This window comes from Panacagrimonas sp., from assembly GCF_965216805.1.
Taxonomy (GTDB): domain Bacteria; phylum Pseudomonadota; class Gammaproteobacteria; order Nevskiales; family Nevskiaceae; genus Panacagrimonas.
The window spans coordinates 746,742-860,120 of the sequence record NZ_CBDCGN010000003.1 but is presented as its reverse complement, the minus strand read 5'-3'; the positions used below and the strand labels follow the sequence as shown (position 1 = coordinate 860,120).

Annotated in this window: 106 protein-coding genes, 2 tRNA genes and 1 CRISPR repeat array (2 of these 109 running past the window's edge); of the genes, 55 read left to right on the top strand and 53 right to left on the bottom strand. The window is 65.3% G+C overall.

What is annotated here, in order from left to right:
- Positions 1–183, bottom strand: the 5' end (the start) of a protein-coding gene (locus ACOOHP_RS17015; protein WP_420467678.1) for an alpha/beta fold hydrolase. 618 nt of this gene lie to the left of the window's left edge; only the first 183 of its 801 coding nucleotides appear in the window; its start codon is at positions 181–183; the stop codon falls past the left edge of the window.
- 274 nt (positions 184–457) lie between these two features.
- On the opposite strand from ACOOHP_RS17015, the gene ACOOHP_RS17010 reads away from it, so the two are divergent.
- From ACOOHP_RS17010 to ACOOHP_RS16990, 5 genes are all read left to right on the top strand, one after another.
- Positions 458–1,225 (top strand): SDR family NAD(P)-dependent oxidoreductase, encoded by a 768-nt coding sequence (locus ACOOHP_RS17010; protein ID WP_420467677.1) that lies wholly within the window; start codon positions 458–460, stop codon positions 1,223–1,225.
- 123 nt (positions 1,226–1,348) lie between these two features.
- Positions 1,349–1,684, top strand: coding sequence for a hypothetical protein (locus tag ACOOHP_RS17005; RefSeq protein ID WP_420467676.1), 336 nt, complete (start codon positions 1,349–1,351; stop codon positions 1,682–1,684).
- Between the two features lie 282 nt (positions 1,685–1,966).
- A complete protein-coding gene (locus tag ACOOHP_RS17000; protein ID WP_420467675.1) occupies positions 1,967–2,323 on the top strand; it encodes a hypothetical protein in 357 nt (118 codons plus the stop codon).
- Between the two features lie 70 nt (positions 2,324–2,393).
- Positions 2,394–3,959 (top strand): AMP-binding protein, encoded by a 1,566-nt coding sequence (locus ACOOHP_RS16995; protein ID WP_420467674.1) that lies wholly within the window; start codon positions 2,394–2,396, stop codon positions 3,957–3,959.
- A gap of 160 nt (positions 3,960–4,119) precedes the next feature.
- A complete protein-coding gene (locus ACOOHP_RS16990; protein ID WP_420467673.1) occupies positions 4,120–5,118 on the top strand; it encodes an NADP-dependent oxidoreductase in 999 nt (332 codons plus the stop codon).
- Positions 5,119–5,182: 64 nt separating this feature from the next.
- Here ACOOHP_RS16990 and ACOOHP_RS16985 read toward each other — a convergent pair whose 3' ends face one another.
- Positions 5,183–5,989 (bottom strand): enoyl-CoA hydratase/isomerase family protein, encoded by an 807-nt coding sequence (locus ACOOHP_RS16985; protein WP_420467672.1) that lies wholly within the window; start codon positions 5,987–5,989, stop codon positions 5,183–5,185.
- Between the two features lie 246 nt (positions 5,990–6,235).
- Between ACOOHP_RS16985 and ACOOHP_RS16980 the strand changes: the two genes are divergently transcribed.
- The 8 genes from ACOOHP_RS16980 (at position 6,236) to ACOOHP_RS16945 (ending at position 14,020) form a co-directional block, all read left to right on the top strand.
- Positions 6,236–7,036 (top strand): enoyl-CoA hydratase-related protein, encoded by an 801-nt coding sequence (locus tag ACOOHP_RS16980; RefSeq protein WP_420467671.1) that lies wholly within the window; start codon positions 6,236–6,238, stop codon positions 7,034–7,036.
- 116 nt (positions 7,037–7,152) lie between these two features.
- Positions 7,153–8,457 (top strand): enoyl-CoA hydratase-related protein, encoded by a 1,305-nt coding sequence (locus ACOOHP_RS16975; protein WP_420467670.1) that lies wholly within the window; start codon positions 7,153–7,155, stop codon positions 8,455–8,457.
- A 25-nt stretch (positions 8,458–8,482) separates the two neighbouring features.
- Positions 8,483–8,905, top strand: coding sequence for an FAS1-like dehydratase domain-containing protein (locus ACOOHP_RS16970; protein WP_420467669.1), 423 nt, complete (start codon positions 8,483–8,485; stop codon positions 8,903–8,905).
- Positions 8,902–9,312: a MaoC/PaaZ C-terminal domain-containing protein gene (locus ACOOHP_RS16965; RefSeq protein ID WP_420467668.1), complete on the top strand. Its 411-nt coding sequence runs from the start codon at positions 8,902–8,904 to the stop codon at positions 9,310–9,312. Before ACOOHP_RS16970 ends, ACOOHP_RS16965 begins: the two co-directional genes overlap by 4 nt.
- Positions 9,309–10,568, top strand: coding sequence for an acetyl-CoA hydrolase/transferase family protein (locus tag ACOOHP_RS16960; protein ID WP_420467667.1), 1,260 nt, complete (start codon positions 9,309–9,311; stop codon positions 10,566–10,568). Before ACOOHP_RS16965 ends, ACOOHP_RS16960 begins: the two co-directional genes overlap by 4 nt.
- A 164-nt stretch (positions 10,569–10,732) precedes the next feature.
- Complete coding sequence (locus ACOOHP_RS16955; protein WP_420467666.1) at positions 10,733–11,662, top strand: SDR family NAD(P)-dependent oxidoreductase; 930 nt, start codon at positions 10,733–10,735, stop codon at positions 11,660–11,662.
- A gap of 42 nt (positions 11,663–11,704) precedes the next feature.
- Entirely contained in the window at positions 11,705–12,889 is a 1,185-nt protein-coding gene (locus ACOOHP_RS16950; RefSeq protein ID WP_420467665.1) for an acetyl-CoA C-acyltransferase family protein, read from the top strand.
- Positions 12,890–13,306: 417 nt separating this feature from the next.
- Positions 13,307–14,020: a haloacid dehalogenase type II gene (locus ACOOHP_RS16945; RefSeq protein WP_420467664.1), complete on the top strand. Its 714-nt coding sequence runs from the start codon at positions 13,307–13,309 to the stop codon at positions 14,018–14,020.
- A gap of 9 nt (positions 14,021–14,029) precedes the next feature.
- A CRISPR array of direct repeats spans positions 14,030–22,033; the repeat unit is 28 nt; unit sequence TTTCTGAGCTGCCTACGCGGCAGTGAAG.
- Positions 22,034–22,161: 128 nt separating this feature from the next.
- On the opposite strand, the gene cas6f is transcribed toward ACOOHP_RS16945, so the two are convergent.
- The 4 genes from cas6f to csy1 are packed head-to-tail and all read right to left on the bottom strand — an operon-like array spanning position 22,162 to position 26,061.
- Positions 22,162–22,722, bottom strand: coding sequence for a type I-F CRISPR-associated endoribonuclease Cas6/Csy4 (gene cas6f, locus ACOOHP_RS16940; protein WP_420467663.1), 561 nt, complete (start codon positions 22,720–22,722; stop codon positions 22,162–22,164).
- A 3-nt stretch (positions 22,723–22,725) separates the two neighbouring features.
- Positions 22,726–23,754, bottom strand: coding sequence for a type I-F CRISPR-associated protein Csy3 (gene csy3, locus ACOOHP_RS16935; protein WP_420467662.1), 1,029 nt, complete (start codon positions 23,752–23,754; stop codon positions 22,726–22,728).
- A gap of 19 nt (positions 23,755–23,773) precedes the next feature.
- Positions 23,774–24,757 (bottom strand): type I-F CRISPR-associated protein Csy2, encoded by a 984-nt coding sequence (csy2, locus tag ACOOHP_RS16930; protein ID WP_420467661.1) that lies wholly within the window; start codon positions 24,755–24,757, stop codon positions 23,774–23,776.
- Positions 24,754–26,061 carry a type I-F CRISPR-associated protein Csy1 gene (gene csy1 / locus ACOOHP_RS16925; protein WP_420467660.1) on the bottom strand — a complete coding sequence of 436 codons (1,308 nt, stop codon included), beginning with the start codon at positions 26,059–26,061 and terminating at the stop codon, positions 24,754–24,756. The genes csy2 and csy1 overlap by 4 nt, the downstream gene beginning before the upstream one ends.
- A 119-nt stretch (positions 26,062–26,180) precedes the next feature.
- On the opposite strand from csy1, the gene ACOOHP_RS16920 reads away from it, so the two are divergent.
- Positions 26,181–26,471 carry a nucleotidyltransferase family protein gene (locus ACOOHP_RS16920; RefSeq protein ID WP_420467659.1) on the top strand — a complete coding sequence of 97 codons (291 nt, stop codon included), beginning with the start codon at positions 26,181–26,183 and terminating at the stop codon, positions 26,469–26,471.
- Complete coding sequence (locus ACOOHP_RS16915; RefSeq protein WP_420467658.1) at positions 26,468–26,851, top strand: DUF86 domain-containing protein; 384 nt, start codon at positions 26,468–26,470, stop codon at positions 26,849–26,851. The genes ACOOHP_RS16920 and ACOOHP_RS16915 overlap by 4 nt, the downstream gene beginning before the upstream one ends.
- A 14-nt stretch (positions 26,852–26,865) precedes the next feature.
- Here ACOOHP_RS16915 and cas3f read toward each other — a convergent pair whose 3' ends face one another.
- The 12 genes from cas3f to ACOOHP_RS16855 all read right to left on the bottom strand — a co-directional run bounded on the left by cas3f (position 26,866) and on the right by ACOOHP_RS16855 (position 40,389).
- A complete protein-coding gene (gene cas3f / locus ACOOHP_RS16910; RefSeq protein WP_420467657.1) occupies positions 26,866–30,228 on the bottom strand; it encodes a type I-F CRISPR-associated helicase Cas3f in 3,363 nt (1,120 codons plus the stop codon).
- The gene (cas1f, locus tag ACOOHP_RS16905) at positions 30,225–31,202 is read right to left on the bottom strand and encodes a type I-F CRISPR-associated endonuclease Cas1f (RefSeq protein WP_420467656.1); all 978 of its coding nucleotides are present in this window, start codon (positions 31,200–31,202) and stop codon (positions 30,225–30,227) included. The genes cas3f and cas1f overlap by 4 nt, the downstream gene beginning before the upstream one ends.
- A gap of 236 nt (positions 31,203–31,438) precedes the next feature.
- Positions 31,439–31,515 (bottom strand) — tRNA-Arg (locus ACOOHP_RS16900).
- A 117-nt stretch (positions 31,516–31,632) separates the two neighbouring features.
- Positions 31,633–31,724 (bottom strand) — tRNA-Ser (locus ACOOHP_RS16895).
- 94 nt (positions 31,725–31,818) lie between these two features.
- The gene (locus ACOOHP_RS16890; protein ID WP_420467655.1) at positions 31,819–33,051 is read right to left on the bottom strand and encodes an aspartate kinase; all 1,233 of its coding nucleotides are present in this window, start codon (positions 33,049–33,051) and stop codon (positions 31,819–31,821) included.
- Between the two features lie 64 nt (positions 33,052–33,115).
- Positions 33,116–35,848, bottom strand: coding sequence for an alanine--tRNA ligase (alaS, locus tag ACOOHP_RS16885; protein ID WP_420467654.1), 2,733 nt, complete (start codon positions 35,846–35,848; stop codon positions 33,116–33,118).
- Positions 35,849–36,042: 194 nt separating this feature from the next.
- Positions 36,043–36,519 carry a regulatory protein RecX gene (locus tag ACOOHP_RS16880; protein WP_420467653.1) on the bottom strand — a complete coding sequence of 159 codons (477 nt, stop codon included), beginning with the start codon at positions 36,517–36,519 and terminating at the stop codon, positions 36,043–36,045.
- Entirely contained in the window at positions 36,497–37,510 is a 1,014-nt protein-coding gene (gene recA / locus ACOOHP_RS16875) for a recombinase RecA (RefSeq protein ID WP_420467652.1), read from the bottom strand. The genes ACOOHP_RS16880 and recA overlap by 23 nt, the downstream gene beginning before the upstream one ends.
- A gap of 73 nt (positions 37,511–37,583) precedes the next feature.
- Positions 37,584–38,183, bottom strand: coding sequence for an RNA 2',3'-cyclic phosphodiesterase (thpR, locus tag ACOOHP_RS16870; RefSeq protein ID WP_420467651.1), 600 nt, complete (start codon positions 38,181–38,183; stop codon positions 37,584–37,586).
- Positions 38,173–38,700 (bottom strand): CinA family protein, encoded by a 528-nt coding sequence (locus tag ACOOHP_RS16865; RefSeq protein ID WP_420467650.1) that lies wholly within the window; start codon positions 38,698–38,700, stop codon positions 38,173–38,175. The genes thpR and ACOOHP_RS16865 overlap by 11 nt, the downstream gene beginning before the upstream one ends.
- Positions 38,701–38,718: 18 nt before the next feature.
- Positions 38,719–39,198: a single-stranded DNA-binding protein gene (locus tag ACOOHP_RS16860; RefSeq protein ID WP_420467649.1), complete on the bottom strand. Its 480-nt coding sequence runs from the start codon at positions 39,196–39,198 to the stop codon at positions 38,719–38,721.
- Between the two features lie 9 nt (positions 39,199–39,207).
- Positions 39,208–40,389, bottom strand: coding sequence for an MFS transporter (locus tag ACOOHP_RS16855; protein WP_420467648.1), 1,182 nt, complete (start codon positions 40,387–40,389; stop codon positions 39,208–39,210).
- Positions 40,390–40,601: 212 nt separating this feature from the next.
- Here ACOOHP_RS16855 and uvrA point away from each other — a divergent pair, with 212 nt between their 5' ends.
- The 4 genes from uvrA (at position 40,602) to ACOOHP_RS16835 (ending at position 46,245) form a co-directional block, all read left to right on the top strand.
- Positions 40,602–43,556: an excinuclease ABC subunit UvrA gene (gene uvrA / locus ACOOHP_RS16850; RefSeq protein ID WP_420467647.1), complete on the top strand. Its 2,955-nt coding sequence runs from the start codon at positions 40,602–40,604 to the stop codon at positions 43,554–43,556.
- 97 nt (positions 43,557–43,653) lie between these two features.
- A complete protein-coding gene (locus ACOOHP_RS16845; protein ID WP_420467646.1) occupies positions 43,654–44,949 on the top strand; it encodes a DUF445 domain-containing protein in 1,296 nt (431 codons plus the stop codon).
- Positions 44,949–45,140 carry a hypothetical protein gene (locus tag ACOOHP_RS16840; protein WP_420467645.1) on the top strand — a complete coding sequence of 64 codons (192 nt, stop codon included), beginning with the start codon at positions 44,949–44,951 and terminating at the stop codon, positions 45,138–45,140. The genes ACOOHP_RS16845 and ACOOHP_RS16840 overlap by 1 nt, the downstream gene beginning before the upstream one ends.
- A 115-nt stretch (positions 45,141–45,255) precedes the next feature.
- Positions 45,256–46,245: a hypothetical protein gene (locus ACOOHP_RS16835; RefSeq protein WP_420467644.1), complete on the top strand. Its 990-nt coding sequence runs from the start codon at positions 45,256–45,258 to the stop codon at positions 46,243–46,245.
- 130 nt (positions 46,246–46,375) lie between these two features.
- Here ACOOHP_RS16835 and ACOOHP_RS16830 read toward each other — a convergent pair whose 3' ends face one another.
- Positions 46,376–49,006 carry a DUF1302 family protein gene (locus tag ACOOHP_RS16830; RefSeq protein ID WP_420467643.1) on the bottom strand — a complete coding sequence of 877 codons (2,631 nt, stop codon included), beginning with the start codon at positions 49,004–49,006 and terminating at the stop codon, positions 46,376–46,378.
- 272 nt (positions 49,007–49,278) lie between these two features.
- Between ACOOHP_RS16830 and ACOOHP_RS16825 the strand changes: the two genes are divergently transcribed.
- The 6 genes from ACOOHP_RS16825 to ACOOHP_RS16800 all read left to right on the top strand — a co-directional run bounded on the left by ACOOHP_RS16825 (position 49,279) and on the right by ACOOHP_RS16800 (position 55,726).
- Complete coding sequence (locus tag ACOOHP_RS16825) at positions 49,279–50,079, top strand: alpha/beta fold hydrolase (RefSeq protein WP_420467642.1); 801 nt, start codon at positions 49,279–49,281, stop codon at positions 50,077–50,079.
- Between the two features lie 11 nt (positions 50,080–50,090).
- Positions 50,091–50,990, top strand: coding sequence for an EamA family transporter (locus tag ACOOHP_RS16820; protein WP_420467641.1), 900 nt, complete (start codon positions 50,091–50,093; stop codon positions 50,988–50,990).
- Positions 50,987–52,603, top strand: coding sequence for a peptide ABC transporter substrate-binding protein (locus ACOOHP_RS16815; RefSeq protein WP_420467640.1), 1,617 nt, complete (start codon positions 50,987–50,989; stop codon positions 52,601–52,603). Before ACOOHP_RS16820 ends, ACOOHP_RS16815 begins: the two co-directional genes overlap by 4 nt.
- Before the next feature lie 51 nt (positions 52,604–52,654).
- Complete coding sequence (gene oppB / locus ACOOHP_RS16810; protein ID WP_420467639.1) at positions 52,655–53,575, top strand: oligopeptide ABC transporter permease OppB; 921 nt, start codon at positions 52,655–52,657, stop codon at positions 53,573–53,575.
- On the top strand, positions 53,572–54,459 hold the full coding sequence (locus tag ACOOHP_RS16805; RefSeq protein ID WP_420467638.1) for an ABC transporter permease subunit: 888 nt from the start codon (positions 53,572–53,574) through the stop codon (positions 54,457–54,459). Before oppB ends, ACOOHP_RS16805 begins: the two co-directional genes overlap by 4 nt.
- 289 nt (positions 54,460–54,748) lie before the next feature.
- Positions 54,749–55,726, top strand: a complete 978-nt coding sequence (locus ACOOHP_RS16800) for an ABC transporter ATP-binding protein (protein WP_420467637.1) — start codon at positions 54,749–54,751, stop codon at positions 55,724–55,726.
- Positions 55,727–55,791: 65 nt separating this feature from the next.
- Here the strand turns inward: ACOOHP_RS16800 and ACOOHP_RS16795 are convergent, their stop codons facing one another.
- From ACOOHP_RS16795 to ACOOHP_RS16785, 3 genes are all read right to left on the bottom strand, one after another.
- Positions 55,792–57,882, bottom strand: coding sequence for a beta-propeller domain-containing protein (locus ACOOHP_RS16795; RefSeq protein WP_420467636.1), 2,091 nt, complete (start codon positions 57,880–57,882; stop codon positions 55,792–55,794).
- An 83-nt stretch (positions 57,883–57,965) separates the two neighbouring features.
- A complete protein-coding gene (locus tag ACOOHP_RS16790; protein WP_420467635.1) occupies positions 57,966–59,024 on the bottom strand; it encodes a hypothetical protein in 1,059 nt (352 codons plus the stop codon).
- Between the two features lie 95 nt (positions 59,025–59,119).
- Positions 59,120–59,815, bottom strand: coding sequence for a TetR/AcrR family transcriptional regulator (locus ACOOHP_RS16785; protein WP_420467634.1), 696 nt, complete (start codon positions 59,813–59,815; stop codon positions 59,120–59,122).
- A gap of 159 nt (positions 59,816–59,974) precedes the next feature.
- Between ACOOHP_RS16785 and ACOOHP_RS16780 the strand changes: the two genes are divergently transcribed.
- The 6 genes from ACOOHP_RS16780 (at position 59,975) to ACOOHP_RS16755 (ending at position 65,902) form a co-directional block, all read left to right on the top strand.
- The gene (locus ACOOHP_RS16780) at positions 59,975–61,150 is read left to right on the top strand and encodes an acyl-CoA dehydrogenase family protein (RefSeq protein ID WP_420467633.1); all 1,176 of its coding nucleotides are present in this window, start codon (positions 59,975–59,977) and stop codon (positions 61,148–61,150) included.
- Between the two features lie 120 nt (positions 61,151–61,270).
- Positions 61,271–62,368: a CaiB/BaiF CoA transferase family protein gene (locus tag ACOOHP_RS16775; protein ID WP_420467632.1), complete on the top strand. Its 1,098-nt coding sequence runs from the start codon at positions 61,271–61,273 to the stop codon at positions 62,366–62,368.
- A 4-nt stretch (positions 62,369–62,372) separates the two neighbouring features.
- Positions 62,373–64,016: a GMC family oxidoreductase gene (locus ACOOHP_RS16770; RefSeq protein ID WP_420467631.1), complete on the top strand. Its 1,644-nt coding sequence runs from the start codon at positions 62,373–62,375 to the stop codon at positions 64,014–64,016.
- 189 nt (positions 64,017–64,205) lie between these two features.
- Entirely contained in the window at positions 64,206–65,222 is a 1,017-nt protein-coding gene (locus tag ACOOHP_RS16765) for a helix-turn-helix transcriptional regulator (RefSeq protein ID WP_420467630.1), read from the top strand.
- 57 nt (positions 65,223–65,279) lie between these two features.
- Entirely contained in the window at positions 65,280–65,705 is a 426-nt protein-coding gene (locus ACOOHP_RS16760; protein ID WP_420467629.1) for an HIRAN domain-containing protein, read from the top strand.
- Positions 65,702–65,902, top strand: coding sequence for a hypothetical protein (locus tag ACOOHP_RS16755; RefSeq protein ID WP_420467628.1), 201 nt, complete (start codon positions 65,702–65,704; stop codon positions 65,900–65,902). The genes ACOOHP_RS16760 and ACOOHP_RS16755 overlap by 4 nt, the downstream gene beginning before the upstream one ends.
- A gap of 52 nt (positions 65,903–65,954) precedes the next feature.
- On the opposite strand, the gene ACOOHP_RS16750 is transcribed toward ACOOHP_RS16755, so the two are convergent.
- The 5 genes from ACOOHP_RS16750 to ACOOHP_RS16730 form a co-directional block, all read right to left on the bottom strand.
- Positions 65,955–66,221, bottom strand: coding sequence for a type II toxin-antitoxin system Phd/YefM family antitoxin (locus tag ACOOHP_RS16750; protein ID WP_420467627.1), 267 nt, complete (start codon positions 66,219–66,221; stop codon positions 65,955–65,957).
- A 472-nt stretch (positions 66,222–66,693) separates the two neighbouring features.
- Entirely contained in the window at positions 66,694–66,924 is a 231-nt protein-coding gene (locus tag ACOOHP_RS16745) for a hypothetical protein (protein WP_420467626.1), read from the bottom strand.
- A gap of 503 nt (positions 66,925–67,427) precedes the next feature.
- The gene (locus ACOOHP_RS16740; protein WP_420467625.1) at positions 67,428–67,823 is read right to left on the bottom strand and encodes a phosphopantetheine adenylyltransferase; all 396 of its coding nucleotides are present in this window, start codon (positions 67,821–67,823) and stop codon (positions 67,428–67,430) included.
- Positions 67,820–68,203 (bottom strand): DUF6713 family protein, encoded by a 384-nt coding sequence (locus ACOOHP_RS16735; protein ID WP_420467624.1) that lies wholly within the window; start codon positions 68,201–68,203, stop codon positions 67,820–67,822. The genes ACOOHP_RS16740 and ACOOHP_RS16735 overlap by 4 nt, the downstream gene beginning before the upstream one ends.
- A complete protein-coding gene (locus ACOOHP_RS16730; protein ID WP_420467623.1) occupies positions 68,200–68,514 on the bottom strand; it encodes a DUF2834 domain-containing protein in 315 nt (104 codons plus the stop codon). Before ACOOHP_RS16730 ends, ACOOHP_RS16735 begins: the two co-directional genes overlap by 4 nt.
- A gap of 108 nt (positions 68,515–68,622) precedes the next feature.
- Between ACOOHP_RS16730 and ACOOHP_RS16725 the strand changes: the two genes are divergently transcribed.
- Positions 68,623–69,441 carry a helix-turn-helix domain-containing protein gene (locus ACOOHP_RS16725; protein ID WP_420467622.1) on the top strand — a complete coding sequence of 273 codons (819 nt, stop codon included), beginning with the start codon at positions 68,623–68,625 and terminating at the stop codon, positions 69,439–69,441.
- Between the two features lie 67 nt (positions 69,442–69,508).
- Here ACOOHP_RS16725 and ACOOHP_RS16720 read toward each other — a convergent pair whose 3' ends face one another.
- Genes ACOOHP_RS16720 through ACOOHP_RS16710 form a run of 3 tightly spaced genes read right to left on the bottom strand, consistent with a single transcriptional unit; the run spans position 69,509 to position 71,749 of the window.
- Positions 69,509–70,405, bottom strand: coding sequence for a M14 family murein peptide amidase A (locus ACOOHP_RS16720; RefSeq protein ID WP_420467621.1), 897 nt, complete (start codon positions 70,403–70,405; stop codon positions 69,509–69,511).
- Positions 70,406–70,414: 9 nt separating this feature from the next.
- Positions 70,415–71,065 carry a DsbA family protein gene (locus tag ACOOHP_RS16715; protein ID WP_420467620.1) on the bottom strand — a complete coding sequence of 217 codons (651 nt, stop codon included), beginning with the start codon at positions 71,063–71,065 and terminating at the stop codon, positions 70,415–70,417.
- 42 nt (positions 71,066–71,107) lie between these two features.
- Positions 71,108–71,749 carry a c-type cytochrome gene (locus ACOOHP_RS16710; RefSeq protein ID WP_420467619.1) on the bottom strand — a complete coding sequence of 214 codons (642 nt, stop codon included), beginning with the start codon at positions 71,747–71,749 and terminating at the stop codon, positions 71,108–71,110.
- 108 nt (positions 71,750–71,857) lie between these two features.
- Here ACOOHP_RS16710 and yihA point away from each other — a divergent pair, with 108 nt between their 5' ends.
- Positions 71,858–72,490, top strand: a complete 633-nt coding sequence (gene yihA / locus ACOOHP_RS16705) for a ribosome biogenesis GTP-binding protein YihA/YsxC (protein ID WP_420467618.1) — start codon at positions 71,858–71,860, stop codon at positions 72,488–72,490.
- Positions 72,491–72,867: 377 nt separating this feature from the next.
- On the opposite strand, the gene polA is transcribed toward yihA, so the two are convergent.
- From polA to lptM, 3 genes are read right to left on the bottom strand one after another with little or no spacing between them, the layout of a single operon-like run.
- The gene (gene polA / locus ACOOHP_RS16700; protein WP_420467617.1) at positions 72,868–75,645 is read right to left on the bottom strand and encodes a DNA polymerase I; all 2,778 of its coding nucleotides are present in this window, start codon (positions 75,643–75,645) and stop codon (positions 72,868–72,870) included.
- On the bottom strand, positions 75,642–76,895 hold the full coding sequence (gene lysA / locus ACOOHP_RS16695) for a diaminopimelate decarboxylase (RefSeq protein ID WP_420467616.1): 1,254 nt from the start codon (positions 76,893–76,895) through the stop codon (positions 75,642–75,644). Before lysA ends, polA begins: the two co-directional genes overlap by 4 nt.
- Positions 76,892–77,128, bottom strand: a complete 237-nt coding sequence (lptM, locus tag ACOOHP_RS16690) for an LPS translocon maturation chaperone LptM (RefSeq protein ID WP_420467615.1) — start codon at positions 77,126–77,128, stop codon at positions 76,892–76,894. Before lptM ends, lysA begins: the two co-directional genes overlap by 4 nt.
- A gap of 84 nt (positions 77,129–77,212) precedes the next feature.
- Here lptM and ACOOHP_RS16685 point away from each other — a divergent pair, with 84 nt between their 5' ends.
- Positions 77,213–77,890, top strand: coding sequence for an alpha/beta hydrolase (locus tag ACOOHP_RS16685; RefSeq protein ID WP_420467614.1), 678 nt, complete (start codon positions 77,213–77,215; stop codon positions 77,888–77,890).
- Between the two features lie 6 nt (positions 77,891–77,896).
- Here ACOOHP_RS16685 and ACOOHP_RS16680 read toward each other — a convergent pair whose 3' ends face one another.
- The gene (locus tag ACOOHP_RS16680) at positions 77,897–78,604 is read right to left on the bottom strand and encodes a GntR family transcriptional regulator (RefSeq protein WP_420467613.1); all 708 of its coding nucleotides are present in this window, start codon (positions 78,602–78,604) and stop codon (positions 77,897–77,899) included.
- A 98-nt stretch (positions 78,605–78,702) separates the two neighbouring features.
- Between ACOOHP_RS16680 and atzF the strand changes: the two genes are divergently transcribed.
- The 6 genes from atzF to ACOOHP_RS16650 all read left to right on the top strand — a co-directional run bounded on the left by atzF (position 78,703) and on the right by ACOOHP_RS16650 (position 85,124).
- A complete protein-coding gene (gene atzF, locus ACOOHP_RS16675; RefSeq protein WP_420467612.1) occupies positions 78,703–80,508 on the top strand; it encodes an allophanate hydrolase in 1,806 nt (601 codons plus the stop codon).
- A 132-nt stretch (positions 80,509–80,640) separates the two neighbouring features.
- The gene (locus ACOOHP_RS16670) at positions 80,641–81,330 is read left to right on the top strand and encodes a cysteine hydrolase family protein (protein ID WP_420467611.1); all 690 of its coding nucleotides are present in this window, start codon (positions 80,641–80,643) and stop codon (positions 81,328–81,330) included.
- Between the two features lie 79 nt (positions 81,331–81,409).
- Positions 81,410–83,017 carry a regulator gene (locus ACOOHP_RS16665; RefSeq protein WP_420467610.1) on the top strand — a complete coding sequence of 536 codons (1,608 nt, stop codon included), beginning with the start codon at positions 81,410–81,412 and terminating at the stop codon, positions 83,015–83,017.
- Positions 83,018–83,120: 103 nt separating this feature from the next.
- Entirely contained in the window at positions 83,121–83,930 is an 810-nt protein-coding gene (locus ACOOHP_RS16660; protein ID WP_420467609.1) for an outer membrane protein OmpK, read from the top strand.
- Positions 83,931–83,977: 47 nt separating this feature from the next.
- Entirely contained in the window at positions 83,978–84,661 is a 684-nt protein-coding gene (locus ACOOHP_RS16655; RefSeq protein ID WP_420467608.1) for a cysteine hydrolase family protein, read from the top strand.
- 82 nt (positions 84,662–84,743) lie between these two features.
- Complete coding sequence (locus ACOOHP_RS16650; RefSeq protein ID WP_420467607.1) at positions 84,744–85,124, top strand: cupin domain-containing protein; 381 nt, start codon at positions 84,744–84,746, stop codon at positions 85,122–85,124.
- Between the two features lie 166 nt (positions 85,125–85,290).
- On the opposite strand, the gene ACOOHP_RS16645 is transcribed toward ACOOHP_RS16650, so the two are convergent.
- From ACOOHP_RS16645 to ACOOHP_RS16635, 3 genes are read right to left on the bottom strand one after another with little or no spacing between them, the layout of a single operon-like run.
- Positions 85,291–85,479 carry a CPXCG motif-containing cysteine-rich protein gene (locus tag ACOOHP_RS16645; RefSeq protein WP_420467606.1) on the bottom strand — a complete coding sequence of 63 codons (189 nt, stop codon included), beginning with the start codon at positions 85,477–85,479 and terminating at the stop codon, positions 85,291–85,293.
- A 28-nt stretch (positions 85,480–85,507) separates the two neighbouring features.
- Positions 85,508–86,701 carry a radical SAM family heme chaperone HemW gene (gene hemW / locus ACOOHP_RS16640; protein ID WP_420467605.1) on the bottom strand — a complete coding sequence of 398 codons (1,194 nt, stop codon included), beginning with the start codon at positions 86,699–86,701 and terminating at the stop codon, positions 85,508–85,510.
- On the bottom strand, positions 86,698–87,291 hold the full coding sequence (locus ACOOHP_RS16635) for an XTP/dITP diphosphatase (RefSeq protein WP_420467604.1): 594 nt from the start codon (positions 87,289–87,291) through the stop codon (positions 86,698–86,700). The genes hemW and ACOOHP_RS16635 overlap by 4 nt, the downstream gene beginning before the upstream one ends.
- A gap of 316 nt (positions 87,292–87,607) precedes the next feature.
- On the opposite strand from ACOOHP_RS16635, the gene bphC reads away from it, so the two are divergent.
- Positions 87,608–88,510, top strand: a complete 903-nt coding sequence (gene bphC, locus ACOOHP_RS16630; protein WP_420467603.1) for a biphenyl-2,3-diol 1,2-dioxygenase — start codon at positions 87,608–87,610, stop codon at positions 88,508–88,510.
- A gap of 36 nt (positions 88,511–88,546) precedes the next feature.
- Entirely contained in the window at positions 88,547–88,873 is a 327-nt protein-coding gene (locus ACOOHP_RS16625; RefSeq protein ID WP_420467602.1) for a non-heme iron oxygenase ferredoxin subunit, read from the top strand.
- Positions 88,874–89,413: 540 nt separating this feature from the next.
- Here the strand turns inward: ACOOHP_RS16625 and ACOOHP_RS16620 are convergent.
- The 7 genes from ACOOHP_RS16620 to ACOOHP_RS16590 all read right to left on the bottom strand — a co-directional run bounded on the left by ACOOHP_RS16620 (position 89,414) and on the right by ACOOHP_RS16590 (position 96,180).
- On the bottom strand, positions 89,414–90,907 hold the full coding sequence (locus ACOOHP_RS16620) for a glutamine synthetase family protein (protein ID WP_420467601.1): 1,494 nt from the start codon (positions 90,905–90,907) through the stop codon (positions 89,414–89,416).
- Between the two features lie 19 nt (positions 90,908–90,926).
- Positions 90,927–91,520: an aromatic-ring-hydroxylating dioxygenase subunit beta gene (locus tag ACOOHP_RS16615; protein WP_420467600.1), complete on the bottom strand. Its 594-nt coding sequence runs from the start codon at positions 91,518–91,520 to the stop codon at positions 90,927–90,929.
- Positions 91,517–92,821 carry an aromatic ring-hydroxylating oxygenase subunit alpha gene (locus ACOOHP_RS16610; protein ID WP_420467599.1) on the bottom strand — a complete coding sequence of 435 codons (1,305 nt, stop codon included), beginning with the start codon at positions 92,819–92,821 and terminating at the stop codon, positions 91,517–91,519. Before ACOOHP_RS16610 ends, ACOOHP_RS16615 begins: the two co-directional genes overlap by 4 nt.
- Before the next feature lie 199 nt (positions 92,822–93,020).
- On the bottom strand, positions 93,021–94,118 hold the full coding sequence (locus ACOOHP_RS16605; protein ID WP_420467598.1) for a CaiB/BaiF CoA transferase family protein: 1,098 nt from the start codon (positions 94,116–94,118) through the stop codon (positions 93,021–93,023).
- A 223-nt stretch (positions 94,119–94,341) separates the two neighbouring features.
- The gene (locus tag ACOOHP_RS16600) at positions 94,342–95,505 is read right to left on the bottom strand and encodes an acyl-CoA dehydrogenase family protein (RefSeq protein WP_420467597.1); all 1,164 of its coding nucleotides are present in this window, start codon (positions 95,503–95,505) and stop codon (positions 94,342–94,344) included.
- A 7-nt stretch (positions 95,506–95,512) separates the two neighbouring features.
- Complete coding sequence (locus ACOOHP_RS16595; protein ID WP_420467596.1) at positions 95,513–95,938, bottom strand: type II toxin-antitoxin system VapC family toxin; 426 nt, start codon at positions 95,936–95,938, stop codon at positions 95,513–95,515.
- Positions 95,935–96,180, bottom strand: a complete 246-nt coding sequence (locus ACOOHP_RS16590) for a CopG family transcriptional regulator (protein ID WP_420467595.1) — start codon at positions 96,178–96,180, stop codon at positions 95,935–95,937. The genes ACOOHP_RS16595 and ACOOHP_RS16590 overlap by 4 nt, the downstream gene beginning before the upstream one ends.
- A gap of 163 nt (positions 96,181–96,343) precedes the next feature.
- On the opposite strand from ACOOHP_RS16590, the gene hslV reads away from it, so the two are divergent.
- The 4 genes from hslV to ACOOHP_RS16570 all read left to right on the top strand — a co-directional run bounded on the left by hslV (position 96,344) and on the right by ACOOHP_RS16570 (position 100,122).
- Positions 96,344–96,919 (top strand): ATP-dependent protease subunit HslV, encoded by a 576-nt coding sequence (gene hslV, locus ACOOHP_RS16585; protein WP_420467594.1) that lies wholly within the window; start codon positions 96,344–96,346, stop codon positions 96,917–96,919.
- 62 nt (positions 96,920–96,981) lie between these two features.
- Positions 96,982–98,337 carry an ATP-dependent protease ATPase subunit HslU gene (gene hslU, locus ACOOHP_RS16580; RefSeq protein ID WP_420467593.1) on the top strand — a complete coding sequence of 452 codons (1,356 nt, stop codon included), beginning with the start codon at positions 96,982–96,984 and terminating at the stop codon, positions 98,335–98,337.
- Between the two features lie 184 nt (positions 98,338–98,521).
- A complete protein-coding gene (gene msrP / locus ACOOHP_RS16575; RefSeq protein WP_420467592.1) occupies positions 98,522–99,499 on the top strand; it encodes a protein-methionine-sulfoxide reductase catalytic subunit MsrP in 978 nt (325 codons plus the stop codon).
- On the top strand, positions 99,499–100,122 hold the full coding sequence (locus ACOOHP_RS16570) for a sulfite oxidase heme-binding subunit YedZ (RefSeq protein WP_420467591.1): 624 nt from the start codon (positions 99,499–99,501) through the stop codon (positions 100,120–100,122). Before msrP ends, ACOOHP_RS16570 begins: the two co-directional genes overlap by 1 nt.
- Positions 100,123–100,158: 36 nt before the next feature.
- Here the strand turns inward: ACOOHP_RS16570 and ACOOHP_RS16565 are convergent, their stop codons facing one another.
- From ACOOHP_RS16565 to ACOOHP_RS16545, 5 genes are all read right to left on the bottom strand, one after another.
- On the bottom strand, positions 100,159–101,025 hold the full coding sequence (locus ACOOHP_RS16565) for a PPK2 family polyphosphate kinase (RefSeq protein WP_420467590.1): 867 nt from the start codon (positions 101,023–101,025) through the stop codon (positions 100,159–100,161).
- 18 nt (positions 101,026–101,043) lie between these two features.
- Positions 101,044–101,778, bottom strand: a complete 735-nt coding sequence (gene trhA / locus ACOOHP_RS16560) for a PAQR family membrane homeostasis protein TrhA (RefSeq protein ID WP_420467589.1) — start codon at positions 101,776–101,778, stop codon at positions 101,044–101,046.
- Positions 101,768–102,208: an NfeD family protein gene (locus ACOOHP_RS16555; RefSeq protein WP_420467588.1), complete on the bottom strand. Its 441-nt coding sequence runs from the start codon at positions 102,206–102,208 to the stop codon at positions 101,768–101,770. Before ACOOHP_RS16555 ends, trhA begins: the two co-directional genes overlap by 11 nt.
- 14 nt (positions 102,209–102,222) lie before the next feature.
- Positions 102,223–103,179 (bottom strand): SPFH domain-containing protein, encoded by a 957-nt coding sequence (locus ACOOHP_RS16550; RefSeq protein WP_420467587.1) that lies wholly within the window; start codon positions 103,177–103,179, stop codon positions 102,223–102,225.
- 75 nt (positions 103,180–103,254) lie between these two features.
- On the bottom strand, positions 103,255–103,668 hold the full coding sequence (locus ACOOHP_RS16545; protein WP_420468733.1) for a SufE family protein: 414 nt from the start codon (positions 103,666–103,668) through the stop codon (positions 103,255–103,257).
- Between the two features lie 77 nt (positions 103,669–103,745).
- On the opposite strand from ACOOHP_RS16545, the gene rph reads away from it, so the two are divergent.
- From rph to ACOOHP_RS16505, 8 genes are all read left to right on the top strand, one after another.
- Positions 103,746–104,459 carry a ribonuclease PH gene (gene rph / locus ACOOHP_RS16540; protein ID WP_420467586.1) on the top strand — a complete coding sequence of 238 codons (714 nt, stop codon included), beginning with the start codon at positions 103,746–103,748 and terminating at the stop codon, positions 104,457–104,459.
- A 241-nt stretch (positions 104,460–104,700) separates the two neighbouring features.
- Positions 104,701–105,597 (top strand): alpha/beta hydrolase, encoded by an 897-nt coding sequence (locus tag ACOOHP_RS16535; RefSeq protein WP_420467585.1) that lies wholly within the window; start codon positions 104,701–104,703, stop codon positions 105,595–105,597.
- A 280-nt stretch (positions 105,598–105,877) separates the two neighbouring features.
- Positions 105,878–106,174, top strand: a complete 297-nt coding sequence (locus ACOOHP_RS16530; protein WP_420467584.1) for a c-type cytochrome — start codon at positions 105,878–105,880, stop codon at positions 106,172–106,174.
- Positions 106,171–107,430 carry an FCSD flavin-binding domain-containing protein gene (locus ACOOHP_RS16525; protein ID WP_420467583.1) on the top strand — a complete coding sequence of 420 codons (1,260 nt, stop codon included), beginning with the start codon at positions 106,171–106,173 and terminating at the stop codon, positions 107,428–107,430. Before ACOOHP_RS16530 ends, ACOOHP_RS16525 begins: the two co-directional genes overlap by 4 nt.
- A complete protein-coding gene (locus tag ACOOHP_RS16520) occupies positions 107,399–108,121 on the top strand; it encodes a hypothetical protein (RefSeq protein WP_420467582.1) in 723 nt (240 codons plus the stop codon). Before ACOOHP_RS16525 ends, ACOOHP_RS16520 begins: the two co-directional genes overlap by 32 nt.
- A complete protein-coding gene (locus tag ACOOHP_RS16515) occupies positions 108,118–108,717 on the top strand; it encodes a hypothetical protein (RefSeq protein WP_420467581.1) in 600 nt (199 codons plus the stop codon). The genes ACOOHP_RS16520 and ACOOHP_RS16515 overlap by 4 nt, the downstream gene beginning before the upstream one ends.
- Positions 108,714–109,232, top strand: a complete 519-nt coding sequence (locus ACOOHP_RS16510; protein WP_420467580.1) for a hypothetical protein — start codon at positions 108,714–108,716, stop codon at positions 109,230–109,232. Before ACOOHP_RS16515 ends, ACOOHP_RS16510 begins: the two co-directional genes overlap by 4 nt.
- A gap of 26 nt (positions 109,233–109,258) precedes the next feature.
- Positions 109,259–109,978 (top strand): hypothetical protein, encoded by a 720-nt coding sequence (locus ACOOHP_RS16505; RefSeq protein WP_420467579.1) that lies wholly within the window; start codon positions 109,259–109,261, stop codon positions 109,976–109,978.
- A 39-nt stretch (positions 109,979–110,017) separates the two neighbouring features.
- Here ACOOHP_RS16505 and ACOOHP_RS16500 read toward each other — a convergent pair whose 3' ends face one another.
- Positions 110,018–110,461 carry an anti-virulence regulator CigR family protein gene (locus ACOOHP_RS16500; RefSeq protein ID WP_420467578.1) on the bottom strand — a complete coding sequence of 148 codons (444 nt, stop codon included), beginning with the start codon at positions 110,459–110,461 and terminating at the stop codon, positions 110,018–110,020.
- A 71-nt stretch (positions 110,462–110,532) separates the two neighbouring features.
- A complete protein-coding gene (locus ACOOHP_RS16495) occupies positions 110,533–111,486 on the bottom strand; it encodes a DUF4382 domain-containing protein (protein WP_420467577.1) in 954 nt (317 codons plus the stop codon).
- 172 nt (positions 111,487–111,658) lie between these two features.
- Between ACOOHP_RS16495 and ACOOHP_RS16490 the strand changes: the two genes are divergently transcribed.
- On the top strand, positions 111,659–112,072 hold the full coding sequence (locus tag ACOOHP_RS16490) for a DUF4124 domain-containing protein (RefSeq protein ID WP_420467576.1): 414 nt from the start codon (positions 111,659–111,661) through the stop codon (positions 112,070–112,072).
- Positions 112,073–112,079: 7 nt separating this feature from the next.
- On the opposite strand, the gene ACOOHP_RS16485 is transcribed toward ACOOHP_RS16490, so the two are convergent.
- Both ACOOHP_RS16485 and ACOOHP_RS16480 read right to left on the bottom strand, forming a co-directional pair.
- Positions 112,080–112,526 carry a type IV pilin protein gene (locus ACOOHP_RS16485; RefSeq protein WP_420467575.1) on the bottom strand — a complete coding sequence of 149 codons (447 nt, stop codon included), beginning with the start codon at positions 112,524–112,526 and terminating at the stop codon, positions 112,080–112,082.
- Positions 112,523–113,379, bottom strand: partial view of a pilus assembly protein gene (locus tag ACOOHP_RS16480; protein WP_420467574.1) — the end only. It continues 2,476 nt past the right edge of the window; only the last 857 of its 3,333 coding nucleotides appear in the window; its start codon lies off the right edge, out of view; it ends in the stop codon at positions 112,523–112,525. Before ACOOHP_RS16480 ends, ACOOHP_RS16485 begins: the two co-directional genes overlap by 4 nt.

Sequence of the window (113,379 nt, the reverse complement as noted above, 5' to 3'; positions counted from 1 at the left end):
GGCCAGCGCGTCGACGGAAGGCTCGACACCGTCCGGCAGCGCCGGCCCGCCGAGATGGCCAGGCAGGGTCAGCGCCACCACCCGGTGTCGGGCGCTCAGCAGGTCCAGCACCGGCTTCCAGATGTGCCAGGTGCCGCCCAGTCCGTGCAGTAGCAGCAGGGTGGACCCGGTTCCGCTTTCCAAAGCCGCGTCCGATGTCCGCGTTCGATCCACAGCACGCTCCCTTTTGCCAGCCCGGTCCGGTCGTCCCCGCCCCTTGCGAGCGCGGGCAGCCCCAATTGTTCCGCTTCCAGAATAGCGGGTTGAAACCGGCTGCCAACCCGGACTTACGACGGGGCAACAGGGGCATCGCGCCGCTGCATCATGGGCTTTGCGTCCACCGCCCAGCATAGTAGTATGGTGCCATACTACGTTAGATCACCTCTTACCCTCAACACGTCTCAAACGGAGAAATCACTTGCGCGGACTCAAGGACAAGGTGGCCCTGGTCACCGGTGCGGCCAGCGGCATCGGCTTGGCCATCGCCCAGCGGCTGGCCGAGGAAGGCATGATCGTCGGGGTGCTCGACATCAATGCCGAAGCCGCGTCCAAGGCGGTGCAGGAGATCAAGGCGGCCGGCGGGCGGGCCGAATCCGCGGTGTGCGACATCACCGACTACGAGGCTGTGAAGGCCGCGGTGGCAGAGATCGAGGGCAAGATCGGCCCCACCTGGGCGCTGGTCAACAACGCCGGCTGGGACAAGCCCATCCCGTTCCTCAAGACCACCCCGGACTTCTGGCAGAAAGTGGTGAGCATCAACTACATGGGTCCGCTGCACATGACCCACGCCGTGGTGCAGGGCATGGTGCAACGCGGCGGCGGACGGGTGATCTTCATTGCCTCGGATGCGGGACGGGTGGGCTCCTCGGGCGAGGTGGTGTATTCGGGCACCAAGGGTGCGACGATTGCGTTCGCCAAGGCCCTGGCGCGCGAAGTGGCCCGCAAGAACGTGACGCTCAACTGCCTGTGTCCCGGCCCCACCAACACGCCGGCCATGGACGCGTTTGTCGGCACCGGCGAGGAAGGCCAGAAGATTCGCGACGCCATGGTGCGCGGCGTGCCGCTGGGCCGCATCGGCGAACCCTCCGATTACCCGGGACTGGTCGCGTTTCTGGCCAGCGACGACGCCGCGTTCATGACCGGTCAGACTGTCAGCGTATCCGGTGGTCTGACGATGCACGGTTGAGACGGGCTGACAATTAAAGATGACGATCGGCAGAATCCGCTGCCGGCGTGGTGCTTGGTCCCAGGCTGCGCACCTTTCCACCGGGCCTTGCGGCCCATGTAGATGAAACGAGGAGAAGTACCTATGACGTTCAAGAAACTTGCGGTCGCCGCGGCGCTGTCGCTGGCCACGGTGTCCGCGCACGCGGCGCCGGGCCTTCCCGGCCTCGGCACCAGCGCGCCGGCGGCGCTGACCGCGCTCGGCCGTCTGGCCGACCCGGTGCTGCAGCCGATGCTGGCGTTCTCGGCCCCCCTGGTCGGTGGTCTGGTGCGAACGGCGCCACCGGTCTTCCTGCTGCTGGGTGATCTCACCGGTGGCGTGACCAATGCGTTTCTGGTCACCACCCCGGCGATCGGGCGTCCGGACCGCGTGCGGTTCGCGGACCGTCCGTTCCTGGCCACGCTGCCCGGCCTGCGCTGAGCAGGGCACAGGCGCCGCGCCTTCCGTCGGGAGGCGCGGCGTTGTTGCTGGCGGTCTTTGCGGCAACCTCGCCGGGGTGACGCCACGCGTCCCAAGCTCGCGCCCGGGTGCGGGCGCACCCGTGAGATCTGCACGCGGCCGCCGGACGCAAGACCAGCGATTCGCATCCGGTTGCGCATCCGGACTCTGATCGTAAGGGTCCCCTACGAAACCATTCCGAGACCTTTGCCGTGTTCTTCAGTCGTGACGGAATTTTCGCCACTTCGACTGGAGAGTCTCGCAATGCGCTTCAAGAAAACCTTCTTCGTGGCCGCACTGGCCCTGGCGTCGTTCTCGGCGCAGGCGGCGCCGGTCGGCGGCGGCTTGGGCCAGGCGGTGCCGCGGCTGCTGACCTCGCTGGGCGTCATCGCCAATCCGCTGCTGCAGCCAGTGCTGAGCATCAGCGGTCCCATCGTCGGCGGACTGGTGCAGAACGCCACACCGTCGCTGTTCCTGTTGCTGGGCAACGTCGGCGCGGGTCCGATCAACGCCTTGCTGGTGCGCACACCTTCCATCGGCGGACAGCGCCCCGGCCTGTTCGGGCGATCGCTGGACGGCGCTCCGGCGCGGGCACTGCCGCCGCTGCCCGGTTTGAGGTAACCCCCCGTCGGCGCGACGCCTGCAGTGGCGGGTGTCGCGCCCGGAGCTGCGCTTGCGGCGGTGTCGCGGCGTGACATTGCAGCACCCGCGGTTCCACACGTCGTCCGCGGCGCCGCATCGGCACCGCGCCATCGCCCTGCACCTGGCCGACACCGGCGAGTCGTTGAGCTACGACGAACTGGTGGAACATGCCGACCGCGCCGCACAGCTGTTCGCGCGACTGGGGCTGCGCCAGGGCGATTGCATTGCAATCCTGCTGGAGAACCACATCCGCTATCCGGAACTGATCTGGGCAGCGAAAAACTCCGGCCTCGTGTATGCCTGCATCGGCAGCCTGTCCAGTGCCGACGATGCCGCCTACATCGTCGACAACTGCGACGCCAGGCTGCTGATCAGCACCGCCCACCTGGCCGCTACCGCGCTTGCGGTCGCCGAACGTCTGGGCCCGCGACTGCAGTACCTGATGATCGACGGCGCACAGGCACCGTTCCGTGCCTACGAGCCGGCGATGCAAGGCGAACCCGCCGTGCCGCTGCCCGGTCGCTACCGCGGCCCGTCGATGCTGTACTCCTCCGGCACCACCGGGCGGCCCAAGGGCGTGCGCGTTGCGCTGACGTCCGAGCCGCCGGAACAGCCGCCGCGACGGCACGCGATGCTGCAGTCCCGCTACGGCTTCGACGCCGACACCGTGCTGCTCAATCCAGGGCCGCTGCATCACGCCGCGCCCGGTCGCTTCATGGTGTGTGTGCAGCGCTGCGGCGGCACCGTGGTGGCGTTTCGCAAATTCGATGCGCTGGACGTGCTGCGCGCGGTACCCGAGCATCGCGCCACTCACGGACTGTTCGTGCCCACCATGTTCGTGCGCATGCTGCAACTCGACGCAGACCTGCGCACGGCGACAGACCTGTCGAGCCTGCGCTGTGCGATTCATCTCGGCGCGCCCTGCCCGGTACCGATCAAGCGGCAGATGATCGAGTGGCTGGGGCCCATCGTGGAGGAGTTGTACGCCGGCACCGAATCGGTGGGGCACAGCTTCATCAGCTCGTCCGAATGGCTGCAACACCCCGGCTCGGTGGGTCGGCCGGATGCCGGCTGCGAGATCCGCATCGTCGGCGACGCCGGGCAGTTGCAGCCGCCGGGCACGCCGGGGCTGATCCAGATGCGCAACGGCAACCGCTTCGAGTATCACAAGGACCCGGACAAGACGCGCCAGACCATCGATGCCGACGGCTGGGGCAGCCTCGGCGACATCGGTTATCTGGACGAGGACGGCTATCTGTACCTGACCGACCGTCAGTCGCACATGATCGTGTCCGGCGGCGTCAACATTTATCCGCAGGAATCGGAAAACCTGCTGGCCGCGCATCCGGCGGTGATGGATGTGGCCGTCATCGGCGTGCCGCATCCCGAGTACGGCGAAGCGGTCAAAGCGCTGGTGCAACTGCGCGAACCGGCCGCGGGCGCCACCGCCATGGCCGGCGCGCTGATCGCGCACTGCCGTGCCAGCCTGTCGCATTACAAGTGCCCGCGCAGCGTGGACTTCGTCGATACCCTGCCGCGCAATGAAGCAGGCAAGCTGCTCAAGCACCGGATCAAGGCGCCGTACTGGGTAGGGCATGCGACGCCTTTGATCTGACCTTCGGTACCTAATGACGAATGCATGGGCCACGGATTTCACGGATGAACACAGTGGCGACAGGGGTCACAACGGTGGTTCGCACGCGAGTCGGAACCTTCCGCTTGCATCCGTGAAATCCGTGGCAAAACCAGTCAACTCCCCCTCCACACGAACCCTCATGAACAACCGCCAGATCGTCCTCAAGTCGCGTCCCGTCGGCATCCCGCAGCCGCAGCATTTCGAACTGGTGCAGGCGCCGGTGCCGGAGTTGAAGGACGGCGAGTTCCTGGTCGAAAACCATTACCTGTCGGTGGACCCGGCCCAGCGCGGCTACGTCAACGACGAGAACAACTACGCCCCGCCCGTACCCATCGGCGCGGTCATGCGCGCCATGGCGGTCGGCAAGGTCATCGCGTCCAGATGCGCCGGCGTCAGCGTCGACGAGTTCCACTACGGCTGGTTCGGCTGGCAGGACTACTGCGTGGCGACGCCGGCCGGCATCCTGCGCAAGATCGATCCAGAGCTGGCGCCGCTGTCCACCAACGCCGGCCTGCTCGGCATCAACGGCCTCACCGCCTATCTGGCACTGCACGACATCGGCCAGCCCAAGGCCGGCGAAACCGTGCTGGTGACCGCCGCCGCTGGCGCCGTCGGCAGCATCGTCGGCCAGCTTGCCCGGCAGGCCGGGGCGCGACCGGTCGCCGTCGTCGGCTCCGACCAAAAAGGCGAGCAGTGCCTGCGGGATTTCGGCTACGCCGATTTCGTCAACTACAAGCAGCCGCTGGAAGCGGCACTCAAGCGCACCTGTCCCAAGGGCGTGGACGTGTTCTTCGACAACACCGGCGGCGAGATCGCCGACACCGTGCTGCGCCAGATGGCCTTGTTCGGCCGCGTGATCCAGTGCGGCACCCTGTCCATCGCCTCCTGGGTGCCCAATCCCACCGGCCTGCGCAACGACCGCGAGATCCTGACCCGGCGCCTGCGCATGGAAGGCTTTGTGATCTTCGATCACCTCAAGCGCTACGACGACACCGCTCGAAAGCTAGCAGCCATGATCCAGGCCGGCACCCTGCGCTACGCCGAGGACATCGGCACCGAAATCGCGGACGCGCCGCAGGCGCTGGTGGACGTGTATGCGGGGCGCAACACCGGCAAGAAACTGATTCGGCTGCGCTGAGCAAGCCTTGACCCCACTGCGGCCGCGCCGCGCAAATGCCGTGCACGGGTTCGCAGCAGTCGCATCACTGATCGCGATACTGCGGCGGCCGGCGCTGCTTGAACGCCGCCACCGCTTCCTGATGGTCCGCCGTTCCCAGCAGGATCACCTGCTGGCGGTCCTCCAGCGCCAAGCCGGCGTCGAGGCTGCCGGCGTCGATGGCCAGATTGAGCGCGTCCTTGGTCATGCGCAGGCCCATCGGCGAGGCCTTGAGCATGTCCTCGGCCAGGGCCAGGCCGGTATCCAGCAGCGATTCCGCCGGCACGATCTCGCTGACCAGCCCCGCTGCCAGGGCACGCTGGGCGCTCATGAAGCGGCCGGTCAGGAGGAACTCGGAGGCCACCGACAGACCGACCAGGCGCGGCAACAGATACCCCGCGCCCATGTCGCAGCCGCCGAGCCCTACGCGCAGATAAGCCGCGTTCATGCGCGCCTCCGGCGCGGCGTAGCGAACATCCGACGCCAACGCCAGCGAGAATCCCGCACCGCAGGCAGCGCCATTGATCAGCGCGATGATCGGTTGCGGGCAAGCTCGCATGTGCCGGATCAGCCCGGAGTACAGATGCTGCAGTTCGAGCTGCCGCTGCGCGCGTCCCGGCCCGGTCGATGCAAACACCGCCGAATCCAGGTCCGCACCCGCGCAGAATTCCTTGCCCTGCGCCCGCAGGACGATGACACGCACCTGTGTTCGCGATGCCGCCGTGCTGAAGTAGTCGTGCAGGGTGCGCGCCATCTCCACGTTCAACGCATTGAGCTTCTGCGGCCGGGCCAGCGTGAGGATGTCGACGGGGCCACGGGATTCGATCTGGACAGGTGCTGCTGGCGTGCTCATAGATCGGTCTCCTGTTGGCGAGGCGCAAAGTCGCCTCTGGCCGGCCGATTGCGCGTTCCGCCGGTGGCCTGAAAGCATGCCATGGAGCGGCTTTGCGCTCCTGGGCCCGGGCCTCTTGCGTACCCGAGCGCAGCGCTCTATCACGCAGGGAAGATATGGTATGGTTCCATACCACTAAATCGCTTCCGGCGCGGCATGCCTGCCGCCGGAAGCCATCAGCCGGTCACCAACCCACCGAGAAGCCCCATGGCCAATGAGTCGAACTACAAGGACATCACCTACGAAGTCGGCGCCAACGCGGTCCGCATCACCATCAACCGCCCGGAAGTGTTCAACGCCTTCCGCGTGCAGACGGTGGAGGAACTGATCGATGCGTTCCGCCGTGCGGACGAGGAAAAGAGCGTCAACACCGTGATTTTCGGCGGCGCCGGCGACAAGGCGTTCTGCACCGGCGGCGACCAGAAAGTGCATTACTCCGAGGACGGCCTGTACGGCCCACGCGGCATGGTCGGCTTTCCCATCGAGGAGCTGCAGTCGGCGATCCGCGACTGCCGCAAGGTCGTGATCGCCCGAGTGCAGGGTTTCGCCATCGGCGGCGGCAACGTGTTCTGCACCATTTGCGATCTGACCATCGCCTCCGAGAAGGCGCAGTTCGGTCAGGTCGGCCCCAAGGTGGGCTCGGTCGATCCGGGCTTTGGCACCGCGTATCTGGCGCGTGCCGTGGGCGAGAAGAAGGCGCGCGAGATCTGGTTTCTGTGCCGCCGCTACAAGGCGCAGGAAGCGCTCGACATGGGCCTGATCAACAAGGTCGTGCCGCACGACGACCTCGACGCCGAGTGCGAAGCCTGGGCCGCCGAGATCAACCTGCTGTCGCCCACCGCCATCGCCATCGCCAAGCGCAGCTTCAACGCCGACTCCGAGAACATCCGCGGCATCAGCTTCATGGGCGTGGCCGCGGTGAAGGGCTACTACCAGTCCGAGGAGTCCAAGGAGGGCGTCAAGGCCTTCAACGAAAAGCGCAAGCCGGACTTCAAGCGCTTCGTCTGACGACCAAGCGCTTGAAGCAGGCGTTAGCAAAAGCGGGCGCAGCGAATCACGCGACCAGACTACCGACGCCTGACCTCTAACGCCTAAAGCGGGCGCAGCCCGTGTCCCAACGCCCAATGACTGATTCAAAGACTGATTCAAACCTCCATACCGAACTCGACGCCGACGGCGTGCTGCTGGCGCGCATCGACATGCCCGGCCGCGCGATGAACGTGTTCTCGCGCGACATGATGGATTCGCTCGAAGCTTTGGTGACGCGCGCCGGAAGCGACGATCGGATCCGTGCGGTGGTGCTCACCTCGGCCAAGCCGGCATTCCTGGCCGGCGCCGACCTGGCCATGATCCAGATGTTCACCGAGCGGGCGCGCACCGACAGCACCGCCGAACTGCATCAGCTGTTCGGGCATCTGGGCCGCCTGTTCCGGCGTCTGGAGACCAACCCCAAGCCCTTCGTCGCGGCTATCAACGGCCTGGCGCTGGGCGGCGGACTGGAAGTGTGCCTGGCCTGTCGCGAGCGCGTGGTGGCGGACGATCCTGCGATTCAGCTCGGCCTGCCCGAAGTGAAGCTGGGCCTGCTGCCCGGCGCTGGCGGCACGCAGCGGCTGCCGCGCCTGATCGGCACCGCCAAGGGACTGCAGATGCTGCTCAGCGGCGAGCCGGTGACGCCGACCGAAGCGCTGGCGCTCGGGCTGGTCGATGCGATGGTGCCGGCCGACCATCTGATCGAGACTGCAAAGCAGCGCGCGCTCGGCATCAGCCGCGCACAGGCGCCCTGGGATGCACCCGGCGCACGGTTCGATAGCCAGCCTTACGACTTCGGCAACGCTGATGCCGCGCGCCGCGCCATCGTCGCTGCGGTCGGCATCAGCGACTACCAGTGGCGCTACTACCCGGCCTACCAGGCCATCGTCGATTGCGTGATCGGCGGTTGGTCTCTGCCGATGACCGAGGCCGGCGAACACGAGATGCGCATCTTCGTGGAACTGATGCGCGATCCGGTCGCCGGCAATATGGTGCGCAGCCTGTTCCTCAACCGGCAGAGGGCCGCCAAGCAGGGACTGCTGGGCGAGCAAAGCCCGTTCGCACAGGGCGACGATGCGTTGCTGGCGCGTCTGCGCCAGGCCAAGGCGCAGGCCAAGGCCATCGACGCCGACGAGGACACGCGCCTGCTACTGGGCGCCGCCGCTGCGTTCGCTTGCTGGCAGGCTGGCAAGGCCGAGCCCACCGATCTGGCCGATGTGGCCGCGGTCAACGCGGGGCTGTTTCCGTCTTACACCGGCGGGCCGTTCAGCTGGCTGCAGCAGCTTGGGCCCGCGGCCGTCAGCGCCCGCTGCGCCAACGCAGACGCGGCCCTGCAAGCGGCGCTGGCACCGCTGGCACAGATTGGCACCTTGCTCGGGCGCAACACGGCCGCGGCCTGAGCGACATACCGCGACATTCACTCCCATGGCCATCGATCGTGCACATCTGGGTTACTCGCTTCCGGCCTTCACCGTCGAGGTGACGGCGCAGCGGCTGGCCGACTTTTGCGCTGCCGTCGGCGAGGCCAACGCCGCCGCCGACGCGCCCGCCCCGCCCACCTTCATGAAGGCGATCGAAGGCGAGAACCACAGTTCGCGGCGCATCCTGGAAGCCTTGTCGGTGGACCTGCGCCGGGTGCTGCACGCCGAGCAGCAGTTCGAATACTTCGCGCCGATCCGCGCCGGCGACACCCTGCAGGTCCAGCGCAAGGTGACCGACCTCTACGACAAGAAGGGCGGCGCGATGGAGTTCATCGTCATCGAATCTTCCATCCGCAAAGCCGGCGGCGAGCTGGTCGGCACCTCGCGCCAGGTGGTGCTGGTGCGCAACCCGGCGACGCGCTCATGAGCACCGGGCTGACCCAGGCCGCGGTCGGCGATCTGGTCGCGCAATACGACACCGGCCCCGTGACCCGAGAGCAGTTGCAGGCCTACGCGCGGGCTTCGGGCGATCTGAATCCACTGCACCTGGACCAGGCCTTCGCGCAGAAGGCCGGATTCGACGATGTCATCGTGCACGGCATGCTGGGCATGGCCTTGCTGGGCCGGCTGCTGACCGGCCCGCTCGGCGCACATCCCTTGCGCGCGTTCAATGCCCGCTTCGGGGCGGTGATCCCGGTTGGACGCGCGTTGCATTGCCGGGCTTACCTGGACGCGATCGAATCGGACGGTTATCGGTTGCGCCTGGAAGCGGTCGACGACCGCGGCACCGTCGCCATTGGCGGCCAGGCCATCGTCCGCGCATCCGTGCGGTGAACACCCCGGACCTGTCCAGCGTGGAAGCGGTGGTGGCGGCGCTGAAGCCGGGCATGAGCGTGTTCGTGCCCGGCATGTCCGGCGAAAGCCTGGCCTTTGCGGAAGCATTGCGCGCCAGGCCCGAGGCCGCGGCAGGCGTGCGCTTTGTGGGCGTGCACTTTCCCGGCATCAACACGACGGACTATCTGGGCCTGCACCCCGAGGCCCGCCAGCGCGCCTACTTCATGACGCCCAGGCTGCGCCCCGGGCTCGCCGACGGCCGTGCCGAATTTTTGCCGCTGGACTATCCGGGCATTTTTCGCGACCTGTCGGAACACGTGACCGTCGACCTGGCGATCGCCCAGGTCAGCCCACCGGATGCGGCCGGGATCTGCGGCCTGGGCGCGAGCTGCGATTTTCATCCGGCGATCTGGGCGCGCGCGCGTCGGCGCATCGCGCATATCAATCCCAGCCTGCCACGCACGCGCAGCGCCTTTGTCGTGCGCGGTAGCGACTTCGACGCCGCGTTCGAGGCGCCGCAACCCCTGCTCACCTACGACGCCGGCGTTCCCGATACCGCCATGCTGAAGCACGGCGCGCGCGTGGCCGCGCTGGTGCAGGACGGCGACACGCTGGAATTCGGCGTGGGCAAGCTGCAGGCGGCGATTCTGGCCTCGCTGCGCTCGCATCGCCGCCTGCGCGTGTGGTCCGGCATGGTGTCGCCGCCGGTGCTCGGCCTGCTGGATTCCGGCGCCATCCGTGGGCGCGGCAGCGTGCAGGCCGGCGTGGCCCTGGGCGACGCCGCCTTCTACGAACGTGTCGGCCGCGATCCAGCGTTTCTGTTGCGCCCGGTCAACGAGACCCACGACGTGCGCCGCATCGCGCGCATCCGCAGCTTCTGCGCGATCAACTCGGCGGTGGAAGTGGACTTGTTCGGCCAGGTCAACGCCGACTCGATCGGCAGCAAACTGGTGGCCGGCGTGGGCGGCCTGCCCTCATTCGTGGCCGGTGCCAGCCTGTCGCGCGGCGGGCGTTCGATCATTGCCCTGCCCGCCACCACCGAGGACGCTCGCCGCAGCCGCATCGTACCCAAGCTGGGCGCAGGCTTCACCGCCCTGCCCCGTCACACCGCCGATCATGTGGTGACCGAACACGGCGTGGCGTCGTTGCGCGGCCTGACCCTGCATGCGCGGGCGCGCGCTCTGATCGACATTGCCGCGCCGGCGTTTCGCCAGACGCTGGCACAGCAGTGGGACGAAATCGCGCGTGCGCTGTGACGCGCTGGAAAGACGAAATGCATTTGCCGTGGATTTCACGAATGAACGCGGATACTGGCAAAGGCGAGGCCATAGAGGATCGAACGCGAGTTGCGGTGAAGAACATCTGTGTCGATCCGTGAAATCCGTGGCCAACAAACCCACCTGACCGAGACCCCCGAACCATGAACGCTCCCGCTTCCTCGAACTTGCTTGCCGGCAAGGTGGCCATCGTCACCGGCGCCGGTCGCGGCATCGGCCGCGGCATCGCGCTGGCCATGTCGGCCGAAGGCGCCAGGATCGTCGTCAACGACCTTGGCGTCAGCCTCACCGGAGGCTCCACCGGCGAATCGCCCGCCGACAGCGTGGTGTCCGAGATTCGCGCCATGGGCGGCGAAGCCGTTGCGGACACGAATTCGGTGGCGAGCTTCGACGCTGCTCACGCCATGGTGGACACCGCACTCAAGACCTTCGGGCGCATCGACACCATCGTCAACAACGCCGGCAATCTGCGCGACGCGATCTTTCACCGCATGAGCGAAGAGGAATTCGATGCCGTGATCGCGGTGCATCTCAAGGGCAGCTTCAACACCAGCCGCGCCGCCGCGCCGCACTTCAAGGCGCAGGGCTCGGGCAGCTTCATCCACATGACCTCCACCTCCGGCCTGATCGGCAATTTCGGACAGGTCAACTACTGCGCGGCCAAGCTCGGCATCGTCGGGTTGTCCAAGTCCATCGCGCTGGACATGCAGAAGTTCGGGGTGCGTTCCAACGCGGTGGCGCCGTTTGCGTGGACGCGCATGGTCAGCTCGATTCCGGACGAAACGCCGGAACAGAAGAAGCGCGTGGAGGGCCTGAAGAAACTGATCCCGGAAAAGATCGCACCCTTCGTCGCCGCGCTGGCCAGCGATCAGGCCCGGCATGTGAGCGGTCAGATCTTCGGCGTGCGCAACAACGAGATTTATCTGTTCAGTCAGCCGCGTCCGATCCGCACCGCGCACACCGCAGAAGGCTGGACGCCGCAAGCCATCGTCGACCGCGTGTTCCCGCAGTTCGAAAACGACTTCTACGCGCTGCACCGCTCGGGCGACGTGTTCACCTGGGACCCGGTGTAAGAACCTATCCGGTGCATGCCCTTTCCTTATTTCGAGATCGACATGAACAAGCCTGACATCGTGGTCCTCAGCGCGGTGCGCACCGCCATCGGCAGTTTTGGCGGAGGCCTGAAGGACGTGCCGCTGTCGCGCCTGGCGACCCTGGCGGTCCAGCACGCCGTGCAGCGCGCCGGGGTGTCGCCGGAAGCGGTGGGGCACCTCGCCATGGGCAACGTCATTCCCACCGAACCGCGCGATGCCTATCTGAGTCGCGTCGCCGCGCTGGAAGCCGGCCTGCCCCAGGAAACGCCCGCCTTCAACGTGAACCGGCTGTGCGGCTCGGGTCTGCAGGCGATCGTGTCGGCCACCCAATGCCTGCTGCTGGGCGATGCCGACATCGCTATCGGCGCCGGCGCCGAGTCCATGAGCCGCGGGCCGTATTTGATGCAGGCCGCGCGCTGGGGTGCACGCATGGGCGACACCCAGATGCTGGATTACATGACCGGCATCCTGCACGACCCGTTCGAAGGCATGCACATGGGCATCACCGCCGAGAACGTCGCGGCGCGCCACGGCATCTCGCGGCAGATGCAGGACCAGCTCGCGGTGCAAAGCCAGCAGCGCGCCGCCAAGGCCATCGCCGAAGGCCGCTTCAAGAGCCAGATCGTTCCGGTGGAGATCGCCACGCGCAAAGGCACCGTGGTGTTCGAAGTGGACGAACACGTGCGCGGCGACACCAGCGTCGAGTCGCTGGCCAAGATGAAGCCCGCCTTCAAGAAGGACGGTCTGGTCACCGCCGGGAATGCCTCTGGCATCAACGACGGTGCTGCAGCGCTGGTGCTGGCCACCGCAGACAAGGCCCAAGCGCTGAATCTGAAACCGCTGGCCCGCGTCGTTGCTTACGCCCACTCCGGCGTGGAGCCTGCGTACATGGGCATCGGCCCGGTACCCGCAACACGCGCGGCACTGGCACGTGCAGGGCTCAAGGTGTCCGATCTCGACGTCATCGAATCCAACGAAGCCTTCGCCGCCCAGGCCTGCGCGGTCACCCAGGAGCTCGGCTTCGACCCGGCCAAGGTCAACCCCAACGGCTCCGGCATCTCGCTGGGCCACCCGGTCGGCGCCACCGGTGCCATCATCGCCACCAAACTGATCCACGAACTGCACCTCAGCGGCGGCCGCTACGGCCTGGCCACCATGTGCATCGGCGGCGGCCAGGGAATTGCGGTGATTTTCGAGCGGGTTTAGCAAAGCCGCTCGAAGAGGAAAGAGCCGCACGCACAAACAGAAATGACCAGTGCGCGTTCGGCTCTTGGGCCTTCCTCTTCTGTACAACACATGTCGCGAAGCGATCGAATGACGCACTGACGCGCATCACCCGAGACGCGGCTAGTGGAGAGATCGTCTGCGTAGTCGGCGGACGCTATCTTCCAACCCAGCAGGCAACGGGTTTTCTGTGTGCGGACAGCTGCCTTGCTTGAGGAACAGTTGGCACTCGCCGGCCCCGATTATCGAGCTGAGTGAGTCAGAACGTCTACGAGAGTCTCGTCAGAATAACGTCGAGCGTGGCATCGTTGAGGCCTTCCCGTACCGCGTGCACTTAAGTGATGCCGAGCTCGACAGGTTAGTTGAGCATCCAATTCCATTATTCGAACTGAAACCGACATGAGCCCTGCATTCGATGGTATCGAGGCCTGCGTGTTCGACGCGTATGGCACGTTGCTCGACTTCAACTCCGCCGCTGACCAGGCGCGAGACGTGCTCGGTACTCGTGCCGAGAAGCTGTCCGATCTATGGCGCTCGAAGCAGGTTCAATACACGTGGCTAAGGTCCCTCATGGGCGCCTATGTCCCGTTCTGGCAAGTCACTGGCGAGGCCTTGGACTACGCGCTGGAGACGCTTCAAATCGACGATCCCGCCCTGCGATCCCGCCTCATGAACCTGTACCAGCAGCTATCGCCCTTTGCGGACGCCGCGCCGGCTCTGCGTGAGATACGCGCTCTGGGCTACAAGACCGGCATTCTCACTAACGGATCGCCCGAAATGATCGTCACCGGCTGCCAGCACGCGGGTCTGTCCGGTTTATTGGACTTGATCCTTTCGGTCGCGGAGGTAGGCGTGTTCAAGCCGCATCCGAGCGTCTACGAACTCGCCGAGAAGCGTTTCGGAGTCCGTCGAGAGCACATCGCTTTCGTATCTTCCAACGGCTGGGACGCGGCGGGCGCCGCTCATTTTGGATTTCGCGTCGCCTGGTGCAATCGCTACGACCAACGGCCAGAGCAACTCCCAGGTCAGCCTCACGCCGTCATTCAATCGCTGGCACAACTCCCGCGGCTGCTTCGCCGAGGCGGCGGCGCCGACGATTTGGCGGACCTATAGCCCGAGGGGTTTCTGAGCTGCCTACGCGGCAGTGAAGGCCCAGCGCGGCAAGATGATCACGTCGATCCTTTTCTGAGCTGCCTACGCGGCAGTGAAGTCGTAGATGCCGGCGCGGGTCGCCAGGATGTTTTTCTGAGCTGCCTACGCGGCAGTGAAGCAGGTGACCACGCAGGACGAGTCAATGGCCGCTTTCTGAGCTGCCTACGCGGCAGTGAAGACCCTGCCGCTGCCGGCCATGCCGGCGCCGGTTTTCTGAGCTGCCTACGCGGCAGTGAAGGGCTGCACCGGCGTCGTTGGCCGGCGCGTCGATTTCTGAGCTGCCTACGCGGCAGTGAAGCTTAGCCAGGCGCCCTCGGTGCGAAGGATGGCTTTCTGAGCTGCCTACGCGGCAGTGAAGGTCGCGGGGGTCATCGTTTAACGACCGTTCCAGTTTCTGAGCTGCCTACGCGGCAGTGAAGACCCAGGCCTCGCTCTTGCCCAGCGCCTTGACTTTCTGAGCTGCCTACGCGGCAGTGAAGGTCAACGCCGGGCAGCTCACGACCACCAGCGGTTTCTGAGCTGCCTACGCGGCAGTGAAGCATGGCCTGCTCGGCGGCGCGCCTGCGCACCATTTCTGAGCTGCCTACGCGGCAGTGAAGGGCGAGGTGCTGCAGGAACTGGGCAGCATCAGCTTTCTGAGCTGCCTACGCGGCAGTGAAGCGTCGGGCGGAGGCCATCGAGCGCGAGGTACATTTCTGAGCTGCCTACGCGGCAGTGAAGGCCATGTGCCTGGGGCGGGTGGTCACGTGATCTTTCTGAGCTGCCTACGCGGCAGTGAAGGTCCTGCACGCGCATGGGGCGCAGCGGGTAGCTTTCTGAGCTGCCTACGCGGCAGTGAAGGGTGTACCGCGATTGCGTGCACAGCCCTGATGTTTCTGAGCTGCCTACGCGGCAGTGAAGCTCGACCTTGACGGCTACACCCAGCCGCTGCATTTCTGAGCTGCCTACGCGGCAGTGAAGAATCGCCCCCCACTTTCCGGGCTCACGTCAATTTTCTGAGCTGCCTACGCGGCAGTGAAGGCGGTGGTGCCGGTGGCCGGGGATGTTCCGACTTTCTGAGCTGCCTACGCGGCAGTGAAGGAGACGCGACAGGTATCGCCTGCCCCTTTTGCTTTCTGAGCTGCCTACGCGGCAGTGAAGCACGCGGCTGACGGTGGCCTCATGGACGCCCATTTCTGAGCTGCCTACGCGGCAGTGAAGGTGGTCTGAGCCATCGCGGTGGGCGCGATGGTTTTCTGAGCTGCCTACGCGGCAGTGAAGCCGAGGCCCCTGTCCCGGACGGGTCTTCCGTTTTTCTGAGCTGCCTACGCGGCAGTGAAGGTCGCGGCCGTCGCGGCACCGCGTGTCGGTCATTTCTGAGCTGCCTACGCGGCAGTGAAGGACCAGTCGACGGCGGCCGTGAGGCCGTCGTATTTCTGAGCTGCCTACGCGGCAGTGAAGGCCCTCGTGACCGATGACGACGACAAGGAGACTTTCTGAGCTGCCTACGCGGCAGTGAAGTCTGGGAGGGGCTGCCGAAGCAGGCCCTGGAATTTCTGAGCTGCCTACGCGGCAGTGAAGAAGATCATGACGGCCGATCAGGTGCGGGACGATTTCTGAGCTGCCTACGCGGCAGTGAAGCAATTGGCCAGCCTGCAGGCTGAGATCGTCAATTTCTGAGCTGCCTACGCGGCAGTGAAGACGAAGGGCGCGACGACGACGATAAACACGCCGTTTCTGAGCTGCCTACGCGGCAGTGAAGTCGGACTTCTCCCACAGCTCATCGATGCGCGATTTCTGAGCTGCCTACGCGGCAGTGAAGCTGTTCGGTGCCGCACGCTGGGGATTGCACATTTTCTGAGCTGCCTACGCGGCAGTGAAGGCTGATCGGCGCCAAGCTCGAAGAACTCGGATTTTCTGAGCTGCCTACGCGGCAGTGAAGATGGCCAGGCGCACTTGCAGGCCGGCGCGGTATTTCTGAGCTGCCTACGCGGCAGTGAAGTCGACCGCAGCTAAGGCTTCGCGAATACGGCGTTTCTGAGCTGCCTACGCGGCAGTGAAGCTAATGGACTACCTCGAATTCCTGAAGGGGAATTTCTGAGCTGCCTACGCGGCAGTGAAGCACTCGGCGCCGCATATTCATCGCGGCTGCCTTTTCTGAGCTGCCTACGCGGCAGTGAAGAGATACGAAGGCGAGTATGGCTTAGAGGCGCTTTTCTGAGCTGCCTACGCGGCAGTGAAGATCGACGCGGCGAAAGACTGCGGCGCGCTGACTTTCTGAGCTGCCTACGCGGCAGTGAAGGCGCACGCCCCAACGCTGCACCGTGCGAGTCATTTCTCAGCTGCCTACGCGGCAGTGAAGACCCCGTGCAGTGCAGCGCGCATCGCGCCGAGTTTCTGAGCTGCCTACGCGGCAGTGAAGCACCCCACGGCCGCGTTCGCGGATTTCGAGGCTTTCTGAGCTGCCTACGCGGCAGTGAAGAGTAAGAGCAGATCTCTCCGCCTTGCTGCACATTTCTGAGCTGCCTTCGCGGCAGTGAAGCACCACGGCGTGGCGGCGGTCGTCTTCCTCGATTTCTGAGCTGCCTACGCGGCAGTGAAGCCGTCATAGCAGTTCTCGGCACCGCGCGTGATTTTCTGAGCTGCCTACGCGGCAGTGAAGATCACCCGGCCGGCCAGCATCTCCGCGGTCAATTTCTGAGCTGCCTACGCGGCAGTGAAGCTGATCTGGCTGCCGAAGATGGACCTGGGCGTTTTCTGAGCTGCCTACGCGGCAGTGAAGCGACAACGGCACTGTATGCGTTGGCGTCCGCATTTCTGAGCTGCCTACGCGGCAGTGAAGATGAGGAGTTCATCGATCGCGTTGCGCTGGAATTTCTGAGCTGCCTACGCGGCAGTGAAGATGCACCGCAAAGCGCCGCTGTCGCTGCTGGTTTTCTGAGCTGCCTACGCGGCAGTGAAGAGTGGCGGGTATCGCCAACCATGTCGCCGTAATTTCTGAGCTGCCTACGCGGCAGTGAAGCGTAAGAGCCTGCCCGGTGTCCATGACCCCTATTTCTGAGCTGCCTACGCGGCAGTGAAGGTAGCCGCGCTGGCGTAACGATTGCGCAGCCATTTCTGAGCTGCCTACGCGGCAGTGAAGATCCGGCGGGCACATCGGCAGCAGCACGCGCATTTCTGAGCTGCCTACGCGGCAGTGAAGGCCAAGTAGCACCGTCAAGCCGTGTTCAGGTATTTCTGAGCTGCCTACGCGGCAGTGAAGGCTCAGCCCGCTGTCGATGGCCTGCAGGTAGTTTTCTGAGCTGCCTACGCGGCAGTGAAGCTTGCCGATGTCGCCCTGCGGCTCATTGCCCATTTCTGAGCTGCCTACGCGGCAGTGAAGTGCCCACGTACATCTGCCGCATCGAGCCATCCTTTCTGAGCTGCCTACGCGGCAGTGAAGCACCAGGTCCGCCATGCCCAGGCGCTTGAGGTTTTCTGAGCTGCCTACGCGGCAGTGAAGATTTCGCCTCGAAGCTAGAGATCAGCCGGGAATTTCTGAGCTGCCTACGCGGCAGTGAAGGGCGATGATCGTCGAAACCGAGGTGAGGGAGTTTTCTGAGCTGCCTACGCGGCAGTGAAGTATCCGCCACGGCGATGCCATGCTGTGGGCATTTTCTGAGCTGCCTACGCGGCAGTGAAGGTATCGAACCTCGCCCCTGCGGCACTGGAAAATTTCTGAGCTGCCTACGCGGCAGTGAAGGAGAACAGCGCCTCGCCATAGGGCTGGTCATATTTCTGAGCTGCCTACGCGGCAGTGAAGCTGTGGCTGGACGTGTTCTGGAACATGGGCAATTTCTGAGCTGCCTACGCGGCAGTGAAGGTCTGTGCGTTGCCATTGCCGTTTGTCCTGGCTTTCTGAGCTGCCTACGCGGCAGTGAAGGTATTGGTCCGGCCTGTCCCTCAGGTCGTCCATTTCTGAGCTGCCTACGCGGCAGTGAAGTTCCGAATGGTCATCGTCTGCCCGTTCGAGGCTTTCTGAGCTGCCTACGCGGCAGTGAAGCTGACGCTGGCCAGCACGCGCGAGAATCCGACTTTTCTGAGCTGCCTACGCGGCAGTGAAGTCTCGACGCCGCCGAGCTTTGTCGTCACGTCATTTCTGAGCTGCCTACGCGGCAGTGAAGCATGGACCGCATCGGGTCGCTGTCTCCGCGTTTTTCTGAGCTGCCTACGCGGCAGTGAAGGTCGAACTGGAATGGGCGCGCCAGTGCGCGGATTTCTGAGCTGCCTACGCGGCAGTGAAGTCGGCCGCGTCGGTCAGGTCCACCTGGGTGCTTTTCTGAGCTGCCTACGCGGCAGTGAAGTCCTGCGTGACGGAGCGTGACAGCGCGTGACATTTCTGAGCTGCCTACGCGGCAGTGAAGCCGGGACTCGTTCGATCACGTCGGCACCGAATTTTCTGAGCTGCCTACGCGGCAGTGAAGAAGCTGCAAGGCGGCGCGATTGTTTGGGACAATTTCTGAGCTGCCTACGCGGCAGTGAAGCCTTGCGGCACCTGCGCCGGCAGGATCGGGGCTTTCTGAGCTGCCTACGCGGCAGTGAAGGCCTGGGCGGCTCGTAATCGAGAAGGCCGCCGTTTCTGAGCTGCCTACGCGGCAGTGAAGTCCGGGCTCGGTCCATAGCGGCGCACCACGCCTTTCTGAGCTGCCTACGCGGCAGTGAAGTGCCGACCGTCCGCCGTGTCGGCCTCGATCCATTTCTGAGCTGCCTACGCGGCAGTGAAGGCTGGCCGTCTCGACATCGATCTCCCGCTCTATTTTCTGAGCTGCCTACGCGGCAGTGAAGGCCGATCTCGGCCAGGCTCAGGTTCCCGGCGCTTTCTGAGCTGCCTACGCGGCAGTGAAGCGCACTGTCGGGATCAGCGTCTCCCAGCTATTTTTCTGAGCTGCCTACGCGGCAGTGAAGCGTATGAGCTATTGCCTGAGTCGATCATTATCTTTCTGAGCTGCCTACGCGGCAGTGAAGCCCGGGTTATCGCGCTCAGTTTCGCCGCGGAATTTCTGAGCTGCCTACGCGGCAGTGAAGGGCCGACTTCCGGCCATCCTTGATCTCGATCAGTTTCTGAGCTGCCTACGCGGCAGTGAAGACAAGGTTCTGAAGAAATTCTTTTCCCTTGACTTTCTGAGCTGCCTACGCGGCAGTGAAGCTGTACAACCAGATCAGCCTGGAAGGCGGGCATTTCTGAGCTGCCTACGCGGCAGTGAAGGCCAAGTAGCACCGTCAATCCGTGTTCAGGTATTTCTGAGCTGCCTACGCGGCAGTGAAGTGGAGAGCCTTCCACTTCTTTGCCAGATCGTGTTTCTGAGCTGCCTACGCGGCAGTGAAGTTCTTTTTCTTGGCTATTGGCTATTGGCTTATTTTCTGAGCTGCCTACGCGGCAGTGAAGGCGAGGGGGCCTGACATGAGCGCGCTCTCTGATTTCTGAGCTGCCTACGCGGCAGTGAAGGATTGCGCGAGCCCTCGCGAGGATTCTCGAAATTTCTGAGCTGCCTACGCGGCAGTGAAGGCAGGAAAGCGCTTTACTGGTTATGCCATTACTTTCTGAGCTGCCTACGCGGCAGTGAAGTAGCATCTCCTTCCGCGTTTCTGCTGCGGTCGTTTCTGAGCTGCCTACGCGGCAGTGAAGTCGGCGAGGGGCCAAAGTCTGGTGACGCCAATTTTCTGAGCTGCCTACGCGGCAGTGAAGTGTTCCTGAGCGGCCCGCTTGCCTTCCTCCGCTTTCTGAGCTGCCTACGCGGCAGTGAAGCAAGTGCGCGCGCGGATGCTGTCCTGCTGTAATTTCTGAGCTGCCTACGCGGCAGTGAAGAGCTACCAAGTTCGTTATTGGTGGGGAGGCGATTTCTGAGCTGCCTACGCGGCAGTGAAGCAATCCGTGTTCAGGCAGGTGATACAGGTTCGTTTCTGAGCTGCCTACGCGGCAGTGAAGATCCGGTCACAGATGCGGCGGTATCTGGTCATTTTCTGAGCTGCCTACGCGGCAGTGAAGGCACTGATCATGTGCCGGCCGGCAAGCGGGCCGTTTCTGAGCTGCCTACGCGGCAGTGAAGTTTTCAGCAAGGTTCCGTGGTCCGAGATCACATTTCTGAGCTGCCTACGCGGCAGTGAAGTCCGCGGCATAGGTCACCGCACCGGCGCCGAGTTTCTGAGCTGCCTACGCGGCAGTGAAGTCTGCAAGCGCAACGTCGAGAGGATTCTCGCATTTCTGAGCTGCCTACGCGGCAGTGAAGGCGCTGGCCTCCTATCGGACCCCGACCGAAGTTTTCTGAGCTGCCTACGCGGCAGTGAAGGAAAGCGGGCGACTGCTCGCTGATCTTCTGGATTTCTGAGCTGCCTACGCGGCAGTGAAGGCCGCGTGAAGCCAAAGTTCGTTTACGAAACATTTCTGAGCTGCCTACGCGGCAGTGAAGGCTCCGCGCGATGGATTACTGGCCTGTGTCTCTTTCTGAGCTGCCTACGCGGCAGTGAAGATGAATACGGGGTGCCGGCCTTCCCGCAGTATTTTCTGAGCTGCCTACGCGGCAGTGAAGGCGTGAGAGCCGGGGACGCCGTTATCCGCCACTTTCTGAGCTGCCTACGCGGCAGTGAAGCCCACCCCGCTCCGGCGGGGTTTTTTGTGGGTTTTCTGAGCTGCCTACGCGGCAGTGAAGGCGTCCCCGGCGGCGGCCCTTTTCTGAGCTGCCTACGCGGCAGTGAAGGAGTGCAAGACGGCCGTTTCATCTGACGCCAATTTCTGAGCTGCCTACGCGGCAGTGAAGGTCGCGTCGATGCTCAATATCAGCGAGCGAACTTTCTGAGCTGCCTACGCGGCAGTGAAGAGAGGTGAAAGAGCATTGCTTGGCCAGCTCGTTTTCTGAGCTGCCTACGCGGCAGTGAAGGCGGATATGCGGCTGCGGCGTGAGATGGGCAATTTCTGAGCTGCCTACGCGGCAGTGAAGTTCGGTGATGTCCAGCACCACGTCGCGCGCTATTTCTGAGCTGCCTACGCGGCAGTGAAGGAAACCAGCGTTGATAACGCCGTTGACCTGGATTTCTGAGCTGCCTACGCGGCAGTGAAGCAGGGCACGGAATGGGCGATCGGCAGCAGTCATTTCTGAGCTGCCTACGCGGCAGTGAAGGGCCAGTAGCGTTGCCGGACCAGATAGCGCCATTTCTGAGCTGCCTACGCGGCAGTGAAGTTCGTTCGGAATACCCGCGCACGCATTCACGCATTTCTGAGCTGCCTACGCGGCAGTGAAGCAGTCGCTCTGCGCCCTGCGGCCCGCTACGCATTTCTGAGCTGCCTACGCGGCAGTGAAGCCTGCCGCAATCGGTCGGCTAAGCCCGGGCAATTTCTGAGCTGCCTACGCGGCAGTGAAGTTCGGGCGGCCGGTGTCGCTGGCTGCCGCGCATTTCTGAGCTGCCTACGCGGCAGTGAAGCACCCGCAAGGGAATGCCTGTAATCAGGCGGCTTTCTGAGCTGCCTACGCGGCAGTGAAGTTGGCAAAAACCTGCTTTGCGCCTTCCGAAACTTTCTGAGCTGCCTACGCGGCAGTGAAGGTTCAGCGGCTTTTGCAGTGGGCGATCCTTGATTTCTGAGCTGCCTACGCGGCAGTGAAGTGCCGACCGTCCGCCGTGTCGGCCTCGATCCATTTCTGAGCTGCCTACGCGGCAGTGAAGAAAGCCCGGCCCCAACCGGGACCGGGCGCGTATTTCTGAGCTGCCTACGCGGCAGTGAAGGACGCATCCGCCGAGCGCGAGCAACAGCAGACTTTCTGAGCTGCCTACGCGGCAGTGAAGCGGATGGCATGATCCATTTGAGAATGCCCTCGTTTCTGAGCTGCCTACGCGGCAGTGAAGCGGAGGATGCGGTAGACCTCTCCGCGTACCTATTTCTGAGCTGCCTACGCGGCAGTGAAGACGTATGCACTTGACGAGGCGGTCATCGGCCTTTTCTGAGCTGCCTACGCGGCAGTGAAGAAGAGCGAAACTGGCAAAAATACTTCTGCCGTAAACACTAAGCGCAAAGAAGCTCCGCCGACCATCGTCCTCAGACAGCATGCAAGCTACTGAATATGATGAACCCTTGGTTCAATCAGAAAAAAGGGTCAGAACCTCGGTAGGGACGCCGTACTGCTGAAGCCATAGGCGTTGAACTTGCCCCCAACTGGCGACTCGGTCGGTTTCTGTCGTACGAACACGCGAAAAGCTTGCCCGGTGCTGCTGCTGCGTACGCTCAGAAACGGCAGGTTCAGCATTTCGGCGGCCGCGTCGGGAATCGCCGCCGTTGCCTGCTCCGCGGTGCAGCCTTTGCGTTTCATCATGCGGCGTCGCAAACGCTCAGGATTACTCTTGGCCTGGACGCGACGCACCTGCCACCAGCCAGTATGTGTCGGCACCATCGTGATCGCGGATAACCGGACGTGGTCACGCACACCAGCTAGCCACTCGTGGGTCATGAGTCCTTTAAGCGCCACTTCGGTTCCGTGGAGCCTGATACAGGTTCCGAGCCCATGCTTCTGCCCTTGCGCAGTGGGAAACGTGATTCCAACGTTGTCACTGCCAAGATGCGCCAGCACGCGGTGCAGCTTGGCGAACAGGGCATTCATCAGGTGGGTGGGCGAGAACTCTGGATCGGGCAACAGCCGGATGTCCAGATAGTGGTCCATGGCTCAGTTCACCTCGCCGAATACACCACCGCGCACCAGCACGGCCATCACGAAATGCTGATCGCCTTCATCGGGAACCTTGCCCTTGAGCACCCAGTTGTCGAGCAGCGAATAGAAATCTGCCTTGGCCTTGGGCTGACGATACGCCTTGCCCTGCGTCGTGACCGAGCCGTAAGGCTCCACCGCAATCGGTCCCAGTTCCCCGGCATCGGGGTACCAGGTGTCTACCGTACGAATGGCGTTGCCGAGCTTTTGCGAATGGATGCCGGCGATTCCGTCCACGTGATAGAGCGTCTTGCTCTTGTCGCCGCGCCCTCGATCGAGGATCAATTCCTGCGAAGGGAACACCTCCTGCCCCGCCCCGACGCGGACGAAGGCCGTGACGCTCAGCAGAACGTGGTGCGCGCCCTTCAATCCGCCTTCGATCAGCGAAGCCAATTCGGCCAGTTCGGATGCGGCCTGGCCGGAAGCCTCGAAGCTGCGCAGGGGCAACGCGAGTGCATCGAACTCCCAGGTCTTCTCGGCCCTTCCGTCCACGAGCTTGGACACGCGTACCAGCACCTGCTCGGCACCCACGCGGTTGCGCCACAGGAAACGTCCGTTGGCCAGGTTGAATGCATACCGGCGCGCCAGTTCCCCGAAGCCAAGTGACTCCGCGTACGACTGCACGGTTTCCAGCAAGCGCTTCTGGTAGGCCGCGTCGTTGCAAGCTGACGGCGTGCCGGTGCCCCGCAGCGCACGCAGCGTGAACCGGACCTGCAGGGTGTCGGCATCGCCAGGCAGCGCCGCCACATCGACAGTCTGGAGATTGGGATTCTCGATGGCGGCGTCGAGCTTGGCCGGGTCCTGGTCCTTGGTCTTGAGACGGTTGGAGATGGTGCCTCGCACGGACTTCGGACGCAGTGCAACCGGCTTCCAGGCGTCAGCCTGGTCGCGCTCGTTCCAGTTCCCGGAAAACAGCAGCGCGTCGGAAGGATCCAGCTTGCGCTCGAAGGCGAGCACCGAGGCGGTCTTGAGGTAGGTATCGGACATGTTGGTTACTCCTTTGAATTCAGTTTTGGATAGTCGCGGCGAAGTTGGAATACGCGTTGCGGGCTCGATACAGGCCGGTGGCCTCGTCGGCGTCGCCATACCACAGCAGGGCGTTGATTTCGGTGATTCGATGCGGGCTGACCCACTCCCCCAGCGAGTAAAGGCTTTCCACGAAGCGCAGCGGGGTCCGCGGATCCCGCGCATGGGTCACGGATCCGGCGGGATACACGCCGGTGAGGGCGCCGTAACCCACCGGGATGGGCACGATCCAGCCCTTGCGCTCATCGGGCTTCCATTCCACCGACGTTCTCCCGTCCGCTTGCACGCTCTGCACCGCGCACCAGTTGAGGCGTGAGGAATGCAGCCAGGCATCGAGCGCGCTGGCATCCGGATTCGCGGTGCGCAGTTCGTCGAGACGGCTCTGCAAAAGATCGTCGCGACACACCAGCGCAAAACCTGGCAGCCAGCGTCGGCGCAGCTTTCTCAGCGCCTTGGCCCGGTCTTCGAAGGCATCCCCCAACGGGACAAGTTGCGGACTGGGTTGCCGGACCGGCGCCATGGACGGAATGACGCTGCCACCAGCCACGCGCGATTCGGCCACTGCATCCGCCACCGCCTGCGCAGTGGCCTGCTTCTCGTCATCCGACGCATCCAATGCCGCACCGCGCACACCGAAGACAAGCGTGAGGTCCAGGTGAATCCGCCCCTCCTCCACGATCGCGGCCGTGCTGCCGTCCTTGTCCACCGGGTTGCGCGTGAGTCGGAACGCGCGGGGATACCCCTCTGCGGTGACCTGCTCCTCGAAGTGATGACAGATCACACCCACCGCATCCAGCGTCAGGGCGTGATGCTCGCCCAGCTTGCGCTCCAGCGCCCACATCAGCCCCAGGAACGCCGTGATCGAGGGAAAGCCATGCGTCATCGGGCTGGAGATCGCGTTAGCGTTCTGGATGCGCAGTCGCGGCAGGATCAGCAGACCCTTGATATCCGGAGGCGCCTTCACAGTGCCCCGTCCTTGGCACGCTGCCGCCATTCCAGATCGACGCCCAGTTCATGCGCCCAATAACGCTGCTCCACGTCGCCGACCGGCAAGCGGCCTTCGAGCTGGCTGTTGAGCCAGTTACCGAAGCGCTTGCCCACCGCGTCCGGCCAGTCCATCCACGTCCATTCGGCGCTGAACGCCTCGTCCGATTCCCCGCGCCGCGGGTCGAGCCAGAGCCGTTCCTCCATCGGCAACTGGCAACGTGGGTCGCTGCTCCAGCCTGGGGACAAGATGGCTTGGAACTCGGCAGCAAATACGATCAGCTCGTCGATCAGTTTGTCTTCGTAGGCCTCGCGCAACTTCCGCGTCTCGACGTTCGGATCGGGGTCGGACGCCAGAAAGACGAGCAGTTCGCCGACCAGCCGCCGTACTTCCGGCTGGCGGCCGAATCTCCGAAAGACCGATTCGGCGTCATAAGGCGCTCGAATGCTGCGGGACTTCCAGGTCGGCGGCAGCGAGGCCAACAAGTAGTTGACGCCGCGTCGTTCGCTGTTGAGCTGCGAAATGTTCTGCGGCTTGGTGCCTCCCAGTTTCTGGACGGCGAGACCGGGGTATTCGTGGAACCCCGTGGGGTGCAAGGAGTCCTCGCGCTTTGCCTTGCGCGCTTCCTTGGCCTCTTCGCTGAAGCGGTCATGGTCGATGACCTCGTAGACCGCCTGGGCCAGCGAGCTGGCGTAAAGCGGCGCCAACACCTGGTAGTCAGCGTCGTTTTGCGGGTCCTCGCCCACCAGCCAATAAAGCTGCTTGCCTCGAGTGTGCGAGCTGACGTCACCCCGTGCGGCCGTGATGCTGACGAAGGCCGCGCACCAAGCCTCGGCCTGCCGCGCATCGTCACTGAGCGCAGCGATCAGGTCGTTATCGTGGTCCAGCATCGAAGCCAGCAGCGGCCGACCGTCGGCTTCGACTTTGAGGAACTTGTAGACGTCGAGCGCCGCGGCATTGCCGACCACATCGCCGGAGAAATTTGCTGGGAGGCAGTGACTGCCCACCTCAACATGCGCGCCCAAGTTGTCTGGCGGGCAATAGAGGTTGGTACCGCGCGCATCCGGGTGGATAGGTTTTAGGGAGTGGGTGACGGCCTGAATCTGCGTGACCCTTCGAGCGGCATCGGCAATCCACGCCGTGTATTCGAACTGGGCCAGCAAAGCCTCGCGTTTGGGGTCGTCAGGGGGAAGCTTGTCCAGCTTGTCGTCGCAACGCGCTTTCAAGAAGCCTTGGATGGCGGCGCGGAACATCCCTCGCCGGTCAGGAGGATGGTCGGTCATTTCGATGACTCCATGGGTTTGGCTCTTGGGGAGCCGGTTGAATTTCCAGAGCGACGCCGCTCCGGGCCAGGGTCAACAATGGATGGAATCCCGCTGCGTCCTATGCTGTACTCAATCACATGAATCCATCTAATGCTCTGATCGAGAACCGGTCCACGGTTCGTGAAATAGTTGCGCGGTTCCGCACGACGAATCCACGGGTATTCGGCTCGGTGTTGGCCGGGGCTGACGGCATCGACAGTGATCTAGACCTGCTGGTTGACCCGCTTCCCGGCACCACGCTGTTCGACCTGGGCGGGCTGCAAGTTGAGCTGGAAGCTCTGCTCGGCGTGCCGGTGGACCTGCTGACCCCGGACGATCTGCCGGCGAAGTTCCGCGACCAGATTCTGGCAACCGCGCGGCCGATATGAGCGCGCAGCGGCTCAGGACCTATCTTGAGCATGTGCGGGAAGCCGCTCAGCAAGCCTGCGCCTACGTCGAAGGGTTCGACGAGGTGGAATTTCGTGCGGACAAACGCACGCAGCAGGCAGTGATGATGAATCTGATTGTTCTGGGCGAGGCCGCCACCCAACTCCTCAAGAACCACAGCACGTTTCTCGCACGGCATCCCGAGGTTCCCTGGACCAGCATGAAGGGCATGCGCAACCGCATGGCGCATGGTTACTTTGAGATCAATCTGACCGTGGTCTGGGAAACAGTACGCACGGCACTTCCGAGCCTGCTCTCGCAGCTTCCGCCGATTCTTGAAGCCGCGGCGTTGGATGCGCCCGGCGACAACGAGCCGAGGTAAGAGCGCTCGGCGATTCACGCCTTGCGGGTGAAACCCAAAGCCGGATGAAACCACCATCCCTGCTCGCTAAACGGAAGCGTCACCTTCCCGTATTTTTCGGCACAGCGTTCCAGTGACAGGTCCTGCTCCTCGGCCAGGGTCGCAAGCGCACTCAGGTAGTCGGCTTCAGCCCAGGGCCTGATGCGCGGGCCATCGAGCAGCGCGCTTGAAATCCGATGATTCAGGCTTTTCTCGATCTTCACGTAAATCGTGTCGAAGCGGCGCTCGCCGGGATCGATGCGGAACAGCTCGTAGTCGTCCTCGTCTTCGTTCGGCCTCAGCACCAGTTCGACCCGAGGGATGGGGTCGTCACGGAAAGGCTGTTGCTGCGGCAGCACGGCAGTCAGCGATGCGTCGGGGAGCGACCAGGCACTGCTCGCGTTGATAGCAGGCAGTTGTGGCTTAAGGCCAGCTCGAAGTTCCCGACTGGACAAGGGTTTTGCCGGGATCTGCGAAGGCAGCATGTCCCTGGCCAGTCGATGGTGTTCGAGATCGCCCAGGTTTTCGTTCGGACGCAGGTCGACCTCGGCGCGGGCCAAGATGCGCGGCCGGGCATCGATGACGCTGCGCTCGTCGTCCTCCAGCAGCGTCTCCAGCCTATGAGCGACCAGACGGAATTCCGGGTCCTCAAAGCCTGGCTTGCAGAACGCCGGCTCACCGCGCTTCTCGAAGTGCCGCAGGTTGGTATCGAAGATCAGAAGGTTCGCGACTTCGCAGGGCTCGGACCGATGCCGCCGCACCCGCCCCGCGAGTTGGATGAGTGAGCGCATCGACGATGGCTCGACGATGGCCCAGTCGTAGTCATGGTCGCGCCCGACCTCGGTCACCGGCGAGCCGAGCACGATGAACAGGTGATCCTGCTCCGGGCCCGCGTTCAGGCGCTCGCGGATATCCGGCAGTTCGAACACCGCCTGCGGCCGCCGTCGATCCAATGCGCGGTCGAGTCGCTGTTCGATCGCCGAGCGAACCAGCAGCGGATACTGGGAGTGATAGACGCAGAGGTGGACGCGCTGTCCCTCCATCGCGCCGAGTGCATACAGGGCAAGAGCCACATCGAACTGCGGCGCGATATTGGCCATGCGCACCAGGCCGAAGCTGACGCGCTTTCCGCTTGATGGATCGATGCTGTGATGCTGCCGGTGCAATTCCGCGGCGCCATCCCGCACGTGACGGGCAAAGGCCTTGCGTATACCGGCGGTGTCCTGTGTCTCGATCTGCAAGGGCAGCAGTCGGCTGCGGCGCCGCACCACGGCCCTGGCCAGGCAGGCGTGGCGCTTCCCGGCGAAAGCCTGATGCGCCAGCCGGAACGTCGAGGCGTCGGCGCAATCCTGCTGCGCCTGGTTGAATTCATCGAACCAGGCGCAGCAGATGTTGGGCGGCGCCCCCGGCCGTTCGCCGCGATTGCGCTGGTAACAAGCCCGCCCTTCGCGATATGCGAGAAACAGGCCCTCGACCAGCGAGGGCGGCAGCGTGGCCGACGACAGCAGGACGCGCGAGCCCAGGAGCCCGGCCCAGTGAACCAACCGGGTGAGCGCGGGCAGGTCGGCCAGGTCGAAATCGTCCGGCTCGTCGAGCACCAGATCGCCGCTCATCATGCGCAGCATCGGCGCAATCTGGCGTCCACCGCGCTGGCTTTCGGTTGCCGGTGTCAGATGATCGACGGTGCAAACCAGTAAAGGCGCCATCAACAGGCTGCGAATCTGCGGATCGTGCGTGGCACGCTGCAACAGTGGATGCTCGGTGTTGCCCTCATAGCGGACGTGGCTGTCTTCCGGCAAAAGCGCCTGCACAGAAGCCGAGCCGCTACGCTCAGCCAGCCGTTCGTAGTGCTCGAACAGCTCGCGGTTGGCACTGCCGCCAACCCGAATGGCGAGATCCTCGTCAGACAGGCCGAGCAGGTCGCGGAACGCACGGCCTGTCTGCAACGTGAGCGCACGCAGGCCAAGGGCGAAAGCGCAGCGTAATCCCTGCTGCGGATCGGCAAGCGCGTTCATGATCCGCGCATTCGCGAGCGTCTTACCGCAGCCAGTGGACGCGAGGTTGACGATGAACGCACCTTGCCGCGCGGCGCGCAGGCGCAAACCGCTCGTGGTATCGACCGCGCGGTCCTGCCAGCGGAAACGACCGTCGCCGCTACGCTTCTTCAAGCCCTTGTGGCGCACCAATCGCGGCAAATGTCGCTCGAAGCCGGCCAGAGCATGTGAAATCGTTCCCGCATGTGCCTCGACGCCAAGCAGATGCTCGTCCAGCGGCTGGTTGGGTTGCCCGTTCTTGCGCTGCGTATTGGCCAGCAGGGGATAGCCGCGCTCACCCTGCATGCGGACCGTTGGGTCTTCGAGACTGGAATAGTGATGATCCGCCAACATCAGCGTCAGCCGCGCGAGATGCATCACGTAGGGGTTGGACGTCCAGGGACCGGAGCCATGGCTCTCGACCACGGTCAACAGGCGACGCGCCAAACGTGCCGCCTTCTTGCGCCACAACGCCGTGGTGACGGGCAGTCCGTGCGGGAACGTCCAGTAAGGTTTGATTCGGCGCTGATCCGTCTCATCGCAACGCTCGTTCCACCCGGAGTGGATCGCACTCAGCACGTCGCGAAGCTGCTCGCTGCGGAAGTTGTTCACCTTCGCACCAAGCCTGCGGCCTCCGGTTTCGGGCGGCTGTGGCAACACGGGCAGGCGGTGATGGGTAAGCACCAGCCAGCCAATCGCCTGCGCCAGAGGCGGCAGGTGCGGGAACGGATACGGGGTTACGGCGTTGATCCCGTCGCGCTGAAGATTGTCGAGCCAGCTGGCATCGTCCGCCTTCGTGGGTTCAATCAGACGCCGCAACCATCCGACATCGTCCGAAGGGCCGACGAAGGCTTGAAAGAGGCGTAGCGAAATCCATTCATGTCGATACAGGTTTCGCTCGATCGGCGACCCGGGGCGCAGGCGATCCTGGAACGCCTGACACGCCTTGCCCAAGTCGTGCAGCAGGGCCGCGAGCGCGGAAAGCAGGCGAATATCCTCGCCGGTGTGCCAGTCGTTCTCGTCGGCCCGCCGCATGACATCGCGGGTGGTGGTGTTGGTGGGCACCGCTCCTTCGGCGTTGAAACGGCCAGCGTTACCAACGATCCAGAGCAGTTCGCTGTGGTCGCGGCCGCGGATCCAGTGACAGGCAACGGCAGTGTTTTTGCGCGCGGTCTTGCGCAGCAGGCGTCGCAATGTATCCAGTCCGGCCTGCGTGATCGCCGTCTGCCAAGTGGAGTTGCCGCGACGCTCCGCAAACTGGTCCAGGATACGCCGGGTCTCGGTGAGCGCGCGCTTGTCGCACTGCGAGATCAGCAATACGTTCATTGCGCGCGTACACCTATCTCCGCAGCGACGCACTTAAGCGTTTCGATCATAAAGTCGAGCGACTCAGTTTGAGTCAGGCGCTCAATACACGCCTGGCGAAATGCCTGCTCCTCATCACCACGCATCGCGGATATGAAGGCCTGCGGCAGGATCACCGCATCCTTCACAAGGTCGGCAACGTCAAACACCAAACCGCCTCGACGGGTCTTTCCGTGCAGAACTGCCAAACCATGCGGCAGCCCGAGCACCCAGGTTGCGGTGGCGCCGAGGCCGTATGCCAAATAATTGCCGTGATCGAGGAATCGGTTGGCGGGATCAGTACCAGACCCTCCCTTCGCGCGTGTGAAATCGCCATAGCGGGTCGCGTCGACAGCCAAGCGAAACAACGCCTTGGTCAGCCTCGCCTCTTCCGTCAGCAGAGCCGCAGTGTCTGGAGCCGTGTCGGACGTTGTTGCCGCACGATCCAGCAAGCCGGTCAACCGAGCTCGATCCACATCGAATCCGGCCTCTCGCAGCGGACGACTCTCCAGCCAAGCCCTTCGGATTCGCTCAAGGCGCGCACGTTGCAACGCCTTGGCCGCTTGCAGGCGCAATGTATCGTCGAACCAGAACCGCACCCAAGCCTGGAGATACTCGGTCGGTCGGTACTCACTTTGCGGCGAGAACCAAGCGACTTCGATATCCATCTCATTGGCGCTGAACAGCGGGGTTCCACCACCACCACAAAAGCCCACCATCACGCCGGCCTTGGCCAGCTCCCTCATCGCCGCTTGAGTGATCGATGTCCCGGTGCCGAGCAGCACGGTTGTTGTGTTGGCGATCGGGATGTTCCAGTAAAGCGATTCCCGTCCCTGATCGGTGACGTATTCGACTCGGCCCCCTTTGACCAGTACACGGCAATGCTGCAGGTAGTAGAGGTTCGCCCGCTTGGAATGCAGAATCGACTTCAGATCGTTCGCGAATATTTGTTCCACGGAGTGACTTTGACCGGGAATGCAGCCCGAAAGTACTTCGAGCTGTCTCCCCTTTTCAAACTCAGTGTCCGCCGGGTCGACGAGCCCCGAATCCGCGCAAGGCTCTCCGCTACTCGCTTGCGGCCATCGCTTTCAGTCGGTCGACCAACTCGCCGACCTAAAATTCAAACGCGCAAACAAAAAGGCCAAGGAGCATTCAGCTCTTTGGCCTTCCTAATCAATCCACCATCCGAAAATGGTGGGCCCGGAGAGATTCGAACTCCCGACCACCTGGTTCGTAGCCAGGTACTCTATCCAGCTGAGCTACGGGCCCGCGTAAAACCGTACAGCCATATCCCTGCGACGACGAGCGCCACTCCCGTGGCCTTCCATCCCTGAAATCGGTCCACTGGATCGATTTCTTGGCCTCCGGCCAACCGGTCTGCAAGAGTGGCGGAGAGTGAGGGATTCGAACCCTCGATAGGGGATAAACCCTATACTCCCTTAGCAGGGGAGCGCCTTCGTCCACTCGGCCAACTCTCCGAATGCAAAAAGCGGCGAACCGCCTGCCTGCAAGGGCGCGGATTGTAGCGGTCCGACCGGGCGGCCACAAGCCAATTCCGCCGCCAAGCGGCCCCTATTGAGCCCCAGCGACTTCGCCTTCCAATCCGAATGCCTTGTGCAGGGCACGCACGGCCAGTTCCAGGTATTTGTCCTGCACCACCACGCTGATCTTGATCTCCGAGGTGGAGATCATGCGGATGTTGATGCCCTCGTCGGCCAGCACCTTGAACATCTTGCTGGCGATGCCGGCGTGACTGCGCATGCCCACCCCGACCAGAGAGACCTTGACGATGTCGCTGGCGGCGGTGACACCCTTGGCTTTGAGTTCGCCGGCGACCCTCTTGACGATCTCATGCGCCTTTTCCAGATCGTTGCGATGCACGGTGAAGGTGAAGTCGGTGCTGCCGTCGGCGCCGATGTTCTGCAGGATCATGTCCACTTCGACATTGGCGTCGCCGATGGGGCCCAGGATGGCGGCGGCGATGCCAGGCTTGTCGGGCACACCGGCCACGGTGAGCTGGGCTTCGTCGCGATTGAAGGCGATGCCGGATACCAGGGGCGATTCCACGTTGTCATCCTCAAGCGTAATCAGGGTGCCGGGGCCATCCACAAAAGTGGAGACCACGCGCAGGGGGACCTTGTACTTGCCGGCAAACTCCACCGACCGGATCTGCAGGACCTTCGAGCCGAGGCTGGCCATTTCCAGCATCTCTTCGAAGGTGATCTTGTCCAGGCGGCGCGCTTTGGGCTCGACTCGCGGATCAGTGGTGTAGACGCCGTCTACGTCGGTGTAGATCTGGCATTCGTCGGCTTTCATCGCCGCGGCAATCGCCACGCCGGTGGTGTCGGAGCCACCACGGCCCAAGGTGGCGGTGGAGCCATCCGGTGCGATGCCCTGGAAACCTGCGACCACGGGCACGATACCGATCTTGCAGTCGGCCAGCAGACGTTCGCTGTCGATGCTCTGGATTCGCGCCTTGCCGAAAGCGTCGTCAGTGCGGATGGTGACCTGCGGGCCGGTGTAGGAACGGCTCTGCACACCGGCTTTTTGCAATGCCAGCGCCAGCAGGCCGATGGTGACCTGCTCGCCAGTGGATGCGATCTGATCCATCTCCCGGGCACTGCCACGCGGGTTGATGCTCCTGGCGAGCTTGAGCAGCCGATCCGTCTCGCCCGACATCGCCGAGACCACCACCACCACTTGATGGCCCTGGTCGCGGAAAGATTTCACCTTGTTGGCCACGTGCTCGATGCGCTCCACCGAGCCCATCGAGGTACCGCCATATTTTTGAACGATCAGTGCCATTTTCTTGCATCGATGAAGGTAGGGCGGGCCGTGCCCGCCGCACGCGTAGCGGCTGCGGGCCGCCCTACAGTTTCTGTTCCAGCCAACCGAAAACTGACTCGACCGCCGCCGGTAGCGCCTCGGGCTGGGTGCCGCCGGCCTGCGCCATCTCGGGCTTGCCGCCGCCCTTGCCACCGACTTGGCCGGCGGCGAAGCTCACCAGTTCACCGGCTTTCACCTTTGCGGTGAGATCGGCGGTAACGCCGGCAATCAGGCTGACCTTGGGCCCGTTGGCGCTGCCCAGCAGCACGATGCCGGACTTGAGTTTGTCCTTGAGCTGATCCATGAGGTTGCGCAGCTCGTTGCCGTCCACGCCTTCGACCTGGGCGGCGATGACCTTCACGCCCTTGACGTCGCGCGCCTGCGAGGCCAGATCGCCGCCGGCGCTTGAGGCCAGCTTGCTCTTGAGCGCCGCCAGCTCTTTTTCAAGCTGCTTGCCGCGTTCCAGCACTTGTTGAATCTTGTCGGTCAGATCGTCGCGCCCTGCACGCACCAGATCGCCCGCCTGCTTGAGCCGGCCTTCGGTTTCGCGCAGATAGCTCAGCGCGTTCTCGCCGGTGATCGCTTCCACCCGGCGCACACCGGCAGCCACGCCGGACTCGGCGATGATCTTGAACAGGCCGATGTCGCCGGTGCGCGATACGTGCGTGCCGCCGCACAGCTCGGTGCTGTAATTTTCCTCGGGTGGGCCCATCGCCAGCACGCGCACTTCGTCGCCGTACTTCTCGCCGAACAGCGCCATGGCGCCGGACTCGATGGCGTCGTCGTATTTCATCAACTGCGCGGCCACGGGCACGTTGGCGAGGATCGCGCGGTTCACCCGATCCTCGATCTGCGCAATCTCCTCGGGCGTCACCGCCTGCGTGTGCGAGAAATCGAAACGCGTGCGCTGCGAATCCACCAGCGAACCCTTCTGCGCCACATGGGTTCCGAGCACGTCGCGCAGCGCCCGATGCATCAGATGCGTCGACGAGTGATTGCGCATGGTGGCGCGGCGCACACTCTCGCTCACCTCCGCGCGCACACTTGCACCGACCTTGAGTGCACCCCGGCTCAGAATGCCGTGGTGACCGAACACGTTGCCCTTGATCTTGAGCGTGTCGCTCACTTCAAAAATAGACCCCCTCTCCCCCTTGGGGGGGGGAGAGGGGGCGAGGGGGTGCGCGTTTTCCGGCCGCCCCTCACCCTGGCCCTCTCCCCGCGATGCGGGGAGAGAGGATGAGATAAATCCCTTGTCGCCCACCTGTCCGCCGCCTTCGGCATAGAACGGCGTGCGGTCGAGCACCACCACACCAGCCTCGCCCTCGTGCAGTTCCGGCACCGGCTGGCCGTCGCGATACAGCGCCAGCACCTGCACGTCGTCGGCAAGCTGGTCGTAACCGACGAAGCAGGTCTCGGCCCCGTCGTAACTCAAAGCCGTTCCGGACTTGAAGCTGCTGGCGGCGCGCGCGCGAGTGCGCTGCTCTTCCATGGCCGCTTCGTAGCCGGCCTCGTCGATCGTCAGATTGCGCTCGCGCGCGATGTCGGCGGTGAGGTCGAACGGGAAACCATAGGTATCGTAGAGCTTGAACACCACCTCGCCCGGAATCACGCCGTCGTTGAGCTTGTCCACCGCCTCTTCGAGCAGCTTCATGCCCTTGTCCAGGGTGGCGGCAAAGCTGTCCTCCTCAATGCGGATCGCTTTTTCGATCTGCGTCTGCTGCTGAATCAGTTCCGGGAACGCAGCGCCCATCTCGGCTGCCAGCGGCGCAACCAGCCGGTTGAAGAAAGGCTCCTCGATGCCGAGCTTGTAGCCGTGGCGAATGGCGCGCCGCATGATTCTGCGCAGCACGTAACCGCGACCCTCGTTGGAGGGCAGCACGCCGTCCGCGATCAGGAAGCTGGTGGCACGGATGTGATCGGCGATGACCTTCTGCGACGGACTGACATAGGGCTGCTGCCTGGCCAGCTCCGCCACCGCTTCGATGAGCGCACGGAAGGTATCGGTCTGGTAGTTGTCGTTGCTGCCCTGCATCAGCGCCGCCACGCGCTCCAGGCCCATGCCGGTGTCTACGCTGGGCGCCGGCAGCGGCGCCATGCGGCCGTCGCCGCCGCGCTCGAACTGCATGAACACGTGGTTCCAGATCTCGATCCAGCGGTCGCCATCCTCTTCGGGGGAGCCCGGAGGCCCGCCCCAGATACCCTTGGAGCCATCCGGATCGTGGTCGTAGAAAATTTCCGTGCAGGGGCCGCAGGGCCCGGTGTCTCCCATACTCCAGAAATTGTCGGAGGCGTATTTCGCTCCTTTGTTGTCACCAATGCGCACGATGCGCGACTCGGCCACGCCGACCTTCTTCCACAGCGCGAAGGCCTCGTCGTCGGACTGATAAACCGTGACCAGCAGGCGCGCCGGGTCGATGCCCAGCCACTGCTTGCCGGTGACGAACTCCCAGCCGAAGCGGATCGCATCGTCCTTGAAGTAATCGCCGAAGCTGAAGTTGCCCAGCATCTCGAAAAAGGTGTGATGGCGGGCGGTGTAGCCCACGTTCTCGAGATCGTTGTGCTTACCGCCGGCGCGCACGCACTTCTGGCTGCTGGCCGCACGCACGTAGGGGCGCTTGTCCTGGCCGGTGAAGACGTCCTTGAACTGCACCATGCCCGCGTTGGTGAACAGCAGGGTCGGGTCGTTGCCCGGCACCAGCGGCGACGACGGCACCACGGTGTGGCCGTTGACCCGGAAGAATTCCAGGAATCTGGCGCGCAACTCGTTGCTGTTCATAAACCGGGTAGGAGCCTGGGACGGGCAAAGGGGCGCAATTTTAGCCGGGGGGCGGTCGGGCCGCCATGCGCGGGGCAAAGACAACGCGTGTGCGGCCCGTCCTGGCCCCGGGCTAGGCTGGCCGAGATTGAAATCCCGGTTCAGCTTGCGTACCGGGTTGCACCCGGGCTACCGGGTTCGTTGACATCGCCTACTCAATCCTCTGGCTGCCCCTTCAGCGCTGCCCGAATCTGGTCGGAGTCGAAACCGCGGGTGGCCAGAAAACGGTACTGCTTCTGCCAGGCCTCGCCGCGCCCGGGGGCGGCGCCGAACTTCTTGGCCCGGGCCTGCACCGCTCGCTCGGTGAAATCGCAGTCCAGTGCTTCGAACGCCGCCCTGATCTGCGCATCCGGCACCCTCGCTTCCTTGAGCTCCGCTCGAATGCGTAGCGGGCCATAGCCCTGATTGGCGCGCGAGCGCGCCAGGGTTTCAGCGTAGCGGCTGTCGGACTGAAAGCCGGACTCGGTCAGGCTTTCCACCACCTCTGTTGCGGTTTGCTCATCATGCCCGCGCTGGCCGAGCTTGCGCTTGATCTGCGCCACCGAGTGCTCGCGGCGCGCCAGGATGCGCATGGCCGAGGTTCGCGCCTCGGCCGGCGTACGCTCTTTCTCAGGTTTTTTCGGGTGGGGCACGCTTGGCCTGAAGCTTCTCGCGGATCGCCGCCTCGAGCTGGGCGGCGATTTCCGGGCGCTCCTTGAGAAAGGCGCGCGCATTGTCCTTGCCCTGCCCGATCTTGTCGCCGTTGTAGGCGTACCAGGCACCGGACTTGTCGACCAGCTTGTGCTCCACGCCGAGGTCGATCAGCTCGCCGAGCTTGGAGATGCCCTCGTTGTAGAGAATCTCGAAGATCGCCTCCTTGAACGGCGGCGCCATCTTGTTCTTGACGATCTTCACGCGGGTTTCGTTGCCCACCACCTCGTCGCCCTTCTTGATGCTGCCGATGCGGCGGATGTCCAGGCGTACCGAGGCGTAGAACTTCAGCGCGTTGCCGCCGGTGGTGGTTTCCGGCGAGCCGTACATCACGCCGATCTTCATGCGGATCTGGTTGATGAAGATCACCATGGTCTTGCTGCGCGAGATGTTGCCAGTCAGCTTGCGCAGTGCCTGGCTCATCAAACGCGCGTGGAGACCGACGTGGCTGTCGCCCATCTCGCCTTCGATTTCCGCCTTGGGCACCAGTGCCGCCACGGAGTCGACCACGATGATGTCGACCGCGTTGGAGCGCACCAGCATGTCGGCGATTTCCAGCGCCTGCTCGCCGGTGTCCGGCTGCGACACCAGCAACTCTTCGATATTCACGCCGAGCTTGGCGGCGTACTGCACGTCGAGCGCGTGCTCGGCGTCGATGAACGCGGCCACACCACCGGCCTTCTGCGCTTCTGCCACGGCATGCAGGGTCAGCGTGGTCTTGCCGGACGATTCCGGCCCGTAGATTTCAATGATGCGGCCGCGCGGCAGACCGCCCACGCCCAGCGCCGTATCCAGGGTCAGCGAGCCGGTGGACACCACGTCGACGTCGCGCACTGCGTCGGCGCCGGTCATGCGCATCACGGCGCCCTTGCCGAACTGCTTTTCGATCTGTCCGAGGGCCGCTTCCAGGGCCTTGCGGCGGTTGTCTTCCATGCTCATTTCTCGATTGAAGGGGATTCACCCGCCGGCAGCTAGGCGCAATGGGCCGGGACCGGCGCGGGAGGTGTCAAGTGTCCCATAGATCGCGCTGGATCACGGCACGGTCCGTCGGCGGTCGCAGCGGCCAGCTACCCAGCACGGTGTAGCCCGCGTCGGCACCCAGCCGGCTGCGAATCAGCGCGAACCGGTCGACCTCCCAGCGCACTTCCGGCAGCGGTGTCGGCGCCAGCACCTGGGCCGCGTCGTACAGCACGGTCACGTGCGGAGTCAGGCGCAAGCGCGTGTCGTACGGGACCGATTGCGCCTGCAGTGCCTCGCGCAGCGCCCGCCAAAGCGTCTTGAGTTCGGGCGGCGTGTGGCGCGGTCCCAACCACCAGGGAATCGACCGCGGGTTGCGAAAGCCACCCGCTTGGTCGATGCAGAGCACAAACGGCGCTGCGCGAACGCTGGCGGCGGCCTCCAGCGCACGCTGGACCAAGGCGGGCGGCAGCACCGGATACTCGCCCAGGAAATGCAGGGTCAGGTGATAGCGCTGGGCACGCACCCAGCGCCCGGTCGGATGCAGCCTCTGGCGCAACTGGGCTACCGCGCCCTCCAGAGCCGTACGGGAGACGTCGTCCGGCCACAGCGCAAAGAACAAGCGCTCGACGACCGCCTCAGCCGGCATCCTGCAGCCGCCGGATCAGACCGACGAGCGCCGCTTCGGCTGCCCGTTCGCGGACGGCCGCGCGATCGCCACTGAAATGAAAGTGCTCCGCAGCCGCTGGCTGGCTGCCGCCGGCCCAACCGATCCAGACCGTGCCGACCGGCTTGTCCGCGCTGCCGCCGCCGGGTCCGGCAATGCCGGTCACCGCCGCGCCCCAATGCGCCCCGGTGCGACGCAACAGCCCGTCGACCATGGCCAAAGCGCACGCGCGACTGACCGCTCCATCGGTCTCGAACACCTGCTCGGGCACGTCCAGAAAGTTGTGCTTGGCGCGGTTGCTATAGGTCACCAGCCCGCACTCGAACCAGGCCGAAGATCCCGCCAGATCGGTCGCGAGCTTGGCGATCAAGCCGCCGGTGCAGGACTCGGCGAAGGCCACCCGCTGATCGCGAGCGATGAGCGCATCGGCCAGCGCATGCAGGCTGGCCGCGGTGGCGCGAGGCCCCTGCGCCGCGTCGCTGGCGGGCAAAGTCGCCATGTGGGTCTCAGCAGTGAGCTAGAACGGGATATCGTCGATCGGGTCGTCACGGAATCCACCGCCGTCGGATTCCTGTGCTGCAGCAGGCGCGCGGCTGGGTGCCGAACTGCGCGCGGGCGCACCGCCGCCGTAGGACCCGCTGCTGTCGCCGCCCCCTCCACCGCCCTTGCTGTCCAGCATCTGCATCTCGTTGGCGTGGATCTCGGTGGTGTAGCGGTCCTTGCCTTCCTTGTCCTGCCACTTGCGGGTGCGCAGCGAGCCTTCCACATAGACCTTGCTGCCCTTGCGCAGGTATTGCGCCACGATCTCGCCGAGCTTGTTGTGGAACACCACGTTGTGCCACTCGGTGCGTTCCTGCTGCTGGCCGTCCTTGTCCTTCCAGCTTTCGGAGGTGGCCAGGGTGACGTTGGTCAGCGAGCCGCCGTTGGCGAAGGTCTTGGCTTCCGGGTCCTTGCCCAGGTTGCCGATGAGGATGACTTTGTTGATTCCGCGGGCCATGGAGGGCTCCTAAGATTGGGGATTGAGCGAAGGCGCCGCCGTCTTGTCCTGGCGCTCACCGGCCGGAATGAACAGCCAGATCAGCGGCAGGACCGCGCAGACGGCGAATGCGCCGGTCAGACCGAAATATGACTGGGCCAGACCGGTCAGTGTGCCACCGGCGAAGGCGCCCAGGAACTGCGAGGTGGCATAAACCCCCAGCGCGGCGCCGCGGCGATCCGGCGGCGCGCGGCGCGAGATCATGGACGGCAGCGCGCCTTCCAGATAATTGAACGGGATGAAGAACAGCAGCATCGCCAGCGGCAGCCACACCACGCTGGCATGCCCGAGCGCGGCCGTCAGCATCGCGGCGATCAGCATGGCGATGGCGCCGCGGAACACCCGCGCGCTGTGTCGTCCGCGCTCGGCCCAGCGGATCAGCGGGAACACCGGCAGCACCGACAGCAGCAGCACCGGCAGATACAGGCGCCACTGCTGGGTGCTGTCCAGGCCCAGAGTGTCGAAGATGGCCACCGGCGCGGCTACGAACAGGCCGATCATGGTGGCATGCAGCAGAAATATGCCGGCGTTGAGGCGCAGCAGCGCCGGATTGCTCAGCGCCTCCCGAAACCCGCCGGCGCGCTGCACCTGCCGCTGCGGCGTGGGCACGCCGAACGCGACCATGGGAATGGCCAGCAAGGCCAGCCCAGCGGTGAGCAGGAAGATGCCGTCCACCCCCACCCATAGCGCCACCACGGGCCCCAGCACCAGGGCCAGGATGAACGCCAGTCCCATGCCGGCGCCGACGATGGTCATCGCCAGGGTGCGCACCTGGTCGCGGGTGACGTCGGCCAGCAGCGCGGCCACCGCCGACGAGATCGCGCCCATGCCTTGCAGCAGGCGGCCCAGGGTCACCCCTTCAACCGTTTCGGCAAGGCCGGCCACCAGACTGCCGAGTGCGAATACCGCCAGCCCGACATAGATGATGGGCTTGCGCCCGTAGCGATCCGAAGCCGTACCCAGCGGAATCTGCAGCAGCGCCTGGGTCAACCCGTAAATGCCGATGGCCAGACCCACCTGCATCGGCGTGGCGCCGCCGCGCAACTCCAGCGCATACAGCGCGAACACCGGCAACACCATGAACATGCCGATCATGCGCAGCGCATACACCGTGCCCAGCGCGGCGACCGCGCGCCATTCCAGCGCGTTCAAAGCGGAGTGTCCCGCAGGTTGACGGGGATGGCGTGAGGTGGATTTGGGGGCATTGAAATCGAATCGGGCCGCGCGGCGGGTCCGCGCCACAGGAACGCAATTTCCGTGACAAGCCTTGCGGCGGATGGAAGCGCGGCGGAGCGGCCTCATATAGTAGCGGCTTCCCTCGCGGCCCTCGCGGGTCGCCTCCAACCGTCTTTCATCCTCGACGCATGATCAGTATCCGCGGCGCGCGCACGCACAACCTCAAGAACGTCTCGCTGGACCTGCCACGCGACAAGCTGGTGGTGATCACCGGGCTGTCCGGCTCCGGCAAATCGTCGCTGGCCTTCGACACGCTGTACGCCGAGGGTCAGCGGCGCTACGTGGAATCGCTGTCGTCCTATGCGCGCCAGTTCCTGGGGCAGATGGAAAAGCCCGATGTGGACAGCATCGAAGGGTTGTCGCCGGCGATCTCGATCGAGCAGAAATCCACCAGCCACAACCCGCGCTCCACCGTCGGCACCGTCACCGAGATCTACGACTACCTGCGCCTGCTGTTTGCGCGCGTGGGCCAGGCGCGCTGCCCCGATCACGGCGTGACCCTGGAAGCGCAGTCGGTGGCGCAGATGGTGGACCTGGTGCTGGCCCAGCCCGAGGGCTCGGCCTGGATGCTGCTGGCGCCGGTGGTGCGCGGCCGCAAGGGCGAGCACGCCGAGTGGTTCGAGCAGATGCGCGCGCAGGGCTTTGTGCGCGCAAGAGTCGACGGCAAGGTCTACGAGCTGGAGGAAGTGCCCACGCTCAACCGCAAGCTCAAGCACGACGTCGACGTGGTGGTGGACCGCTTCAAGGTTCGCGCCGGCGCTGGCGACGGCGCGCCGGACGCCGGATTCAAGCAGCGCCTGGCGGAGTCGTTCGAGACCGCGCTGAAGCTGTCTGGCGGCCTGGCGATGGTGGTGCCGCATGAAAGGCAGGGAGAGGGGAGAGGAGAGACGGGAGACAAGGCGAACCACAAGGACAGTGACCATCTCCCGTCTCCCATCTCCCGTCTCCCCGAGCCCTTGTTGTTCTCCAACCGCATGAGCTGCCCGCACTGCGGTTACGCGCTCGAAGAACTGGAACCGCGTCTGTTTTCGTTCAACGCCCCGCACGGCGCCTGTGCCACCTGCGACGGTCTGGGCATGCTGCAGGTGTTCGATCCCGCGCGGGTGGTGGCCCATCCCGAGCTATCGCTGGCCGCTGGCGCGATCCGCAGTTGGGACAAGAAGAATCCCTACTACTGGCACTTCATCCAGTCGCTGGCCAGGCATTACCAATTCGATCCCGAAAAGGCTTGGGACCAGCTTCCGATCAAGACCCAACAGTTGATCCTGCGCGGCAGCGGCGACGAGAAACTGGTGTTCGAGTACCCGGACGAACGCGGCCGCAAGGTGTCGCGTACGCACCGCTTCGAGGGGATTCTGCCCAACCTGGAGCGGCGCTACCGCGAAACCGAATCGATGGCGGTGCGCGAAGAGCTGGCGCGGTATCTGTCCGACCAGCCGTGTCCGGATTGTAGTGGCCAGCGCCTCAACCGCGCGGCGCGCAACGTGTTCGTGGCCGAGCGCAACCTGCCGTCGCTGACCGCGCTGTCGGTGCGCGACGCCGATGCGTTTTTCTCGCAGCTCGATCTGCCGGGACACAAGGGCGAGATCGCCGGCAAGATCCTCAAAGAAATCTGCGCGCGTCTGGGGTTTCTCAACAACGTCGGCCTGGAATATCTGACCCTGGCGCGCAGCGCCGAGACCTTGTCTGGCGGCGAGGCGCAACGCATCCGCCTGGCCTCGCAGATCGGCGCCGGGCTGGTGGGGGTGATGTACGTGCTGGACGAACCCAGTATCGGCCTGCACCAGCGCGACAACGAACGCCTGCTCAAGACCCTGTTCCGGCTGCGCGATCTGGGCAATTCGGTGATCGTGGTGGAACACGACGAGGAAGCGATCCGCCGCGCCGACCACGTGATCGACATCGGTCCCGGCGCAGGCGTGCATGGTGGTCGTATCGTCGCGCAGGGCAGCGTGGCGGACGTGGAGCGTGCGCCGGAATCGATCACCGGCCGCTACCTGTCCGGTGCCGAGCGCATCCCGGTGCCCGAGGCCCGCACGCCGCGCCGGTCCGGCAAGCACATCACCATCCGCGGCGCGCGTGGCAACAACCTGAAGAACGTCACCGCCGAGATTCCGGTTGGCCTGATCACCTGCGTGACCGGCGTATCGGGCTCCGGCAAGTCGACGCTGATCAACGACACGCTTCACGGCTTTGCGGCGCGCGAGCTCAACGGCGCCGGTACGCGCCACGCCGAATGCGACCACATCGAGGGCCTGCGCGATCATCTGGACAAGGTCATCGATATCGATCAGGCGCCGATCGGCCGCACGCCGCGCTCCAACCCGGCCACCTACACCGGGCTGTTCACCCCCATCCGCGAGCTGTTCGCGCAGGTCCCGGAGTCGCGGGTGCGCGGCTACGAGGCGGGTCGATTCAGCTTCAACGTCAAGGGCGGGCGCTGCGAGACCTGCGAGGGCGACGGCGTGATCAAGGTGGAGATGCATTTTCTCCCGGACGTCTATGTCACCTGCGACACCTGCAAGGGCCGGCGCTACAACCGCGAGACGCTGGATATCCGTTACAAGGGCAAGACCATCGACCAGGTGCTGGCGATGACGGTGGAAGAAGCGTTGCCGTTCTTCAAGGCGGTGCCGGCGCTGGCGCGCAAGCTGGAGACCCTGCTGGACGTGGGCCTGAGCTACATCACGCTGGGCCAGAACGCGACCACCCTGTCGGGCGGCGAAGCGCAGCGCATCAAGCTGGCCAAGGAATTGTCGCGGCGCGACACCGGCCAGACCCTCTACATCCTGGACGAGCCCACCACCGGGCTGCACTTTCACGATGTGGCGCAATTGCAGCGCGTGCTGGAGCGGCTGCGCGAGCACGGCAACACGGTGGTGGTGATCGAGCACAACCTGGACGTGATCAAGCGCGCCGACTGGATTATCGATCTGGGCCCCGAAGGCGGCTCGGGCGGCGGCGAGATCGTGGTCGCCGGGACTCCCGAACAAGTCGCGGCGAACCGCCGGTCCCACACTGGCAAATTTCTCGCACCTCTATTGCGCCAGGGCAAGCGCCAACGCCGCGCGAGCGGCGCATAATGCTGACGCGGTCGTCATCGCAACATACGCTGGCGGCATAACAAGAAGGGGCGGCGCGGGGCGCCGGCATCCGCGTCGCAAACCGGAGGAAGAGAACATGATCGAAGCCGCCTGGGCGGATTTCCAGCTCAACATGTGGCTGTACCTGTCGATGCCGATCACCAGCGGTGTCATCGGCTACGTCACCAACGTCATCGCCATCAAGATGATGTTCCACCCGCTGGAATTCTTCGGCATCAAGCCGCCGTACCTGGGCTGGCAGGGCATCGTGCCGCGCAAATGCGCCAAGATGGCCGGCATCGCCTGCGACACCATCGTGCCGCGGCTGATTTCCGAGCGGGAAATCTTCGACCGTCTGGATCCGAGGCGCGTCGCCGAGGAAATCGAAAAACCGATCCTGGCACTGGTCGACCAGATCACCGACGAGGTGATGCGCGAGTACGAACCGGCGCTGTGGGAAACCCTGCCGGCGTCGCTCAAGGAACTGATCATCCGCCGCGTGCAGGACGATGCCCCCGAGGTCGTCGCGCAGATCATGGATCAGATCAAGGAGAACATCACCACGGTGTTCGATCTCAAGGACATGGTGGTCACCACCCTGGTACGCGACAAGGCGCTGATCAACAAGATCTTCCTGGAAACCGGCAAGGACGAGTTCCGCTTCATCGGTAACTCGGGCTTCTACTTCGGCTTCATCTTCGGCATCTTCCAGATGATCGGCTGGACCCTGTACAAGGCCGACTGGCAACTGCCGTTGTTCGGTCTGATCGTGGGCTACGCCACCAACTGGATCGCGCTGGAGATGATCTTCCGCCCGCAGACGCCGCTGCGCGTCGGTCCGATGGTGCTGCACGGCCTGTTTTTCAAGCGCCAGAAAGAGGTATCGCGCGATTACGCACGTCTGATCGCCGACGAGATCGTGACGCCCTCGCACATCATCGAGGCGGTGCTCAAGGGCCCCTACGCGGATCGCGTGTTCAACATGATCGCCAAGAACATCAAGCGGGTGATCGACGACCAGTCCGGCCTCGCGCGGCCGTTCGTGGCCTGGACCGTAGGTACCAAGCGCTACATTGCGATGAAGGACAAGGCGGTCACCCGGCTGGTGGATTACCTGCCGGAAACCGTGCGCCACGTCGACAAGTACGCCAAGGAAGTGATGGACATCCAGAACACCCTGGCGCAGCGCCTGGAGGTTCTGCCGGCGCCGGAGTTCGAAGGCATGCTGCGGCCGGCGTTCAAGGAAGACGAATGGATCCTGATCGCAGTGGGTGCTGCATTGGGCTTCTTCGTCGGTGTCGGACAGGTGATCATGTTCAAGCTGATCGCCGTCACCGGCGATGAGCCGGCCTCCAACGCGGCGCTGCAACTGCTGCGAGGGCTGCTCGGCTGATGGCGCTGGCGTTCGTCCTGACGGCGATCGCGTTCGCCGCGGGCCTGGGCCTGTCGTGGTGGCAGGCCCGGCGCCGTTTCCGTCGTCACCTCGCGGATCGGCTGGCGCGCGAGGTCGAGCGCGAGATGGCGCGACGCGTGCTGGCGGACTTGCAGACGAGCGGCCTGAAACCGCCAGACGCACCGCGCTGAGTTTCAACCGTCGCTCAGGAGCGCCTGGCACCTGACCAACGGACGCACCGACCGGAAACGGAACCGCGACGGTCGTGGTCTAGACTGCGGTTTCCCTGACGGTTTACTTGTGCAAATGAACACATCTGTTTCGACGGCCACCCGTCCCGCATGGCACAGCTCCGCAATCGGCGGCCTGCTGTTCGGCCTGGCCTGCCTGGGTTCCGACGTGGCGCTGGCCGCGCCGGTCGACCGCACGCTGGAAATCAAGCTGACGGTGCAAGGTCACCAGGACTGGGTCAACGAATTGCAATGGTCCAAGGCCACCACGCGCCAGAGCTACGAGTTCAGCATCCCGCTACGCTCCAATGGCCGCCTGGAAGGCGCCAACATCCTGGAGCAGGATCGCGATCTGCGGCTGGCGATCAAGACCGAGTTCCTGCGCCGCCAGGGTCTGGAGCGTCTCAAGGCCTCCGGGCTCGATCCCGATTCGCCGCAGTTGCAACAAGACATCTCCAAGTCCATGCAGCAGGAGATCTTCGACTGCAAGGGCGACTCGGTCTGCATGGCCGAGACGCATGGCAAATACGCCTCGATCCTGGCGGCCGCGTTGGAGCCGGACAACAGCGCCCTGTTCGAAGGCGAACCGCGTTACCGGTTCTTTTTCGGGTACGACGGTTGCCCCACCACCATCCGCGCCGCGCACGACACCCAGGTGGAGGGCGAAACCGGCTACGGACGCAAGAAAGACAAGATCTATCCCTTCGCGCTCAGCATGAAGGGGGAATCCACCGGCAGCGCCGAAGACCTCAGCACGCTGTGCCTGTCCTACACCTCGGTGTTCGATACCAAGGAGTCGAAGCTCTTTGTGGAAAACGTCGACGTACCCAACGCCCGCGGCACCATCACCCGCACCGAGTTCGGCGAGACCAGCAACCGCGACGATCAGGAACTGCCGGTGCCCGGCGTCGTGCTGGAATGGGTCAACGCCACGCTGCGCGAGGCGCCGCCCTCCGGTCAGGCCCAGACCAAGCTGCCCTTGTATCTGCCCCTGGACGGCAACTCCACCGTGCTCGGCCAGTTCACCGGCGAGGTGGATGCGCGCTTGCAGTGGGCGTGGAAATAGACCGCATGTCCCGCCGACGGGCTTGGCCGCTGCGGCGCCGCGCGGTGCGGATGCTCGATTCCATAACGAAAAGGCCGGCGAGCGCCGGCCTTTTCGTTGCTTCTTCCGTCGATCTCCCAGAGCCTGGAAATCAGAACTGGTACTTGACGAAAAACTGGGCGAAGTCCTTGTCGCGATAAAGGTTCTGGCCGCCCGCGCCCCAGAAGAACTGGTAGCCGAAGTTGACCGACAGGTTCGACTTGTAGCGAACCTCCATCAGGGTGAATAGCGAGCGACGGTCCTTGATGAAATTCTCGCCGGGGCCGGGCGAATTACCGTAAACGTCGTGCTTGAAGATCAGCATCGGTTGCAGCGAGATGGCGGGCAGAATGCTCTCGTAGCGGATCAGCTGGATGATGTCGTAGCCGAACGAGAAGTCGTCCACGAACTGCGACAGATCGGCCTGACTGGGATTGAAGCGCAAGCCGTCGGGACCAGTCGCGCAGGCGGGGTTGGCCGAGCAGGCCTGGCGCGAGCCGTCGGCGCCGGTACCGTCGGCGCCGGCGCTGGCGTGGGTGTAGGTGCCGGGGGCTTCGATCTGCAACTGATCCAGCGGCGGCAGGTCGGGGATCCACATGGCGCCGACTTCGAACAGCGTGATGATCTGGTCGGCGCCGACGATGTTGAACATGTCGGTGGCGCCGGCCACATGGGTAGCGCCGAGAATGAAGTTGAAGGTATCGAACTCTTCCCAGCCGCGGATGTAGCAGGGATTGTTGCTGGTGTAGGGCTGGAAGTTGGGGTTGACCTCGCGGGTGTCGCGATTCTGCCGCGCGCCCAGGAACTGGGGGGTGCAGGCCGGGTTTTCGCCCACCGGCATCCCGCGATAGGCCGTCACGAACGATGGGAACGAGCGCGCCGAACCGGGCGCATGGCCGATCAGCAGATCGAAGGTGTCAGGTGCGGTGGGATCGGCGTCGCTGGGTGCGTAGTTGATCAGGCCACCATTGGGCGCAAAGCCGACGCCGGTGGTGGTGCCGGCGCAACCGGTACCCACGGGCAGCACGTTCGGAACACCGATGGGCAGGGCACCGCCAAGGCTGGCGACGTTGTTGATGCCGCTGACCAGATCGCCGAGCAACGCGCCCGCCGCGGTCAAGGCATCGCCGGTGGGCAGGATGGCGCGCTCCAGTGATCGATCGTGGCAGCGCGTCAGGGTAGGACCGAATCCGGCAAACACCAGATCTTCGATATCCACCTGCAACGGCTGGTCGGGCCGGTAGGCGACCTCGCCCTGCACGGACAGGTCTGCGAACGGCAAGGTGAGTGTGGTGTTGAAGCTCATGCCGAACATCTTGATGTCTTCGGGGTACTCCACCTGCAGCTTCACCGTGTCCAGCGGTACGGCGTCGGAGGTGGCCAGGTAAGGACTGCCGGCCACCACCGGCAGGTTCGGGCAGGCCACCAGGAAGCTGAGCGTGTCGTAGGCGTCGAAACCGCCATCGGGGAAGCCGTCGCCATCCAGATCCGCCCGCCCATTGCCTTCGCGCCGCGCACAGCTGGGCTGGGTGGCGTAGGTGCTGACATACGGCAGCTTCGAGTGGTAATTCATGAAGTAGAACGCGAACTCGGTGCCGTTGTTGACCTCTTCCGCGTAGTAGCGAAACGCCAGGCCGAACTGGCCGGAGTCGCGGGCATCATTGTCGTTAAGCCGCTGGGCGGTCAGCGAAGTGGGCGTCACGCCGGACAGCGGGTTGTACAGGGGAATACCCAGACCGTCCGGATCTTCGGCCGAGCCGCCGAAATGCACATAGGCCTGATTGACCGCGTTGTCGGTGCCGACCACGTCGGACAGGTAGAAGAAGCTGCCCGGCGCCGGAGCTTCCACCGGCTGCCATTCGAGTTGGTAATAACCTTCCAGGGTGGCGTTGGTGAACGGCTCGAAGCTGGCGTAAGCCATCGCCACCGGCGTGAAGACCTCCTCCACCTGAAAGCCGATGCGGCCGAAGTTGGAAGCGGAGACCGGCTGCGCCTGGTTGACCGAGTTGATCACCAGCAGTGTCGATTCGCCCCAGTTGACCAGCTGCCGTCCGAGCTTGACCGTCAGCACCTTGTCGTCGCCCAGCGGAATGTCGCCGTAGAAATAGGCGTCGAGCAGCTGGTAATTGGTGCCGACCTGCGACAGCAGTTCGCCGCCGCTGCGCTCGAACCGCTCCGGCCGCCCAGGACCATATTGGGTGGTGATGCCGGGCAGCGGCAGCGACAGCAGGCCGGAGGTGCCGACTTCAGAGACATTCTCTTCGGTGATGATGTTGGGGTGATACTCGGTGAAGTCGTTGTTCACCGCGTCGTAGAAGAACAGCGACTTCATGAAGAAGCCGTAATCGCCCCAGGTCAGCGAAATATCCTGGGTGATCTTGCCGACACCGGAAAAGGCATCGCCCTTGTCGTAATTCCAGTTACCGTCGTCGAAGTTGGGCGAAAACTGGCCCGGCGCGGCGGCCAACTGTGCCGCCGGAAACGACTGGTCGCGGAACAGGCCCTGACAGGACTGGAACTGGCCGGCGCAGACGTCGGGATTGAGGTTGGACTTGCCGACCAGATCCAGCGCGCGGTCCTGCATGCGAAATCCGGCACCGACGGTGATGGTGGTGTTGATCACCGCCTCGCCCTGGCTGCCGAAATTGAAATTGATGGCCGTCGCGACGGGGCTGATCCCGAGCAGGACCATCGCAGCCGCCAGCGCACGCATGCGCCCTCCCCATTGCTCCCTGCCGCCCATGAAGCTTCTCCTCAACGGATCTTGATTTGTACGACCGGACTCGTCTGGTGCGAAAAGCATTACCGGCCTTGGCGCGATTATCGGCAAAGTTCCCGGCTTGGCAATATGAATGGTCGATTAATTGTCGCCCCGTGCCGATCGAGGCCACACCACCGGCCCGTTTGCGGGCTGCGGCCGTTGCAGTGCATCGCATCGGGCTGCGCCCGCGAGGCCGCTTCCCGCGACCCGAGTCCTGTGCCTCGCGCCTAGCTCGGATAAAGTCGCGTCCCGCCATGAACGAAAGCCCCGCTCAGCCTTGGCATCACGCCGAACAGGGGACGGGACGTCCGCTGATTCTGCTGCACGGCATCGGGATGTCGCACGTCGCCTGGCGCCCGGTGATGACACTGCTCGCGTCCGCCGAACGCAGAGTGATCGCCTTCGATATCGCCGGCTTCGGACGTACTCCGGCGCTGCCGGCGGGCGTGGTCCCCACGCACGCGAATCTGGCGCTGGCCCTGCGCGAAAGCCTGCACGGCCTGGGCGTGGACGAGCCTGCCGATCTGGTCGGCAACTCGCTGGGTGGCCAGCTGGCGCTGGAGGCGGCCAAGATCGGCCTGGCCCGCAGCGTGGTGGCCTTGTCGCCTGCGGGCCTGTGGCCCGGCCGCGATGCGCCGCCCCAGGTTCACGCCACCCTGCGCGCGACGCGCTGGGCAATCCGCCAGATGCCGCACGCATCCGAACAGGTGATGCGCTCGGCGCTGGGCCGCACGCTGGCGCTGATGCTGCCCATGACCAGCCGTGGCTGGCGTCTGACCCGGCGCGAAGCATTGGAAATTGCGCAAGTTTTTGCCCAGGCCAGCGCCTTCGAAGAGACCCTGCAGGCGGCCACGCGCTTCGTCGACGGCCGCCACTTGTGCGTGCCGATCACGGTCGCTTTCGGTACCCGCGACTGGCTGCTGACCCGCAGCTGCCAACGGCGTGACGAACTGCCCCGGCACGTGCGCTGGGTGCGTCCGGAAGGCTGGGGACACGTGCCGATGTGGGACGACCCCGAGGGCGTCGCCGCGCTCATCCTCGAAGGCAGCGCCTGAACCCGCCCGCCATGGATCAGTCGCGCGGCCTGCAGGTCGCGGCCGCGATGGCGGTCGTGTATGTCGTCTGGGGTTCGACCTACCTGGGCATCCGGGTCATGGTCGAGGCCCTGCCGCCGCTGCTGTCGGCCGGCCTGCGTTTCCTGCTGGCCGGGGTGCTGATGCTGGCCTGGGTCGGGTTCAAGCGCCTGCCGCTGCCGCGCAGGCGCAGCGACTGGGGCTGGCTGGCGGCAACCAGCGCACTGATGCTGGTGGGCGCCAACGGCATGGTGACCTGGGCCGAACAATGGGTGGAATCCAATCAGGCGGCACTGATCGTGGCGACCTCGGCGTTGTGGATCGCCGGGCTCGGCAGTCTGGGCGTGCAGGGCATCCGCGTGACCCGCATCGCGCTGGCCGGTCTGGTGGTGGGACTGATCGGCGTCGGCGTGCTGGTCGGCGAAGGCCTGCAGTTGCGGCAGGCTCCGGTGAGCGCCTACGCCGCGATGCTGGTGTCGCCATTCCTGTGGGCGCTGGGGGCCATCGTGTCCAAGCGCAAGCCGGCGCAATGTGCGCCGCTGGTCGCGGCGACCCTGCAGGTGCTGATGGCCGGCACGGTGATGACGCTGCTGGGCCTGCTCAACGGCGATGCCGAGCGCTGCAGCTGGTCGACCCGCAGCCTGGCGGCAATGGCCTACCTGGCCGTGTTCGGCACCTGCATCGCCTACGCCTGCTACTACTGGCTGGTGCACGAGGTCGCCCCATCGACGCTAGGCACGCATGCCTACGTCAATCCGGCGGTGGCGGTGCTGCTCGGCGCATGGCTGCTGGACGAACAACTCGGCCCTTTGCAGCTGGCCGGCACCTTCATCATTCTGGCCAGTGTGGTTATCGTGAACCTCGCACCCCGCTGGACACGCAACCGCTCATGACCCGAATCATCCTGCCATTGGCGCTGGCACTGGCCTTGTCGACGATTCCGCTCGCAGTGGTGGCGGCCGAGCCGAGGCTCGCCGCCGAACAGGTGCTGCGCAAGGGCAACGGGCCGGAAGTGGAGTCGCTGGACCCGCACCGCGTCGAGGGCGTGCAGGCCAGCCACGTCCTGCGCGACCTGTTCGAGTCGCTGGTGACTGAGGCCGCCGATGGCGCGCTGATTCCCGGCACCGCCGAGCGCTGGGACATCAGCGCCGACGGCATGACCTACACCTTCTACCTGCGCCGCGACGCGCGCTGGTCCAACGGCGATCCGTTTGTCGCCGAGGATGTGGTTGCCGGTCTGCGCCGCAGCGTGGACCCGGCCACCGGCTCGCATTACTCAAAGATTCTGTCGCCCATCGAAAACGCCGACGCCGTGATCGAGGGCAAGCTGCCGGTCGAGCGCCTCGGCGCCACCGCGCTGGACCCGCACACCGTCGAGATTCGGCTGAAAGGGCCCACCCCGTACTTCATCGGTCTGCTGGTACATGCCTCGGCGTATCCCATCCACCGCGCCAGCGTCGAGCGGTACGGCGCGCAGTTCGCCCAGCCCGGCAAGCTCGTGAGCAACGGTGCCTATCAGCTCACCGAGCGGGTCATCCAGTCGCACATCACCTTGCGACGCAACCCCTACTACTGGAACGACGCCAGCACGGTGGTGGAGGAAGTGCGCTACCTCAACACCGAAGACGTCAACTCCGAACTCAAGCGCTACCGCGCCGGCGAGCTGGACTGGACCAGCACAGTGCCGACCAGCCAGACCGAATGGATCAAGGCCAACCTTCCTGAGCACTATCACGAGCACACCTACCTGGGCGTGTATTACTACGGGCTCAACACCGGCCGACCGCCGCTGGACAGCAAGGCGCTGCGTCAGGCGCTGAGCCTGGCGCTGGACCGCGAGATCATCACGCGCAAGGTGCTCGGCGGCGGCCAGAAACCGGCTGACACCTGGGTGCCGCCCGGCGTGATCGGCCATGTGCCGGCCCAACCTGAATGGATGAACTGGGATCGCCAGCAACGCCTGACCGAAGCGCGGCGCCTGTACGCCGAGGCCGGCTACTCGGAAGAGCGTCCCGCACGCGTGGAGATTCGCTACAACACCAGCGAGGACCACAAGAAAGTCGCCAGCGTCATTGCCGCCATGTGGAAGCAGTGGCTGGGCGTGGAGACGGTGCTGATCAACGAGGAGTGGAAGGTGTATCTGCAGAACCGCCGCCTCAAGCAGAAGACCCAGGCGTTTCGCGCCGGCTGGATCGGCGATTACAACGACGCCAATACGTTCATGGAGATCCTGCACTCCGAGCACGGACTCAACGACACCGGCTATGCCAATCCCGAGTACGACGCCTTGCTGGAACAGGCCGGGGTGGAGGCCGATCTTGAGCGCCGCAGCGATCTGATGCGCCAGGCCGAGGCCTTGCTGCTGCAGGACCTGCCGGTGATTCCGATCTACTTCTACGTCACCACCAAGCTGGTCCGGCCCACGGTGGTCGGATGGCAGGGCAATCTGATGGATCACCACGCCACACGCTACATGCGCATCCTCGGAGCGCCGCCCGCGAATTGACGGATACGGATCGGGCCGCGAAGCTCACGCCATCAACCGACTGCAAATTCCATGTTGCGTCTGGCTTTTCTGAGACTGCTGGCGGCGGTGCCCACTCTGCTGCTGCTGGTGGCGCTGGCCTTCTTCATGATGCGCGCCGCGCCCGGCGGGCCGTTCGACAGCGAGCGGGTGCTGCCGCCGGAAGTCACCGCCCAACTCGAAGCGGCCTATCACCTGGACGAGCCCCTGTGGCAGCAGTTCGCCCGCTACGTCTCCGGCTTGGCGCGCGGCGATCTGGGGCCGTCTTTCCGGTACGCGGAATTCTCGGTCAACGAACTGATTGCGCAGGGCCTGCCGGTGTCGCTGCGCATCGGCCTGGGGGCGATGATGCTGGCCATCGTGCTCGGCTGCGGCGCCGGCATCCTCGCCGCGCTGCGCCAGAACCGGTTCACCGACCATGCGGTGATGACCCTGGCGATGACCGGCATGTCGATCCCGGTGTTCGTGGTGGCGCCGCTGATGATCCTGCTGTTTGCAGTTTCGCTGGGCTGGCTGCCGGCCGGTGGCTGGGACGGTGGCTGGCGATCCATGGTGTTGCCGGTATGCGCACTGGCGCTGCCGCAAATCGCCATCATGGCGCGGCTGATGCGCGGCTCGATGATCGAGGTGCTGACCTCCAACTACATCCGCACCGCACGCGCCAAGGGACTGCGCGGCTACCAGGTGGTGTTCGGCCACGCGTTGCGCCCGGCGCTGATGCCGGTGCTGTCCTACTTGGGTCCGGCCACCGCCGGCATCATCACCGGCTCGGTGGTGATCGAACAGATCTTCGGCGTGCCCGGCATCGGCCGCTATTTCGTGCAGGGCGCGCTGAATCGCGACTACACCCTGGTGATGGGCGTGGTGGTGTTCTACGGCGTGCTGATCATCGCCTTCAATTTTCTGGTCGACCTGCTCTACGGCGTGCTCGATCCGCGGGTGCGTCAATCGTGAAGCGCACCGAACAGGCCCTGGAAGCCGCAGCCAGCGGGCGCAGCCTGTGGGCCGACGCGCGCCGCCGGCTGTTCGCCAACCGCGCCGCGATGACGGCGCTGATCGTGCTGGTGCTGATGAGCCTGCTGGTGCTGTTCGGGCCGCTGTTCAGCCCCTGGGCCTTCGACTACATCGACTTCGACGGCGACTGGCGCGCACCGCCGCAGATGGAAGGTCAACATTACTTCGGCACCGACCAGATCGGCCGGGATCTGTTCGTGCGCACCCTGGTCGGCGGGCAGATTTCCTTGATGGTGGGCGTGGTGGCGACCTTCGTGTCGCTGCTGATCGGCGTCACCTACGGCGCGGTGGCCGGCTACTTCGGCGGACGCATCGACGCCTTCATGATGCGGGCGGTGGACATCCTCTACGCGATGCCCTTCATGTTCCTGGTGATCCTGCTGATGGTGCTGTTCGGCCGGCACCTGATCCTGATCTTCGTCGCCATCGGCGCCATCAACTGGCTGGACATGGCGCGCATCGTGCGCGGCCAGACCCTGGCGCTGAAGAGCCGTGAATTCATTCTGGCGGCGCGCGCTTCGGGCGTCTCCAACACCGGCATCATCCGCCGCCACATCGTGCCCAACCTGCTGGGTGTGGTGGCGGTCTACGTCACCCTGACCATTCCGCAGGTGATCCTGGTGGAGTCCTTCCTGAGCTTTCTGGGCCTGGGCGTACAGGAGCCGGCGACCAGTTGGGGGGCGCTGGTCAACGACGGCGCGCGCGACATGGAAGCCGCGCCCTGGACCCTGGCCTTCCCCGCCGGCTTTCTCGCCCTGACCCTGTTCTGCTTCAATTTCCTCGGCGACGGCCTGCGCGATGCGCTCGATCCCAAGGACCGCTGAAGTGGCCGCAGGCCGGCGCCGAGGAACCCCGGACTCGATCCGGGGTCCAGCCCGAAATCCTGCGACGGCCTGCGCGATGCGCCCGATCCGAATGACCGCTGATGCTCTCGAGCCATCAAAAGCACTCAACGCAAAGGAGCAAAGGGAAAAATGAGGCAAGGGACGCAATACCGATCGATGTGGAACCCGTGCGTGAGCATCGGACTGATCCGGCCCCATCAGGATTCATTGCGTCCTTTCTTTCCCTTTGCGCCTTCGCGTTGAAACGCCGTTGAAAACCTGAACCCCCATGCCCCTGCTCGAAGTCGACAAGCTCTCGGTCCGCTTCGCCACGCCCGACGGCGCGGTGCAGGCGGTCGATGGTCTGAGCTTCGCCCTCGACGCCGGCCAGACCCTGGGGATCGTCGGCGAGTCGGGTTCAGGAAAATCGCAGACGGCACTGGCCATCCTCGGCCTGCTGGCGCGCAACGCCAAGGTCAGCGGCGCGGTGCGCTTCGAGGGTCAGGATCTGCTCAAGCTGCCCGGCCGCAAGCTGGCGCGCCTGCGCGGCAACCGCATCGCGATGGTGTTCCAGGACCCGATGACCAGCCTCAACCCTTACCTGCGGGTGGAGCGGCAGATCGCCGAGGTCCTGCAGCGGCATCGCGGCCTGTCGCAATCCGCGGCGCGCAGCGAGTGCCTGCGTCTGCTCGACGCGGTGCAGATTCCGGACGCGGCGCAGCGGCTGCGCAGCTACCCGCACGAACTCTCCGGCGGTCAGCGGCAGCGCGTGATGATCGCGATCGCGCTGGCCTGTCAGCCGGCGCTGCTGCTGGCCGACGAACCCACCACCGCGCTCGACGTCACCGTGCAGGCGCAAATCCTGGGGTTGTTCCAGCAACTGCGGCAAGACTTCGGCGTCGCCATCGTGCTCATCAGTCACGACTTCGGGGTGGTCGCCGAAGTGTGTGAGCGCACCCTGGTGATGTACGCCGGCCGTGCGGCGGAACTGGGGCCGACACAGACGCTGCTCGAACAGCCTGCACACCCGTATTCGCGCGCGCTGGTCGGTGCGCGGCCCGACCTGTCGTCTCCGGTGGACCGACCGCTGATGACCTTGCCCGGCCAGCCGCCGGACCTGTCGGCGCTGCCGCCGGGCTGCGCGTTTGCGCCGCGCTGCCAATGGGTCGAGGCCGGCACCTGCACGTCGGCCGTGCCGATGCTGCGGACGCTGGGAACCGGGCGCAGCGCCGCTTGTGCCCGGGTCGAAGCGATCGCTCGCAACTGAGCAGGGCGACCCGCGCAACTGAGACAGGGGTAACCCTGTCACCGGGGTCGAACTGCGGTGGAGGTTCAGGGCAAGGCCAGGCTGCCCAGCGCGGTCCCCGGCTGCAGCGCGTCGTTCGCGCGCAGGCCCAGCGCCGACACCGTGTACAGCACGATGCGCTCGGCGTCCTGCGCGAACAGCGAACGCCGCGGATCGCTAGACTCGTAGGCGAACCGGCAGCCGGCCCCGTCGGCGAACCCGTCGCAGCCGCCGCCAGGGGTGAGGAAGCCGTCGTGGTCGATGCGACCAGCTTCCAGCAGCGGACGTTCGGCGCCGGGGTCCACGCGCAGCACCAGGAAGCCGGCAAATCGCGCCGCATCGGTGTCGCCGTAACTGATCAGGGGAATACTCAAGGTGCCCGGCGTGGTGGCCTCGGCCGCATCGGCGAAGTAGCCGAAGGCATGCGGGTCGTACTCGGCACTGCTGTAGCTGTAGCCGGCCTCACCCACCAGGGGCGCCAAGGTCGCGACCTGGCGCACGTCTTCCAGATCGCGCACGTCGAACAACTGCACGGCCACCGCGCCGGTCAGGCCCTCGTCGGTGCCGTCGCGGCCCACGGTCAAAAGATAGTCCTCGCCCAGCGGTGCGAGGTAGCTCGAAAAGCCGGGAATCTTGAGCTCGCTGGCGATGCGCGGCGCCAGCGGATCGGAAAGATCAAAGGCGAACAGCGGATCGATCTGGCGGAAGGTCACCACGAAGCCACGCTCGCCAAGGAAGCGCGCACCCTGGATGCGCTCGCCGGGCGCGAAGCCCTGCACCGAGGCCACCGTCGGCAGATCGGTTCCGTCGGCATCCAGCACCCACAGATGGTTGAGGGACGCATCGCGCCCGGCGGCGAACGCGGATTCGGTGGTGGCCGCGCGCAGGTGACCCGCGTGTTCGGACAGGGCGAAACGGTTCAGCAGTGAACCGGGCACCTTGCCCAGGCCCTGGTACTGCGCCGCGCCGGTGTCGGACAGCGCCAGCCGATAGATCACGGTTTCCTCGTCCTGCAGCGGGGCGAAGAACCAGCCGAAGCTGGACTGCGCCAGGTACAGGTTCTGCGCCGAGGCATAGACCGTGTAGGCGTTGTTGACCACTGCGGTGGTGCCGCGGTCGCTGCCGTCGAGATCGAAGCTGTCGATCACCGCTATGCCCAGGCCGGTGGTGACCTCCGGCGCCGACAGATCAGCGCAGTCCAGTGTGGTGGCGCTGCGCGCCGCGCCGGCGGTCTGGGTGGCGAGTTCCGGCAGCAGGCCGGTCACGCCTTCCTCCGACAGGCGATCACCGATGGCCGCGCGCACGTCCTGCTTGATGCGGTCCGCGGTCACCGCATCGCCCTCCGACTGCGCCGTGAAATAATCCGCGCGCAGGTCCGCCAGCGCGCTGTCACTCTCATACAGCCAGTCCGGTCGCGGCACGTCGTAGCGGCTGACGCGATGTACGCGCGCCCCGATGCGGCGCGCTTCCAGCCCGTAGCCCTCGGTTTCGATCCGGCCAGTCTCCACCGGCGTCTGCGGGTTGGAGACGTCGACGAACACGCTCACCGCATAGGCGCGTCCGCCGGCGAAGCGCGAACCCAGCACCACCGCGCGACCGGCGCCCTCGTCGAGAAACAGCTCGCTCGCGGCGAAGCCGTCCTGCCCCGTAGCAAGATCCAGCGTCACCGGATCCTGTGCACCCAGCGACTCGGGCGGAAACGCGGTCACGATCGACAGGCCGCGGGGCGACAGCACGTAGAGCCGGCCGGCGCTGTCGATCTTGACGATGTCGGCCTCGTCCACGCCGCTTTCCTGCACGTTGGTTTCGGACACGCGGTCGGGGATGTCCAGCGCGTCCTCGGCCGGCGAGCCCACCGGAACCGGGGCGCCGGGCTCGGCCAGGCCGACATCGACGAACACCGGGCAGGGTGCATCGAGCAGGCAGGCGTAGCCCTGCAGGTATTCCTCGGTCAGCGCGTCCGTCACTTCCGGGACCCAGTCCGAACACCCGGTCTGGAAACGCTTGAGCCGAAGCTCGGACAGCGGCGTGGCCTGCGCGGCGGCCGGGCCGGGGGCGTCGAGGCTGTTGCCTCCGCCGCCGCCACAGGCGGACAGCAGCAGTGCGGCGGCAAGAACGGAAATCAGGGACGAACGCATGGGAGGCTCCGCCATTCCGAAATCGTCGGGCGCCGATGATGGCTCGGGCATCGCGCCGAATTCAATCGGCGGATTGGTCGGTTTCAGCGGGGCTGCTCTGCGCAACTCACCCCGCGGTCCGGATACTCTTGCAACAGGATGCCAATTGCCTCTGCGGTGCGGGTCCCCCACATCTTGGTCAGGGCCGAAGTTTGCTCCCCCCAGTGGATCAGCTCATCGTCATCGATGAAATGGCGACCGGTTTCCTCCTTTCGTCCCTCGGACCGAAGCTGTTCGAGCAACTGCTCGCGAACCGATGCGCTGTCGAGCGTGCCCGGGAAATGGCGAAACAGATCTGTTTTCCAAGGCAGGACTGCCTCGATGCGCTGGGGTGACACCCCGTTGTCGCAGAGCGACTTGATCACGCGGTGGACTGCGCGGCGCTTCGGCAGGTTCGAGAACGTCTCACCGCCGACCACGACATCGAACCGCGTGAAATCCCGCCCAGTGGCGCGAGCCGCCTGCTCCAGGCGCGCCTTGTCGCGTACTCGGACCTGATAGTCCTCCACCTCCGGGAGCGGAATGATCGGCTGAATATCGATCAATACCTGACCAGCGTGCTCGAACGGCCGCATCCGGACACAACGGATATCCAGGCCGTGCTCGTTGAGCCACAACACCGAGGTGGTGAGTTCTCGCGAGAACTCGGCAGATGCCAGCACGATGCGCACGTCCTGCGCAAAGTGTTCCTCGTCCGGTTCGTCCCATCCGAGAAAATCCAGTAGACCGGACCGTGCGTCGGCATCGGCTCCCTGGCTTTCGAGAAATTGCTGGAAAATGTCCACCGCGCGGTCGAAAGTCATCGCGGCCACCATCGCCGCGTAGCGGATGGCCTGCAGCTCCATGTGGCCGCCGTCCTCCGTCCGTTTGAGTTCTATCACCACTAGGTTACCCAGGCGATCAATGCCAAGTAAGTCGATCCGGCGGCGACCGTCGGTCCATTCGCCGAACTCTTCGGCGATCACCAGCGTATCGGGCGCGATCACGTCGATCCGTTGGCGAAGCAGGGCTTGAAGGTGCTGACGTTCTCTTAGACCGGCCGCCGCAAAGGTGGTCGTGACGACGGGCTCAATCGCGTCGGCGGCAAGCTGATACAGCGGCATGGCGTTCCAGGAGTCGCTTGTTGACGACCGAAGACTATCGGGTGTCCGGTTCTCACGTAAGCCGCACGGAGTCGGGGTCGAATGCCGAATGTCGGCTACCCCACATCCCAGTTCGCCGGCCTCGGCGGGGGCTGGCGCACGCCCTTGCGCGCCTTCATCTGGCCGAGCATGAGCTGGGTCCACACCATCAGGTAATGCTGCGCCTGTTGCGGCTGTCGCATCAGGTGACGGATAGCGGCGAGGCCGCTGAGCATCAGCGGCGTCATCAGGAACAGGTCGCGTGGGCTCAGGCTTTGCGCGCCGCGAGGCTCGAAGTAGTGCGCGATGGGCGGGTCGATGGCCTGCGCAGCGCTGGCGAACAGCTTCTGCAGCGAACGCGCCAGGTGTGCATCGTGCTGGCTGGCCATCAGCAGTTCCAGGAAGGCGTTGAACATCGGGGTATCGAACAGTTCCTTCCACGCAGTGGCCACCAGCGCCTGCAGGCGGTTGTCTTCCTGCGCCACGCCCAGAAGCAGCTCGCCGAGCACGCGGTAGGCCTGGCGCAGCAGACGGTCGGCCGCCGCCAGGATCAGCGCGTTCTTGTTGGGGAAGTGATGCAGGTGCGCGCCGCGCGACACGCCGGCCTGGCGCACCACCGAGCTGACCGTGGTGCCGGAATAGCCGTCGCGGCCCAGGCACACCAGCGTGGCCTCGACCAGGCGCTTGCGCATGGCATCGCTGCGCTCGGACTGGGTGCGGCGCGGGATCGGTGCCGAAGGCGCGACGGCGCGGCGTGCGGTGGAAAGCGGCAAGGAAACCTCCGGTGCGGCCGGCGCGTCCCGGCACGGACAAGTCGGGGCCATTGACAGGCCGACGGTCGAGGATGTTACATACAGTACGTACTGCATGTAAACGAGATTTCCGGCGCTCGACGCCGACCCCTTGCTGCCCACCGGTTTTCCCTTGCTCCGATGCCTTGCGGCACCGGACCCCTTCTGGAGCGACACGTGATTCCAAGAACCCTTTTCGGCCCCGAGCACGAAGACTTCCGCAAGACGGCGCGCCGTTTCTTCGAGACCGAGATCGTGCCGCACCGCGAGCGCTTCGAGGAGCAGCAGCACATCGACCGTAACCTCTGGAACAAGGCCGGCGAACTAGGCCTGCTGTGCGCGACCATGCCGGAAGAGTTCGGCGGCCTGGGCGTGGACCGCAGCTACAGCGTGGTGCTGATGGAGGAGCAGTCCTACTCCGGCGATTCCGGCTCGGGCTTCTCGCTGCACTCCGACATCGTGGCCAACTACATCAACAATTTCGGCAGCCAGGAGCAGAAGCTGCACTGGCTGCCGAAGATGGCGAGCGGCGAGATCATCGGTGCCATCGCGATGACCGAACCGGGCACCGGCTCGGATCTTCAGGCGGTGAAGACCACCGCGGTGCTCGACGGCGACGACTACGTCATCAACGGCTCCAAGATCTTCATCACCAACGGCTATCTGTCCGACCTGGTGGTGGTGGTGGCGCGCACCGGCAACTCCGGCGAGGGCGCCAAGGACTTGTCGCTGATCCTGGTCGAGGCCTCGCGCACCGGCTTCACCAAGGGCAAGCCGCTCAAGAAGGTCGGCATGAAGGCGCAGGACACCTGCGAGCTGTTCTTCGAGAACGTGCGCGTGCCCAAGGCCAACCGGCTCGGCATGGAAGGCATGGGCTTCATCATGCTGATGAAGGAGCTGGCCTGGGAACGCCTGATGATCGCGATCACCTCGGTCGCCGGTGCCGAGGCGGTGCTCAAGCACACGCTGGCCTACACGCGCGAGCGCAAGGTGTTCGGCAAGCCTGTGGCGAGCTTCCAGAACACGCGCTTCAAGCTCGCCGAGATGAAGGCGGAGCTGAGCATTGCGCGCGTATTCGTCGACAAGTGCATCGAGATGCAGCTCAAGAACAAGCTCGGCGTGGATGACGCGGCGACCGCCAAGTACTGGACCTCGGACCTGATGATGAAGGTGATCGACGAGTGCGTGCAGCTTCACGGCGGCTACGGCTACATGCTGGAGTATCCGGTGGCGCGTGCCTGGATCGACTCGCGCGCACAGCGCATCTACGGCGGCACCAACGAGATCATGAAGGAGCTGATTGCGCGGACGATGTAGGGAAAGGCCGGGAATCGGGAGTGGGGAGTCGGGAATCGTGAAAGACAGCCCCACCCGATTCCCGATTCCCGATTCCCGATTCTCGAATCCCGCAACCGCCCATTGCCCTGACCCGCCCTCATGTCCTTCAACCCCTTGCTGAGCGGCGTTCGCGTTCTCGACCTGTCGTGCCTGCTGCCGGGTCCGTTCTGCACCTTGTACCTGGCGCAGATGGGCGCGGAAGTGATCAAGGTCGAGGAGCCCAGGGGCGGGGATTATGCGCGGGCGCTGTCGCCGGACCTGTTCGATCTGGTCAATCGCGGCAAGAAGTCGGTGACCCTGGATCTGCGCCAGGCCCAGGATCGATCCCGTTTTCTGGATCTGGTGGCGACTGCCGATGCGGTGCTCGAAAGCTTCCGCCCCGGCGTCATGGACAAGCTCGGTTGCGGCTTCGAGGCTGCGCGTCAACGCAATCCACGCATCGTGTTTGCGGCGCTGACGGGTTACGGCCAGACCGGGCCGTATCGCGATCGCGCCGGGCACGACATCAACTACCGCGGCTACGCCGGAGAGCTCGACCAATGCGGCCAATACGGTCAGGCACCCAGCCCGGGGAATTTCCAGGTCGCAGATCTGGCCGGCGGCGCGTTGACTTGTCTGGCCGGCATTCTGGCAGCGCTGTTCGGCGCACGCGCCTCCGGGGTCGGCACGTTTGTCGACGCCGCCATGCTGGACGGCACCCTGGCGCTGCAGGTGCTGTCGCTGTCCACGGTTCGACAGCTCGGTAATCCGGCACCGCGCGGGGGCGACATGCTGACCGGCGCCCTGCCCAGCTACGCGGTGTACGAATGCGCCGACGGCAAGCACATCGCGGTGGGCGCGCTGGAGCCCAAGTTTTTCCAGGCCTTGATCCAGGCAGTGGGTCAGCCGGAACTGAGCCGGCTGCCGCTGGCGCCGGGTCCCGGCGGCGATGCGCTTCGTGCCGCACTGACCGACCTCTTCAAGCGGAAGCCGCGCGACGAATGGGAACAGCTGCTGGCGCACCTGGAGACCTGCGTGTCAGCCGTGCTCAGTCCGGCCGAGGCGTTGCAGAACGAGCAGGTCAGGTCGCGGGCCTTGATCGAGATGGTCGGCGGCAAACAGGCGATCGGATTGCCGCTGAAGTTCAGCCATGCTCACGCGCACGGCGGGCAAAGCCCGAAGCTGGGCGCGCACAACGCCGAAATTCTGGGCGATTGAACCCATGAGCACGTCCTACGATTACGTGATCGTGGGCGGCGGCTCCGCCGGCTGCGTCCTGGCCAACCGCCTCAGCGCGGACGGCCGGAACTCGGTGTGTCTGGTCGAAGCCGGCCCGACGGATCGCAATCCGTTGATACGCATGCCGCTCGGAATCATTCCGTTGGTCCGCGGCTGGTTCTGCAACTGGAAATTCTGGAGCGAGCCGCAAGCCCATCTTTGCGGTCGGCGTCTGTATCAGCCCCGCGGCAAAGTCCTGGGCGGCTCCAGCGCCATCAATGCCACGGTGTACACGCGCGGACATCCGAGCGATTACGACCATTGGGCGGCGCTGGGCTGCGAGGGTTGGTCGTATCGGGATGTGCTGCCTTACTTCATCAAATCGGAGACCTTCGAGCTCTCGTGCTCGGATGCCGATCGGCCGTTTCACGGAGCGAACGGTCCCCTCAACGTGTCCGAGCGCCGCCATGACAATCCGCTGAGCAAGGCCTTCGTTCGAGCTGCCGTGCAGGCCGGTCACCAGCAGAACCGGGATTTCAACGGCGCCCGTCAGGAAGGCGTCGGCATGTTCCACGTGTTTCAGAAAGGCGGACAACGCCACAGCAACGCACGTGCTTATCTGGCGCCCGCAGCGGGTCGTACCAATCTGACGGTGCTGACCGCCACGCATGCCACCCGGGTCCTGTTCCAAGGCTCGACGGCTGTCGGCGTGCGCGTGCTCCGCAAAGGTCGTTACCAAGACCTTCGTGCGACCAAGGAAGTGATCCTGTCGGCAGGCACGTTTCAATCTCCGCAACTGCTCATGCTGTCGGGTATCGGTCCCGGCGAGGAACTCGGTCGGCATGGAATCGAGGTTCTCAAGGAACTGCCCGGAGTGGGCGCCAATCTGCAGGATCATCTGGACGTCATCGTGGAGACCCGCGCGCGTTCGCGAGTGGGCGTTTCGTTCGTGCCCGGCGCCTGGCCACGATTGCTTCTGGGATGGATGAACTACGTCTTCCGCAGAAAAGGCGAATTCACCAGCAACGCTGCGGAAGCCGGCGGATTTTTCAGATCCTCGGACCAGGAAGCAGTTCCGGATATTCAGTGGCATTTCCTGCCGGCGCCGAACGGACAACACGGACTGGATCTGTCCGGGGTCATGACCCGTTATGGCTACTGCCTGATGAGCTACGACCTGCGGCCGGCCTCACGCGGGGTCGTCGGCCTCAACAGCGCGGACCCGCTCGCCCCGCCGCGGATAGACCCGAACTACGCCGCCGAAGCGCGTGATGTTGCGCGCCTGGTGCAAGCCATCCGGGAAACCCGCCGGGTGTTGGCGCAACCCGCCTTGGATGCGCATCGAGGTGTCGAGATCGCGCCGGGCGCCCACTTGCAATCCGACGAAGAACTTGCGGACTACGTTCGTCGCACCGCGGAGATCGCCTATCACCCGGTTGGCACCTGCAGGATGGGTCCGGCCGGCGACACCAGCAGTGTGGTGGATGCCCGCTTGAGGGTGCACGGGGTTCAGCGCCTGAGGGTCGTCGATTGTTCGATCATGCCCACTGTCCCCGGCAGCAACACCAACGCCCCGGCCACGATGATTGGGGAAAAAGGTGCAGACATGATTCTCGAAGACGCCGACCGCCTGCACGCGGAAGGATGAGGGTTTCGTTCGCCCGATCTCCAGGCATATCGGCAAAGCGGTCGCTGTCGAAACCGCCGCAGACCCATTTGGCCAGGTGGCTGCGAACGGCCCGATCCGCGTAATTCGTGGCACGGGCAGCGCGGGAAAACGTATCGAGCCTGCAGGTCGCCTACCATCGCAGGCACGCCCGTTCGCGACCCATCCCCGATGAATGCCTACGACCGCGCCATCAAACTGCATCGCCTGCTCGCCGCGCGCAGGACGACCACCCTGACGGTCGACGAGCTGACTGACGAGCTGGAATGCTCCTCGGCAACGGTCAAGCGTGCCGCGCGCCGACTCCGCGAAGAGTTCGAAGCCCCGCTGATCCACGACCGCGAGCGCGGCGGCTATCGCTACGACGGCAACGAGATGTTCGAAGTGCCCGGACTGTGGTTCACCGCCGAAGAACTCTCCGCACTGCTGGTGCTCGACGAGGTGCTGGCAAACCAACCGCTGGGTCTGCTGGCGGAAGTGCTGGCGCCGCTGCGTCAGCGGCTGGACCTCATCGCGCGCAAACGCGGCATTCGCCTGCCCGAATTCCGCGAACGTCTGCGCCTGCTGCGCATGGCCGCACGCGACGCCGGCCCGCACTTCGCGTGCGTGGCCGATGCGCTGGCGCATGGCGAGCGCCTGATCATCGATTACCACGCGCGCAGCACGGATCGCATGGCGCCGCGCGAAGTCTCGCCGCAACGGCTCACGCTTTATCGCGACAACTGGTATCTCGACGCCTGGTGTCACCTGCGCCAAGAACTGCGCACGTTCGCGCTGGACCGGATCATCGCCGCGGAACGCGTCGAGCGCCCGATTCACGTCATCGAAGCCGCCGCGCTCGACCAGGTGCTCGCCACCAGCTACGGCATCTTCGCCGGCGAACCCAGCGCCACCGCGCGGCTACGCTTCACGTCCACCGCCACCACCTGGGTCGCAGCCGAGCAATGGCATCCCCGGCAGCGCGATGAAATCACCGCCGACGGCGGCCTCATCCGCATCGTGCCTTATCACCGCGCCGACGAACTGATCATGGACATCCTGCGCTTCGGTGCGGATGTTGAAGTGCTGGGCCCTGCGTCCCTGCGCAAGGCCGTGCGCAACCGCCTGCGCGCGGCGGCCGATCAATACGACACAAAATCATCAGTCAGCATCATCGAAAACCGGCGGATTCAACGGATCAGGATTTGATCCCGGCCTGTGCTGCAATCGCCTCCCCGGCCCCGACAGCGCCGCAGGAGAATCACGATGGACCGGCGCAGTCTGCTCAAACAAATCCTGTACGGCGCACGCGCCATCGCGGTCCTGCCGACCCTGGCGAGCGCAGCGATCGCGGGTACAGCCGTCGCCAGCCCAAGGCTGCTGCTGCAACGCTCGCCACTGGCCGGCTTCCAGTATCACGAGGGTGAAAAGCTGTGGCCGCAGCTTTCCGTCGGCGCTGCGTTGAGCCTGGTTCGCGAAGCCGACAACCGCCACGACCAGCGCGCCGTCCGCATTGACGTTCACGGCTTCAAGCTCGGCTACCTGCCGAAGATCGACAACGCCGCCGTCAGCCAATTGCTCGATCGCGGCCAAAGCCTGGCCGCCTACATCGTCACGCTGCGCCAGGACCGCGATCCGTGGAAGCGTGTCGAGGTCGAGATCGAGTGGCTGCCGGGTGGAGCCGCGTCGTGACGCTGCGCCCGCTGCTGACCGTCCTGCTCAGCGCGCTCGCCGTCGCGCTGGGCATCCTTGCACTGATCTGTTGGCGCGAGATCGTCACGTTCACCCTCGTCGCGGGCGCGGCGTGGTTGGTCTGGCGGCTCAAGTGGCTACTGCTTGGGGCGCTTGGTCTGAGCTGGTTCCTCGGGGGAGATGGCGGCGATGTTTGAGGGCTTCGACTGCTTCCGCCGCGGGGGCGTAAGAGTTGCTGGCGTCCGGGCGTCAGTCGCGGTCGCGGTCGCGACTCACGGTATCCGACATCGGCGGCAAGCCGTGATCGAGAACCACTGGCGGGTTAAGCCCCAACGGACCAGACCCTGTAGCCGCCACGATCCAAGGCTGTCGGCGCAGCCGTTCTACAGCCGACTCCGGCGGCACGAAGCGCGCGATCACGCGACCGCGTCGGGTGACAGCCACGGTCTCGCCCTGTTCGACACGCCGCAGGTGTTGCGCGAGGCGTGCTTTAAGTTCGCTGACGCTGATGGACATGGCTTCCTGACCCCAAAGCTCGGAGCCCCCAAGAGTCACGCAGCGCGCCGGCTCTGGCAACCCTCAAACAGCGCGGGCCATGGCCGCATTGTTCGCTGCCCTACCACACCCCATCGTCGCAGGACTGGAATGGACATCATGATGTGCTTCAATGCGGTCGCAACGAGAGCAACCATCATCGGTACCACCTCGACTGCTCTTGATCGCAGGAGTGATGTTTCAACTGCACCTCAGTGTGCGAGCCGGACGATTTGATTGGGGATCCTGGCGAATGGAGAATGACAACAATGAGTCTGAATCGGACAATCCAGGTTTGGCGAGGCCTGCCGTCGGCGCAGCAGCGTTCGCTGCGGCTGGAGCAGACCGTGCGGAAGGTGGCCCGAAGCATGGCCTTCGAGGGGGAGCCGGTGCCACGGAATTGGATCGAGGCTCAGCAACGCAGCCCGCAAGCGCAACGCGATACATCGAAACCTCACTCGGAAGACTGAGCTATCTCGAGCTGGCGCCGTTGCTCGCGGATCGAATTGCCGCGGTTGAACAACGCATTGCGGTCGATGGCTATGCCGATGAGGCTCTTGACGAGCATCTGATCCTGAAGCTGCACGGAGATATTGTCGCCGAACTGATCCCCGCCATCGGCGGGCGCTGGCGGCAAAAGGATGTTCAGGTGCCTGCCTGCGCACAGTGGCCTCTCCTGTTTCACGCGCCGACAACCTGCGGATGCCGCAGCAAGCACAGTCCAGTCGCAAGTGATCGGTCGGGTGTTCGCTGACGATGGCGCGTCGCCCGCAGCGTCGACACTCGGTCTCGCCAAAGTATGGACGGCCCCACTTGTCCCAGGCGTTGTCGATCACCAGCCGCCAGTAGTCGGGGAGGCTCGAGCATTCTCCGCGATGGATGTTCAGCCAGCCGATGCGGGCGCCATCCAGTGCAGCCGCGGCCAGCGCACAGCTCTGACACCGTCCATCGATCAGTCGTGGCAGAGGAGGGATCGCATCGCGCTGCGGCCAGCCTTTCCAGGCGGCCAGCCTCGGCAGGGCGCAGGGTTCGCAGTAGGTGAGCGATTGCGGTTCCATGTCGTTCCTTCTGCCGTTCCGCAGCGGGGGCTTGCCGCACCATACGCGGGCGAAGGATCAAAAGCTGATCCCCGGCGTGAAGCGATTCCGGCGCCGATCAGATGGCTTCAGTAACGCAGCCGCGAGTGCGCTACGCACCGGCCCCGAGATACGTTGCCGCAAGACTGATCAGCAGCAGGCCGCTCAATCCGATGTCGATCTGCACGACGCGCCGGATCGGCGGCGCGTGTGGCGTCGGGCCGGCCGCCAAGCCTACGAACGACAGCATGCTGGCCAGCCCGACCAGAGCGCCGCCGAAGTGCCAGTGCGGTCTGAAGGCGGCGAGGCACAACAGAACACCCAGCAAGCCGAACAAGACGGCGCGATGGCGCAGCAGCAGGACGGTGGTGGCGTCGCTATTTGCCGACACGCCGTAAAGTCGATGCAGGTACGCGGCCGACAACACTCCGATCATCGGGACCAGGTGAACGATGCCCACCGCCAGCAGCGCACCTGCCAGCAGCCATTGCGACGGCGCAAGATTCATTTCGCCCGCTCGCGTTCGCGCCACAGCGTTAGCAGATGCGCCAGGCCCAGCGCGCCGCCGCCGAAGATCAGCAGTTGCGACACGCCGTGGTGGAAGTCGTAGTGCGCATGGCCCATGAAGGCCAGGTGCAGGCCCACGTGTACGACCAGGAACAGGCTGATGCCGATCTCGCTGCGGCTGCGCAGGCGCGGGTCGGGATGCGAGATCAGCCACAAAAGCACTGCCACCAGCGGAATGTGCAGCAGCACGAACACGATGTATCCGACGTGATCCGGCAGGAAGCTGGTCAGCGGCAACACGCGCCATTCGGCGCGCATTACCGCGTCCAGCTCGTGCGCGAGCAGGGTGGAAAAGCCCAGCCGAAACAGCCAACCGCTCACGCGTAGGCCGTCTTCGCTTGCCGTTGCGTCAACTCGCCGACCAGCAAATACAGCAGCGGACCGAACGCCCCGGCCGTCAGGGTGAGGAGCAGGAACGGCCACACGGTGCGGCCGGTGCGGCGGGCGTCATTGATCATCCAGATCATCGCCAGCGCGCAGACGATGACCAGGTCGGCCAATACCTGCCAGCCGGCGCTGGCGGGAAAGTGAAACTGGAAGATGCCCAGGTAACCGTGTTCGAACAGAGCCAATGCGCTCAGCGCGCCGAAGCCGAGTAGGACCGCGAGCAGGGACAGCACTTTGATGTTCATTGCAAACTCCGGCAGGTGAGGGAGGCCGCAGCGTGTGGTTCGCAGCTCCGACGTGCAATTACGCGTCACGTAATGGCGTAGCTGCCGGGCGCTGGTCAGAATCGAGGCATGGACACGCACAACGACTCCGCCGCCGGTTCCGTCGCCTTCGGCCAGATGCTGCGCGATTGCCGACGCGGAAGACGGTTGTCGCAGCTCGATCTGGCACTGCATGCCGAGGTGTCGCAACGCCATTTGAGTTTTCTGGAATCGGGCCGCGCTCGGCCCAGTCGCGAAATGGTGGTGCAGTTGGCTGAAGCGTTGGACCTGGCGCTGGAAGCGCGCAACCGGCTGCTGGCCGCCGCCGGCTTCGCCAGCCTGTACCCGCGACGCAAGTTGGACGCGGAGGCGATGAAGCCGGTGCGCGCGGCGCTGGAGCGCATGCTGGCGGTTCATGAGCCGTTTCCGGCGATGGTGGTGGATCGCGCCTGGAATCTGGTGATGTGCAACCGCTCGCTGCCGAAAATGTTCGATCTGCTCGGCGGCATGGAGGCGATGGCGGCGCGCGTGGGTGGCTCCAACATGCTGCGCATGACCTTGCACCCGGAGGGCCTGCGTCCCTACATCCTGAACTTCGAGGACACCGCCGCGCACCTGCTGGCGCGCAGCGCACACGAAGCGCTGGAGAATCCCGCGCTCGACGAATTGCTCAAGGAGGTGCTGCGTTATCCGGGGCTGCCGGGACGCGGACGCAACGTGGACTTCTCCATCCCGATGCTGCCGGTGCTGCCGATGCGCGTAGGCCTGGGCGGTGCGGAACTGAGCTTGTTCACCACGCTCACCAGTTTCGGCACGCCGCTGGACGTGACCGCCGACGAACTGCGCATCGAAAACCTGTTCCCCGCTGACGCGCAGACCGAGGCGCTGATGCGGCGGTTGCTGGCGTAAGGCGGTTCGTGCCCGCCATCAGCCCTTCTAACCGGTGCGGTCGGCGGCCATGGACCGACCTACCCAATCAGCGCAGCAGCCAGTTCGGGTCGTCCAGACGCTCGAACAAAGGCGGATCGGCCTTGGGCAGGTTGGATTCCAGCCAGCGCAGCATGTCGGCCCACACGCGTTGCGATTGCGACGCGCTGGGCATGATGCCGGCGTGCGGCAGTTCCAGCGTGATGGTGGGCAGCTTGAGCGTGACGCCGGCGTAGTTGCCGAGCGAGCCCGGATAGATGCCCAGCGGCTGCAGGCGCAGATAGCCGAATCGCTGCGGCGGATCCAGCGGGCCGTCGTAATCGAGGATGCCGAAGGGCGCATGCACCGAGATGATGGCATCCGGCTTGAAGTCCTCGATCTGCGCCACCAGGAAACGCGTCTCCGGTTCCGACAGCGCATGCGCGCCGGGATAGCGGCGCGGATCGGAGCGGGTCACCCGCTTCCAGTAACTCAGCGCATCGGCGCTCCAATCCGGCGTGGCGAAATTGCGATTCAGGTCGACGCCGCGTGCGTTCACCCGGCTGGCCTGACGCGGCAGCAGGCCGTCCGGGTTCAGCGCCGGAATCACCCGCCAGTGAAACGGCTGCAGGCGCTCGGCCTCCAGCTTCTGCATCCACTGAAACACGATGCTGACCGAGCTCAGCTCATCGCCGTGGATGCCACCGATCAACAGCACCCGAAACGGCGTGCGCCGGCTGCTGCCGGGCATGAAGTCGCGATACAGCAAGGGCATGCCGCGATGGCTGGCCAACCCTCCGGATTTGAGATTGGACGCCAGGCACATCTGCGCACCGACGCTTTGCAGACGTCCGCCGATGCGCTCGCAGGCACGTTCCACCGAGGCCAGCGGGAACTGCGCCAGGCAGGGAAAGGCAGCCGCGGAAACGAAAAGCCCGGCAGTGAGCCGGGCCATCCAGGGTTTCATGAGGTCGGTTTAGCGCTGGCGTTCCTTGCGAACTTTCTCGACCAGGAAATTGACGACTTCGGCCACCTTGGGAAAATCGCCCGCCATGTTGGAGTTGGTCTGGTACTTGCCACCGACCACTACGGTCGGGACGCTGAGAATCAGGTAATCGCGCGCCAGCTGCTCGGCCTTGCCGACGCGGCTGTTGACCGCGAAGCCGGTGTAGGTGCTGTCGAACACGTCGGGCAGAACACCGCTCTGCTGGTTGAAGAACGCGCGCAGCGTCTCCTGCGTGAACAGATTGCGGCGCTGGTCGTGTATGCCCTGGAACAGCGGCGTGTGAATTTTGTCGGTGACGTTGAGCACCTCGGCCGTGTAGAAGGCCTGCTGGTGCGCCTTGCCCTCGGGGCGGCCCAGGCTGGCCGGCACCCGGATGAAATCGACATCGGCCGGCTTGGACGCCGCCCAGGCCTCGATGGTGCCCTCGAAGTGGTAGCAGTGCTGGCAGCCGTACCAGAAGAACTCCTCCACCGCGATGCGCTTGGGATCGGCCGGCTGCGCCACCTTCTTCACCTGCTTGTACTGCTTGCCGTCCTTGAACTTGGCGTCCGAATCGTCGGCCGAACAGGCGAACGTCAGCAACGCCAGCGAGGCTACAAACGCCTTCATCACACGAGTCATTAACGGAAATCCTCAGCTGGAGCGGATGCGACGGGTCGGAACTTATTGCAGGCCGTTGACGTATGAAGCCAGCGCGGCGATTTCCTCGTCGGTCAGTTCGGCCGCCACCTGCGACATCATCAGACCGTTGGGCCCCGCCTTGCGTTCACCTGCGCGGTACGCGTTGAGCTGCAGCGCGTTGTATTCCGCGTGCTGGCCGCCGATACGCGGGTAGCCGGCAGCCGGGTTGCCGGCCCCGGTGGGGCCGTGACAGCCCGAGCAGGCCGGAATACCGCGCTCTGCCACACCACCACGATAGATCTTCTCGGCGACCGCCACCGAGTCCTTGCTGGCCACGCCCGGGCTGGCCGGCTGCGCGGCAAAATAAACCGCCAGATCCTGCATGTCCTGATCCGACAGCGGCGCCGCCATGGGGGCCATGACCGGATTGTTGCGGGTGCCGTCCTTGAAGTGCTTGAGCTGCGCGTAGGCATACGGCGCCCCCTGGCCGGCCAGCTTGGGCCAGATCGGCGCCGAGCTGTTGCCCGCTGGTCCGTGGCAGGCCGCGCAGGTCGCTGCCTTGGCCTCCCCAGCCTTGGCGTCACCCTTGAGGAAAGGACTGGCCGCACCGGGTTCGGCGCCGATGACCGCAGCAGACAAGCCCATTGCGCAGGCGACCAGCAGGCCGCGAACGACGTTCGACATGGATGAGGCACTCCCAGAGCAAAACGATTGGCCTGCGCGCACCGATCAGTAGCGTGTGGAACGCGCAAGCGATTAAGGTGGCGCGGATTTTACACGGCGCAACCCGCAATGCTGAATCCCTTCGCGCAGGCCCAGTTCGTCATGTCCTGTGCCGAGCTGGCGCAGTGCCCCCGGGACGGCCGCCCGGAGCTGGCGTTCTCGGGGCGCTCCAATTCCGGCAAATCCAGTGCACTCAATGCCTTGTGTGGCCACAAGGGTTTGGCTCGGGTGAGCAAGACCCCCGGTCGCACGCAGCTGATCAACCTGTTCGAGCTGCCCACTGGCGAGCGCCTGGTGGACCTGCCCGGTTACGGTTATGCCAAGGTTCCTGGCCGCGTCCGCCAGGACTGGGCGCGCATGGTCGGCACCTACGTGGAACAGCGCACCAGCCTGCAGGGCATCGTGTTGATCATGGACTGCCGCCATCCGCTGACCGATCACGACCGCCAGATGCTCGAATGGGTACGCAACGGTCAACGTCCCTGCCACATCCTGCTGAGCAAATCCGACAAGCTCGGTTTCGGTGCCGGTAAGAACACTTTTCTGAAGGTGCGTCGTGACCTGCAAGCCATGGGTGTCAGTGCGGGCGTACAGCTTTTTTCCGCGCAGACCGGTCAGGGGCTGGACGAGGCGCGGGCGGCGCTCTGGAAGCTTTTGCCGTCCGCGGCCGGGCTAGCGATCGAGATCGCCCCTTCCCTCTAACGTTGGAGCAAAGCGGTACGGCGAAGCCCGGGAGATGGGCGTATGGGAGCACTTGGCCCCTCGCGCCTTTTCTTGAGCGATGTGGAACGCCGCACAAGAAAAGGCCCGGCGGATCGGGGAGGTCCGCCGGGCCAGCTTGCTCCGGCTTGGGGGGGGCCGGACCCGTCCAGGGAGTAGAGACGGGGAGCGAGGAAGGGAGGTCCTGCGCTCACGGTGTTAGAGCAAGGGTCGCGGGTGAAGTTCAAAAAAATTCGCCGCGTTTGCCTGTCGATGTCCGGATTCGGTGCAAGCCCCTGACAAAGGCCGAATTATTTTCCAAAACTTTTTTGACGTCGCTGCGCCCACAGAAAACTGAGGGTGGCGTCAGCCCAGACCACTCAGGAACTGCTGGCGTGCCCGCTGGCGGTATGTGCCGCGTCCCAGTTGTCACCCCAGCCGTAATCGGCCACCAGCGGCACCGAAAGCTCGGAAATGCCGCACATGCGCCCCGCAATTTCGGGCCCCACGGCGGCGACCTGAACGACCGGCACCTCGAACACCAGTTCGTCGTGCACCTGCATGATCATGCGCACCTCGGGCGCGTGCGCGTCCAGCCAGGCCTGCACGTCGATCATCGCCAGCTTGATCAGGTCCGCCGCGGTGCCCTGCAGCGGCGCGTTGATGGCGGTGCGTTCGGCGTAGCCGCGCTGGGCCTGGTTCTTCGACTGGATGTTGGGCAGGTACAGGCGCCGTCCGAACAGGGTCTCGACATAGCCCTGCGCGCGCGCCTGCTCGCGGGTGCCGTCCATGTAGCGCTTGACCCCCGGGTAGCGGCCGAAGAAGCGCTCGATGGTGTCCTGCGCCTCGCCGCGGGAGATGCCCAGGTTGCGCGCCAGGCCGAACGCCGAGATGCCGTAGATGAGTCCGAAGTTGACCGCCTTGGCGGCGCGGCGCTGCTCGCCCGTGACCTCGTCTAGCTTGAGGCCGAACACTTCGGCGGCGGTGGCCTGGTGGATGTCCAGGCCCCTGGTAAAGGCGCTGACCAGTCCCTCGTCGCCGGAAAAATGCGCCATCAGGCGCAGCTCGATCTGCGAGTAGTCGATCGACAGCAGGGTGTTGCCGTCGGCGGGCACGAAAGCCTGGCGGATGCGACGGCCCTCGGCGGTGCGCACCGGGATGTTCTGCAGGTTGGGGTCCTGCGACGACAGCCGCCCGGTGGCGGCCACCGCCTGGTGGTAGCTGGTGTGGATGCGCCCGGTGTCCGGGTTGACCGCGTTGGGCAGCTGCTCGGCATAGGTCGAGCGCAGCTTCTGCATGCCGCGCCAGTCCAGAATCAGGCGCGGCAGCGGGTGCTCCGCGGCCAGCACTTCGAGCACGTCCTCGGCGGTGGACGGATCGCCCTTGGGCGTCTTGCTCACCACGCGCAGGCCGATCTGCTTGAACAGGATTTCCTGCAATTGCTTGGGCGAGCCGAGATTGAATTCGGTGCCGGCTACGCGATGCGCCTCGCTCTGGATCTCGTCCATGCGCGTGGCCAGTTCGCCGGAGATCTTCTGCAGCAGCGGCACGTCGACGCGCACGCCGTGCGCCTCCATGCGCGTCAGCACCGGCACCAGCGGCATTTCGATGGTCTCGAACACGCGCTGCAGCGCCTCGATCTCCGCCAGGCGCGGATACAGGGTCTGGTGCAGGCGCAGGGTGATATCGGCGTCCTCCGCCGAATAGGCGGCGGCCTTGTCCAGCGCCACCTGGTCGAAGCTGATCTGGTGCTTGCCCTTGCCGGCGACGTCCTCGAACTTGATGGTCTTGTGGCCGAGGTACTTGTCGGCCAGCGTGTCCATGTCGTGGCGGTTGCCGGCGGCGTCCAGCACGTAGCTTTCCAGCATGGTGTCGTAGGCCAGCCCGCGCAGCGGCAGGTCGTGACGCAGCAGCACGTTGAGGTCGTACTTGATGTGCTGGCCGACCTTGGGCTTGTGTTCATCGGCCAGCACCCGGCCCAGGCGCTGGCGCACCGCGTCCAGCGACAACTGCGCGGGCGCGCCCATGTAGCGGTGCGCCACCGGCAGGTACCAGCCCTTGCCGGCCTCGACCGCGAAGGCCAGCCCGACCAGGCCGGCACGATTGGCGTCGAGCGCGTCGGTCTCGGTGTCCACGCAGATCAGGTCGGCGGCTTCCAGTGCCGCGGCCAGCGCTTCGAGACCGGCATCGTCGAGCACCAGCACCGCCTCGGTGGTGATGCGATCACCGGCGGGCGCCGGAATCGGGGGGGCTTCGGCGGCGCCAGCGCCGGTGGTCGGCGGCGCCGTCCGGGGGCTGCTGGCAGTGCCGGTTCCCGGTTCGCGCCGCGACATGCCCAGGCGCGCGTGGAAGGCATCGAGCTGCTCGTGATCCGGCTCGCCGGGCGCCAGATCCTCCAGGCCGACCGGCAGGTCCAGCTCGATGCGGATGGTGGCCAGGTCCTTGGCCAGCGGAAGGGTGTCCAGGCTGGCGCGCAGGTTTTCGCCCAGCTTGCCCTTGATGTTGGCGCTGGCCGCAATCACGTCATCGAGCGTGCCGTGTTCCTTGAGCAGCTTGGCGGCGGTCTTCTCGCCGACGCCGGGCACGCCGGGAATGTTGTCAGAGGCATCGCCCATCAGGGCGAGGTAATCGACGATGCGTTCAGGCGCAACACCAAATTTTTCCACCACGCCGCCTGGGTCCATGCGGCGGTTCTTCATGGTGTCCAGGATGTGGACCTGATCGGTGACCAGCTGCGCCAGGTCCTTGTCGCCGGAGACGATCAGCACCGGCTCGCCACGCGCCGCGGCGCGCGTGGCCAGGGTGCCGATGACGTCGTCGGCCTCCACGCCGGGAATCTGCAGCACGCGCAGGCCCATCGCCTCGCACAGTTCCACCACCAGCGGAAACTGGATCACCAGGTCCTCCGGCGTGGCGCCGCGGTTGGCCTTGTATTCGGGGTAGATGTCCTCGCGAAAGGTCTTGCCCGGCGGGTCGAATACCACCGCCAGCTGCTGCGGCGCGTAGTCCTTGATCAGTCTGCGCAGCATGTTGCCCATGCCGTGCACCGCGCCGGTGGGCGTGCCGTCCGGCGCGGTCAGCGGCGGCAGTGCGTGATAGGCACGGAACAGCCAGTTGCTGCCGTCGATCAGGATCAGGGGATGGGGCGTCTGGCTCATGGCAGCACACGCTCGCCGCGCACCAGGTCCTCGAAGGTCTCGCGTTCACGAACGAGGTGCGCCTGCGCGCCATCGACCATCACCTCGGCGGCACGGCCACGGCTGTTGTAGTTGCTGGCCATGACGAAGCCGTAGGCGCCGGCGGTGCGTACCGCCAGCAGATCACCTTCGTCTATCGCCAGCTCGCGATCCTTGCCCAGCCAGTCGCCGGTTTCGCAGACGGGACCGACGACGTCGTAGATCGCCGGCGCTGCAGCGGTGTTGTCCTGCACCGGCACGATGTCCATCCAGGCCTGGTACAGCGAGGGGCGCAGCAGGTCGTTCATTGCCGCATCCACCACCGCGAAGTGCTTTTCCTCGCCGTGCTTGATCAGCTCCACGCGCATCACCAGGAGGCCGGCGTTGCCGGCGATGGCGCGTCCGGGCTCGGTCATGACCTTGAGATTACGCCCGGCCAGCTTCGGCAGAATGGCGCGCGCCCAGTCGGCAGGCTCGGTGGGTTGTTCATCCCGATAACGCACGCCCAGACCACCACCGACGTCGATGTGATCGAACGTGATGCCCTTGGCGGCGAGCCGGTCCACCAGCGCCAGCACGCGATCCAGCGCATCGAGATACGGCGAGACATCGAGCAACTGCGAGCCGATGTGACTGGCGATGCCGCTGATGTGAATGCCAGGCATGTGCGCGGCTTCCAGATACAAACGCTCGGCCGTCGCCAGGTCCACACCGAACTTGTTCTGCTTCAGACCGGTGGAAATGTACGGGTGGGTCCTGGCATCCACATCCGGGTTCACGCGCAGCGCGATGTGCGCACGCACACCGAGTTCCTGCGCGATGCGATCCAGCCGCCGCAGCTCGGATTCGGACTCGACGTTGAAGACACCGACGCCCTGCTGAAGCGCAAAGCGCAGCTCATTGGCGGTCTTGCCAACGCCCGAGAACACGACCTTGGCAGGATCGCCGCCGGCCATCAGCACTCGCCGCAGTTCGCCGGCCGAGACGATGTCGAATCCGCTGCCGAGTTCGGCCAGCACACCGAGCACCGCGAGATTGGAGTTGGCCTTGACCGCGTAACAGACCTGATGGGGTACGTCGGCCAGCGCTTGGTCGAAGGCGCGGTAATGCCGCTCCAGGGTGGCGCGTGAGTAGACATAGCAGGGCGTGCCGAAGCGCTGCGCGATTTCCGCCACGGCCACGTCTTCGGCATACAGCCCGCCGTCATCACGTCGGGTGAAGTGATCGCTCATGGCTGAGTGGCCTGGGGGACGGTCGTTGCGTCCGGTTCGTCGGCTTCTTCCTGCGCTTCGGCGTTCTCTTCCGGTGCATTCTCTTGTTGCCCGTTCTCTCCCGGCGCAGAGCGGTCGGTCGCGGCAGGCTGCGCGGGCTGTTGATCCGGCAGATACAGGTCGCCGGCCTGGCCGCACGCCGTAAGTACGACCAGCACGCTCAGGCACAACAGGAATTGCGAGGGCTTACGCATCGGACATCCGGGATCGGCGATACCCGCACGCGGCGGGAATCCATTAACGTGATCGCACATTCTATCTGCCGTGCGTGCCTGCCCATGAAACTCGTCGAAACCGATCAAGCCGTCATCGTCCAACCCGCAGCAGCCGCGCGCGCCAGCGTCATCTGGCTGCACGGACTGGGCGCCGACGGCCACGACTTCGTGCCCATCGTCGGCGAGCTGGGCCTGGCCGCGGACGCCGGGATCCGCTTCATCTTTCCGCACGCGCCGGTGCGGCCGGTGACGCTCAACGGCGGCATGCCGATGCGCGCCTGGTTCGACATCAAGTCGCTGGACCGCAAGGGCCTGGTCGACGAAGCCGGCATCCGCCAATCCGCTGAGCGGGTGCAGGACCTGATCGCCGCCGAACGCAAGGACGGGGTGGCGGCCGAGCGCATCGTTGTCGCCGGATTTTCGCAGGGCGGGGCGATTGCCCTGTACACGGTGCTGCGCCACCCCGAGCGCCTGGCCGGCCTGATGGCGCTGTCGACCTATCTGCCGCTGGCGGACAAGCTGGCGGCCGAGGCCCACGCCGCCAACGCCGACGTGCCGGTCCTGATGTGCCACGGCGAATTCGACGCCATCCTGCCGCTGGAACTGGGTCAGTGGAGCCGCGACCGGCTGATCGAGCAGGGCCTGAAGGTCGAATGGCACGCCTACCCGATGGCGCATGAGGTCAATCGCGAGCAGATCCGCCGCATCGGCCAGTGGCTCACCGAGGTGCTCGGCGACTGAGCCGGCTCAGCGCTCGCGCAGCGCTCGCCGCACCCGCGAGCGCGCCCGCGACAACTGCTCCAGGGTGATGGTCTTTGCCGCGAGTTGGCTGCGGCGGATGTGCTGGGTCAGCGCCTGTTGGGCAGCCACCACGTCGCGCCGGATCAGGTGCTGGCAGATGGCGTGGTGTTCCTTGTACGTCAGGTCCACGCGCATGTCGTTGGTGAAGTCCAGGCGCCGGATCACATGGATGCTGTGGTTGACGCGCTGCAGGTAGTCGGCCAGCACCAGGTTGCCGCTGCCCTCGGCCAGGGCAATGTGAAAGCCCTCGTCGCGCGCCGCCATGGTCTCGACGTCGATGTCCTCGGTGGGCTGGTAGGCCGGATCCCACAGCCGCGCCAGGTCCTTGAGCGCGCGATCCGGCATGTGGGTACAGGCCATCTCCACCGCGCACATCTCCAGCGCGATGCGCACCTGGTAGTGCTCGTCGATCTCCTCGATGTCGATCTCGCGGATGAAGCAGCCCTGCTTGGGCCGCACCGTGAGGTAGCCCTCCAGTTGCAGGCGCTGCAGGGCCTCGCGCACCGGGGTGCGGCTGACGCCGAAGCGGGTCGCCAGCTCGGTCTCCGTGACCCGTGTGCCGGGGTAGAGCTCGAAGCTCATGATCAGGGTCTTGAGCTGGTGATAGACCTCCTCGGCGGTGCGCACGCGCGGCGAGTTGGACAGGACATTCATCGGCACGACTCGGAGGCGGCCACGGACGGATGCATTGTATGCAGACATCGGCATATACGTTGCATACAACATTGCGCTCAATTTTTCTGTGCTCGCCCATGCCCGCCGACACCCCGGATTCGCCGTATCCGCTGTCCCTGCCCGACCTGGCAGTTGCCTACCGTGGCCGCCGCCTCAGCCCGCGTGAACTGGTCGCCTGCCTGCAACAGCGGGCGCGGCAGCTCAACGCGCACTACCGGGTCTACATCGAGATGCTGGACGACGCGCAACTCGAACCCTTCCTGCAGCGCCTGGACGACGCCGACCCGGCGTCGCTGCCCCTGTACGGCGTGCCGTTCGCGATCAAGGACAACATCGATCTGGCGAGCGTCGCGACCACCGCCGCCTGCCCGGCCTACCGCCGCGTGGCGGAGCGCTCCGCGCCGGTGGTGCAAACCCTGATCGACCTGGGCGCAGTGCCGCTGGGCAAGACCAATCTCGACCAGTTCGCCACCGGCCTGAGCGGGCTGCGCTCACCCTACGGCAGCTGCCCCAACAGCCGGGTCGAGGGCTACCCCAGCGGCGGCTCGAGTTCGGGTTCGGCACTGGCGGTGGCGCTGGGCTTGGCAAGCTTCGCGCTGGGCACAGATACCGCCGGCTCCGGCCGCGTGCCGGCCGCGCTCAACGGGCTGGTCGGGGTCAAACCGACGCGCGGGCTGCTGTCCACCCGCGGACTGGTGCCCTGCTGTCCGGGGCTGGACTGCATCAGCCTGTTCGCGCGCGACGCCGACGACGCCGCCACCCTGCTCGGGCTGTGCATCGGCTACGACGCCGAGGATCCCTGCAGCCGTCACAACCCGGCCTGGAACGCCGCGGTCGCGCGCGGCCGCCCAGCGCCCTTCAGCTTTGGCCTGCCACGGGCGCAGGACCTGGACTGGCTGGGCTGCAGCGAGGGCGCGGACCTGTTCGCGCAGGCCGTGGCCGGTCTGCAGGCACTGGGCGGCGAGCCGGTGGAACTCGATTTCCGTCCGTTCTTCGAGGCCGCACGACTGCTCTATGCGCCGGCCGGGGTGGCGCAGCGCTACGCCAGCTTCGGCGCCTGGCTGGAACGATCCCCCGATGCGGTGCTGCCGGTGATCCGCGAGGTGATCGGCCCCGGCGCCGCGGTCGGCGCAGCCGAGCGGCTGCAGGCCGAAACCCGGCTGGCCGTGCTCAAGCGCACCTGCGACCGGGCGCTGGATCGCGTCGACGTGGTGCTCACGCCCACCCTGCCGCGCGCCTATACCTCCGCCGAGTTGATGGCCGAACCGATCCTGCGCAACAGCCAGCTGGGCACCTACACCAACTTCATGAACCTGCTGGATTACGCCGCCGTGGCGCTGCCCGCGGGCAATCAGGCCAACGGCCTGCCCTGGGGCGTGACCCTGTTCGGCCCGGCATTTTCCGACCATTACCTGCTGGCACTGGCCCGCCAATACCGACTGCCGCCGGCCGCCGCGCCAACCCTGTCCAAGGCCGGCCTGCGCCGCGGCGACCGCATCCGCGTGGTGGTCTGCGGCGCCCATCTCGATGGGCTGGCGCTCAACCACCAGTTGCGCACGCGGCGCGCACGGCTGGCCGAGACCACCACCACCGCGCCCGCTTATCGCCTGTACGCGCTGGCTGGCGGGCCGCCCTACCGACCCGCCTTGGTGCGTGATGCCAGCGGGCGGTGCATCGAGGTGGAAGTGTGGGAACTGCCGAGCACGGAGCTGGGCTCCTTCCTCGCCGGCATCGGTGCACCGCTGGGCCTGGGCAAGGTGGAACTGGCCGATGGCCGCTACGAGAACGGCTTCATCTGCGAGCACGGCGCGCTGGCAAGCGCCCGTGAAATCACCGAGTTCGGTGGCTGGCGCGCCTATCTGGCCGCCACCGACCGCGGCTGATACGGCGTCCAGCGCAAACTGCCCAGGACTTTCACAATCCTGGTCAAAATTGTTGTATGCAACGTTGGGTCCTGGCATGGATACTGCGTAGTCGATGCGGTCCACCGCCTTCGCCGCAACCAGGGGACCGATGTGAACCACCAGATCGACGCACAACCCTACCCGTTGGTGTTCGACCCCGCGCGCACCGCCCTGCTGATCATCGACATGCAGCGCGACTTCATCGAACCCGGCGGCTTCGGCGCCATGCTCGGCAACGATGTCACGCAACTGACGCGCGCGATCGCGCCCATCCGCAGTCTGCTGACGGCGTTTCGCCAGCGCGGGCTGATGGTGATCCACACCCGCGAAGGGCACCGGCCCGACTTGAGTGACGCGCCGCCCAGCAAGCTGGCCCGCGGGGGCGGGCCGATGCGCATCGGCGATGCCGGGCCCATGGGCCGCATCCTGGTCCGCGGCGAGCCGGGCCACGACATCATTCCTGAGGTGTATCCCCTGCCCGGCGAGCCGGTCATCGACAAGCCGGGCAAGGGGTCTTTTTGCCAGACCGACCTGGAACTGATTCTGGGCCTGCGCGGCATCCGCACCCTGATCGTGTGCGGCGTCACCACCGAGGTCTGTGTGCACACCACGGTGCGCGAAGCCAATGACCGCGGCTACGAATGCCTGGTCCCGGATGACGCCACCGCATCGTATTTCCCCGAGTTCCACCAGATGGCGCTGCGCATGGTCCAGGCGCAGGGCGGCATCTTCGGCTGGGTCTCGGATTCGGCGCGCGTGCTCGCCGCGCTGCCGCCGGTCTCGCAGGCGGCTGCGGCATGAACCGCGCGCCGGCCGTCCCGTTTCACCCGCCGCGCCAGCGCCGTCGCGACGCCTGTCCTTGCGCATCGGAGACCCGCCCATGAGCAGCACCCCCATCGACACCGCCGCGCCGTTCAAGCCCAGCATCTGGGTGCCGGGCGACTGGAATGCCTTCTTCGGCTTCGGTACCAACATCCTGGTCAACCTGCTGACCATGAGCGCGCTGCTGCTTTACGTGCTCAAGATGCCAACCGACCTGGTGTTCGGGCGCATCCTGCCGGCCACCGGGCTGATGCTGTTCCTGTCCACCGTGTACTACGCGTACCTGGCCTACCAGCTGGCGAAAAAGACCGGGCGCTCGGATGTCTGTGCGCTGCCCTCGGGCATCAGCGTGCCGCACATGTTCGTGGTGGTGTTCGTGATCATGCTGCCGATCGCGACCACCACCGGCGATCCGATCAAGGGCTGGGAAGCGGGCCTGACCTGGGTGTTCGTGCAGAGCTTCGTGCTGATGGCGGGCGGCTTCATCGCGCCCTTCATCAAGAAGATCACGCCGCGCGCGGCGCTGCTCGGCGCGCTGGCCGGCGTGTCCATCGCCTTCATCTCGATGCGCCCGGCGCTGGACATGTACATGGACCCGGTGATCGGGCTGGTGTGCTTCGCCATCCTGCTGGCGAGCTGGTTCGGCGGGGTACGCTACTTCAAGGGGATTCCAGCAGGTCTGGTGGCGATCGGCGTCGGCTCGCTGATCGCCTGGGGCGGGCTGGCGCTGGGCTTCGAGTTCGGCGGCATGAGCCTGGCCAAGCTCGGTGACTCCTTCGCTAGCTTCGGCTTCTCGATTCCGCTGCCGGCCTTTGGCCACGTGTTCGGCGGCTTCGAGTTCATCGGGGTGATCCTGGTCACCGCGATTCCCTTCGGCATCTACGACCTGGTCGAGGCGATGGACAACGTCGAATCGGCCGAGGCCGGCGGCGATCACTTCCCCACCACCCGCGTGATCACCGCCGACGGCGTGGTGAGCTTCATCGGCTGCATCCTGGGCAACCCGTTCATCAATGCGGTCTACATCGGCCATCCCGGCTGGAAGGCGATCGGCGGGCGCATCGGCTATTCGGCCGCCACCGGCGTGATGGTGCTGGTGCTGTCCTGGTTCGGGATTCTTGCCGTAATGATGGCGCTGATACCGGTCGTGGCGATCTCGCCGATCCTGCTCTACATCGGCATGCTGATCGGCGCCCAGGCCTTCCAGGAAGTGCCGAAGAGCCACGCGCCGGCAGTGATCCTGGCGCTGATCCCGCAGGTTGCCGGCTGGGGCAAGCTGATGATCGACAACGCGCTCGGCGCCGCCGGCACCAATGCCGCCGCCGTGGGCCTGGACAAGCTCGCCGGCACCGGCGTGCTCTACCACGGCCTGGAGCTGCTGGGCAGCGGCGCGATCCTGACCAGCCTGATCCTGGCCGCGGTCGCCGCCTTCATCATTGATCGCGAATTCGCCAAGGCCGCGGCCTTCGCCCTGGCCGGCGCGGTGCTGACCTTCTTCGGTTTCATGCACAGCGAGGCGATCGGCGTGGCCAAGACCCTGCCGGTGGCGATCAGCTATCTGGGTGTCGCGGCGCTGCTGTTCGGCTGCGCCCGGTTCAAGCTCGCCGAGCTGCCGATGCGACCGCGTCCACAAGAGGCCCTCCCCGGCGGCGAGGCCGCTCTCTAAGCCGTATCGTCGCACGCGGTTCCCCTTCATCCATGCCGGACCCGACCCTGCCCTGGCGGGCAGGACCGGGACGGCCTTGCCAAAACCCGAGGAGTCTCCTTCCATGCATCGCACGTCCCTGGCAGTCCTGGTCCTGTTGGCCTGCACCGCGCTGCCCGCGCAGGCCGGTGGCAGCGCCCTGTTCGGCACCACCAACATCCAGTACCTGTACGGCACCACCTACGCGGACTTCAATGAGGATTTTTCCGGCTTCACCGATGACGACGAGGCCAGCGTCATCACCATCGAGCACTTCAACGTCTGGAAGTACGGCGACACCTTTCTGTTCGTCGACATCACCAACGGCGAGCGCGAGGGTGACGACTTCGCCACCCCCGGCAAGGGCTTCGGCCAGTACTACGGCGAGATCTCGCCGCGCCTGAGCTTCGGCAAGATCTTCGGCACCGAACTCAAGTTCGGGCCCGTCATCGACCTGCTGTTCACCAGCACCCTGGAGATTCCTTCCGAGGGCGTCGAGCAGACCTATCTGTACGGCCTGGCCGCGGACCTGAAGATCCCCGGCACCCAGTTCTTCCAGTTCAACTGGTACATCCGCAACCCGCAGAGCGCGGCGCTGGAAACCGGCCAGCAGATCACCCTGGTGTGGGCCTCGCCGTTCTCGTTGGGCAAGACTGCCTGGCTGTTCGAGGGCTTCTTCGACTACGCCTGGGGCGAGGACCCCAAGGTCCCTGGCGTCAGCTACCAGGACAACATCATCACCGCACCGCGCCTGCTGCTGGATGTCGGCGCACTGTTCGGCAAGGCCGGCATCCTGCAAGCCGGCGTCGAGTACCAGATCTGGCGCAACAAGTTCGGCATCGACGGCATGGACGAGGACGTCGCCCAGGCCATGGTCAAGTGGATCCTGCAGTAAGCGGGGCTCGGTCCTTGCAAGCGCGATTCATTGCAGGAGAAACCACCATGACCCCACGCCACGTCGACGCCCAACCCTATCCCTGGCCCTGGAACGGCGAACTGCGGCCCGACAACACCGCGCTGATCATCATCGACATGCAGACCGACTTCTGCGGCGTCGGCGGCTACGTCGACAAGATGGGCTACGACATCGCGTTGACCCGCGCCCCGATCGCGCCGATCCAGACCCTGCTCGAAGCCTTCCGTGCGCAGGGCTTCCTGGTGATCCACACCCGCGAGGGACACCGCCCGGACCTGGCCGACCTGCCGGCCAACAAGCGCTGGCGTTCGCGCCAGATCGGCGCCGGCATCGGCGATCCGGGCCCCTGCGGCCGCATCCTGGTGCGTGGCGAAGCGGGCTGGGACCTCATCGAAGAACTCAAGCCGCGCGACGGCGAGCCGATTATCGACAAGCCCGGCAAGGGCTCGTTCTGCGCCACCGACCTGGAGCTGATCCTGCGCACGCGCGGCATCGACAACCTGGTGCTCACCGGTATCACCACCGACGTCTGCGTGCACACCACGATGCGCGAAGGCAACGACCGCGGTTTCGAGTGCGTGCTGCTGGAAGACTGCTGCGGTGCCACCGATCACGCCAATCATCTGGCGGCGCTGCACATGATCAAGATGCAGGGCGGGGTGTTCGGCGCGGTGTCCACTTCCAGCGCTCTGCTCGCCGCGCTGGCCTGAAGCGCTTCGCCGGCCGGGCGAGCGTGATCGGCGCGCAGGCGTTAGCCTGCATCCCCGACCTGTAAATGGTGCTGTGCTCGCAATGAATCCCGTGGAACTGCAAGGCCTGCTCGACATCGCCCGCTTCGTGCAGGACCGGCCCTGGCAGCCCTTTCATCCCGGCATCGACTGCCTGCCGATTTACGAGACGCTAGACGGCGGACCCGCTGCAATGCTGCTGCGCTACCAGCCCGGCGCGCACGCCCCGGTGCACGTCCACCAGGGCTACGAGCACATCCTGGTGCTGTCGGGCAGCCAGACCGACGAGCGCGGCCATCACCCCACCGGCAGCCTGCTGATCCACCCGCCCGGCACCGAGCACCACGTGCGCAGCGAGGACGGTTGCGTGGTGCTGGCAATCTGGGAACGGCGCGTGCGCTTCCTGAGTTCCGACGACGCCGACACTCGCGACATCGGCTGCTAACCTGGAGAAAGCTTTTGCCACAGATCTCACGGATGACACGGATTGGAAACCGGCTACTCGCCAGCGCCGTTCAAGTCACCCAATCGGTGAAGCAAGGACCCTAAGCAGATTCATGTTTTGGTCTGTGTTCATCCGTGAAATCCGCGGCAAATCGCGGCTCTTAGGGTCAAGCGTTTTCCGCCTCGACGTCCACCGTCCAGGCCTCGTCCAGGTCGTCCACCCGCAGGTGCACCAGGATCGGCTGACAGCACACTGAGCAGTCCTCGGTATAGGTTTGCGAGCCGGCCGACAGGTCCACGTCGAGCACGATGGACTCCCAGCAATAGGGGCAGGTGACCGAGGCTTCTTCGAGCATGCTGGGCGTTTTCGAGCGAGCGAAAGCTTCAGAGGAATAATTCGAGCAGGCGGTTCTGATAGCGGCGCCCGGTCTCGCTGGGCATGAGACGCGCCTCGCTTCGTTCGATCAGGCCCAGACCTTCGGCCTCGCGCAAAGGTGCGCACAACTCTTCGAAACGACGGCCGGTGCGTTGCGCGAACGCTTCGCGCGCCACACCCTGGTGCAGACGCAGAGCATTCATGCAGAACTCGAACGGCAGCTCGGCAGCCTGCAACAGGCGGGCTTCCTGCAGGACCGACCGGTCTCCTGCGCGCTCCATGAACGTCCTGGGATGCTTGTGCCGCGCGCGCCGCTCGATGCGCATTCCCGCCGCCGTCAGGCTGCTGCGCTTGGCGTGCGCGCCGGCGCCAATCCCCAGGTAATCGCCGAACTGCCAGTAGTTGAGGTTGTGCCGGCAGGCGCGGCCGGCCTGCGCGAAGGCGGAGGTTTCGTACTGCGTGAAGCCGGCGCGGGCCAGACGCTCGCAGCCGGCGTCGTGCAGCGCGGCCGCGGTATCGACATCTGGCAGCGACGGCGGGCGCGCCGCGAATTCAGTATTCGGCTCGATCGTCAGGTGATACCAGGACAGATGCTCGGGGTGCAGCGAGATCGCCGTCTCCAGATCTGCCAGCGCCTGATCCTGCGCCTGTCCCGGCAGCGCAAACATCAGATCCAGGTTGAGATTGTCGAAGTCCGCGGCACGCGCCATATCGACCGCGCGCAGCGCCTCGGCGCGACCGTGGATGCGCCCCAGGGTCTTGAGTTGCGCATCATCGAAGCTCTGCACGCCGATCGACAGGCGATTCACCCCGGCGGCGCGATAACCGCGGAAATTCTCCGCCTCGGCGGTGCCGGGGTTGGCCTCCAGCGTGATCTCGACGTCGCTGGCGAACTGCAAGCGGCATGCCGCCTGGTCGATCAGACGGCCGATGGCGCTGGCCGAGAACAGGCTTGGGGTGCCGCCACCAAAGAACACGCTGCCGACCGGCCGGATTTCAGTGTCCTGCAGCTCGAAATCCAGATCGCGGATCAGCGCGTCCACGTAGGCCGCTTCGGGAATCGGCCCGCGCACGGCATGCGAGTTGAAGTCGCAGTACGGACACTTGCGCGCGCACCAGGGCAGATGCAGATACAGCGAGAGGGGGATGTCGGTGGGTGGTGACTGCGGTGCCGCGGCCGTCGGCACGGCCACAGTGGTCATGTGCCGCGCAATTTCTGCAGCAGACTGGTCATGGCCTGGCCGCGGTGACTGATCCGGTTCTTCTGCTCCGGATCCATCTCCGCTGCGGTCCGGTTCTGATCCGGCACGAAGAACAAGGGGTCGTAACCGAAGCCCTGTGCACCGCGCGGCGCGCGCAGGATCTGCCCCCGCCACCGCCCTTCGGCTAGCAACGGGATGGGATCGTGGGGTGCACGCAGCAGCACCAGTTGACACACGAACTGCGCGCTGCGCGCGTCGTCGGCCACGCCTTCCATCTCGGCCAGCAGCTTGGCGTTGTTGACCGCATCGGACGCCGGTTCGCCGGCATAACGCGCGGAGCGCACGCCGGGCGCGCCATCCAGCGCGTCCACGCACAGGCCGGAGTCGTCGGCGATGGCCGGCAGGCCCGAAGCGGCCGCGGCGTGGCGCGCCTTGATCAGGGCATTTTCGATGAAGGTGGCACCGGTTTCGGCGGGCTCCACCGGCGAGAACTCGCTGACCCGGCGCACGCGGACGCCAAGGTCGGACAACAGGTCTTCGAGTTCGCGCGCTTTCTTGAGATTGCGGCTAGCGATGACGACGGTATCCATATCCGCAATTGTACGCCCGCCCTTGCGCGCGGAATCAACCGTCTTTGGGCACGGATCGATGTGGGCCGCAGGAGACCGTTTCGTCGGCCCTTGGATGAAGCGCAACCGCAGCAGCGGAGCCCGCTGGAATCCGTCCTCCGACATGGGATGACACACCCACTCGTCAGGCCCATCAGCCGCGCTGATGATGGCTATAGACGCGCGCGCTTAACGTCGGCGCGCCGGCATGGTCCGCTTAACGCCTGCTGCGCGCTGCCCGATTCGGGGCGGCGGGCGAAGCCCAACGATGATCTCTACAGAACGAAGGAGCATGGACATGAGCAGGACCAGGGTGACTGAACTCGGCTATCTGGGCATCTCGGTAAAGGACGCCGCCGCCTGGAAACGCTATGCCGGCGATATCGTCGGCATGCAGGTGGTGGACGAGGGCGAATCCGACCGCTTCTACCTGCGCATGGACTCCTGGCATCACCGCATCACGGTTCATGTCGGCGGCAACGATGATCTGGAGTACCTGGGCTGGCGTGTGGCGGGGCCCGATGAGCTCGACGCGATGGCGCAGCAGCTCCGCGAGGCGGGCGTTGAATACCGGGTGGGCACCGAGGCCGAAGCGCGGGAACGCCGCGTGCTGGGGCTGCTCAAGCTGGTCGACCCGGGCGGAAATCCCACCGAGATCTTCTACGGGCCGCTGATCGACAGCGCCAGACCGTTCCATCCGGGCCGGCCCATGTTCGGGCGTTTCGTGACCGGCAGCGAGGGTCTGGGTCACTGCATCCTGCGCCAGAGCGATGACGCGGCCGCGTATCGCTTCTACTCGCTGCTGGGCCTGCGCGGGTCGGTGGAGTACAAGCTGGCGCTGCCCAACGGGATGATCGCGCAACCCACGTTCATGCACTGCAACGAGCGCCAGCACTCGGTGGCGTTTGGCCTGGGGCCGATGGACAAGCGCATCAACCATCTGATGATCGAATACACCGAACTGGACGACCTCGGACTGGCCCACGACAGCATCCGCCGCGACAAGGTCGACGTGGCGCTGCAGCTCGGCAAGCACTCCAACGACCAGGCGCTGACCTTCTACTGCGCCAATCCCTCCGGCTGGCTGTGGGAGTTGGGCTGGGGCGCGCGCAAGGCCCCCGCCCAGCAGGAGCACTACACCAGCGACATCTTCGGCCACGGCGTGGAGGCCAAGGGCTATGGCGTCGACATCGATCTGTAAAGGCGAACCGACGACGATGCGCACGGAGGTGATGTCGTGAGCGCGCGGATCGGATTGGCGAGGATCGAGGACGTGGTCGAAGGTCAGCCGCTCGCCGTTCAGCCTGAAGGCTTTGGGCCGCTAGCGGTATATCGCGCGGGCGACGAGTTCTTCGTCACCAGCAATGTATGCACGCACGGCCTGGCGATGCTGACCGACGGCGACCAGGACGGCGCGGTGATCGAATGCGCGTTTCACGGCGGCACGTTCGATCTGCGAACCGGCGCGGCGTTGTCGTTCCCCTGCACCGTTGCCCTCAAGACCTTCCCGGTCACCCTGGAAGACGGGCAGGTCTGCATCGACGCGCCGGAGGTCGCGAAGTAGTCCGAAGGATGATCGGATTGACGCCTGCGAACAGGCACGCCCTCGATGAGGGCTCCGCAGCTGCCGTTGGCGCCAGGGCCCGCGTTCAGGCCAGCCCTGGCGCCTTCGGGTTCAGCCGATGCTGACCCCGTACACGCACAGCACGGCAAGTAGCAGCGTGCCGAACACAAAGGCGACCGCGGGCAGGTGGGAAGCGGTTTCAGATTTCATGGCGAGCTCCGGATCTGGGGATAGGGCAACACAATCGGCAACCGTCTTGCATCGACCGACCGTGAGTCACGGATTCTTGACGCGACTTCCGTGACTGCTCGGCAGGGGTGCAAGTCCGGTGCCATGGGTGCCATCTTCCATTCGCGGAGACCGGTGCAGGGCCAGCACGGGACCAGCGGGATATTCCGGCGGGTAAGTGGGACGCGGGCGCCCTGAAGCGGGTTGTGACGGCCTGGAACGACGGCTCTGCAAACCGCACGCGCGATTTCAGCCAGCTCCGGCGTGCCCGCTTCACACCATTCGGCGGGATCGTTTGCGCCGGCGCCTCAATCAATACATCTCAAAATACTCGCGCTGCTCCCAGTCGGTGACATAGGACAGGAAGCGCGAGATTTCGTGGCGTTTCATGCCCACGAAATGGCGCACGAACGCATCCCCCAGGTTCTGCCGGTACAGCTCAGAGTTGGCCAGCGCCTCGATGGCTTCCATCAGGCTGCCCGGCATCAGTTCCATCTGGGTCTGCGTGTAGGGGTCGTCCAGTGGCGGGCCGGGATCGCAGCGGGTCTGCATACCGTCGATGCCGGCAAAGATCTGGCTCGCCATGTACAGGTAGGGATTGGCGGCCGGTTCACCGGTGCGGTTCTCGACACGGGTGGCCGGGTCACCGGCACCGCCCACCAGCCGGCACATGGCGGCCTTGTTGTCGATCGACCACACCGCCCGCTTGGGCGACAGCGGATTGGCGTTGAGGCGCTTGTAGCCGTTGATGGTGGGGTTGGAGAACGCGATGCCGGCGCGCACATGGCGCAGCAGGCCGCCGATGAAGTGGCGGCCGGTTTCGGACACGTGGTCGCCGTCCGCAGTGAACGCATTGGCGCCGCTGGCGCTGTGCACCAGCGATTGATGCAGATGCCAGCCGCTGGAAAAAACATTCGGCAGGTTGGGCTTGGCCATGAACGAGGCGACCAGACCCAGGCGCCGGGCAACCTGCTTGACGGCGCTACGCAACATGATCACCGCGTCGGCCGCTTCCACCCCGACCAGCGGGTCCAGCGTGATCTCGATCTGGCCCGGCCCCCACTCGGCTTCCAGGGTGCGCAGCGGCAGACCCATGCCGACCAGCGCCTCGCGCAATGGCTCGATCAAAGGCTCCAGCGCATCGACGACCTGGTCGTTCATGTACTGGAAGCCGTGGCGCAACGCGGTGACCTGCGGCGGATTCGGCGGCTGGGTGCAGTGTGCAAGCTCGGTCTGCGCATCGGCGATCTTCAGCACGTGGCATTCGATCTCGGCGCCGCCGACAAACTTGAAGCCCAAGGCATCCAGCGCGCTGCAGGCCTTCTGCATCATCCAGCGTGGATCCAGCGGGCAGCGCTCGCCATTGGACAGGTACAGATCGCTGAGCACCCAGCCGGTCTTGCGCGCCCACGGCAGCACGCGGAACGTGGCCGGGTCGGGCATCGCCAGCATGTCGCCGGCGCCGCCCATGTGCTCGACGCCGAAACCGCCGTCGGCGGAGAACACGTTCTGGAAAATGAGGTTGGCGCTGTCCATTGCCAGCACCGCGGCGGTGAAGGCCACACCATTGCGCGCCGCCTGCGCGAAGTGCCGTGCAGCGATCGGATGGATGCGCACCTGCCCGTGGCTGTCAACGAAACCCACCCGCACCACTTCGAGCTGTTGCTCGGCGATGAGGGCGACGAGCTGCTCGATGGCGATGCGGCGCTGCGGCGTGTCCAGCGCGGTGCGGGCGATGAAGTTGGGACGGCCGACCGCGGTGCTGGCGGCCGCGCGCGCGATCTCGGCGGCACTGGGCTGACTCATGGGTTCCCCTTTCTTCCGACTACAGCGTGAACGAGAGATTCGACTGCGGCAGATCGGCGTCGAACAGATTGATGCGCTTGAGCGCGATGCGCCACCGATCTTCCACCCGGCGCAGCACGTAGCCGAGCCAGCCCGAGCGGGTGCCCGCCTCATTCACGCGATGGGTCTGGATCAGGAAATTGCACAGCACGTGCAAGGTGTTGGTGTCCGCGTGAAAGACTTCGATATTGCTCAGGTGATGGGTGGTGCGGGTGGCCGGCACCTGGGCATAGGCGCGGCCGGTGGCCAGGCGCTCCACCCGCTCTTCCAGACGGCGGCGGTCGTTAAGCTCCCAGGACACCGTGTTGCGCGGGTCGCAGGCCTCGATGTCGGCCGGTATCCAGTAGATGCAGTCGTCGGTGTACAGGCTCAGCCACTCGTCGAGCCGGTTCTGGTCGAGCAGGCGTGATTCCAGGTACAGCAGGCGACAGGCCGCTTCGCAGGTCTCGCGCGCGGGCAGACGCTCGGCCGGGATCTCGGCCATCGCACGCCATGCGCGCACAGTCTCCCAGAGCTGGGTGTAGAAGGCCGGGTCGAGCCTGGCGATGCCTTGCTGCTGCGCGCCTGAGGTCATGGCCGCTCCCGGTTCATCAGTCGCAGCCATTGCGCGTAGTAGGTGCGCAGGTGCAGATCCGAGGACATCGGTTCGCGCCACAGCCCATCGGCCTCATCGCGCTTGCCGACACCCGTGTCCAGATGTCGGCGCACGTCCACCCACTCCATCTCCGGCACCGCGGTCAGGCCTTGCTGGCAGGCTTCGAAGTTGGCGGCGTCGTCGACTTCGCCGAACGACGGAAAATCCTCCTGCATGCGCATGCGGATGGTGTTGATCTCCTCCGGCGCGCCCTTGAGCGTCGTGGAGAACCAATGCACCACGGTGCGGTCGACCGCGGTCGGTTCCAGCAGCTGGATCTGGTTTCCGATGATCAGCAGGTTGGGAAAGATGTTGAGGTTCATGCCCGAACCTGTGGAGGCGTCCAGCATGCGCAGCGCCTCGGCCTGGCCATGACGTTCGGTCAGCAGCGCTTGGGTGATCTCGTAGCCCGGCATCACGTGCTGGCGCTTCCACGCAGACTCCGCGTGCATGGACGGACGCTGGTCGAGCAGGGTGTGACCATTGCCCAGGTCCTTGCCGTACATGGGCGTGTCGTCGAAATTGGCGTTGTAGTAACGCATGTCGACGTCGCCATAGCGCGCGCCGAACACCTTGAGCATGGAAGCGTGCGAGAACGGCGGGTGATAGCCGTCGCCGGCGTTGTCGTAGACCAGCTTCCAGTTGCCGTGAATCAGGAAGGGCATGGCGCCATTGCGCACGATGACCTCGCGGCCGCCGTCGCGATCCAGCCACTGGTCCAGCGCCGGACGCGCGGCAGCAAGATGCTCGACCAGGTCCGGCCCTTCGCCCGATACGTTCGCAAAGATGAAGCCGCGGTAAGAGTCCACTCGTGCCGGCCGACCCAGGTCCAGTTCCGAGAGCTTGAAATCCTGGCCATACGCCTGGCGCAGCGGCACCCCGGTGCAGCGACCGTCGTTGGCGAACGTCCAGGCGTGATAGCCGCAGGTGAAGCTGCGCGCGTTGCCGCGGGCTTCGCGACACACGGTGGCGCCGCGATGGGTGCAACGATTGAACAGCACCGCGATCCCGCCAGCCGCAGTGCGGCTCAGGATGACCGGTCGACGCCCGATGCGACGGGCGACGAAGTCGTTGGGCTGGGGAATCTCGCTTTCATGCCCGACGTACGCCCAAGTGCGCGCATAGAGCTGGCGCATCTCGTCGTCGAATACCTGTGGGTCCACATAGAGGTCGCGATGCACGAATCCGCGGCGGAACAAGGCGTCGTAGGTTCGCGGCGGCGTCTGGCGATCATGGTCCATCCCTTGCGCTCCCTCCTTCTCGCTGCGCGCTCGCGCTCATGCGGCAGCGGGCGCCCGTCAAAGCCCGAGCGTGTGGCGCCGTCAGCGCGGCGGACACCTCGGTCGGATATGTCGGGCTATCACTTGCAGTGATATTGGCCTGGATGTCCTGCCCAGCCCGGTCGCTGCCGCGAAAGCCGAAGTCCCGTGACTGCTCGCCTCAGAGACCCCAATCGGCCAAGGCTTTCGCGCTGTCCACGGCTTGGCCGGGCTCGGCCAGCGGCGTGCGGCTGAAGCGCGGCGCCGGTCGCGGATGGGTGGCGCCGTTGACGTCGCGGAAGCTGCCGCGGGCCTGGTTGTGGGGATGCGAACCCACCTCGTCCATCGCCAGCACCGGCGACACGCAGGCGTCGGTGCCGTCGAACACGCGCGTCCACTCGTCGCGGGTGCGGCTCTGGAAGATGGCGGTGATCTCGCGATGCAGTTCCGGATCCTGATCGTCGCGGCGCACGATCTGGTCATGCTGGTCGCCCACCCCCAGTCCTTCGAGGAACAGGCGGCGGAACTGCGGCTCGATCGCGCCCACCGCCATCCATTGCCCGTCGGAGGTCGGATAGCAGCGGTAGTACCAGGCACTGCCATCGAGGAAATTGCCGGCGCGCGAGGCCGGCCACATGCCGACCGCGCGCAGTCCGTAGATCATGCCCATGAGCACGCCGGCACCTTCGACCATGGCGGTGTCGATCACCTGCCCTTGTCCGGAGCTGCGCGCCTCCAGCACCGCGCTGACGATACCCAGCGCCAGCATCAGACCACCGCCGCCGAAATCGCCGACCAGGTTCAACGGCGGCATGGGGCCGGAGAACTTGGTGCCCATGCTGTGCAGCGCACCGGACAGCGCGATGTAGTTAATGTCGTGCCCCGCCGCTGCAGCCAGCGGACCATCCTGCCCCCAGCCGGTCATGCGGCCGTAGACCAGCCGCGGGTTGGCCGTCAGACAAACCTCCGGGCCCAGACCCAGGCGCTCCATCACGCCGGGCCGAAAGCCTTCGATCAGCGCATCGGCCTTGACGGCGAGCTGCAGCACGCGCTCACGGTCGGCGGCGTCCTTGAGATTGGCCTGTACCTGGCCGGCGCGGTTGCGATTCAGCACCGGGATATCGGCGTTGGGATCCTTGGCGCCGCTGCGGCGCACCGTGAGCACACTGGCACCCAGGTCGGCCAGCAGCATTGCGCAGAACGGGCCGGGGCCAATGCTCTCGATCTCCAGAATCTTGACGCCGCTCAGGGGGCCGCGCTTGTCCTTGTCACTTTGCATGTTGGGGGCTCTGGTTGAAGTGGGAGTTTTTTGCCACGGATTTCACGGATGAACACAGACTTGAATGTGAAAAGCGTTGGACGCGGATTTCGTGGATGGACGTAGTTGAGATCGCTTGAGCATGACGCCGGGCCCGTGCTCGAACGCATGGTCTCGAACGTATCGTGCCGTCTCAACCCAGCGGTTGCAGATGTCGGTGTTCATCGGCGTCGAACACGCTTGCCTAGCCGCGCCCGCCCACCAGCTTGCGCGCGATGCTCCAGCGATGCACCTCGCTGGGGCCGTCGTAGATCCGGAATGCGCGAATGTCTTTGAAGATGCGCATGACGATGGTCTCGCCGGTCACACCCTGGCCGCCGAGCACCTGCACGCAGCGGTCCACCACGCGCCATACCGCCTCGGACACCATCACCTTGGTCATGCTCGATTCCAGATTGCCTTTCCCACCCTGGTCCAGCACCCAGGCGGTGTGGAAGATATTGAGGCGCGCGCTGTGCAAGTCCATCTCATTGTCGGCGAGCTGAAAGCCCACACCCTCGTGCTCGCCCAGCGGCTTGCCGAAAGCCTGGCGTTTGCGCGCGTAGGCCAGCGCCACATCGTGGGCGCGTCGCGCCTGACCCAGCCAGCGCATGCAGTGGGTCAGGCGCGCCGGCGCCAGCCGCACCTGCGCATAACGAAAGCCCTTGCCGATCTCGCCCAGCACGTCGGTGCCAGGCACTCGTAGCCGGTCGAAATGCAGCACGCCGTGGCCGCCGACGAAGCAGGCATCCAACGAATCCATCAGGCGTTCCAGGCGAATCGCAGGCTGCTTCATGTCGGCCAGAAACATGGTGGCGCTGCCGTCCTCCATGCGCGCCATGATGATGGCGAAACTCGCACCCTCGGCCCCGGTAATGAGCCACTTGGTGCCGCTGATGAGGTAGTCATCGCCGTCGCGCACCGCCACGGTCTGCATCATCGAAGGATCCGAGCCGGCGCCCTCGCCGGGTTCGGTCATCGCAAAGCAGGAGCGGATGTGGCCCTGCACCAGCGGCTCGAGCCAGCGCTCTTTCTGCGCCGGGGTGCAGACTTCCTCCATCAGGTGGATGTTGCCCTCGTCCGGGGCGTGAATGTTCAGCGCCAGCGGCCCCAGCGGCGAGTAGCCCGCCTCTTCGAACACCACCGCCTTGGCGATGTGATTCAAGCCCAGGCCGCCGAGTTCGAGCGAGGCGTGCGGCGTCAGCAGCCCGGCCCGACGCGCGCGCGCCACCAACTCGTCGCGCAGCGCTTCCTCCGGACCGTGCGGATGCTGGCGCGGGTCGTTCTCCAGCGGAATGACCTCGTCGGCAATGAAGCGACGGGTGCGGTCCTGCAGTTCAAGCACGGCGGCCGGCAATGAGAAGTCCATGATGGCTTTATCGAAGTGAGGGACGCAGCAGCGGGATGGTCTGGCGCCCGCGGCGGCGATAGACGTGGAAGTCGCGGTCCAGGGTGAGCACCAGGCAGGGGTCGTACAGCTCCGACATGCGGATCAGGCAGGCATCGGCCAGCGAGGTGGGGAGGTCGCCGTACTTTTCGAACAGCTTGCGCACGGCGCTGGCTTCTTCGGTCAGGCTCATGCCGATGCGGATGACGCCGCGGTCGAGCAGGCCAAGTACGCCACTGGCGTCTTGACCGTCCCGACGCAGGACGAAACAAGCCTCGGATAGGACTGCTTCGCAGCTCAGGAAGGGCGCAGAGTGGGTCCCGAACTGCTCCAGCGTCCAGGAACGCGCGGAATCCGACTTGCTCAACAGCGCGACCAACGGTCCCGTGTCGAGCAGAATCTTGGGCCGGCTCACTCGCCGTAACCTTCCATGTACTTCGGGTTGGTGGAAAGGTCGGGGGGCGCTCCTTCAATGCTGCCCGAGAGGTCTCCTGCCAGCTCGAGCGCGGACACGAATGGCTCGTTGCCGTCGCGTTGCGCCAGATATAGCTGCACGGCGCGCCGCATCAGCTCGGACTTGGTGATGCCTTGGCGCCGCGACATGCGCGTGATGTCGCGATCCAGCGCATCTGCAACCTTCAACGAGAGCGTGCCCATAAGACCACCGTATTACTTTCTGCCAATTGATAATACGTCTTCGCTCAGGCGCATTCAAACCGTATGGACAGACCGGGGCAGGTTCGCCCCAACTCTGGCCGGCTCGCTTGAATCGCGAAGCGGCATCCTCATCTACCGCCCATCGGATACCACGAGGCCAGCAATGCAACAGTTCGACGGCACCACCATTCTTTCCGTACGGCGCGGCAATCAGGTTGCGCTGGGCGGCGATGGTCAGGTGTCCATGGGCAACACCCGCGTCAAGGGCAATGCCCGCAAAGTGCGCAGGCTTTACAACGATCAGGTTATGGCCGGCTTTGCCGGCGGCACCGCCGATGCGTTCACGTTGTTCGAGCGCTTCGAAGGCAAGCTGGAGAAATACTCCGGCAACTTGGTGCGCGCAGCGGTGGAAATGGCCAAGGACTGGCGCACCGACCGCTACCTGCGCCGGCTCGAGGCGCTGCTGCTGGTGGCCGACCGCGAGGCCTCGCTGATGATCTCCGGCAACGGTGACGTGATGGAGCCCGAGCCGCACGGCGTCATGGCCATCGGCTCTGGCGGCAGTTTCGCCGCGGCCGCGGCGCGGGCGCTGGTGGAGAACACTGAACTCGGTGCCCGCGAGATCGTCGAAAAGGCCCTGCACGTGGCCGCCGACATCTGCATCTACACCAATCATTCGCTGACGATCGAGCACATCGATCTTGCCGGAGAATCGGGAATCGGGAATCGGGAATCGTAAAAACCAACCCTGCTTTCGATTTGACGATTCCCGATTCTCCATTCCCGATTCCCGAGCTTTCCATGAGCACCCCAGACCACACCCCCTCCACCATGACCCCACGCGAGATCGTGGCGGAACTGGACAAGCACATCATCGGCCAGGCCAGCGCCAAGCGCGCGGTGGCTATTGCGCTGCGCAACCGCTGGCGTCGCCAGCAGGTCGACGGGCAGATGCGCGGCGAGATCCACCCCAAGAACATCCTGATGATCGGCCCCACCGGCGTCGGCAAGACCGAGATCGCGCGGCGCCTGGCCAAGCTCGCCAACGCGCCGTTCGTGAAAGTCGAGGCCACCAAGTTCACCGAGGTCGGTTACGTTGGCAAGGACGTCGATTCCATCATCCGGGATCTGGCCGACGCCGCGGTCAAGATGACCCGCGAGCAGTTCATCGCGCGCATGCGCAGCCAGGCCGAGTCGGCCGCCGAGGAGCGCGTTCTCGACGTGCTGGTGCCGCCCCCCAAGGACTTCGGCGAGTCCAGCCCGCAGCGCCAGAGCGAGTCCGGTGCCGCACGCCAGGTGTTCCGCAAGCAGTTGCGCGAGGGCAAGCTCGATGACACCGAGGTCGAGATCAAGATCGCTCAGCCGCTGCCCAACGTCCAGCTGATGGGCCCGCCCGGCATGGAGGAGATGACCCAGCAGCTGCAGGGCATGTTTGCCGGCCTCAACCAGGGCAAGACCCGCAGCAAGAAGATGAAGATCGCGCAGGCGATGAAGCAGCTCACCGAGGAGGAGGCCGCCAAGCTGGTCGACGAAGAGGCGATCAAGACCGAGGCGCTGCACAACGTCGAGGAAAACGGCATCGTCTTCATCGACGAGCTGGACAAGGTGTGCAAGCGCGGCGAGTTCGCCGGCAGCGACGTGTCGCGCGAGGGCGTGCAGCGTGATCTGCTGCCGCTGGTCGAGGGCGCCAACGTCAGCACCAAGTACGGCGCGGTCAAGACCGACCACATCCTGTTCATCGCCAGTGGCGCGTTCCACATGGCCAAGCCTTCGGACCTGATTCCGGAACTGCAGGGCCGCCTGCCGATCCGGGTGGAACTCGATGCGCTCAAGACCGAGGACTTCGTGCGCATCCTCAGCGAGCCGGACTACTCGCTCACTGATCAGTATCGGGCGCTGATGGCCACCGAAGGGGTCGAAGTGACGTTTACCGACGACGGCATCCGTCGCCTGGCCGAGATGGCCTGGCAGGTCAACGAACGTACCGAGAACATCGGCGCGCGCCGCCTGCACACCGTGATGGAGCGTCTGATGGACGAACTGGCGTTCGACGCGCCTGACAAGGCCGGCACCGTGCTGACGATCGACAAGACCTACGTCGACGGCAAGCTGGAGAAGCTGGCGGGCGACGAGGATCTGTCGCGCTACATTCTGTAGATATCAGCTTCACCCCATCGCAGGTGAACCCTCCGCAACGTGCGGGGACGGGCGGGTTCGGAGTCCGCTTTCGGACACGCCGGCGTTTCGGTCATGCCAGGCGGACCGGTCCGAGTGTCGCCTTCGGCTCCAGGCTGAGATGCTGGCGGCGGTCGAATCGGGCGCTGCCGGGACGAAACTTCGCATGCTGATCCGTCGTACTCCGCCGTTCCCCGTCCGCGCCAGCGAGATCACGCCGGAGCGGGTGTATCTGGATCGCCGCCGCGTCATTGCCGGACTGGGCGCGGGCGCCGCAGTGGTGCTCGCAGGTTGCGGTCCGTCCGGCGTTGGGGCGGAGGCACCCGGCCTGCCGGACGCTGCGGCGGCGCTGGCCGACCTCGAGGCCGGTCCGAGACAGGACCTGGCCGGTGGCGAGGCCCTGACCTCGTACGAGTCGGTGACCACCTACAACAACTACTACGAGTTCGGCACCGGCAAGACCGACCCCGCGCGCAACGCCCACACGCTCCGGCCAAGCCCGTGGACGGTCACGGTGGACGGTCAGTGCGATGCCCCCGGCACCCTGGACGTCGACACGCTGATCCGCGACAGCCAACTGGAAGATCGCATCTATCGCTTCCGCTGCGTGGAGACCTGGAGCATGGTGGTGCCTTGGGTGGGTGTGCCCCTGGGGTCCATCCTGCAGCGCTTCAGGCCCAACTCGCGGGCGAAGTACGTGGCATTCGAGACTCTGCACGATCCGGTGCAGATGCCGCGCGCCGCGTACAGCGGCCTGCAGCTGCCCTATGTCGAGGGCCTGCGCATGGACGAGGCCCTGCACCCGCTGGCCTTCGTCGCGGTGGGCCTTTACGGCAAGGTACTTCCCAATCAGAACGGCGCGCCGCTGCGCCTGGTGATGCCGTGGAAGTACGGCTTCAAGAGCATCAAGTCCATCGTGCGCATCCGCTTCACCGAGCGCCAGCCGCCCACCACCTGGGGTCTGCTGGCCTCCGACGAATACGGGTTCTTCTCCAACGTGCAGCCGGACGTGCCGCACCCGCGCTGGAGCCAGGCCAGCGAGCGGCGTCTGGGTGAGTTGTTCAAGCGTCCGACGCTGCCGTTCAATGGCTATCCGGAAGTCGCAGAGCTGTACGCCGGCATGGACCCGGTGGTCTATTTTTGATGGCGCCGTCGCGCCCGAAGCGGCTACCGCTGTTGTGGGCCTTTCGCACGGTCGCCTGGGGTTTGGGCCTGTGGCCGGCGCTGGAACTGAGTTGGCGCATCGTCCAGCAGCAGCTCGGTGCCAATCCGGTGGAAGCCGTGTCGCACCTGACCGGTATCTGGGCATTGCGCCTGCTGCTGCTCACCCTGGCGATGACGCCGCTGCGTCAACTCACCGGCCGAGTCGAATTCGTGCAGGTGCGGCGGCTGCTCGGCTTGTGGGTCTACGCCTGGGTCTGCGTGCACTTCGCGGTCTACCTCACGCTCGACCTGCAATGGTCTCTGCCGACGCTGGCCGAAGACCTCGTCGAGCGACGCTATCTGACCGTGGGCTTCGCCGCCTGGATGATCCTGCTACCACTGACGGTGACCTCCACGCCAGGCTGGCAGCGACGGTTGAAACGCAACTGGAAGCGGCTGCACCGGCTGGTCTACATTGCGGCCATGCTCGGCGTGCTGCACTTCATCTGGCTGGTGAAGTCGGACTTGCGGGAGCCCTTGCTGTATGCCGCGATTCTGGCGGTGCTGCTGGGCTTTCGGGTGGCTCGCAGTTGGAGAAGCGGCGTTGCGGTTGCGGCCAACTGAGAGCCGGCTTCCGATCATGCGCGAGCGGTCGCAACCTCAGCCCAGCAACTTGCGCATCTCGTCAAACTTTGCGCGCTCCGCCGGGTCCAGCTTCGGCCAGCGCAGGTCCAGCGATTGCAGGGTGCGCACCACGATATCGGCCACCGTGGCGCGCATATAGGGTTTGCTGTCCGCAGGGATCGCGTACCACGGCGCGTGATCGATGGAGGTGGCGTTGAGCGCGGCCTCGTAGGCCTTCATGTAGTCCGGCCAGCGCGCGCGGGAAGCAAGATCGCCGGATTCGAATTTCCAGTTCTTCTCGGGTTCGTCGAGACGGGCCAGAAAGCGCTCGCGCTGTTCTTCGAGCGAGACATTGAGCCAGAACTTGAGGATCACGGTGCCGTTGCGGGCCAGGTGTTTTTCGTGATCGCGAATGGATTCGAAGCGCTCTTCCCACGCCCGGTCCAGCCCGGGCCGGTCGGGCAGGTTCTGGCGGTCGAGAAACTCGGGTTGCACGCGCACGGCGAGCACTTCCTCGTAGTAGCTGCGGTTGAACACGCCGATACGTCCGCGCTGGGGCAGGCAGCGCGCGGTGCGCCAGAGGAAGTCGTGGTCGAGCTCGGTCTCCGACGGCCGCTTGAACGAGTAGACCTCGCAGCCGGCCGGGTCGACGCCGGACAGCACGGCGCGGATGGTGGAGTCCTTGCCGGCGGCGTCCATGGCCTGGAACACCAGCAGGATGGCGTGGTGATCGTAGGCGTAGAGGATTCTTTGCAGCTCCGCCAGCGTCTCTACCGCGTCCTCGAGCTGCTGCTTGAGGTCTTTCTTGTCCGGCGCCTTGGCCGGCGGTCGCGTCGGCGACTTCGCGACGCGGAACGTACCGTCGAACGGCACCAGATAGGGGCTGGCCACGGCCTTGAACATGCGCAGACTCCTTGCGGTTCAGCCCGGCGGCCCGGGCACCACGTAGAAATACACGGTGAACCAGTGCAGCACGCTGCCGCCGAGCACGAACAGATGCCAGATCGCGTGGTGATAACGCAGCCGCTGCCACACGTAGAACGCCACGCCGCCACTGTAGACCACGCCGCCGGCCGCCAGCAGCAGCAAGCCCTCCGGATCGAGCCGGTCCCATAGCGGCTTGACCGCGACGATCGCGCACCAGCCCATCAGCAGATAGATTGCCAGCGAGATGGTTTCGTAGCGGCCGGTGGTGAAGATCTTCAGGGCCACGCCGATCGCCGCCAGCCCCCAGGTGAAGCCGAACAGGCTCCATCCCCAGGGGCCGTGCAGGACCACCAGGGTGAACGGCGTGTAGGTGCCGGCGATGAGCAGGAAGATCAGCGAATGATCGATCACCCGCAGCACATGCCGCGCACGCGGCAGCGGAATGCTGTGATAGAGCGTGGAGGCGGTGTACATCATCACCAAGGTGGCGCCGAACACGCTGCAGGCCACCACATGCAGGGCATCGCCGTAGAGCGCCGCGCGCACCACCAGCACGCACAACCCGACGATGGCCAACACCACGCCCAGGCCGTGGGTGACGGCGTCGGCCAGATGCTCGCCGAAGCTGTAGACGCGGTCGCGCGTGCTTTCGAGTGCGTGGGGGACCGCAACCCGGGGCAGTGGCTGACGCAGCGCGCCGCGTCTGGGGTGGCGGCCGTTACTCCGCACGCTCGACCCGCAGGGTCGCTCCTTCGGTCTTGATCACGCGCACGGGGGTCCCTTCCGGCAAGTCCGGGCCGGCCACGCGCCACTGCGAATCGTCCACTTTGAGCTTGCCGACACCGTTGATGATGGGCGCGCTCAGGGTGAACGTACGGCCCACGTAGGATTCGCCGCGGCGGTTGAGATTGGGCGCGTCGCTGGGCCGCTCCGGCGGGCGCAGTTTGCGGTAGACGAAGAAGCTGGCCAGCGACAGGATCGAAAACAACACCAGCTGCACCGGCCAGGTGATCGGCACCACCCACATCGCCAGCCCTACCACCATCGCCGAGATGCCCATCCACAGCAGGATCAGGTTGGCGGGAATGAGCATTTCCAGCACCAGCAGGGCCAGCCCCAGAATGAACCAGTGCCAGTAGACCGCGTGTTCGAGGAACATGACGGCGCCCCGCGTCAGCGCGCGGCGGGGGTGGTGGGCACGCCAGCCTTCTTCGCCAGCTCCGCAATGCCACCCAGCGCACCGATCACGTTGCCGGCTTCCAGCGGCATCAGCACCAGCTTCTCGTTGGGACTGGTGGCGATCTGGCCCAGCGCCTCGATGTACTTGGTGGCCACGAAATAATTGATGGCCTGCACATCGCCGGTGGCGATGGCCTGGCTCACCATGGTGGTCGCCTTGGCCTCGGCCTCCGCCTCGCGCTCGCGTGCCTCGGCATCGCGAAACGCGGCTTCGCGGCGGCCCTCGGCCTCCAGAATCTGTTCCTGCTTCATGCCCTCGGCACCCAGAATCTGCGCCTGCCGTTCGCCCTCGGCTTTGAGGATGGCGGCCGCACGAAAGCCCTCGGCTTCCAGAATATTGGCGCGCTTTTCGCGCTCGGCCTTCATCTGCCTGCCCATGGCGTTGACCAGGTCGGTGGGCGGGCGGATGTCGCGGATCTCGATGCGCGTGACCTTGATGCCCCAGGGCGTGGTGGCATCGTCGACCACGGTCAGCAGCTTGGCGTTGATGTGGTCGCGCTGGCTGAGCAGTTCGTCCAGATCCATCGAGCCCATCACCGTACGCAGGTTCGTCATGGTGAGCTGCATGGTGGCCAGCTCCAGGTTCTGCACCTCGTAAGCGGCCTTGGGCGCATCCAGAATCTGGAAGAACACCACGCCGTCCACGCCGACCATGGCGTTGTCCTTGGTGATGACTTCCTGGCTGGGCACGTCCAGCACCTGCTCCATCATCGACAGTTTGCGGCCGATGCCGTCGATGTAAGGAACCAGCCAGTGCAGCCCCGGCGAAAACGTGGCGCGATACTTGCCGAATCGTTCGATCGTGTACTCCATGCCCTGCGGCACGGTGACTACCCCTTTCCACAGGGTGACGATGGCGAAGATGACGATGGCGACGGCGACGAAGTCCATTTTTATTCCCCGGTATGAATGCGCTTGGAGTATCGCACGCGGCCCGTGGCGGTCCAGCGTCGGGCGTGGCCGCGGTCACGCCGCGGCGGTGGCCGCCATCTGCTTGATGCGTTCTACCATGGCGTAAAAGCCGTTGCGCCGGTTCATGCTGATGTGCTGTTCCAGGCCCAGGCGGGTGAACGCCGCGGCGATGTCCATGTCCAGAATCTCCTGCGGCGTCTTGCCGGAAGTCAGTCCCAACAGCAGCGCAATCAGGCCTCTGACGATGTGGGCGTCGGAGTCGCCGCGAAACGCCAGCGTCTTCTGCGCGCCGTCGTGCACCGTGTGCGCCAGCCACACCTGACTCATGCAGCCGCGCACCTTGTGGGCGTCGTCCTTCTCCTCGTCCGGCATCGGCTCCAGCTTGCGCCCCAGCTCGATCAGGTAGCGGTAGCGCTCTTCCCAGTCGCCCAGCAGTTCGAAAGTATCGGCCAGCTCGTCTATATCCATCGCGGCATTGTAAAGGGGCACACCGGCGACTCGCGGCTAAGGACTACAATCCGCGCTTTGCCTAATGGAGACGCCCCTTGGCCCGTCCGTCCGGTCGTCAGCCCGACCAGCTTCGCAACGTCTCCATCCAGCGCCGCTTCACCTGCCATGCCGAGGGTTCGGTGCTGGTGGCATTCGGCGACACCCAGGTGCTGTGCACCGCCAGCGTCGAAGAGCGCGGTCCGGCGTGGAAGAAGGACGGCGGCTGGGTCACCGCTGAATACGGCATGTTGCCGCGCGCCACCCACACGCGCGGACGGCGCGAGGCGGCGCAGGGCAAGCAGACCGGTCGCACTCAGGAAATCCAGCGTCTGATCGGCCGCTCCCTGCGCGCGGTGGTCGATCTGAGCGCGCTCACCGGTTTCACCATCACCCTGGACTGCGATGTGTTGCAGGCCGACGGCGGCACCCGTACCGCCGCGATCACCGGCAGCTACGTGGCCCTGGTGGACGCGGTCACCGCAATGAAGGCCAGGCGCCAGATCAAGGGCAATCCGGTACACGGGCAGGTCGCCGCGGTCAGCATCGGCATCCACCAGGGCCAACCGGTGCTGGACCTGGACTACGCGGAGGACTCCGACTGCGAGTGCGACATGAACATCGTCATGAACGAGGCCGGACATTTCATCGAGGTGCAGGGGACCGCGGAGGGTCACGCGTTCCGGCGCGACGAGTTCAACCAGCTTCTGGATCTGGCCCAGGGCGGCATCGCGCAACTGATCGAGGCACAGCGCGCCGCGCTGGCGGGCTGAGCCGGCGCGGCCGCCGGCCTCCACGCGCTGCAACATCGTGTTCAATGCAGGCGGCAACAAGCCGCGGTCTTGACGTCTCGCCGCCCACAACCGGGCAAGGGACCAGCCGGATGCCGGCCCGCATCGTTCTGCATTAACGTTGCCCCCAGCGCCCTGATGCGGGCTCTTCAAGCACCGCATCGATGCCCGTGGCGCGGCTCGGCACAGACCGACGTTCAACCGCACAACAGGAGAAGTCCGCATGTCGCAAGCACAACTCGATGCCGTGATCCACGATGTGGTCGCCTGCTTCGGCGCCTGGGGCGCCGACACCACCCTGGAACAGATGCGCGAGGACTGGGATGCCGTGTCCAGCAGCGTGCCGTCCAAGGTCGGCGCCCGACAGGAAGCCGTGAACGCGGGCGGCGCCAAGGCGGTGTGGTTCGTCGCCCCCGGCGCCAGCGCCGACCGCGTGGTGCTGTATCTGCACGGCGGCGGCTACGTCTTCGGCGGTCCGCGTTCGCACGGCGGGCTGGCCGCGCAGTTCTCGGCCTCGGCACAGGCCCAGGTGCTGTTTGTCGACTATCGCCTGGCGCCCGAACATCCGTTTCCGGCGGCGGTGGAAGACAGTCTCGCCGCCTACCGTTGGTTGCTGGACCAGGGCGTCAAGCCGCAGCGCATCGCCATTGCCGGCGACTCGGCCGGCGGCGGCCTGACATTTGCCACCCTGGTGGCAATCAAGCAGGCCGGCCTGCCGATGCCGGCCTGCGCCACGCCGATCTCGCCCTGGGTGGACATGGAAGCCACCGGCGACACCATGACCACCAAGGCCGATGTCGATCCCATCGTGCAGAAGGCCATGATCCAGCAACTGGTGGGCATGGTGGTCAAGGCCGAGCAGGCACGCGACCCGCTGATCTCGCCGCTGCACGCCGACCTGTCCGGCCTGCCACCGATGCTGATCCATGTTGGCGAACGCGAAACGCTGCTGGACGATTCGCGCCGCATTGCGGCCCGCGCCGAACAGGCGGGCGTGAAGGTCAAGCTGGACGTGTGGGACGGCCAGATCCACGTCTTCCACGTGTTCTGCGCGCGCCTGGACGAGGGCGTAGAGGCGATCGAGCAGCTCGGCGCGTTCGTGCGTCAGCACACCACCTAAGCACGCTACGAGCGGATGCAAAAAACAGGATCGTCATACCGGCGAGGGCCGGAATCCAGTCTGCGATGTTGGAGTAAGGCTTGCAGAATCTGGATTCCGGCGCGCGCCGGAACGACGATCTGGACAGAAATTTTCCTCCACAGGTGAAGACCCACCGACTGCCGGTACGCATCGCATTGCAGATGCCAACGCGGTCTCATTCCTGCCACTTCGCGGCGCCTGCCGAGTCCGTCCAGAATCCCGGCCTTGATCACCACACCACCCTGCGCAAGGCGCGTGCGTGAAATTCCTCCTGCAAATCCTGTCGTCGCTGCTCCTGGCGGGCCCTGCGCTCGCCGCGATGGCGGGCGAGCCCGACACCTTGAACCTGTCTTGCCCGGTCTGCCACGGCGACGGCCAGGCACCGCCTCAACAGCTGCCACGCCTGCAGGATCTGAGTGCCGCACGGATCGAACAACGTCTGCGTGGCTATCGCGACGGCAGCCTGGACGGTACCGCCATGCCGCGGTTGGCCGCGCCGCTGAGCGACGAGGACATCGCCGCCCTGGCCGCGCACTTCGGCGACCGCAGGCGGTGAATCGCCGCCGCAGAAACCTGCTGCTGGCGGGCCTGGCCGCGACCCTGCCGCTGCGTGTGCTGGCCGGCGCCCAGCCGCGTGCGCGGGTGATCGTCATCGGCGGCGGATTCGGCGGCAGCACCTGCGCGGGCACCCTGGCGCGGCTGGCGCCGGACGTGGAGATCACGCTCATCGAGCCACGTCCGCATTTCTTTACCGGGCCATCGACCAACGCCGCCATCGCGGGCGTCTGCGCCGAAGGTGACATCGTGCGCGGCCCGGCGCATCTGGGCACCGCAAAACTGCGTTGGCGCGCGCAGCGCGCGGTGGCGCTGGACCCGGTGAGCCGCCGCGTCACCTTGGACGACGGCACCCAGCTCGGCGCCGACCGTATCGTGCTGAGCCCCGGCGTTTCCATACGCTGGGACATGATCGATGGCTTGAACGCGGACACCACCGACGGCATGCCGCACGCCTGGCTCGGTGATGCCCAGGTTTCGACCTTGCGGGCGCGCCTGCACGCCCTGCCCGATGGCGCCACCATCGCGATCAGCGCGCCGGCCAATCCGTACCGCTGCCCGCCGGGGCCGTACGAGCGCGCCAGCCTGATGGCCTGGCACCAGTTGGCGAAGGGGCGACGCAGCAAGATTCTGCTGCTCGACGCCAAGGACGACTTCACCAAGCACGCGCTGTTCCGCCTGGGCTGGGACACGTTGTATCCGGGCTTGATCGAATGGGTGCCACGTGCAGCGGGTGGCGAAGTGGTGGCCGTCGATTCCAAACGCGGCGAACTGTACCTGCACAACGGCACCCGCATCGGCGCTGACCTCGCCAGCGTGATTCCGCCGCAACGCGCGGCCGTGATTGCACAGGCCGCGGACCTGACCGACGAAAGCGGCTGGTGTCCGGTACAGGCCCCGAACTTCGAATCCACCCGCCATCCCGGCATTCATGTGATCGGCGATGCGGCCGCCGCACAACCCATGCCTAAATCCGCTTTCAGTGCCAACGGGCAAGGCAAACTCGTTGCCCTGTCGATCACCGCCGAGCTGGACGGCCTTGCGCCACCGCGCGCCTACCTGCCCAACACCTGCTATAGCCTGCTGGCACCCGATTACGCCATTTCCGTGGGTGGCACATTCGGTGTGATTGCAGATCGTCTGAGCACGCTCAGCGACGCCAGCAGCCCGCTTTCCGCATCGCGCGACGTTCGCGCACTCGAGGCGCGTTACGCGCAGGACTGGTATGTCCACATCACTCGCGACACCTTTGGTTGAAAGATGGGCCGAACCCGATGGCGCGGTGCTGCTGCGCTGGCTGCTGCTCAGCGGCGCCTGCCTGTTCGGCGTACAGATGGCCTGGTCGCTGGGCCTGCTGCAGAAGGTGCTGCTGACCGACAGCACGCAGATCTCCGCAGTCATCATCGTGATCTATCTCGGCTGCGTGGCACACGGCGGCTGGCGCGCGCTGCAGTTGTCGCGTGCGCATCGCGCGTTTGCGCGGGTGCGGGCCTGCTTTCGCGGCAACCGCCACCTGCCGCCGGAGGGCGGCACCGAAGACTGGGCCGGTGGCTACTGCCACGGGCTGGTGAGCCCCACCGCGGATCGCGCGGGCCTGCGTGAAATCCTGGAAGAACAGGCGCGCGGCTCGCACGAAGCCGGCTGGTTCCTGTCCAGCATGCTGCTCAAACTGGGGCTGCTCGGCACCATCGTCGGCTTCGTGTTCATGCTCGGCGCCATCGACGCGCTCAAGACGCTGACCTACGCCGACCTGCCGCAGATGCTGGGCCGCATGGGCGCCGGCATGGGCGTATCGCTGTACACCACCCTGGTCGGCCTGCTCGCCAACATCGCGCTGGGCCTGCAAAACCTGATGCTGGATCGCTCCGCCGAACGCCTGGTCGCGGGCACCTTGGCGTTCGCCGAGCGCGAGTGGCTGCCGCACACCAGGGCGGAGACCCGCCCTTGAAGCGAGGCGCCGGCCGCAGTCATTACGACCAGGATCCGTTCACGGACCTGCTGTTCAACGCGCTGCTGGGCTTTACCCTGCTGTTCATGATCGCGGTCACCTCGATCAATCCACCGACCAAGGACGGCGACATCCCCGCCAAGGCCGAGATGATCGTCACCACCACCTGGGCCGACGGCGGCGACGACGATATCGACACCTGGGTTGAGGCGCCCGACGGCGAAGTGGTGTGGTACCGCAACCCGGAAGGCGGCCTGATGCATCTGGATCGCGACGATCGCGGCGTCGAGAACGACAGCCTGCTGGTGGACGGCCGCAACGTGGTCAATCCGCTCAACCAGGAGGTGGTGACCGTGCGCGGGCTGCTGCCCGGCGACTACACCGTCAACGTGCATCGCTATCGCGCGCGCGGACCCGACCTGCTGCCGGTGGAGGTGAGCGTGGTCAAGGTCAATCCGCGGCTCGAAGTGGTGTACTACGGCACCGTCGAACTCGGCGCCGAAGGCCAGGAGAAAACCGCAGTGCGTTTCAGCGTGGCCCGCGACGGCAGCGTCTACGGCATGAATACCCTACAGAAGAAACTGGTTTCGCAATGACTCTCCATCTCGTGCTGCTCAGCGGCCTGTATGCCGCGCTCTGCCTGCTGTTTCTCTACTTGCTGATCGGCACGCGCTTGCCGTGGCTGGTGCGCGCCGGCCTGGTGGTGGTGTTCACCGGCGCCTACTTCGGCAGCTGGCTGCTGTGGCAGGACCTGGCCGGCTGGCCGGCTCGCGCGGTGCTGCCGGACCGCTTCCTGTTTCATGCCGCCACCATCACCGAGCCGGACGAGGAGAAGGCCGAGCCCGGCTCGATCTACCTGTGGCTGACCGAACTGCACGATGAAGACGGCCCCATCGCCAAGCCGCGCGCCTACCGCGTGCCCTATCTGAAGTCGCTGCATTCGCAGGTGCAGGAAGCCGAAGCGCGCATGCGCAACGGCCTGCCCCAGATCGGCGAACGCAAGTTCGGGCCCGAGGGCCAGATCAGCGTCGCCGGGACCATGAAGCGCAAGGAAGACGAACAGCAGTTCGAATTGGGCAATCTGCCCAGCCCCGCGCTGCCGGAAAAGTGAGGTCGTCCATGGTTGTGATCGCCCGCATGAATCGGCGACCCGCCGGTCGTGTCGCGCTGCCGCTCGTGGCCGCTGTCGTGCTTGCCGCCTGCAGCCAGCGTCCGTCCACTGACGACTTCTTTCCGCTGCAGCCGGGCCTGCGCTGGAATTACGAGGTCCATGAGCACAGCGCGGTCACCGATGCGCGGCGCGAGCTGAGCATCCGCAACCTTGGCGCCGAGACGCGCGAGGACCGCCGCTACACCCGGCGCCTGGCCAGCGACGGCAACGAATACTGGCTGGAAGTGGTGGACGGGCGGCTGCAACGCAGCGGCCTGCGCACCGCCATCGATCGCGAGCCGCGGCTGGACATCACGCCGCTGACCGTTCTCAAGATGCCGCCGGAAGTGGGTCAGGCCTGGGAGATCGAGACCTGGCCCTACATCCTGGAACGCATCGAGCCTTTTCGCGAACGCTTTTCCCAGGATCGATCGAAGCGCGTCGAAATGCGCATGCAGGTCACCGCCCTGGACGCCATGGTGGAAGTGCCGGCCGGCCGCTTCGAGAACTGCCTGCGTCTGGATGGCGAAGCGGTGCTCAATGTGCTGGCCGACGCCCGCATCGGCGCCTCCGAAGTGCCGATCACGCAGACCGAGTGGTACGCCCCGGGGGTCGGCCTGGTGCTGCTGGAACGCGAGGAGAAACTGGATACCCTGCAGATCGTCGGTGGCAAGGTGCGCATGCAGTTGCTGTCGTTCGAGGACTGATCCATTGAGCAGACCTGCAATGACGCGACAACCGGGGCGTCAGTCGAACACGCCCAGCAAGACATCGGCAATGACTGCGGTGGCGATGGCAATCAACACCAAGTCGGAGCCCACCACCTGCCACTCGTAGCCGGGATAACGCGGCAACTCCGCCAGCAGCGGACCCGGCACTGCGCGCCGTGCCAGGCCCGGCGGCAGCGGCTTGCCGCGCGCCAGATTCTTGCGGATGCCGGGCGGCAGGCTGTCGTATCCGGTGACGCGATGCGACAACGCCAGGTTGCGCGCCACGTCTACCGTGATGTCGGCACGGATTAGGGTTGGCTGCGGGTGGCGCACGTCGTTGCGCGAAGACGTAGTCTGCGGGTGATGGCGCTTGCCATGACTCTTGTTGTTGCCCTTGCCCGGCGGCGGTTCCGCCACCGCTGCGGCCGCCAGAAACAAGGTCGCGCAAACCGACAGCGCGGTACCGGTAAGCATCTTCATCTGTTCATCTCCGCATGACAACGATCGGCAGCCACGCCGTTCCCGGTATTGCAATGACGCCCGGATGGCTCTCAGAAATCCACTTGCGTCGCTTCGCCGGCCACGACGAGCACGTCAGCCGGCAGGATGAACTCGATGTCGTCGTCGACCGGTGCAGGGGCATCGTCACCGGCCTGGCAGCTCAGTGCCACCGTGTAGTCGCCTTCCAGCAGGAAGCCGACTTCGTAGGTGAAGCTCTGCGGCACACCCACACCGGGCTCCGGTTGCAGCAGCGCGGTGGTCAGCGACTCAGGGTCGCTGCCGTCGAAGTCGTCGGGCGTCTGTCCGGCGCCGGAGAACACGTACACCGCAGCGCCGACACCACTCACCGGATCGGAGGTGCAGGATGCGTCGGCCAGCAGGGCGGGATCGACCTCGCCCACCAGGGTCCCCACCGCCGCGTTGTCCACCACCCGCAGTACCGGCCGCAGGTTGTAGCAGCCGGTGACGCCGCGTTCGGCAATGGATTTGCGCAGATCGAAGTCCACGGTGTAGGCGGCGCTGCCGCCAGCGGCGAGCGTGATCGGACCCTGAATCTTCAGTCCCGTCTGCGCGCCGCTCGGCACGATCAGGGGGTAATCCACGCCATCGACGGTGATGTAGTTGGGATGGTCCGGATTGCTCTGCACGGCGTTGCAGTTCGCACTGGTCGGCCCATCGACGATCAGGCGAATCTGCTCGTACACGCCCACCGGAACCTGACGGTCCTGGATCAGGAAAAACTGCCGGTCGCCCTGCTGCTCCAGGAGGTCCACCGACACCGGCTCATCGAACACAAAGCTCTGACGGACCTGATCGTCACCATCGAGCAATTCGATGGCGGTGAACGTCACCACCACGGCTTCGGCGTCATCGACCGGTGCGTCAGTCACGCCGACGCTCAGCGATGCTGTCTGGGTGCCGTCGAGACCACCTCCTCCGCCACCACAGCCCGCGGTCAAAAACGCCATTGCCGCGATAGCGGCCAGATATCCATTCTTCAGCATCGTGTTCTCCGTCGTCGTGGTCCGCCGGTGCGCCCTCAGAACAGCACCTGCCGGACAGCCAGTGGAAATACCCCGGCACATATCGTAGAAATGCTGCCGGCATTGCGGGAACTTCTCCCGTTGCTGGTGAACGCTCGCTGAGCGAACGACAGGTCCTTCCGGAATGAACGTCATGAACCGCCTCGTATTCGCCGCCCGTATCGGCGCCATCTTGCTTATCGCAAGCGCTCCATCGCATTCGCGAACGGTGTACCAGTGGACCGATGCTCAAGGCGTGGAGCACTACAGCGATACGCCGGTGGCGGGCGCTCGCAAGGTCTGGATTGAGGATTCACTGGTCGAGAACGCCCCGCGCCTGCCGGCATCTGCACAACCTGAAAGCAGCGCCGCGGGCGCCAACATCGCGCAGGAAGATTCCAACGCTGCGCAGTGCATACTCAAGCGCAAGCAACTGGAGCAGTACCAGCGCTCAGTGAGCATTTCCGAACGGGATCATCTGGGCAACGAGCGCGAATACAGTGCGAGCGAGCGCGCTCAACTCATGGAGCTGACCCGCTCCGAGATGGAACAGGCCTGCGCATCCTGATCTGCCGCTATTTGCGCCAGCATTGATCCGCAGAGCTGCCAGACGCAGTCCGCGTTCCGGTCGACGACAGGCTCAGCGTGCCGCAGCGCGTGTCGGCAGTCTGGCTGTTCAGCGGAGTGGCCACGGCGTCGTAGCTGAGGTTGGCCGCATCCTCCAGTGTCACGCTGTAGATGACCTGATCGCCGTCGGCCGCCCTCATCACCTGCTCGCGATCCAGGTACGCGGTGTCGGCGGCATAGCCGAGTTCGGTCAACGACAGCGCATAGCGCTTGCGGTCCGAGCGAAACGACTCCTGTCGCGAGGTGAGTTCGGACAACATGGCTTTTGCCACCGCGCGGTTCGCGCGCAGGACGTACTCGCGGTAGGACGGCAGGGCGATCGCCGCCAGGATACCGACGATGGCTACGGCAATGAGTAGCTCCATCAGGGTGAAGCCGGCACCGCGCCTGCTCACGGCGCATCCCTGGGCGGGCTCTCGCCACGCCGCCAGAATCCGCGGAAACGGTTGGATCCAGGTGCGTCGCCAAACTTGAGGTCAGGTCGCAGGATGGTGCGGTCGGAAGGTCCCGGTACGTAAACCACCTGGGCCGGGATCCCGGCCGAGGCCAGACGTTGCACGCGATCATCCAGATCGAGGTCGCCGGAGTCGGAATCGAACTCGCGGAACACCGGCGCGCCATCGCTTAGTCGCACCGCATAAAGATTGCCGACGCCCTCACTAGGCGCGCACGTCCCCGCAGCACTTTGCGGCACGTAGGTTGTGAAGAACACCACGTTGTTAAAGGTTAAAGGTGCTGAAAGGCCCTTCTCGCCGATGGCCTGCAGCGCGATGCGCCAACCGTTAGTGAGATTGCCGCAGGCTTCCGGGATGCTGTCGGCAGCGCAGTTCACAGTGGTGATGTCGGTCAGATCGTCATGTACGGTGTCCCGATCCAATGCGGACCCGACCCCAATAGCGTTGTCGCGAATCATGTACAGCCAGTTTTCCGCAACCCCGCCGCCGTCGAGCGGGTCCTCGCGGTCGCCACTCTCAATGAGAACGGCGTCGTAAGCACCGTTGGCATCCTTGGTCTGGACGATGTCCGGTTCGTGGAAGAAACGTCGGTCATCGGCCTTGCCCGATCCGGCGTGCCGGCCGAGGCGTGCCAACAGCGATAGCTTCCAGTCGGCCGTGTCGGAACCGACCAAGTCGGCGCGCCAGATGTTGCCGCCGCTGTCGCCGACGATAATGCGATCAAGCACATCGTCACCGTCGGTGTCCACTGCGGATACGTCGGAGGGAATACTGTCCAGGAGGTCGGCGTGGC

Coding starts and splice junctions, on each gene's coding strand:
- ACOOHP_RS16495 (WP_420467577.1), bottom strand. CDS start 111,486: ATGCTGAAGAATGGATATCTGGCCGCTATCGCGGCAATGGCGTTTTTG.
- polA (WP_420467617.1), bottom strand. CDS start 75,645: ATGAGCCAGACGCCCCATCCCCTGATCCTGATCGACGGCAGCAACTGG.
- ACOOHP_RS16950 (WP_420467665.1), top strand. CDS start 11,705: ATGAACAAGCCTGACATCGTGGTCCTCAGCGCGGTGCGCACCGCCATC.
- thpR (WP_420467651.1), bottom strand. CDS start 38,183: ATGCCGGCTGAGGCGGTCGTCGAGCGCTTGTTCTTTGCGCTGTGGCCG.
- msrP (WP_420467592.1), top strand. CDS start 98,522: ATGCTGATCCGTCGTACTCCGCCGTTCCCCGTCCGCGCCAGCGAGATC.
- ACOOHP_RS16565 (WP_420467590.1), bottom strand. CDS start 101,025: ATGTTCAAGGCCGTGGCCAGCCCCTATCTGGTGCCGTTCGACGGTACG.
- ACOOHP_RS16710 (WP_420467619.1), bottom strand. CDS start 71,749: ATGTCGAACGTCGTTCGCGGCCTGCTGGTCGCCTGCGCAATGGGCTTG.
- atzF (WP_420467612.1), top strand. CDS start 78,703: ATGCCCGCCGACACCCCGGATTCGCCGTATCCGCTGTCCCTGCCCGAC.
- ACOOHP_RS16635 (WP_420467604.1), bottom strand. CDS start 87,291: ATGGATACCGTCGTCATCGCTAGCCGCAATCTCAAGAAAGCGCGCGAA.
- ACOOHP_RS16500 (WP_420467578.1), bottom strand. CDS start 110,461: ATGAAGATGCTTACCGGTACCGCGCTGTCGGTTTGCGCGACCTTGTTT.
- ACOOHP_RS16770 (WP_420467631.1), top strand. CDS start 62,373: ATGAGCACGTCCTACGATTACGTGATCGTGGGCGGCGGCTCCGCCGGC.
- ACOOHP_RS16600 (WP_420467597.1), bottom strand. CDS start 95,505: ATGGACTTCTCATTGCCGGCCGCCGTGCTTGAACTGCAGGACCGCACC.
- ACOOHP_RS16920 (WP_420467659.1), top strand. CDS start 26,181: ATGAATCCATCTAATGCTCTGATCGAGAACCGGTCCACGGTTCGTGAA.
- ACOOHP_RS16985 (WP_420467672.1), bottom strand. CDS start 5,989: ATGAGCACGCCAGCAGCACCTGTCCAGATCGAATCCCGTGGCCCCGTC.
- uvrA (WP_420467647.1), top strand. CDS start 40,602: ATGATCAGTATCCGCGGCGCGCGCACGCACAACCTCAAGAACGTCTCG.
- ACOOHP_RS16820 (WP_420467641.1), top strand. CDS start 50,091: ATGGATCAGTCGCGCGGCCTGCAGGTCGCGGCCGCGATGGCGGTCGTG.
- ACOOHP_RS16860 (WP_420467649.1), bottom strand. CDS start 39,198: ATGGCCCGCGGAATCAACAAAGTCATCCTCATCGGCAACCTGGGCAAG.
- ACOOHP_RS16890 (WP_420467655.1), bottom strand. CDS start 33,051: ATGGCACTGATCGTTCAAAAATATGGCGGTACCTCGATGGGCTCGGTG.
- recA (WP_420467652.1), bottom strand. CDS start 37,510: ATGGAAGACAACCGCCGCAAGGCCCTGGAAGCGGCCCTCGGACAGATC.
- ACOOHP_RS16760 (WP_420467629.1), top strand. CDS start 65,280: ATGGACCGGCGCAGTCTGCTCAAACAAATCCTGTACGGCGCACGCGCC.
- oppB (WP_420467639.1), top strand. CDS start 52,655: ATGTTGCGTCTGGCTTTTCTGAGACTGCTGGCGGCGGTGCCCACTCTG.
- ACOOHP_RS16645 (WP_420467606.1), bottom strand. CDS start 85,479: ATGCTCGAAGAAGCCTCGGTCACCTGCCCCTATTGCTGGGAGTCCATC.
- ACOOHP_RS16650 (WP_420467607.1), top strand. CDS start 84,744: ATGAATCCCGTGGAACTGCAAGGCCTGCTCGACATCGCCCGCTTCGTG.
- ACOOHP_RS16835 (WP_420467644.1), top strand. CDS start 45,256: ATGAACACATCTGTTTCGACGGCCACCCGTCCCGCATGGCACAGCTCC.
- ACOOHP_RS16845 (WP_420467646.1), top strand. CDS start 43,654: ATGATCGAAGCCGCCTGGGCGGATTTCCAGCTCAACATGTGGCTGTAC.
- ACOOHP_RS16655 (WP_420467608.1), top strand. CDS start 83,978: ATGACCCCACGCCACGTCGACGCCCAACCCTATCCCTGGCCCTGGAAC.
- csy3 (WP_420467662.1), bottom strand. CDS start 23,754: ATGTCCGATACCTACCTCAAGACCGCCTCGGTGCTCGCCTTCGAGCGC.
- ACOOHP_RS16660 (WP_420467609.1), top strand. CDS start 83,121: ATGCATCGCACGTCCCTGGCAGTCCTGGTCCTGTTGGCCTGCACCGCG.
- ACOOHP_RS16780 (WP_420467633.1), top strand. CDS start 59,975: ATGCCTTGCGGCACCGGACCCCTTCTGGAGCGACACGTGATTCCAAGA.
- ACOOHP_RS16990 (WP_420467673.1), top strand. CDS start 4,120: ATGAACAACCGCCAGATCGTCCTCAAGTCGCGTCCCGTCGGCATCCCG.
- ACOOHP_RS16970 (WP_420467669.1), top strand. CDS start 8,483: ATGGCCATCGATCGTGCACATCTGGGTTACTCGCTTCCGGCCTTCACC.
- csy1 (WP_420467660.1), bottom strand. CDS start 26,061: ATGACCGACCATCCTCCTGACCGGCGAGGGATGTTCCGCGCCGCCATC.
- hslU (WP_420467593.1), top strand. CDS start 96,982: ATGAGCACCCCAGACCACACCCCCTCCACCATGACCCCACGCGAGATC.
- ACOOHP_RS16830 (WP_420467643.1), bottom strand. CDS start 49,006: ATGGGCGGCAGGGAGCAATGGGGAGGGCGCATGCGTGCGCTGGCGGCT.
- ACOOHP_RS16790 (WP_420467635.1), bottom strand. CDS start 59,024: ATGCCGCTGTATCAGCTTGCCGCCGACGCGATTGAGCCCGTCGTCACG.
- hslV (WP_420467594.1), top strand. CDS start 96,344: ATGCAACAGTTCGACGGCACCACCATTCTTTCCGTACGGCGCGGCAAT.
- ACOOHP_RS16800 (WP_420467637.1), top strand. CDS start 54,749: ATGCCCCTGCTCGAAGTCGACAAGCTCTCGGTCCGCTTCGCCACGCCC.
- ACOOHP_RS16825 (WP_420467642.1), top strand. CDS start 49,279: ATGAACGAAAGCCCCGCTCAGCCTTGGCATCACGCCGAACAGGGGACG.
- ACOOHP_RS17005 (WP_420467676.1), top strand. CDS start 1,349: ATGACGTTCAAGAAACTTGCGGTCGCCGCGGCGCTGTCGCTGGCCACG.
- ACOOHP_RS16550 (WP_420467587.1), bottom strand. CDS start 103,179: ATGGACTTCGTCGCCGTCGCCATCGTCATCTTCGCCATCGTCACCCTG.
- ACOOHP_RS16720 (WP_420467621.1), bottom strand. CDS start 70,405: ATGAAACCCTGGATGGCCCGGCTCACTGCCGGGCTTTTCGTTTCCGCG.
- ACOOHP_RS16980 (WP_420467671.1), top strand. CDS start 6,236: ATGGCCAATGAGTCGAACTACAAGGACATCACCTACGAAGTCGGCGCC.
- ACOOHP_RS16615 (WP_420467600.1), bottom strand. CDS start 91,520: ATGACCTCAGGCGCGCAGCAGCAAGGCATCGCCAGGCTCGACCCGGCC.
- ACOOHP_RS16680 (WP_420467613.1), bottom strand. CDS start 78,604: ATGAATGTCCTGTCCAACTCGCCGCGCGTGCGCACCGCCGAGGAGGTC.
- ACOOHP_RS16505 (WP_420467579.1), top strand. CDS start 109,259: ATGAATCGGCGACCCGCCGGTCGTGTCGCGCTGCCGCTCGTGGCCGCT.
- bphC (WP_420467603.1), top strand. CDS start 87,608: ATGAGCAGGACCAGGGTGACTGAACTCGGCTATCTGGGCATCTCGGTA.
- ACOOHP_RS16545 (WP_420468733.1), bottom strand. CDS start 103,668: ATGGATATAGACGAGCTGGCCGATACTTTCGAACTGCTGGGCGACTGG.
- cas6f (WP_420467663.1), bottom strand. CDS start 22,722: ATGGACCACTATCTGGACATCCGGCTGTTGCCCGATCCAGAGTTCTCG.
- lptM (WP_420467615.1), bottom strand. CDS start 77,128: ATGCGTAAGCCCTCGCAATTCCTGTTGTGCCTGAGCGTGCTGGTCGTA.
- ACOOHP_RS16510 (WP_420467580.1), top strand. CDS start 108,714: ATGACTCTCCATCTCGTGCTGCTCAGCGGCCTGTATGCCGCGCTCTGC.
- ACOOHP_RS16840 (WP_420467645.1), top strand. CDS start 44,949: ATGGCGCTGGCGTTCGTCCTGACGGCGATCGCGTTCGCCGCGGGCCTG.
- ACOOHP_RS16965 (WP_420467668.1), top strand. CDS start 8,902: ATGAGCACCGGGCTGACCCAGGCCGCGGTCGGCGATCTGGTCGCGCAA.
- ACOOHP_RS16730 (WP_420467623.1), bottom strand. CDS start 68,514: ATGAACATCAAAGTGCTGTCCCTGCTCGCGGTCCTACTCGGCTTCGGC.
- ACOOHP_RS16725 (WP_420467622.1), top strand. CDS start 68,623: ATGGACACGCACAACGACTCCGCCGCCGGTTCCGTCGCCTTCGGCCAG.
- ACOOHP_RS16975 (WP_420467670.1), top strand. CDS start 7,153: ATGACTGATTCAAAGACTGATTCAAACCTCCATACCGAACTCGACGCC.
- ACOOHP_RS16915 (WP_420467658.1), top strand. CDS start 26,468: ATGAGCGCGCAGCGGCTCAGGACCTATCTTGAGCATGTGCGGGAAGCC.
- ACOOHP_RS16590 (WP_420467595.1), bottom strand. CDS start 96,180: ATGGGCACGCTCTCGTTGAAGGTTGCAGATGCGCTGGATCGCGACATC.
- ACOOHP_RS16570 (WP_420467591.1), top strand. CDS start 99,499: ATGGCGCCGTCGCGCCCGAAGCGGCTACCGCTGTTGTGGGCCTTTCGC.
- ACOOHP_RS16685 (WP_420467614.1), top strand. CDS start 77,213: ATGAAACTCGTCGAAACCGATCAAGCCGTCATCGTCCAACCCGCAGCA.
- ACOOHP_RS16740 (WP_420467625.1), bottom strand. CDS start 67,823: ATGAATCTTGCGCCGTCGCAATGGCTGCTGGCAGGTGCGCTGCTGGCG.
- ACOOHP_RS16765 (WP_420467630.1), top strand. CDS start 64,206: ATGAATGCCTACGACCGCGCCATCAAACTGCATCGCCTGCTCGCCGCG.
- ACOOHP_RS16955 (WP_420467666.1), top strand. CDS start 10,733: ATGAACGCTCCCGCTTCCTCGAACTTGCTTGCCGGCAAGGTGGCCATC.
- ACOOHP_RS16665 (WP_420467610.1), top strand. CDS start 81,410: ATGAGCAGCACCCCCATCGACACCGCCGCGCCGTTCAAGCCCAGCATC.
- ACOOHP_RS16815 (WP_420467640.1), top strand. CDS start 50,987: ATGACCCGAATCATCCTGCCATTGGCGCTGGCACTGGCCTTGTCGACG.
- ACOOHP_RS16555 (WP_420467588.1), bottom strand. CDS start 102,208: ATGTTCCTCGAACACGCGGTCTACTGGCACTGGTTCATTCTGGGGCTG.
- ACOOHP_RS16775 (WP_420467632.1), top strand. CDS start 61,271: ATGTCCTTCAACCCCTTGCTGAGCGGCGTTCGCGTTCTCGACCTGTCG.
- ACOOHP_RS17000 (WP_420467675.1), top strand. CDS start 1,967: ATGCGCTTCAAGAAAACCTTCTTCGTGGCCGCACTGGCCCTGGCGTCG.
- ACOOHP_RS16490 (WP_420467576.1), top strand. CDS start 111,659: ATGAACCGCCTCGTATTCGCCGCCCGTATCGGCGCCATCTTGCTTATC.
- ACOOHP_RS16945 (WP_420467664.1), top strand. CDS start 13,307: ATGAGCCCTGCATTCGATGGTATCGAGGCCTGCGTGTTCGACGCGTAT.
- ACOOHP_RS16750 (WP_420467627.1), bottom strand. CDS start 66,221: ATGTCCATCAGCGTCAGCGAACTTAAAGCACGCCTCGCGCAACACCTG.
- hemW (WP_420467605.1), bottom strand. CDS start 86,701: ATGACCACTGTGGCCGTGCCGACGGCCGCGGCACCGCAGTCACCACCC.
- ACOOHP_RS16520 (WP_420467582.1), top strand. CDS start 107,399: ATGTCCACATCACTCGCGACACCTTTGGTTGAAAGATGGGCCGAACCC.
- ACOOHP_RS16605 (WP_420467598.1), bottom strand. CDS start 94,118: ATGCAAAGTGACAAGGACAAGCGCGGCCCCCTGAGCGGCGTCAAGATT.
- yihA (WP_420467618.1), top strand. CDS start 71,858: ATGCTGAATCCCTTCGCGCAGGCCCAGTTCGTCATGTCCTGTGCCGAG.
- alaS (WP_420467654.1), bottom strand. CDS start 35,848: ATGAACAGCAACGAGTTGCGCGCCAGATTCCTGGAATTCTTCCGGGTC.
- ACOOHP_RS16795 (WP_420467636.1), bottom strand. CDS start 57,882: ATGCGTTCGTCCCTGATTTCCGTTCTTGCCGCCGCACTGCTGCTGTCC.
- lysA (WP_420467616.1), bottom strand. CDS start 76,895: ATGAGCGATCACTTCACCCGACGTGATGACGGCGGGCTGTATGCCGAA.
- ACOOHP_RS16620 (WP_420467601.1), bottom strand. CDS start 90,907: ATGAGTCAGCCCAGTGCCGCCGAGATCGCGCGCGCGGCCGCCAGCACC.
- ACOOHP_RS16535 (WP_420467585.1), top strand. CDS start 104,701: ATGTCGCAAGCACAACTCGATGCCGTGATCCACGATGTGGTCGCCTGC.
- ACOOHP_RS16610 (WP_420467599.1), bottom strand. CDS start 92,821: ATGGACCATGATCGCCAGACGCCGCCGCGAACCTACGACGCCTTGTTC.
- ACOOHP_RS16715 (WP_420467620.1), bottom strand. CDS start 71,065: ATGACTCGTGTGATGAAGGCGTTTGTAGCCTCGCTGGCGTTGCTGACG.
- cas3f (WP_420467657.1), bottom strand. CDS start 30,228: ATGAACGTATTGCTGATCTCGCAGTGCGACAAGCGCGCGCTCACCGAG.
- ACOOHP_RS16865 (WP_420467650.1), bottom strand. CDS start 38,700: ATGGCGACTTTGCCCGCCAGCGACGCGGCGCAGGGGCCTCGCGCCACC.